General features: G+C 53.8%; 110 protein-coding genes, 4 tRNA genes, 1 pseudogene and 1 riboswitch (1 of these 116 cut by a window edge). Of the genes and pseudogenes, 56 read left to right on the top strand and 59 right to left on the bottom strand.

Features of this window, described 5'->3' with window-relative positions; translation table 11 throughout:
• Positions 1–637, bottom strand: the start of a protein-coding gene (gene murJ / locus ACIQW9_RS07780) for a murein biosynthesis integral membrane protein MurJ (RefSeq protein ID WP_402335026.1). The gene continues 914 nt to the left of window position 1, outside the view; 637 of the gene's 1551 nt are visible here — the first part of the coding sequence; the start codon lies at positions 635–637; its stop codon lies beyond the left edge, outside the window.
• A gap of 327 nt (positions 638–964) precedes the next feature.
• Here murJ and rpsT point away from each other — a divergent pair, with 327 nt between their 5' ends.
• Positions 965–1228, top strand: coding sequence for a 30S ribosomal protein S20 (gene rpsT, locus ACIQW9_RS07775; protein WP_011871840.1), 264 nt, complete (start codon positions 965–967; stop codon positions 1226–1228).
• 136 nt (positions 1229–1364) lie between these two features.
• Here the strand turns inward: rpsT and ACIQW9_RS07770 are convergent, their stop codons facing one another.
• The 3 genes from ACIQW9_RS07770 to ACIQW9_RS07760 form a co-directional block, all read right to left on the bottom strand.
• Complete coding sequence (locus tag ACIQW9_RS07770) at positions 1365–1820, bottom strand: DUF192 domain-containing protein (RefSeq protein ID WP_402335023.1); 456 nt, start codon at positions 1818–1820, stop codon at positions 1365–1367.
• Positions 1821–1908: 88 nt separating this feature from the next.
• On the bottom strand, positions 1909–2469 hold the full coding sequence (locus ACIQW9_RS07765) for a pseudouridine synthase (RefSeq protein WP_402335020.1): 561 nt from the start codon (positions 2467–2469) through the stop codon (positions 1909–1911).
• A gap of 352 nt (positions 2470–2821) precedes the next feature.
• The gene (locus ACIQW9_RS07760) at positions 2822–3025 is read right to left on the bottom strand and encodes a cold-shock protein (protein WP_009665919.1); all 204 of its coding nucleotides are present in this window, start codon (positions 3023–3025) and stop codon (positions 2822–2824) included.
• Between the two features lie 334 nt (positions 3026–3359).
• On the opposite strand from ACIQW9_RS07760, the gene clpS reads away from it, so the two are divergent.
• Positions 3360–3668 (top strand): ATP-dependent Clp protease adapter ClpS, encoded by a 309-nt coding sequence (gene clpS / locus ACIQW9_RS07755; RefSeq protein WP_011871837.1) that lies wholly within the window; start codon positions 3360–3362, stop codon positions 3666–3668.
• Positions 3665–5968 (top strand): ATP-dependent Clp protease ATP-binding subunit ClpA, encoded by a 2304-nt coding sequence (clpA, locus tag ACIQW9_RS07750; RefSeq protein WP_402335017.1) that lies wholly within the window; start codon positions 3665–3667, stop codon positions 5966–5968. The genes clpS and clpA overlap by 4 nt, the downstream gene beginning before the upstream one ends.
• A gap of 112 nt (positions 5969–6080) precedes the next feature.
• Here the strand turns inward: clpA and ACIQW9_RS07745 are convergent, their stop codons facing one another.
• From ACIQW9_RS07745 to aat, 3 genes are all read right to left on the bottom strand, one after another.
• On the bottom strand, positions 6081–7124 hold the full coding sequence (locus ACIQW9_RS07745; RefSeq protein ID WP_402335014.1) for a quinone-dependent dihydroorotate dehydrogenase: 1044 nt from the start codon (positions 7122–7124) through the stop codon (positions 6081–6083).
• A gap of 98 nt (positions 7125–7222) precedes the next feature.
• Positions 7223–7948 (bottom strand): arginyltransferase, encoded by a 726-nt coding sequence (locus tag ACIQW9_RS07740; protein WP_402335012.1) that lies wholly within the window; start codon positions 7946–7948, stop codon positions 7223–7225.
• A 69-nt stretch (positions 7949–8017) separates the two neighbouring features.
• Positions 8018–8749, bottom strand: a complete 732-nt coding sequence (aat, locus tag ACIQW9_RS07735) for a leucyl/phenylalanyl-tRNA--protein transferase (RefSeq protein WP_402335009.1) — start codon at positions 8747–8749, stop codon at positions 8018–8020.
• A gap of 181 nt (positions 8750–8930) precedes the next feature.
• Between aat and ACIQW9_RS07730 the strand changes: the two genes are divergently transcribed.
• Positions 8931–10133 carry an ammonium transporter gene (locus ACIQW9_RS07730; RefSeq protein ID WP_402335007.1) on the top strand — a complete coding sequence of 401 codons (1203 nt, stop codon included), beginning with the start codon at positions 8931–8933 and terminating at the stop codon, positions 10131–10133.
• 78 nt (positions 10134–10211) lie between these two features.
• Here the strand turns inward: ACIQW9_RS07730 and ACIQW9_RS07725 are convergent, their stop codons facing one another.
• A complete protein-coding gene (locus tag ACIQW9_RS07725) occupies positions 10212–10799 on the bottom strand; it encodes an NUDIX hydrolase (protein ID WP_402335005.1) in 588 nt (195 codons plus the stop codon).
• Between the two features lie 138 nt (positions 10800–10937).
• Between ACIQW9_RS07725 and ACIQW9_RS07720 the strand changes: the two genes are divergently transcribed.
• The 9 genes from ACIQW9_RS07720 to typA all read left to right on the top strand — a co-directional run bounded on the left by ACIQW9_RS07720 (position 10938) and on the right by typA (position 22433).
• Positions 10938–11014, top strand: a tRNA-Met gene (locus ACIQW9_RS07720).
• 161 nt (positions 11015–11175) lie between these two features.
• A complete protein-coding gene (gene scpB / locus ACIQW9_RS07715) occupies positions 11176–12036 on the top strand; it encodes an SMC-Scp complex subunit ScpB (protein ID WP_402335002.1) in 861 nt (286 codons plus the stop codon).
• Positions 12014–13639: a 23S rRNA pseudouridine(2605) synthase RluB gene (gene rluB / locus ACIQW9_RS07710; RefSeq protein WP_402334999.1), complete on the top strand. Its 1626-nt coding sequence runs from the start codon at positions 12014–12016 to the stop codon at positions 13637–13639. Before scpB ends, rluB begins: the two co-directional genes overlap by 23 nt.
• A 300-nt stretch (positions 13640–13939) precedes the next feature.
• The gene (gene rimP / locus ACIQW9_RS07705) at positions 13940–14425 is read left to right on the top strand and encodes a ribosome maturation factor RimP (RefSeq protein WP_402334997.1); all 486 of its coding nucleotides are present in this window, start codon (positions 13940–13942) and stop codon (positions 14423–14425) included.
• Positions 14422–15981, top strand: coding sequence for a transcription termination factor NusA (gene nusA / locus ACIQW9_RS07700; protein ID WP_402334995.1), 1560 nt, complete (start codon positions 14422–14424; stop codon positions 15979–15981). Before rimP ends, nusA begins: the two co-directional genes overlap by 4 nt.
• 49 nt (positions 15982–16030) lie before the next feature.
• On the top strand, positions 16031–18835 hold the full coding sequence (gene infB / locus ACIQW9_RS07695; protein WP_402334993.1) for a translation initiation factor IF-2: 2805 nt from the start codon (positions 16031–16033) through the stop codon (positions 18833–18835).
• A gap of 115 nt (positions 18836–18950) precedes the next feature.
• Complete coding sequence (rbfA, locus tag ACIQW9_RS07690; RefSeq protein WP_402334990.1) at positions 18951–19337, top strand: 30S ribosome-binding factor RbfA; 387 nt, start codon at positions 18951–18953, stop codon at positions 19335–19337.
• 118 nt (positions 19338–19455) lie between these two features.
• On the top strand, positions 19456–20400 hold the full coding sequence (truB, locus tag ACIQW9_RS07685; protein WP_402334988.1) for a tRNA pseudouridine(55) synthase TruB: 945 nt from the start codon (positions 19456–19458) through the stop codon (positions 20398–20400).
• A gap of 194 nt (positions 20401–20594) precedes the next feature.
• The gene (gene typA / locus ACIQW9_RS07680; RefSeq protein ID WP_402334986.1) at positions 20595–22433 is read left to right on the top strand and encodes a translational GTPase TypA; all 1839 of its coding nucleotides are present in this window, start codon (positions 20595–20597) and stop codon (positions 22431–22433) included.
• A 108-nt stretch (positions 22434–22541) separates the two neighbouring features.
• On the opposite strand, the gene ACIQW9_RS07675 is transcribed toward typA, so the two are convergent.
• The 9 genes from ACIQW9_RS07675 to ACIQW9_RS07635 all read right to left on the bottom strand — a co-directional run bounded on the left by ACIQW9_RS07675 (position 22542) and on the right by ACIQW9_RS07635 (position 31025).
• The gene (locus ACIQW9_RS07675; RefSeq protein WP_402334983.1) at positions 22542–23864 is read right to left on the bottom strand and encodes an aspartate aminotransferase family protein; all 1323 of its coding nucleotides are present in this window, start codon (positions 23862–23864) and stop codon (positions 22542–22544) included.
• Positions 23865–24022: 158 nt separating this feature from the next.
• Positions 24023–24469, bottom strand: a complete 447-nt coding sequence (locus ACIQW9_RS07670; RefSeq protein WP_402334980.1) for a nuclear transport factor 2 family protein — start codon at positions 24467–24469, stop codon at positions 24023–24025.
• An 8-nt stretch (positions 24470–24477) separates the two neighbouring features.
• A complete protein-coding gene (locus tag ACIQW9_RS07665) occupies positions 24478–25245 on the bottom strand; it encodes an SDR family NAD(P)-dependent oxidoreductase (protein WP_402334977.1) in 768 nt (255 codons plus the stop codon).
• A 34-nt stretch (positions 25246–25279) separates the two neighbouring features.
• Entirely contained in the window at positions 25280–25822 is a 543-nt protein-coding gene (locus tag ACIQW9_RS07660) for a DUF3833 domain-containing protein (protein ID WP_353156131.1), read from the bottom strand.
• A gap of 34 nt (positions 25823–25856) precedes the next feature.
• Positions 25857–27098, bottom strand: a complete 1242-nt coding sequence (locus ACIQW9_RS07655; RefSeq protein WP_353156132.1) for an MFS transporter — start codon at positions 27096–27098, stop codon at positions 25857–25859.
• Positions 27098–27676 carry a chalcone isomerase family protein gene (locus ACIQW9_RS07650; protein ID WP_402334974.1) on the bottom strand — a complete coding sequence of 193 codons (579 nt, stop codon included), beginning with the start codon at positions 27674–27676 and terminating at the stop codon, positions 27098–27100. Before ACIQW9_RS07650 ends, ACIQW9_RS07655 begins: the two co-directional genes overlap by 1 nt.
• Positions 27673–28914 carry a class I SAM-dependent methyltransferase gene (locus ACIQW9_RS07645; protein WP_402334971.1) on the bottom strand — a complete coding sequence of 414 codons (1242 nt, stop codon included), beginning with the start codon at positions 28912–28914 and terminating at the stop codon, positions 27673–27675. The genes ACIQW9_RS07650 and ACIQW9_RS07645 overlap by 4 nt, the downstream gene beginning before the upstream one ends.
• Positions 28911–29708, bottom strand: coding sequence for a DUF1365 domain-containing protein (locus ACIQW9_RS07640; RefSeq protein ID WP_402334968.1), 798 nt, complete (start codon positions 29706–29708; stop codon positions 28911–28913). Before ACIQW9_RS07640 ends, ACIQW9_RS07645 begins: the two co-directional genes overlap by 4 nt.
• Before the next feature lie 18 nt (positions 29709–29726).
• The gene (locus ACIQW9_RS07635) at positions 29727–31025 is read right to left on the bottom strand and encodes an NAD(P)/FAD-dependent oxidoreductase (protein ID WP_402334966.1); all 1299 of its coding nucleotides are present in this window, start codon (positions 31023–31025) and stop codon (positions 29727–29729) included.
• Positions 31026–31376: 351 nt separating this feature from the next.
• Between ACIQW9_RS07635 and ACIQW9_RS07630 the strand changes: the two genes are divergently transcribed.
• The 6 genes from ACIQW9_RS07630 (at position 31377) to ACIQW9_RS07605 (ending at position 36514) form a co-directional block, all read left to right on the top strand.
• Positions 31377–32303, top strand: a complete 927-nt coding sequence (locus ACIQW9_RS07630; protein WP_402334963.1) for a MerR family transcriptional regulator — start codon at positions 31377–31379, stop codon at positions 32301–32303.
• 35 nt (positions 32304–32338) lie between these two features.
• On the top strand, positions 32339–32800 hold the full coding sequence (locus ACIQW9_RS07625; RefSeq protein ID WP_353156143.1) for a BLUF domain-containing protein: 462 nt from the start codon (positions 32339–32341) through the stop codon (positions 32798–32800).
• A 47-nt stretch (positions 32801–32847) separates the two neighbouring features.
• Positions 32848–33789, top strand: a complete 942-nt coding sequence (locus tag ACIQW9_RS07620; RefSeq protein ID WP_402334960.1) for a diguanylate cyclase domain-containing protein — start codon at positions 32848–32850, stop codon at positions 33787–33789.
• Between the two features lie 67 nt (positions 33790–33856).
• Positions 33857–34642, top strand: a complete 786-nt coding sequence (locus ACIQW9_RS07615; protein WP_402334957.1) for an EAL domain-containing protein — start codon at positions 33857–33859, stop codon at positions 34640–34642.
• 94 nt (positions 34643–34736) lie between these two features.
• Positions 34737–35753 (top strand): tRNA dihydrouridine(20/20a) synthase DusA, encoded by a 1017-nt coding sequence (dusA, locus tag ACIQW9_RS07610; RefSeq protein ID WP_402334954.1) that lies wholly within the window; start codon positions 34737–34739, stop codon positions 35751–35753.
• Between the two features lie 314 nt (positions 35754–36067).
• Positions 36068–36514 (top strand): BON domain-containing protein, encoded by a 447-nt coding sequence (locus ACIQW9_RS07605; protein ID WP_402334951.1) that lies wholly within the window; start codon positions 36068–36070, stop codon positions 36512–36514.
• Positions 36515–36666: 152 nt separating this feature from the next.
• Here ACIQW9_RS07605 and ACIQW9_RS07600 read toward each other — a convergent pair whose 3' ends face one another.
• The 3 genes from ACIQW9_RS07600 to ACIQW9_RS07590 form a co-directional block, all read right to left on the bottom strand.
• Positions 36667–36810 (bottom strand): entericidin A/B family lipoprotein, encoded by a 144-nt coding sequence (locus ACIQW9_RS07600; RefSeq protein ID WP_402334948.1) that lies wholly within the window; start codon positions 36808–36810, stop codon positions 36667–36669.
• 188 nt (positions 36811–36998) lie between these two features.
• Entirely contained in the window at positions 36999–37352 is a 354-nt protein-coding gene (locus ACIQW9_RS07595; protein WP_402334946.1) for a YqjD family protein, read from the bottom strand.
• 103 nt (positions 37353–37455) lie between these two features.
• Positions 37456–37710: a hypothetical protein gene (locus ACIQW9_RS07590; RefSeq protein ID WP_402334943.1), complete on the bottom strand. Its 255-nt coding sequence runs from the start codon at positions 37708–37710 to the stop codon at positions 37456–37458.
• Between the two features lie 352 nt (positions 37711–38062).
• On the opposite strand from ACIQW9_RS07590, the gene ACIQW9_RS07585 reads away from it, so the two are divergent.
• Together ACIQW9_RS07585 and ACIQW9_RS07580 are read left to right on the top strand one after the other, a co-directional pair.
• Positions 38063–38335, top strand: a complete 273-nt coding sequence (locus tag ACIQW9_RS07585; RefSeq protein WP_402334940.1) for a hypothetical protein — start codon at positions 38063–38065, stop codon at positions 38333–38335.
• 314 nt (positions 38336–38649) lie between these two features.
• On the top strand, positions 38650–38814 hold the full coding sequence (locus ACIQW9_RS07580; RefSeq protein ID WP_402337944.1) for a copper-binding protein: 165 nt from the start codon (positions 38650–38652) through the stop codon (positions 38812–38814).
• Positions 38815–38970: 156 nt separating this feature from the next.
• On the opposite strand, the gene ACIQW9_RS07575 is transcribed toward ACIQW9_RS07580, so the two are convergent.
• The 10 genes from ACIQW9_RS07575 to ACIQW9_RS07530 form a co-directional block, all read right to left on the bottom strand.
• Positions 38971–39046 (bottom strand) — tRNA-Lys (locus tag ACIQW9_RS07575).
• A gap of 247 nt (positions 39047–39293) precedes the next feature.
• Positions 39294–40031, bottom strand: a complete 738-nt coding sequence (gene ybgF / locus ACIQW9_RS07570; protein WP_402334937.1) for a tol-pal system protein YbgF — start codon at positions 40029–40031, stop codon at positions 39294–39296.
• Positions 40032–40036: 5 nt separating this feature from the next.
• The gene (pal, locus tag ACIQW9_RS07565) at positions 40037–40540 is read right to left on the bottom strand and encodes a peptidoglycan-associated lipoprotein Pal (RefSeq protein ID WP_402334934.1); all 504 of its coding nucleotides are present in this window, start codon (positions 40538–40540) and stop codon (positions 40037–40039) included.
• Positions 40541–40594: 54 nt separating this feature from the next.
• Complete coding sequence (tolB, locus tag ACIQW9_RS07560; protein ID WP_402334932.1) at positions 40595–41866, bottom strand: Tol-Pal system beta propeller repeat protein TolB; 1272 nt, start codon at positions 41864–41866, stop codon at positions 40595–40597.
• Between the two features lie 3 nt (positions 41867–41869).
• Positions 41870–42742 carry a cell envelope integrity protein TolA gene (gene tolA / locus ACIQW9_RS07555; RefSeq protein ID WP_402334929.1) on the bottom strand — a complete coding sequence of 291 codons (873 nt, stop codon included), beginning with the start codon at positions 42740–42742 and terminating at the stop codon, positions 41870–41872.
• Positions 42743–42752: 10 nt separating this feature from the next.
• Positions 42753–43190 carry an ExbD/TolR family protein gene (locus tag ACIQW9_RS07550; RefSeq protein ID WP_402334926.1) on the bottom strand — a complete coding sequence of 146 codons (438 nt, stop codon included), beginning with the start codon at positions 43188–43190 and terminating at the stop codon, positions 42753–42755.
• Between the two features lie 11 nt (positions 43191–43201).
• Positions 43202–43894: a protein TolQ gene (gene tolQ, locus ACIQW9_RS07545; protein WP_402334924.1), complete on the bottom strand. Its 693-nt coding sequence runs from the start codon at positions 43892–43894 to the stop codon at positions 43202–43204.
• Between the two features lie 148 nt (positions 43895–44042).
• Entirely contained in the window at positions 44043–44468 is a 426-nt protein-coding gene (ybgC, locus tag ACIQW9_RS07540; RefSeq protein WP_402334921.1) for a tol-pal system-associated acyl-CoA thioesterase, read from the bottom strand.
• Between the two features lie 140 nt (positions 44469–44608).
• Positions 44609–45355, bottom strand: coding sequence for an SDR family NAD(P)-dependent oxidoreductase (locus tag ACIQW9_RS07535; protein WP_402334918.1), 747 nt, complete (start codon positions 45353–45355; stop codon positions 44609–44611).
• A 110-nt stretch (positions 45356–45465) separates the two neighbouring features.
• Positions 45466–46977: a leucyl aminopeptidase gene (locus ACIQW9_RS07530; RefSeq protein WP_402334915.1), complete on the bottom strand. Its 1512-nt coding sequence runs from the start codon at positions 46975–46977 to the stop codon at positions 45466–45468.
• 39 nt (positions 46978–47016) lie between these two features.
• On the opposite strand from ACIQW9_RS07530, the gene lptF reads away from it, so the two are divergent.
• Genes lptF through ACIQW9_RS07515 form a run of 3 tightly spaced genes read left to right on the top strand, consistent with a single transcriptional unit; the run spans position 47017 to position 49669 of the window.
• Positions 47017–48147: an LPS export ABC transporter permease LptF gene (gene lptF / locus ACIQW9_RS07525; protein WP_402334912.1), complete on the top strand. Its 1131-nt coding sequence runs from the start codon at positions 47017–47019 to the stop codon at positions 48145–48147.
• Positions 48144–49292: an LPS export ABC transporter permease LptG gene (lptG, locus tag ACIQW9_RS07520; RefSeq protein ID WP_402334909.1), complete on the top strand. Its 1149-nt coding sequence runs from the start codon at positions 48144–48146 to the stop codon at positions 49290–49292. The genes lptF and lptG overlap by 4 nt, the downstream gene beginning before the upstream one ends.
• Complete coding sequence (locus tag ACIQW9_RS07515) at positions 49292–49669, top strand: sirohydrochlorin chelatase (protein ID WP_402334907.1); 378 nt, start codon at positions 49292–49294, stop codon at positions 49667–49669. The genes lptG and ACIQW9_RS07515 overlap by 1 nt, the downstream gene beginning before the upstream one ends.
• A 50-nt stretch (positions 49670–49719) precedes the next feature.
• Here the strand turns inward: ACIQW9_RS07515 and cobA are convergent, their stop codons facing one another.
• The 7 genes from cobA to ACIQW9_RS07480 are packed head-to-tail and all read right to left on the bottom strand — an operon-like array spanning position 49720 to position 56491.
• Entirely contained in the window at positions 49720–50451 is a 732-nt protein-coding gene (gene cobA, locus ACIQW9_RS07510; RefSeq protein ID WP_402334904.1) for a uroporphyrinogen-III C-methyltransferase, read from the bottom strand.
• 9 nt (positions 50452–50460) lie between these two features.
• Complete coding sequence (locus ACIQW9_RS07505; protein WP_402334902.1) at positions 50461–51792, bottom strand: sulfate adenylyltransferase subunit 1; 1332 nt, start codon at positions 51790–51792, stop codon at positions 50461–50463.
• Positions 51792–52727 carry a sulfate adenylyltransferase subunit CysD gene (cysD, locus tag ACIQW9_RS07500; protein WP_402334899.1) on the bottom strand — a complete coding sequence of 312 codons (936 nt, stop codon included), beginning with the start codon at positions 52725–52727 and terminating at the stop codon, positions 51792–51794. Before cysD ends, ACIQW9_RS07505 begins: the two co-directional genes overlap by 1 nt.
• Positions 52728–52737: 10 nt before the next feature.
• Complete coding sequence (locus ACIQW9_RS07495; protein ID WP_402334896.1) at positions 52738–53466, bottom strand: phosphoadenylyl-sulfate reductase; 729 nt, start codon at positions 53464–53466, stop codon at positions 52738–52740.
• The gene (locus tag ACIQW9_RS07490; RefSeq protein ID WP_402334894.1) at positions 53463–54020 is read right to left on the bottom strand and encodes a DUF934 domain-containing protein; all 558 of its coding nucleotides are present in this window, start codon (positions 54018–54020) and stop codon (positions 53463–53465) included. Before ACIQW9_RS07490 ends, ACIQW9_RS07495 begins: the two co-directional genes overlap by 4 nt.
• Complete coding sequence (locus tag ACIQW9_RS07485) at positions 54013–55707, bottom strand: nitrite/sulfite reductase (protein WP_402334891.1); 1695 nt, start codon at positions 55705–55707, stop codon at positions 54013–54015. The genes ACIQW9_RS07490 and ACIQW9_RS07485 overlap by 8 nt, the downstream gene beginning before the upstream one ends.
• Positions 55708–55717: 10 nt before the next feature.
• Positions 55718–56491 carry a sulfite exporter TauE/SafE family protein gene (locus ACIQW9_RS07480; RefSeq protein WP_402334888.1) on the bottom strand — a complete coding sequence of 258 codons (774 nt, stop codon included), beginning with the start codon at positions 56489–56491 and terminating at the stop codon, positions 55718–55720.
• A 149-nt stretch (positions 56492–56640) separates the two neighbouring features.
• Here ACIQW9_RS07480 and ACIQW9_RS07475 point away from each other — a divergent pair, with 149 nt between their 5' ends.
• From ACIQW9_RS07475 to ACIQW9_RS07455, 5 genes are all read left to right on the top strand, one after another.
• Positions 56641–57582 (top strand): CysB family HTH-type transcriptional regulator, encoded by a 942-nt coding sequence (locus ACIQW9_RS07475; protein WP_402334885.1) that lies wholly within the window; start codon positions 56641–56643, stop codon positions 57580–57582.
• A gap of 54 nt (positions 57583–57636) precedes the next feature.
• Entirely contained in the window at positions 57637–58293 is a 657-nt protein-coding gene (locus ACIQW9_RS07470; protein ID WP_402334882.1) for a class I SAM-dependent methyltransferase, read from the top strand.
• 21 nt (positions 58294–58314) lie between these two features.
• Positions 58315–58569 (top strand): hypothetical protein, encoded by a 255-nt coding sequence (locus ACIQW9_RS07465; protein ID WP_402334879.1) that lies wholly within the window; start codon positions 58315–58317, stop codon positions 58567–58569.
• Positions 58570–58673: 104 nt separating this feature from the next.
• A complete protein-coding gene (locus tag ACIQW9_RS07460; protein ID WP_402334876.1) occupies positions 58674–59024 on the top strand; it encodes a DUF6572 domain-containing protein in 351 nt (116 codons plus the stop codon).
• Between the two features lie 177 nt (positions 59025–59201).
• Complete coding sequence (locus ACIQW9_RS07455) at positions 59202–60179, top strand: Bug family tripartite tricarboxylate transporter substrate binding protein (protein ID WP_402334874.1); 978 nt, start codon at positions 59202–59204, stop codon at positions 60177–60179.
• 118 nt (positions 60180–60297) lie between these two features.
• On the opposite strand, the gene xth is transcribed toward ACIQW9_RS07455, so the two are convergent.
• From xth to ACIQW9_RS07430, 5 genes are all read right to left on the bottom strand, one after another.
• Complete coding sequence (gene xth, locus ACIQW9_RS07450) at positions 60298–61062, bottom strand: exodeoxyribonuclease III (protein WP_041322544.1); 765 nt, start codon at positions 61060–61062, stop codon at positions 60298–60300.
• A gap of 95 nt (positions 61063–61157) precedes the next feature.
• Positions 61158–61769, bottom strand: coding sequence for a TetR/AcrR family transcriptional regulator (locus tag ACIQW9_RS07445; protein WP_402334871.1), 612 nt, complete (start codon positions 61767–61769; stop codon positions 61158–61160).
• Complete coding sequence (locus tag ACIQW9_RS07440; protein ID WP_402334868.1) at positions 61766–63196, bottom strand: efflux transporter outer membrane subunit; 1431 nt, start codon at positions 63194–63196, stop codon at positions 61766–61768. The genes ACIQW9_RS07445 and ACIQW9_RS07440 overlap by 4 nt, the downstream gene beginning before the upstream one ends.
• A complete protein-coding gene (locus tag ACIQW9_RS07435) occupies positions 63189–66350 on the bottom strand; it encodes an efflux RND transporter permease subunit (protein ID WP_402334865.1) in 3162 nt (1053 codons plus the stop codon). The genes ACIQW9_RS07440 and ACIQW9_RS07435 overlap by 8 nt, the downstream gene beginning before the upstream one ends.
• Before the next feature lie 12 nt (positions 66351–66362).
• A complete protein-coding gene (locus ACIQW9_RS07430) occupies positions 66363–67574 on the bottom strand; it encodes an efflux RND transporter periplasmic adaptor subunit (RefSeq protein WP_402334863.1) in 1212 nt (403 codons plus the stop codon).
• 13 nt (positions 67575–67587) lie between these two features.
• Between ACIQW9_RS07430 and ACIQW9_RS07425 the strand changes: the two genes are divergently transcribed.
• The 4 genes and pseudogenes from ACIQW9_RS07425 to ACIQW9_RS07410 all read left to right on the top strand — a co-directional run bounded on the left by ACIQW9_RS07425 (position 67588) and on the right by ACIQW9_RS07410 (position 71035).
• Complete coding sequence (locus ACIQW9_RS07425) at positions 67588–67818, top strand: hypothetical protein (protein ID WP_402334860.1); 231 nt, start codon at positions 67588–67590, stop codon at positions 67816–67818.
• Positions 67819–68035: 217 nt separating this feature from the next.
• Positions 68036–68140, top strand: a riboswitch (ZMP/ZTP riboswitch).
• 170 nt (positions 68141–68310) lie between these two features.
• Positions 68311–69555, top strand: coding sequence for a serine hydroxymethyltransferase (gene glyA, locus ACIQW9_RS07420; RefSeq protein WP_402334857.1), 1245 nt, complete (start codon positions 68311–68313; stop codon positions 69553–69555).
• 251 nt (positions 69556–69806) lie between these two features.
• Positions 69807–70277, top strand: coding sequence for a transcriptional regulator NrdR (gene nrdR / locus ACIQW9_RS07415; RefSeq protein WP_011871773.1), 471 nt, complete (start codon positions 69807–69809; stop codon positions 70275–70277).
• Positions 70278–70377: 100 nt separating this feature from the next.
• A pseudogene (locus tag ACIQW9_RS07410) lies at positions 70378–71035 on the top strand (IS1595 family transposase).
• 542 nt (positions 71036–71577) lie between these two features.
• Here the strand turns inward: ACIQW9_RS07410 and ACIQW9_RS07405 are convergent.
• Positions 71578–72441, bottom strand: a complete 864-nt coding sequence (locus ACIQW9_RS07405; protein WP_402334854.1) for a hypothetical protein — start codon at positions 72439–72441, stop codon at positions 71578–71580.
• A gap of 429 nt (positions 72442–72870) precedes the next feature.
• Between ACIQW9_RS07405 and pilV the strand changes: the two genes are divergently transcribed.
• The 8 genes from pilV (at position 72871) to ACIQW9_RS07365 (ending at position 80055) form a co-directional block, all read left to right on the top strand.
• Complete coding sequence (gene pilV, locus ACIQW9_RS07400) at positions 72871–73455, top strand: type IV pilus modification protein PilV (protein WP_402334851.1); 585 nt, start codon at positions 72871–72873, stop codon at positions 73453–73455.
• Complete coding sequence (locus ACIQW9_RS07395) at positions 73452–74453, top strand: PilW family protein (protein ID WP_402334848.1); 1002 nt, start codon at positions 73452–73454, stop codon at positions 74451–74453. The genes pilV and ACIQW9_RS07395 overlap by 4 nt, the downstream gene beginning before the upstream one ends.
• Positions 74450–75076, top strand: a complete 627-nt coding sequence (locus tag ACIQW9_RS07390; RefSeq protein ID WP_402334846.1) for a PilX N-terminal domain-containing pilus assembly protein — start codon at positions 74450–74452, stop codon at positions 75074–75076. The genes ACIQW9_RS07395 and ACIQW9_RS07390 overlap by 4 nt, the downstream gene beginning before the upstream one ends.
• Complete coding sequence (locus ACIQW9_RS07385) at positions 75076–77262, top strand: pilus assembly protein (RefSeq protein ID WP_402334843.1); 2187 nt, start codon at positions 75076–75078, stop codon at positions 77260–77262. The genes ACIQW9_RS07390 and ACIQW9_RS07385 overlap by 1 nt, the downstream gene beginning before the upstream one ends.
• An 8-nt stretch (positions 77263–77270) precedes the next feature.
• Positions 77271–77717, top strand: coding sequence for a type IV pilin protein (locus tag ACIQW9_RS07380; RefSeq protein ID WP_402334840.1), 447 nt, complete (start codon positions 77271–77273; stop codon positions 77715–77717).
• Positions 77718–77721: 4 nt separating this feature from the next.
• On the top strand, positions 77722–78270 hold the full coding sequence (locus ACIQW9_RS07375) for a GspH/FimT family protein (protein WP_402334837.1): 549 nt from the start codon (positions 77722–77724) through the stop codon (positions 78268–78270).
• Positions 78271–78331: 61 nt separating this feature from the next.
• Positions 78332–79423, top strand: a complete 1092-nt coding sequence (gene ribD, locus ACIQW9_RS07370) for a bifunctional diaminohydroxyphosphoribosylaminopyrimidine deaminase/5-amino-6-(5-phosphoribosylamino)uracil reductase RibD (protein ID WP_402334834.1) — start codon at positions 78332–78334, stop codon at positions 79421–79423.
• 14 nt (positions 79424–79437) lie between these two features.
• On the top strand, positions 79438–80055 hold the full coding sequence (locus ACIQW9_RS07365) for a riboflavin synthase (RefSeq protein ID WP_402334832.1): 618 nt from the start codon (positions 79438–79440) through the stop codon (positions 80053–80055).
• A gap of 106 nt (positions 80056–80161) precedes the next feature.
• On the opposite strand, the gene ACIQW9_RS07360 is transcribed toward ACIQW9_RS07365, so the two are convergent.
• From ACIQW9_RS07360 to fdxA, 7 genes are all read right to left on the bottom strand, one after another.
• Positions 80162–83242, bottom strand: a complete 3081-nt coding sequence (locus ACIQW9_RS07360; RefSeq protein WP_402334829.1) for an efflux RND transporter permease subunit — start codon at positions 83240–83242, stop codon at positions 80162–80164.
• Between the two features lie 9 nt (positions 83243–83251).
• Positions 83252–84424, bottom strand: coding sequence for an efflux RND transporter periplasmic adaptor subunit (locus ACIQW9_RS07355; RefSeq protein ID WP_402334826.1), 1173 nt, complete (start codon positions 84422–84424; stop codon positions 83252–83254).
• Positions 84425–84486: 62 nt separating this feature from the next.
• The gene (locus ACIQW9_RS07350) at positions 84487–86046 is read right to left on the bottom strand and encodes an efflux transporter outer membrane subunit (RefSeq protein ID WP_402334823.1); all 1560 of its coding nucleotides are present in this window, start codon (positions 86044–86046) and stop codon (positions 84487–84489) included.
• A complete protein-coding gene (locus tag ACIQW9_RS07345; RefSeq protein ID WP_402334820.1) occupies positions 86043–86408 on the bottom strand; it encodes a hypothetical protein in 366 nt (121 codons plus the stop codon). The genes ACIQW9_RS07350 and ACIQW9_RS07345 overlap by 4 nt, the downstream gene beginning before the upstream one ends.
• 798 nt (positions 86409–87206) lie before the next feature.
• Positions 87207–88016, bottom strand: coding sequence for a DODA-type extradiol aromatic ring-opening family dioxygenase (locus tag ACIQW9_RS07340; protein ID WP_402334817.1), 810 nt, complete (start codon positions 88014–88016; stop codon positions 87207–87209).
• A 23-nt stretch (positions 88017–88039) separates the two neighbouring features.
• Positions 88040–88363: a DUF3861 domain-containing protein gene (locus tag ACIQW9_RS07335; RefSeq protein WP_402334814.1), complete on the bottom strand. Its 324-nt coding sequence runs from the start codon at positions 88361–88363 to the stop codon at positions 88040–88042.
• Positions 88360–88710: a ferredoxin FdxA gene (gene fdxA / locus ACIQW9_RS07330; RefSeq protein WP_402334811.1), complete on the bottom strand. Its 351-nt coding sequence runs from the start codon at positions 88708–88710 to the stop codon at positions 88360–88362. The genes ACIQW9_RS07335 and fdxA overlap by 4 nt, the downstream gene beginning before the upstream one ends.
• 89 nt (positions 88711–88799) lie before the next feature.
• Between fdxA and ACIQW9_RS07325 the strand changes: the two genes are divergently transcribed.
• Positions 88800–89681, top strand: coding sequence for a LysR family transcriptional regulator (locus ACIQW9_RS07325; protein ID WP_402334808.1), 882 nt, complete (start codon positions 88800–88802; stop codon positions 89679–89681).
• 169 nt (positions 89682–89850) lie between these two features.
• Here the strand turns inward: ACIQW9_RS07325 and ACIQW9_RS07320 are convergent, their stop codons facing one another.
• A complete protein-coding gene (locus ACIQW9_RS07320) occupies positions 89851–91257 on the bottom strand; it encodes a DEAD/DEAH box helicase (RefSeq protein ID WP_402334805.1) in 1407 nt (468 codons plus the stop codon).
• A gap of 459 nt (positions 91258–91716) precedes the next feature.
• Positions 91717–92502 carry an enoyl-ACP reductase FabI gene (gene fabI / locus ACIQW9_RS07315; RefSeq protein WP_402334802.1) on the bottom strand — a complete coding sequence of 262 codons (786 nt, stop codon included), beginning with the start codon at positions 92500–92502 and terminating at the stop codon, positions 91717–91719.
• A gap of 290 nt (positions 92503–92792) precedes the next feature.
• On the opposite strand from fabI, the gene ACIQW9_RS07310 reads away from it, so the two are divergent.
• The 4 genes from ACIQW9_RS07310 to ACIQW9_RS07295 are packed head-to-tail and all read left to right on the top strand — an operon-like array spanning position 92793 to position 98323.
• Positions 92793–94592 (top strand): extracellular solute-binding protein, encoded by a 1800-nt coding sequence (locus tag ACIQW9_RS07310; protein WP_402334799.1) that lies wholly within the window; start codon positions 92793–92795, stop codon positions 94590–94592.
• 10 nt (positions 94593–94602) lie between these two features.
• Complete coding sequence (locus ACIQW9_RS07305) at positions 94603–95661, top strand: microcin C ABC transporter permease YejB (RefSeq protein ID WP_402334797.1); 1059 nt, start codon at positions 94603–94605, stop codon at positions 95659–95661.
• The gene (locus ACIQW9_RS07300) at positions 95658–96722 is read left to right on the top strand and encodes an ABC transporter permease (protein WP_402334795.1); all 1065 of its coding nucleotides are present in this window, start codon (positions 95658–95660) and stop codon (positions 96720–96722) included. The genes ACIQW9_RS07305 and ACIQW9_RS07300 overlap by 4 nt, the downstream gene beginning before the upstream one ends.
• The gene (locus ACIQW9_RS07295) at positions 96719–98323 is read left to right on the top strand and encodes an ABC transporter ATP-binding protein (RefSeq protein ID WP_402334792.1); all 1605 of its coding nucleotides are present in this window, start codon (positions 96719–96721) and stop codon (positions 98321–98323) included. The genes ACIQW9_RS07300 and ACIQW9_RS07295 overlap by 4 nt, the downstream gene beginning before the upstream one ends.
• Before the next feature lie 10 nt (positions 98324–98333).
• On the opposite strand, the gene ACIQW9_RS07290 is transcribed toward ACIQW9_RS07295, so the two are convergent.
• Entirely contained in the window at positions 98334–99863 is a 1530-nt protein-coding gene (locus ACIQW9_RS07290; protein ID WP_402334788.1) for a transglycosylase SLT domain-containing protein, read from the bottom strand.
• Between the two features lie 183 nt (positions 99864–100046).
• Positions 100047–100826: a hydroxyacylglutathione hydrolase gene (gene gloB / locus ACIQW9_RS07285; protein ID WP_402337941.1), complete on the bottom strand. Its 780-nt coding sequence runs from the start codon at positions 100824–100826 to the stop codon at positions 100047–100049.
• A 4-nt stretch (positions 100827–100830) separates the two neighbouring features.
• On the opposite strand from gloB, the gene ACIQW9_RS07280 reads away from it, so the two are divergent.
• The 4 genes from ACIQW9_RS07280 (at position 100831) to ACIQW9_RS07265 (ending at position 103007) form a co-directional block, all read left to right on the top strand.
• Entirely contained in the window at positions 100831–101610 is a 780-nt protein-coding gene (locus ACIQW9_RS07280; RefSeq protein ID WP_402334785.1) for a class I SAM-dependent methyltransferase, read from the top strand.
• Between the two features lie 14 nt (positions 101611–101624).
• The gene (rnhA, locus tag ACIQW9_RS07275) at positions 101625–102065 is read left to right on the top strand and encodes a ribonuclease HI (RefSeq protein WP_402334782.1); all 441 of its coding nucleotides are present in this window, start codon (positions 101625–101627) and stop codon (positions 102063–102065) included.
• Between the two features lie 125 nt (positions 102066–102190).
• Complete coding sequence (dnaQ, locus tag ACIQW9_RS07270; protein ID WP_402334779.1) at positions 102191–102895, top strand: DNA polymerase III subunit epsilon; 705 nt, start codon at positions 102191–102193, stop codon at positions 102893–102895.
• 37 nt (positions 102896–102932) lie between these two features.
• Positions 102933–103007, top strand: a tRNA-Val gene (locus ACIQW9_RS07265).
• Between the two features lie 101 nt (positions 103008–103108).
• On the opposite strand, the gene ACIQW9_RS07260 is transcribed toward ACIQW9_RS07265, so the two are convergent.
• The gene (locus tag ACIQW9_RS07260; RefSeq protein WP_402334777.1) at positions 103109–103900 is read right to left on the bottom strand and encodes a hydroxymethylpyrimidine/phosphomethylpyrimidine kinase; all 792 of its coding nucleotides are present in this window, start codon (positions 103898–103900) and stop codon (positions 103109–103111) included.
• Between the two features lie 167 nt (positions 103901–104067).
• Entirely contained in the window at positions 104068–106722 is a 2655-nt protein-coding gene (locus ACIQW9_RS07255) for an EAL domain-containing protein (protein WP_402334775.1), read from the bottom strand.
• Positions 106723–107272: 550 nt separating this feature from the next.
• Between ACIQW9_RS07255 and ACIQW9_RS07250 the strand changes: the two genes are divergently transcribed.
• The 5 genes from ACIQW9_RS07250 (at position 107273) to ACIQW9_RS07230 (ending at position 111420) form a co-directional block, all read left to right on the top strand.
• A complete protein-coding gene (locus ACIQW9_RS07250; RefSeq protein WP_402334772.1) occupies positions 107273–107587 on the top strand; it encodes a hypothetical protein in 315 nt (104 codons plus the stop codon).
• Between the two features lie 48 nt (positions 107588–107635).
• Entirely contained in the window at positions 107636–108001 is a 366-nt protein-coding gene (locus ACIQW9_RS07245; RefSeq protein ID WP_402334770.1) for a hypothetical protein, read from the top strand.
• A gap of 400 nt (positions 108002–108401) precedes the next feature.
• Positions 108402–109724, top strand: coding sequence for a class I SAM-dependent methyltransferase (locus ACIQW9_RS07240; protein ID WP_402334768.1), 1323 nt, complete (start codon positions 108402–108404; stop codon positions 109722–109724).
• 150 nt (positions 109725–109874) lie between these two features.
• Positions 109875–110495 (top strand): OmpW family protein, encoded by a 621-nt coding sequence (locus tag ACIQW9_RS07235; RefSeq protein WP_402334766.1) that lies wholly within the window; start codon positions 109875–109877, stop codon positions 110493–110495.
• A gap of 253 nt (positions 110496–110748) precedes the next feature.
• Complete coding sequence (locus ACIQW9_RS07230) at positions 110749–111420, top strand: RluA family pseudouridine synthase (RefSeq protein ID WP_402334763.1); 672 nt, start codon at positions 110749–110751, stop codon at positions 111418–111420.
• A gap of 262 nt (positions 111421–111682) precedes the next feature.
• Here ACIQW9_RS07230 and ACIQW9_RS07225 read toward each other — a convergent pair.
• From ACIQW9_RS07225 to ACIQW9_RS07215, 3 genes are all read right to left on the bottom strand, one after another.
• A tRNA-Ser gene (locus tag ACIQW9_RS07225) sits at positions 111683–111769 on the bottom strand.
• Positions 111770–111842: 73 nt separating this feature from the next.
• Positions 111843–112520: a hypothetical protein gene (locus ACIQW9_RS07220; protein ID WP_402334760.1), complete on the bottom strand. Its 678-nt coding sequence runs from the start codon at positions 112518–112520 to the stop codon at positions 111843–111845.
• Positions 112521–112631: 111 nt separating this feature from the next.
• Complete coding sequence (locus ACIQW9_RS07215) at positions 112632–113540, bottom strand: hypothetical protein (protein WP_402334759.1); 909 nt, start codon at positions 113538–113540, stop codon at positions 112632–112634.
• Between the two features lie 339 nt (positions 113541–113879).
• Here ACIQW9_RS07215 and ACIQW9_RS07210 point away from each other — a divergent pair, with 339 nt between their 5' ends.
• Entirely contained in the window at positions 113880–114551 is a 672-nt protein-coding gene (locus tag ACIQW9_RS07210) for a recombinase family protein (RefSeq protein WP_402334756.1), read from the top strand.
• The last annotated feature ends 792 nt before the right edge of the window (positions 114552–115343 follow it).

The following is a 115343-nucleotide window of genomic DNA, read 5'->3' as shown; positions in this document are numbered from 1 at the left end:
TGCCGATTTTCATCAGCGCGGGAATCTGGATCGCCATTTGCAGAATGCCGCCGACCACGACGCCAATTGCCATCGCATATATAGGTGTATGCAGGTAAGGCGCGAGAAAAAGCGTGGCGAGGATGAATGACAGATTCAGCAGGACGGGAGTGAAAGCGGGAATTTTGAATTCGCGCCAGGTATTCAGAATGCCGCCACTGAGGGCCACAAATGACATGAAGCCGATGTAAGGGAACATCACGCGCGTCATCCAGACCGAGGTGTCGAATATGGTGGTGTTGGCCGTGAGTCCGGTCGCAATCAGATAGACGATGACGGGTGAGGCGGCAATGCCGATTACGCATGTCAGCAGCATTGTCCATATCAAAACGGTGGCGACGTGATCGACCAGGCTTTTAGTCGCTTCCTCACCTTTCTGGCTTTTGTATTCCGCCAGAATCGGCACGAAAGCCTGTGAAAAAGCTCCTTCGGCAAATAGGCGACGTAGCAGATTGGGAATGCGGAAGGCAATATTGAACGCATCGGTATAGGCGGATGCGCCAAATGCACGGGCAAACAGGATCTCGCGTATCAATCCTGTCACACGAGAAACCATCGTCATGCCGGATACTGCCGCGAGCGTTTTGTGCAAGTTCATGGAGCGGGATTATAGCTGGTCGGCAGGCAACGATGGCAGCCGGATTTCGAGGAGGAGCCTCGTGCCCGATGCTGATTGCATGTTTTCTTCAAGGCAAGGGCGCAGTGCCGATGGTCATTTTTAAATGGAAAATCGGCAATGAAGGCATCTTGCCTTTATAATAAGGTCAGTTGCATTGGCACCACTTGTTGCAACAAGCTTGGAGACAGATCAGCATCTATTTGCCTGATTCACAAAATGCCGCTATAATCCGAGGCTTCACAGAATTCTGTCTCACTAATGCGTGTTTGCGAATGCGCGTCGACCCTGTTTTAGGAAATAATATTCATGGCAAATACCGCACAAGCACGCAAACGCGCTCGTCAAGCAGTCAAACAAAACGCTCATAATTCGAGCCAGCGTTCGACCTTGCGTACCGCAGTTAAGGCAGTTCGCAAAGCAATCGAAGCTGGCGACAAAACTGCAGCAGCTCAGGTTTTCCTGGCGTCTGTTTCGACGATCGATCGTATCGCCGACAAAAAGATCATCCATAAAAACAAGGCAGCACGTCATAAAAGCCGCCTCGCAGCTGCTTTGAAAGCGCTGGCTTAAGCAAATTTATTGTCGCTGTAGCAATTGCAGCGATCAGTAATAAAAACCCCGCATGATGCAAATCATGCGGGGTTTTTATTGTTCGAGCCCTTGTTCTGGGAGCATCCTGCTGCAAGAGTCGGTGCTTCCTTGCTGTTTATCTTCCTTTCGGCAAGCCATCAATCGTGCTGCCCGGCTTGATGTTCTTTTGCTTGAACCAGCCTTCGTTCATTTCCAGCGCATAACGCACCGGTTTTTTGGAGCAGTGTGACTCCAGACTGTGCGGTTTCATATTCTCGATATTCACGATCTTGCCATTGTCATCAATAAAGGCGACGGAGAGCGGGATCAGGGTGTTCTTCATCCACATGCAAACGCCGGCCGGCGCACCGAAGAGAAAAATCATTCCTTCATTTTGCGCCATGCTTTCGCGAAACATCAAACCTTGCTGGCGTTCGGCTTCGGTAGCGACCACTTCGGCCTTGATTACATGCATGCCGGCAGTGAGGGGAATAACCGGAAATTTCTGGCCCGGCTGCGCCGATGCCGGGCCGGTAGAAAATATGGCAGCCAGAGCGAGAGCAGCAGCGCAAGTGGAAAGGGATTTATTCATGAGTAATGTCTGGGTAGGTGGTCGGGATGCAGCACGAGTGTAATGGAAAAAAATGAAGCGGGCGTTTGTGCGTCTGGTCCTGAATGTCTTAAAGCCCCAACTCTGCCGCAGACACTTCGCGCCATTCACCGGGCAATAGCGGATGCGACTGCAGGGAAATCGGGCCGATCGCAATCCGTATCAGTCGCAAGGTAGGTAGGCCAACTGCGCCAGTCATGCGTCGCACTTGCCGGTTCTTGCCTTCTGCCAGTGTTATGGCGAGCCAGCTGGTTGGCACTTGGGCGCGCTCACGTATCGGCGGATTGCGTGGCCATAGCCAATCGGGTTCCTGTACCCGCTTTGCCTCGCACCCTTGGGTAATGAAATCACCCAGATTCAGCGGTGCGCGCAATCGCGCTAGTGCTTCGGCTTGCGGAATGCCTTCCACCTGCGCCAGATAGGTTTTTGTCTGTTTGTGATCGGGGTGGCTGATCGCGTGCTGCAGTTTGCCGTCATCCGTCAGCAGTAATAAGCCTTCGCTGTCTGCATCCAGTCGCCCGGCAGGGTAAATGTCGGGAATGTCCAGATAATCGGCCAGCGATGCGCGTGTCGGATGCGGTGAGAATTGGCACATCACCTGGAAGGGCTTGTTGAACAGAATCAGAGACATGGTTGATGGTTTGGTCGAAAGTGCGGGTGCGCCAGATGAAGGGAATGGCGAACGGCGATGAGGTGGAATCTTAAAGAGATTTTGCAAGATGCGATATCAAAACCGGCATGTTGATCTGCATAGCAGGCCTTGGCTTTGCAAATCGGCTGAGTAAGAAATCGAATGCAGATCGCAGGCTCAAAAGTGTCGGCGTCCGGATTCGGCTATGAAATGATCGCCAATATGGTGTAAATGCAAAGAGTTGCCGCTTTGATCCGTCGGCAGTAGTACTCCAAGTTTGCTTGTGCCGGTTTTATTTCTTTAGCAATAAAAAAACCCCGCCTGAGCGGGGTTTTTCGTGAAGCTCCTTGAATTAAGGAGCTTGAATGTTGGAAGCTTGCTTGCCTTTAGGGCCTTGCGTGACTTCGAACTGGACTTTTTGACCTTCTTTGAGAGTCTTGAAGCCGTTCATCTGGATTGCTGAAAAGTGTGCAAACAAATCTTCACCGCCGTCATCCGGAGTGATAAAGCCGAAGCCTTTAGAATCGTTGAACCACTTGACTGTACCTGTTGCCATAAAAAGCGTCTTTCTATATAGACTTAATCACACGAGCCGCAAAAGAAAGAAGCCTCGACTACCGTTGCCCCTCCTAAAACCTGCTCACTTCATATTGACAGCTAATGTTGTCAAGCATGTCAATAAGATTCATTCTTTACGCAAAAAATATAAAAGTCAAGATTTTTGGCGGTGCTGTTGTATGTTTATTTGATGAGCTTAAAACACATGCTCTTGAATTTCTGTGTTTGATCGTCATCTGCGTCTTCAGAAGAAAACGCGTAAGATTAAATTTAATTTGTATCCCTGTTCTTCTGGGCATTGTGCACACGGTCGAACGTATTAGAATAGACCTATGGCAATTAAGCATGATGATGGTACGGTCCTTATGCGGCAAGAGCAAAAACTCAAGCCGCCGTCTATGTATCAGGTGTTATTGCTGAACGATGATTACACGCCGATGGAATTCGTCGTGATGATTCTTCAGGAATACTTTAGTAAAGATCGTGAGACAGCAACGCAAATCATGCTCATGGTTCACCGCGACGGAAAGGGTATTTGTGGCGTGTATCCAAAGGATATTGCGTCTACGAAAGTTGAGCTGGTTTTGAACCACGCCCGAAAAGCGGGGCACCCCCTGCAGTGCGTGATGGAGGAAGTATGATTGCGCAGGAATTAGAAGTCAGTTTGCATATGGCGTTTGTCGAAGCGAGACAGGCGCGCCATGAATTCATTACCGTCGAGCACCTGCTCCTGGCCTTGCTGGATAATCCTTCAGCAGCCGAAGTATTGCGTGCCTGTGCGGTCAACATCGATGATCTGCGGAAAACGCTGACTAATTTCATAGGCGACAATACCCCTACGGTACCTGGCGCGGCAGAAGTCGATACCCAACCTACACTTGGTTTTCAGCGCGTGATTCAGCGTGCGATCATGCACGTCCAATCTGCTTCTAACGGCAAGAAAGAAGTGACCGGTGCGAATGTACTGGTTGCCATTTTCGGCGAGAAGGATTCGCATGCCGTTTATTATTTGCACCAGCAGGGTGTAACGCGACTCGACGTGGTGAATTTCATTTCCCACGGCGTGCGCAAGGATCAGCAGATCGATGTGCAGAAAAGCTCTGAAGGTGCGGAAGACACGCCTTCTGCAGAAGGTCAGCAAAAAGAAAGCGCACTTGATCAGTTCACGCAGAATCTGAACAAGCTCGCCACCGAAGGCAAGATTGATCCCTTGATCGGACGCGAAGGCGAAGTCGAGCGCGTGATTCAAACCTTGTGCCGTCGCCGCAAGAACAATCCATTGCTGGTGGGTGAGGCAGGCGTGGGCAAGACCGCGATCGCCGAAGGTCTTGCATGGCGCATCACGCAAGGCGAGGTACCGGAGGTATTGCAAAACGCGGTCGTCTATTCGCTGGATATGGGCGCGCTGCTGGCTGGCACCAAGTATCGCGGCGACTTTGAGCAGCGCTTGAAAGCGGTGCTCAAACAACTGAAAGACAACCCTAACGGGATTCTTTTCATCGATGAAATTCACACCATCATTGGTGCAGGTTCGGCATCGGGCGGTACGCTGGATGCATCCAATTTGCTCAAGCCGGCTCTGTCGAATGGCCAGTTGAAGTGCATAGGTGCGACGACGTTTACCGAATTCCGCGGCGTGTTCGAGAAAGATCATGCCTTGTCGCGTCGTTTCCAGAAGATCGATGTGAACGAACCTACGGTGGAGCAAACCATACAAATTCTGCGTGGCTTGAAATCCCGTTTTGAAGAACATCATGGGGTGAAGTATTCATCTTCGGCCCTGGTCTCTGCAGCCGAGTTGGCGGCGCGCTTCATTAATGATCGTCATTTGCCCGACAAGGCGATTGATGTGATCGATGAGGCTGGCGCTGCACAACGCATCCTGCCGAAATCGAAACAGAAGAAAACAATAGGCAAGGCCGAGATCGAAGACATCATTTCGAAGATCGCCCGTATTCCTGCGCAAACGGTTAATCAGGACGATCGATCCAAATTGCAGACGATCGAACGCGATTTGAAAAACGTCGTGTTCGGTCAGGATCCGGCGCTGGAAGCGCTTGGTTCGGCGATCAAGGTTGCGCGTGCCGGTTTGGGTAAAACCGACAAGCCGATTGGCTCCTTCCTGTTCTCCGGTCCTACCGGGGTCGGTAAAACCGAGGCAGCCAAGCAGCTGGCCTTCATCATGGGCATCGAACTGATACGTTTCGATATGTCGGAATACATGGAGCGCCATGCGGTTAGTCGTTTGATCGGTGCGCCTCCGGGCTATGTCGGATTTGACCAGGGCGGTTTGCTGACCGAAGCGATCACGAAGAAGCCGCATGCGGTTCTGCTGCTGGATGAGATTGAAAAAGCGCATCCGGATATTTTCAATATCCTGTTGCAGGTGATGGATCACGGCACCTTGACGGATAACAATGGTCGCAAGGCGGATTTCCGTAATGTGATCATCATTATGACGACGAATGCCGGTGCCGAGAGCTTGCAAAAACGTTCGATCGGTTTTACCGACAAGAAGGAAGCCGGCGACGAGATGGCGGATATCAAGCGCATGTTTACGCCTGAGTTCCGCAATCGCCTGGATGCCATCATCAGCTTCCGTGCGCTGGATGAAGAAATCATTCTGCGCGTAGTCGATAAATTCCTGATGCAGCTGGAAGAGCAATTGCACGAGAAAAAAGTGGAGGCGATCTTCACCGAGAATCTTCGCACTTTCCTCGCCAAGAAAGGCTTTGATCCATTGATGGGCGCGCGTCCGATGTCACGTCTGATTCAAGACATGATACGCAAGGCGCTGGCTGACGAGTTGCTGTTCGGTCGTCTGGTGACGGGCGGCAAGGTGACGGTTGATCTGGATGAGAAGGATCAGATCAAACTGGATTTCAGCGAAGGCGATACGGCACCTCCCACTGCAGCTCAGGAAACGATAGAAGTCGAATAAGACTGAAAACGGTGCCAAATAAAAAGCCCGAACCACATCATGGTTCGGGCTTTTTCAATTGGGCCTGCAAACAATTCCTGCCGCGACGGGTTGGCTAGGCTGCTATCGACTTTTATGCCGGAGTACGCAGTGCGGCTGCACATTCCCGTATCAGGGCCGGGCCGCGATAAATCAGGCCGGTGTATAGCTGTACCAGCGACGCGCCGGCGTCTATCTTGGCCTGTGCGTCTGCGCCGGACAAAATTCCACCCACGCCGATGATAGGCAGGGCGTCGCCCAGTTCTGCCTTCAGTGCGCGAATCACGGCGTTGGATGAGGCAAAGACCGGGGCGCCCGACAGGCCGCCGGCTTCTTCCGCGTGCTTCATGTTCTTCACCGCTTCGCGGTTGGTCGTGGTGTTGGTGGCGATGACGCCATCCATCTTGTGCCGTAATAGCGCTTGCGCGATGGTCTGGATCTGTTCCGTATCGATATCCGGTGCAATTTTCAAGGCAATCGGGACGTAGCGCTGATGCTGATCTGCAAGCCGCTGCTGCGCTTCTTTCAGTTGTGCCAGTAGCGCATCGAGTTCTGATGCGCCTTGCAGTTGCCGCAGGTTTTTAGTGTTCGGCGACGAGATGTTGACAGTGACATAGCTGGCATACGGATACACTTTTTCCAGGCAAATCAGATAGTCATCCACTGCGCGCTCGATAGGCGTGTCTGCATTCTTGCCGATATTGAGCCCGAGTATGCCTTCCTTGTTTTGATAAAACCGCGATGCCTGGACATTGGAGACGAAGGCATCGACGCCGCCGTTGTTGAATCCCATCCGATTGATGATGGCGTTTGCTTGCGGCAGGCGAAACATGCGCGGCAGGGGATTGCCCGGTTGGGCGCGCGGCGTCACGGTGCCGACCTCGATAAAGCCGAAACCCAGCGTCGCCAGGCCATCGATATAAGCACCATCCTTGTCCAGTCCGGCGGCCAGACCGACCGGATTAGGGAAGGTAATGCCCATCACGGTGCGCGGATCGCGTTCCGGCTTGGCGATTGCAGAAGTCCATCCCAGCGATGCAGCACGACGCAAGGCGGGCAAGGTGAGGTTGTGCGCTGCTTCCGGATCAATGGCGAATAAAAAGGGGCGGGCAAGGGCGTAGAGGAATTTTTCGGACACGGTAGCGATCAGGTTGGTGAGTCAAGGACGGCCAGGCCGACTGCAGTATGTGCGGTCGGTTTTGCATGGCGCATTTTAACGTGAGATGCGGGGACGGCCTAGGGTAGTGCCTGCCATTCGCCTTGCCGCAGCGCTTCCAGTGGCTGAAAATTTTTCTTGTACGACATCTTCGGGCTTTCCTCTATCCAGTAACCGAGATAGACGTATGGTATTTGCAGCATTCTGGCTTGCTCGATTTGCCACAGTACGTTGTAGGTGCCGTAGGAGGCGTTTGCTTCGTCAGGATCGTAGAAAGTATAGACCGACGACAGGCCATCATCCAGCACGTCGATAATGCTGACCATGCGCAGCGTGCCATCGTCCTCGCGGAATTCCACCAATCGGGTATTTACTTTACTTTGCAGCAGGAATTGCGCGTACTGCTCACGGCTATCCTGATCCATGCCGCCGCCGGCATGTCGGGCTGCCTGATAACGCAGATAGAGATCGTAATGTTCAGCCAGATAAACCAGTTTGGTCACCGAAGTTTGCAGGTCGCTGTGCCGGGTTTGCGCCCGCCTCTGGCTGCGATTGGGTATGAATTGATCGACCACGATACGCACCGGCGTACATGCCTCGCAGCCATCGCAGTGGGGGCGGTAGGTGAAAATTCCGCTGCGACGAAAGCCGTTCTTGACCAGTTCGCTGTAGACATCGGCGTTGATTAAATGTGCAGGAGTGGCAACTTGCGAGCGTGCCTGGCGGTCATCCAGATAGCTGCATGGATAAGGGGCCGTGGCATAGAACTGCAGTGTGGAAAATGGAAGTTCTTTAGGGTGCGTCATGATGGCAGGCTTGGACGGATTCGACGACTATATTTATATCAGACAGACGCTGTCATGTAAGCATGATTTCTAATTGACCTCAAACATGGAAATTGGTTTCCAGTCCATGATTTGTGGTGCCGCGATAGCTTGTCGCAAAAGGGAAATAAATTCAGCACGCGAAATCGGCATTGCGCCAAGCGATGCCAGATGGGCTGTCTGCTGCTGGCAGTCTATCATCGAAACTCCATGACTTCCGAGGAAGCGTATGAGATAGGCCAGAGCTATTTTTGAGGCGTTGGTGACGCGTGTGAACATGGATTCACCATAAAACATGTTGCCGATACTGACGCCGTATGCGCCGCCAACCAGCTCGCCATCGAGCCACAGCTCGGATGAGTGCGCATAACCCAGGCGATGCAGGCGGGTATAGCCGGCGATGATGTCGTCCGATATCCAGGTGCCAGCCTCGCCGTTGCGAGGCCCCGCGCAGGCCCGCATGACGTCTTCAAACGCGTGATCGAAACGAATTTGCCAACGGCCGTTGGTCATCATGCTGTGATCAATTTTCTTCAGCGTTTTTTTCAGGCTGGCGGAGATTTTGAAATCCTGAATGAAAAGCACCATGCGCGGATCGGTGCTCCACCACAAAATCGGCTGACCTTCGGAGAACCACGGGAATATCCCGTTTTGATAAGCGAGCAGCAAGCGTTCGGCAGAAAGATCCGCGCCGGCAGCCAGCAAACCGGCTGCGCCATCGGCCTCGGTGAGCGCGCTGGACACATTGGGGAAGGGTTCGTCCGCTTCCAGCCACGGGATCATGACATATCCCTGTTTTGGTTCGTTATTGTGAGCACTCTTGGTGCGCAATGCCTGAGCTTTCCTGGTTGCAAAAAATTACCTTTTAAAATCATGCACTTGAGAAAAATCACCAAAATGGAATGATTTTTGCTCTTGTGGTGCACTTACTTTATTTGTCTGCACATTAATCGGGAGGTTTTGCATGGATGCACTTAAACATGGCACTGACGCATTATTCATCATGCTCGGTGCGATTATGGTTTTAGCCATGCACGCAGGTTTTGCTTTCCTTGAGCTTGGGACGGTACGCAAGAAAAATCAAGTCAATGCCCTAGTCAAAATATTAGTCGATTTTGCGGTATCGACGATTGCCTATTTTTTCGTTGGGTACAGCGTTGCCTATGGCGTCAGTTTTTTCGGCAACGCCGAAGTGCTGACGCAGCGCAATGGCTTCGAGCTGGTCAAGTTCTTCTTTCTGCTGACCTTTGCAGCGGCCATTCCTGCCATTATTTCCGGCGGTATTGCAGAGCGTGCGCGCTTTCATCCGCAACTGCTGGCGACGGCGCTGATCGTGGGCCTGGTTTATCCGCTATTTGAAGGCATCGCATGGAATCAGCATTTCGGTGTGCAGGCATGGTTGCAAGCGACGTTTGGCGCAAATTTCCATGATTTTGCCGGTTCGATTGTCGTGCACGCAGTGGGTGGCTGGATTGCCTTGCCGGCGGTGTTGTTGCTGGGCGCGCGGCGTGGGCGTTATACGAAAGAAGGCGGGATTGCAGCGCATCCGCCTTCCAGCATTCCCTTTCTGGCATTGGGCGCATGGATACTCACGATAGGCTGGTTCGGCTTCAATGTGATGAGTGCGCAAACGATGGAGCAGATGAATGGCCTGGTTGCAGTCAACTCATTGATGGCGATGGTGGGCGGTACGCTGGCCGCGTTCCTGGCGGGGAAAAATGATCCAGGTTATGTGCATAACGGCCCGCTTGCGGGATTGGTTGCCATATGCGCGGGTTCCAACATCATGCATCCGCTGGGTGCGCTTATTACAGGAGCGATTGCCGGCTTCGTCTTTGTCGGCATGTTCAGCCTGACGCAAAACAAATGGAAAATCGATGATGTGCTGGGCGTCTGGCCTTTGCATGGCTTGTGCGGCGCATGGGGCGGTTTGGCTGCCGGGATTTTTGGCCTGAAAGCATTTGGCGGTTTGGGCGGCGTATCGTTCATGTCGCAATTGTTTGGCACGGTGCTGGGAATCGCGATTGCCTTGACAGGCGGCACGCTGATCTATGGCGGACTGAAACTGACGATGGGTTTGCGGCTGGATGCAGAGCAGGAATTCAATGGCGCAGATTTGTCGATACACAATGTCAGTGCGACGCCGGAGCGAGAAACTTACTGGTGACGTATTGCTGATGCAGGCAGGGTAGATGAACGACGGCGACGACCCTGTCGCGCTATCCTGGCCTCGGGCGTGACACGACTAATCGATGTTCAGCGCTTCAGGGTAGGGCGCGGGTTTCAGAATGTCGTAGGTATGGAAGCGATAGGTGTCGCCATTTTTTCGTGCTGCGTGGTCGGCCAGAAAGAATTTCAATGTATGGCTGACGGTTTGGAATGCGATCTCGTCCCATGGAATCTCATCGGCGGCAAACATTTTCACTTCCATGCTTTCTATGCCTGCCTGATAGTCCAGATCCAGCAAGGTTGCGCGATAAAACATATGGACTTGATGCACGTGCGGCACATTCAATAGTGAAAACAGTTCATGCAGCTGAATGTTTGCACCGGCTTCCTCCACCGTTTCACGGATGGCGGCTTCGGCCGTGGTTTCATTATTTTCCATGAAGCCGGCCGGCAGCGTCCAGTAGCCGCGCCGCGGTTCTATGGCGCGTTTGCATAACAGGATGCGCATATCGCCGTCCTCATCCCATACGGGAATCGACCCCAGCACCATCTTCGGATTCTGGTAATGAATGGCGCCGCAATGACTGCATACATAACGCGGCCGATTGTCACCAGCAGGAATGGATAGTGAAACGGGATGAGCGCACTCGGAGCAAAAATTCATGGAAATAAAATCGTGTAAATACGTATGTGTAGGAGTGTTGCCGAGCTTGTTTCAAGTGAAGAAGTGTATCACCGAGTAAAGTATCTGCAATTAAGATTGCTTTGCGCGCAGATACTCTATATACTTCATATCTTCAGACGCGGGGTGGAGCAGTCTGGCAGCTCGTCGGGCTCATAACCCGAAGGTCGTAGGTTCAAATCCTGCCCCCGCAACCAAAGTCTTACAAGTCTTATATAATCCCGCTCATCAGTACATCTCCTCTAAACGGGCGTCGGACAGCAATATCAACTGGTTCTCTAACCGGGCAGCATCAGTAGATGCATGTCGTTGAATAACTTCTGCACATTACAACTAAACAGTCGTAAAAAAATCGTAAATGAATATTGCTGAGGCGAAGAAGGTCCTCGAAACGGCGCTACTCTGCGCTCACGAGCCACTGTCCATTAACGACATGAAGAAGCTTTATGTCGAAGGCGATGCAGACGGCCAGATTGATGCTGATGCAATCAGGCAAATGCTTGATGAATTGCGCGACGATTGGGCTGACAAGGGAATCGAAGTGGTCAGTCTTTCGACTGGTTGGCGTTTCCAAAGCCGACCAGAGATGAAAATTTATCTGGAACGGCTGAATCCGGAAAAACCGCCCAAGTATTCGCGCGCCACACTTGAAACACTCGCCATCATTACCTACCGTCAGCCCGTCACGCGCGGCGATATCGAAGAAATTCGCGGTGTAACCGTTAATTCGCAAACGATCAAGATGCTGGAAGATCGCGGCTGGATCGAAGCCATCGGTCATCGTGATGTTCCCGGCCGGCCCGCCTTGTTTGCCACGACCAAGCATTTTCTGGATGATCTCGGCCTCAGCTCTCTCGATCAATTGCCGCCACTGCAGCAAGTAGAGAAAGGCGATATGCAAGGCGATGTATTGCTGGAAATGCAAACACTGGAAGCGGAAATACAGGCGCATCTGGATCAAACCGCAATCGATTTTGCCGATGCTGCGGCGACTGAAGGCCTTGTCGCCGCCAATGAAACCGCCGATATCGAAATAACTGAACTTTCCATCGCCGCTGACGCTGCAGATAGCGCCGACGATGCCGTAACGGATACAAGTGCACCCTCGGTTTCTGAATCTGAAACCATCCCCGCTCATGCGGCGCCCGACTTGACGGTTGTTGACGTCACAAGTCAAGATAACCAAGAAGTGAATAATGAATCGTCCAACGAAAAATAATACCTCTGATACACCGATCAATGAGGCATCGCCAGCAGAGCATGCAGATCGTACAGAGCCTGAACAAAATGCGGCAGCACCGGATGAAAATAATGCCGGCAAGCCGGTAAAACGAGGTTTGCGCGGCCCACGCACTTTGCGTCGTGCCCGTAATGCACCACGCAGCGGACCCGCTAATCATGATGCTCCGGAAGAACAAAATGCAGCAGTAGAAGGAGTGGAAGCGCACGCTGCGCCTGCACCTGTTTCGGGGGAAGTGCGCAGAGAGCGCAACCCGCGTCGCGATGAGCGTCAGCCTGGTGCAAAAGGACCGCAAAAATCGAGTGGGAAATCAAGTGGCGCAGGCCCGAATCGCGGCAACAAGCCGCATTCCAGAGGCGGCGATGCGGATGACGTATTTTCCTTCGTTACCTCGGAAGCATTTGATACGCTGGCTGGTGACGATGACAAGGCTGGTGGTAAGCGTCGCCCTGAACAAAAAAGCGTGCGTCGCGATTTGACGGCTGACGATGATGCGCCAAAATTGCACAAGGTCTTGGCGGAAGCCGGGCTCGGTTCGCGTCGCGATATGGAAGAGCTGATTATTGCCGGCCGGGTTTCGGTCAATGGAGAACCGGCGCATATCGGTCAGCGCATTCTGCCGGCTGATCAGGTGCGTATCAACGGCAAACTGATTCAGCGCAAAGTAAGCAACAAGCCGCCGCGCGTGTTGGTGTATCACAAGCCGGCAGGTGAAATTGTCAGTACCAACGATCCCGAAGGCCGTCCATCGGTATTCGAGCGTTTGCCGACGATGAAGGCGGCCAAATGGCTGGCCGTTGGTCGCCTCGATTTCAATACCGAAGGTTTGTTGTTGTTTACTACGTCCGGTGATCTGGCCAATCGCTTGATGCACCCACGCTATGGTATTGACCGCGAATACGCAGTGCGTACCTTGGGTGAACTGGAAGAAGGCATGCGGCAGAAATTGCTGGCAGGCGTGGAACTGGAAGACGGTTTGGCGCAATTCTCCAAAATTGCCGATGGCGGTGGCGAAGGCGTCAACAAATGGTATCGCGTGACTATCGGTGAAGGCCGCAATCGCGAAGTGCGCCGCATGTTCGAAGCGATAGGCTTGACCGTCTCGCGCCTGATTCGTACGCGATACGGTACGCTGACCTTGCCAAAAAATCTCAAGCGTGGACGCTGGGAAGAAATGGAAGAGCACGCTGTGCGTGACTTGCTGGCAATGAGCGGGCTGGAGAAAAAATCTGTCGATGGCGCACCTAAAGGACGCAATAGTCCTGCCGATCGACAAAATGGTAATCGTGCGCCGCGTGTGGATAATGGTATGGGACTGCCGCGCAGTCCAAGCCAGTGGGGCAATCTCGGCGGACAAGGCCGTCCGCAAGGACAGAATGGAAAGCCAGCAGGAGGTCGCCAAGGTCAAGGGCAGCCGCGTAGTCGCCAGCCTGATCCTTTGCAAACTTCACTCGGCTTTCCAGGTATGGGGCAGCCGCGTCGCAGCAATGGCCCGAATCGTGGCCCGAACGGCAACGGGCCATCGCGTGGCAATGGTCCGCAAGGCGGTCAGGGTGGACCGCGCCGCCGTTCCAAAGTTTAATCTTTTACATCGTTCGCACGGCCAGTCGACAGACTTTGTTGGGCCGGATGAGTCGATTGTTAACTGCCTGAATTGCGTGTCGCAAGGATTCCTGCATTGCGGTGCATAAGGTAATCAACTATAATTCGGCAGTTAACAAAGGTCGCCAGTCAAAAACTTATGTTTTTGGCATTGAATTTGGTGGTCAGAATGATAAAAAAGATGGGCAGATGCCCATTTTTTTTTTGTTAAACAGTTTGCGTTGTTGTATTCGATTTCGGCTGCAGGATGGCCGCAATTGACGTTATTCGGAGAATTCCTTTGCAGTTGTCGGCGCTGATTGAAAAAACCGTAGTGGGTATGGGTTATGAACTGGTCAATTTTGAACAGGCGGCCCGGGGCTTGGTGCGTGTATATATAGACTTTACGCCGGAAGACGCGGATAAAGGTTCAATCACCGTAGAGGACTGCGAAAAAGTCACGCACCAGTTGTTGCACGTATTGACGGTTGAAAATGCCAATTACGAGCGGCTGGAAGTGTCGTCGCCGGGCTTGGACAGGCCGCTGAAGAAGCTATCGGATTATGTGCGTTTTGCTGGTGCCGAGGCGCTGGTGAAATTGCGTATGCCGATGCCGAATGCGGCCAATCGCAAATCGTTCCAGGGCATTTTGCAGGAACCGGTAGGCGAGACACTGGCGTTGGAATTCGAGGGAAACGAGGGGCCGGCGAAGCTTGAATTTACGCTCGCTGATGTAGACAAGGCACATTTGGTGCCGCAAGTGAATTTTAGGAGTCGCAAAGCATGAGTCGCGAAATTTTGCAGTTGGTTGATGCGCTGGCGCGCGAAAAAAACGTTGATCCAGACATCGTATTCGGAGCGCTGGAGCACGCGCTTGCGCAGGCGACCAAGAAACGCTACGAAGGCGATGTCGATATTCGCGTCTCGATTGACCGCGACACCGGTGAATTTGAATCTTTCCGTCGCTGGCACGTTGTGCCTGACGATGCAGGTCTGCAATTGCCGGATCAGGAAATTCTGCACTTTGAAGCCAAGGAACAAATTGGCGATATCGAAGTAGATGACCATATCGAAGAGCCGATTGAATCGGTTGAGTTCGGTCGTCGCTTTGCACAAGATACTAAACAAGTTGTTTTGCAACGTATTCGCGATGCAGAACGTGAACAGATTCTGGCTGACTTTCTGGAACGCGGCGATTCGCTGGTGACCGGTACCATCAAACGGATGGAGCGCGGCGATGCGATAGTCGAATCCGGCCGTATTGAAGCGCGTTTGCCGCGCGATCAGACGATTCCAAAAGAAAACCTGCGTATCGGCGATCGCGTCCGTGCCTATATCTTGCGTATCGATCGCAATGCACGCGGCCCGCAAGTAATTCTCTCGCGCACTGCGCCGGAATTCATCATGAAGCTGTTTGAACTCGAAGTACCCGAGATAGAACAAGGCTTGCTGGAAATTAAATCGGCAGCGCGTGATGCAGGCGTACGCGCCAAGATTGCAGTATTCACCAGCGACAAGCGCATTGATCCTATCGGTACCTGTGTCGGCATGCGCGGTTCGCGCGTGCAGGCTGTTACCGGCGAGTTGGGCGGCGAGCGTGTGGATATCGTGTTGTGGTCGGAAGATCCGGCGCAATTCGTCATTGGTGCACTGGCTCCGGCCAACGTTTCTTCCATCGTTGTGGATGAAGAAAAGCATGCGATGGATGTTGTCGTTGATGAAGAAAACCTGGCGATCGCCATCGGTCGCGGCGGCCAGAACGTGCGCCTCGCATCGGAACTGACCGGCTGGCAAATCAACATCATGACAGCTGAAGAATCAGCCGATAAATCGCAGCTGGAAACTGCTGCGACCCGCATCCTGTTCATGGAAAAACTCGACGTCGATCAGGAAGTGGCTGACATTCTGGTAGACGAAGGTTTTGCTTCGCTGGAAGAAATCGCCTACGTGCCTATCGGCGAGATGCTGGATATCGAATCGTTCGACGAAGATACCGTCAACGAATTGCGCAACCGTGCACGCGATGCTCTCGTAACGGAAGCGATCGCCTCCGAAGAAGGCATGGAAGGCATGGACGAAGCACTGGCGAATCTGGAAGGCATGGATCGCATAGTTGCAGGAAAGCTGGGTCTGGCGGGCGTCAAGACACTCGACGCGTTTGCTGGTCTGGCTTATGACGAATTTGGCGCAATTCTGGCTTTGCCTGCAGATCGCGCACGTCATTTGATTGAAAATGAATTTAAAGATGTGACAGACGAAGAGATGAAGCTCATCGATGCCAAATACGATGATCACGCCAAGGCGCTGCAAGCCAAGGTGTGGAGCCTCGCGGAAGCGAAATAATCCACGAAGGTTGTTTACATCTAACGTGTTACATAGAAAAGAGGACTGAATGGCGAGTAACAACGTAGCCCAATTTGCCACCGAGCTCAAGATGCCAGCGGATGTGCTGCTCACGCAACTGCGGGACGCTGGCGTCGAAAAGAGTTCCACGTCCGACGAGTTGTCCAAGGCTGACAAGGACAAGCTCCTTGATCATCTGCGCCGTGCACATGGTGTCGCGCCTGATGGCGAGAAAAAGAAAATCACGCTGATGCGCAAGGAAACCACCGAGATCAAGCAGGCGGATGCCACCGGCAAGTCGCGCACGATTCAGGTTGAAGTTCGCAAGAAGCGCACCTTTGTAAAGCGCGATGAACCAGTGGCTGAAGAAGCGCCGGTAGTCGTTGCTGCGCCAATTATCGATGAGGCAGAAGTCGAGCGTCGCGCCGAAGAGTCGCGCCGCCATGCAGAGTTGATGGCGCGTCAGGAAGCGGATTTGCGCGAGAAGCAGGAACGTCTGGCCAAACTGGAAGCAGAAAAAGAAACGCAAGCCAAGGCTTTGAAAAAAGCTGAAGTCGACGCGCAAAAAGCTGAAGCTGAAAAACCTGCCGAGGTCAAAGTCGATGAATCTGCAATTGAAGAGAAAAAACGCGTAGCTGCTGAAGAAAGCAAGAAAAAAGCTGCTGCAGCTGCGAAGGAAGCGGCCAAGGAAGCGAACGAAAAAGCTGCAGCAACTGAATTGGCCCGCAAAGTAGTGGCCGATGAAGTAGCGCAGATCAAGGCGATGATGAATGCGCCGCGTCGCGCCATCAAGGCACCAGAGCCGGTTGCGCCAGTCGCAAAGCCTGCTGCCGCAGGCACCTTGCACAAACCTGCTGATAAAAAGCCGGGCGAGAAAAAAGACGAAAAGAAACCTGCTGTTGCTGCAGACAAGAAGTCGATCAAATCGGCCAATGTCTCGTCGACCTGGCAGGATGATGCGAAAAAACGCAGTGCCGGCATCAAGACCCGTGGCAATACCGGCGGTGGTCGTGATGGCTGGCGTGCAGGTACCAAAGGCCGTCGTCAATCGCATCACGATGACCGCGAAAGCAATTTCCAGGCGCCGACTGAAGCCGTTGTAAAAGACGTGCAGGTACCGGAGACGATTACCGTCGCCGAACTCGCGCACAAAATGTCGGTGAAGGCATCTGAAGTCATCAAGCAATTGATGAAGCTTGGTCAGATGTGCACGATTAACCAGGTGCTCGATCAAGAAACAGCAATGATTCTGGTCGAAGAAATGGGGCATGTCGCCCATGCAGCGAAACTGGATGATCCGGAAGCGTTGCTGGAAATCGGTGAAGAACATGCCGATGTGGAAGCGTTGCCACGTGCACCGGTTGTCACCGTCATGGGTCACGTCGATCACGGTAAAACTTCGTTGCTGGATTACATCCGCCGCGCCAAGGTGGCAACCGGTGAAGCGGGCGGTATTACCCAGCATATCGGCGCTTATCACGTTGAAACACCACGCGGCATGATCACCTTCCTCGATACACCAGGCCATGAAGCATTTACGGCCATGCGTGCTCGCGGTGCGAAAGCAACCGATATCGTGATTCTGGTGGTTGCAGCCGACGATGGCGTGATGCCGCAAACCAAGGAAGCGATTGCGCATGCGAAAGCTGCCGGCGTGCCTCTGGTGGTGGCGATCAACAAGGTCGACAAGCCGAGCGCAAACCTGGATCGCGTCAAGCAGGAACTGATTGCGGAACAAGTCGTGCCGGAAGAATACGGTGGCGATTCGCCATTCGTTCCTGTCTCCGCCAAAACCGGCGAAGGCATCGACGCCTTGCTCGAACAAGTATTGTTGCAAGCTGAAGTGCTGGAATTGAAAGCGCCGGTCGTTTCACCTGCGCGCGGTCTGGTGGTTGAAGCCAAACTCGATAAAGGTCGCGGCCCGGTTGCCACGATTCTGGTTCAATCCGGTACCTTGCGTCGCGGCGATGTCGTGCTGGCAGGTTCGGCTTACGGTCGTGTTCGTGCAATGCTGGACGAAAACGGCAAGAGCATTAACGAAGCCGGTCCATCGATTCCAGTCGAGATCCAGGGTCTGACCGAGGTGCCGAATGCCGGTGAAGAAGTCATGGTCATGGCTGACGAACGCAAAGCGCGTGAGATCGGCTTGTTCCGTCAAGGTAAATTCCGCGACGTGAAACTGGCGAAACAGCAAGCAGCGAAACTGGAAAACATGTTCGAGAACATGGGCGAGGGCGAAGTCAAAAACCTGCCTATGATCATCAAGACCGACGTACAGGGTTCGCAGGAAGCGCTGGTTGGCTCCTTGCAGAAACTGTCTACCAGCGAAGTGCGTGTGCAGGTTGTGCATGCAGCGGTGGGCGGCATTTCCGAGTCCGACGTCAACCTGGCGGTCGCCTCGAAAGCGGTCATCATCGGCTTCAACACGCGCGCTGATGCGTCAGCTCGCAAACTGGCAGAAGCCAACGGCGTTGATATTCGCTACTACAACATCATTTACGATGCGGTAGACGAGATCAAGGCAGCGATGTCCGGCATGTTGTCGCCAGAGAAGCGCGAACAGGCCTTGGGTCTGGTCGAGATTCGCCAGGTTATTCTGGTCAGCAAAGTCGGTGCGATTGCCGGTTGCTACGTGCTCGAAGGCGTGGTCAAACGCGGTGCATCGGTACGCTTGCTGCGTGATAACGTCGTAGTCTGGACGGGAGAACTCGATTCGCTGAAACGCTTCAAGGATGATGCAAAAGAAGTCAAATTCGGCTTCGAATGCGGCTTGACCTTGAAAAACTTCAACGACATCAAAGAAGGCGATCAGCTCGAAGTCTTTGAAGTTCAGGAAATCGCGCGTACGCTTTAATCGCCTTATACGGGGTGGCTCATCGGCCGCCCTTGCTCTATCATGATCGCATCGGCTGGCTTCCCGCTTGTCGATGCGAAGTTATTTTTGCTTCCCTGTTGTATCGAAGAAATTTATGGCCAAACATAGTAAATCCATCCCCGGGCGCGGCTTGCGCGTTGCAGATCAGATCCAGCGTGATCTGTCTGAAATCGTCGCGTTCGAATTGAAAGATCCACGCGTCGGGATGATCACGATTACCGAAGTGCAGGTCACACCTGACTATGCGCACGCCAAAGTATTCTTCACGATGCTCAGCGACAATAAAGACGAGATCAAGAACACGGTATCGGGCTTGAGTGCCGCTTCCGGTTATATTCGCGGCCAGTTGGGCCGTCGTTTGTCGATTCATACCTTGCCGGAACTGCATTTTGTGCACGATACGTCGACTGCACGCGGCATTGAAATGTCCAAGCTGATCGATGAAGCGAACGCAACGCGCGCCAAGGATGCGGACGAGTAATTTGTCCGTATTAGTGCTGGCCGGTCTGGCGCCAGTTGCTTCGGTTTCATTTTCCCATACGTCGAACCAGGCAGACTTTTTTGCCTGATAGACCCAATCGCATTTCCCTGCTTCCCTCATGGCGACAACTCAAAATAAAAAAAAACGCGTGCCGGTTCATGGCGTTTTGCTACTCGACAAGCAAGTCGGTGTATCGAGCAATGATGCCTTGATCAAAGCCAAATGGTTGTTGAATGCGCTCAAGGCCGGGCATACCGGTACGCTTGATCCATTTGCAACCGGCTTGTTGCCGCTGTGTTTTGGCGAAGCGACCAAGTTCGCACAGGATTTGCTCGATGCAGACAAGACCTATGAAACGGTCGTGCATCTGGGCGTGACCACCAACACAGGCGATACCGAGGGTGAAGTAATTGCCACGCATGCCGTTGACATCAGTCGGCAGCAAATCGATGCGGTGCTGGCGCAGTTTCGCGGCGATATCGAACAAGTGCCGCCCATGTATTCCGCACTCAAGCGCGACGGCAAACCTTTGTATGAATATGCGCGTGCCGGGATCACGCTGGAGCGCGAAGCGCGTCCCGTCACCATCCATTTGCTGGAGTTCGTGGATTTCCAGGCGCCATATCTGACTTTACGCGTGCGTTGCAGCAAGGGTACGTATATACGCGTGCTGGGCGAAGACATTGGCGCGGCATTGGGATGCAGCGCACATTTGAATGCCCTGCGGCGTATTCAAGTTGGCGATTTGCTGATAGCCCAGGCGATCACCATCGAAGAGCTCACCGCCAAAGATGCTGATGCACGCATCGCTGCGCTGGCACCGGTTGATGCATTGTTGACATCGTTTCCTGCGCTGCATTTGTCGGAAGAGCTGGCCAAGCGCTTCTTGCATGGCCAAAGATTGGCTTTGGGAAAAGAGAATATTGTGCTGCCTGAAGGTGAGGGCAGAATGCGTATTTATCGTGAAAGTGATGGGCAATTGCTGGGAACGGGATTGATGCAGGAATACAGCATCCTGGCACCTGAGCGCCTGATTTCTACTGTGGCGACAGTTGCCGGATAAAACGGTTTCTTTTTGTAAATATCGTCTTGGCTAGGGCGCTCCCGTCTGTCTCAGCTTCATCTGTTGTCTTCCCTTGTTCCCAAAATACGCACAAGTCCTTGACAGGGAAAGGTTTGTCGGGCCTTGACATGGTCGGCTGTGCTATAATATGCGGCTATCCAAATTCTGCACCACCCCCAACCGCTAAACACACCATGTCAAATTCAAAACGCGCTATTCGTAACATTGCCATCATCGCTCACGTTGATCACGGCAAAACCACGCTTGTTGACCAATTATTGCGTCAATCAGGCACTTTCCGTGACAATCAGCAAATTGATGCACGCGTGATGGACTCCGGCGATATCGAGAAGGAACGTGGCATCACGATTCTGTCGAAAAACTGCGCGGTTGAGTACAAAGGTACACACATCAACATCGTTGATACCCCAGGCCACGCCGACTTCGGTGGCGAAGTGGAGCGCGTGTTGTCGATGGTTGACAGCGTGCTGTTGCTGGTTGATGCGCAAGAAGGTCCGATGCCGCAAACGCGTTTCGTGACGCGCAAGGCTTTGGCACTCGGTTTGAAACCTATCGTTGTGTTGAACAAGATCGATCGTCCTGGCGCACGCGCTGAATGGGCAATCAATGCAACCTTTGAATTGTTCGACAAGCTGGGCGCAACCGAAGAGCAACTCGATTTCCCTATCATCTACGCTTCCGGCCTGAACGGCTATGCTGGCCTGACCCAAGACGTCCGTGGCGGCAGTATGGAACCATTGTTCGACGCGATTCTGGAACACGTTCCGGCACGTCAGGACGATCCTGATGCACCGCTGCAATTGCAAATCACTTCGCTGGAATACTCTTCCTACGTCGGCAAGATCGGTGTCGGTCGTATTCTGGCCGGTCGCGTCAAGGCCTTGCAGGATGTGGTCTGGATGAACGGTCCGGATGACAAGCCAACCAAGGCACGTATCAATCAAGTGCTGACATTCAAAGGCCTGGATCGCGTACTGGTAGATGAAGCGCTGGCTGGTGACATCGTACTGATCAACGGTATTGAAGAAATCGGTATCGGCACCACGATCTGCGCACCGGATCACCCGAACGGTTTGCCGATGTTGAAGGTTGATGAACCGACGTTGACCATGAATTTCATGGTCAACAACTCGCCGCTGGCTGGCCGTGAAGGCAAGTTCGTGACCACACGCCAAATTCGCGATCGTCTGGAACGCGAATTGAAAGCCAACATGGCGCTGCGCGTCGTACAATCGGAAAACGACGATTCGACCTACGAAGTGTCGGGTCGCGGCGAATTGCATCTGACCATCCTGATTGAAAACATGCGTCGCGAAGGCTTCGAGCTGGCTGTGTCGCGTCCACGCGTCGTGTTCAAAATGGTCGATGGTGTACGCCACGAGCCGTTTGAAAACCTGACTATTGACGTCGAAGAAGTCAACCAGGGCGGCGTGATGGAAGAGCTCGGTCGTCGTCGCGGCGATCTGCAAAACATGGAACCGGACGGCAAAGGTCGTGTGCGTCTGGAATATCATATTCCTGCGCGTGGCCTGATCGGCTTTCAGGGCGAGTTCATGACATTGACACGTGGTACCGGCTTGATGAGCCACGTGTTCGACGACTACGCTCCGGTTGACGTATCCAAAGGTGAGCTCGGCGGCCGTCGCAATGGCGTGCTGATTTCGCAGGACGACGGTGCTGCCGTTGCCTACGCAATCTGGAAACTGCAGGATCGCGGCCGCATGTTCGTCAGCCACAACGATCCAGTGTATGAAGGTATGATCATCGGCATCCACTCGCGTGACAACGATCTGGTTGTGAACCCGATCAAGGGCAAGCAATTGACCAACGTGCGTTCGTCGGGCACCGATGAAGCGGTGCGCCTGGTACCGCCTATCGAAATGTCGCTGGAATATGCAGTTGAGTTTATCGACGACGACGAACTGGTTGAAGTCACACCGAAAAGCATTCGTTTGCGCAAACGTTATTTGAAAGAACACGAGCGCAAAAAAGCAGGCCGTGACGCTGCGTAATGATTGATTTGAATAGCGCCTCTTGAGTGAGGTGCCAACAAAAAAGCCCGCTGATATTTAAATCAGCGGGCTTTTTTTATTTTCTTGAGCATTTTTTGCAGAGCAGACTTACTTCAGCGCCTTCAGGATATCGGCAATACTGCCGAACATTTCATCGATCTGCAATTTGCTGATGATCAGCGGCGGCGACAGTGCAACGATGTCGGCGGTAGTGCGTGTCAGCAGGCCTTTGTCCCAGAACGCCTTGTTGAACAGATCGTAGGCGCGTGCGCCTGGTTTGCCGCTGATGCCTTCCAGTTCTATTCCCGCTACGAGGCCGAGGTTGCGTACATCCTTGACGAAGGGCAGGCCTTTCAGGCTGTGTGCAGCATCTTCAAAATAGGGAGCCATATCGGCGGCGCGCTGGAACAGCTGCTCTTCCTTGTGCACCGCCAGTGTGGCAATTGCCGCAGCGGCTGCCAGTGGATGGCCAGAGTAGGTATAACCGTGGAAGAATTCAATCGTATCGGCAGGCGCAGCGTCCATGAATACATCGTGTATCTGTTGCCGTACGATGACGGCGCCCATCGGTACGGCGGCGTTAGTCAGACCTTTCGCACAGACGATCATGTCCGGTTTGACGTTGAAAAAATCGGCCGCAAATGGCGTACCCAGGCGGCCGAAGCCGGTAATGACTTCATCGAAAATCAGCAGGATGCCGTACCTGTCGCAGATCGCACGAATTTTTTCCAGATAGCTTTTCGGCGGCAGGATCACGCCTGTCGACCCTTGCAGGGGTTCGACGATGACGGCGGCGACGGTGGATGGATCGTGCAAGGCCAGCAGACGCTGTTCCAGCTCGTCGGCCATCTCCGCACCGTGCAAAGGGAGGCCGCGCGAGTAGGCATTTTTTTCGATGTTGAGCGGATGCCGCAAATGATCTACGGCAGTCAGGCCGGGGCCGAATTGTTTGCGATTGCCGGCGATGCCGCCGACTGCAGTGCCGCCGAAGCCGACGCCGTGATAGGCCCGCTCGCGCCCGATCAGGCGCGTGCGCCCGGCATCGCCGCGCATGCGATGGTAGGCGAGGGCGATCTTCAATGCAGTGTCGACACCTTCCGAGCCGTCGTTGCAGAAGAACACTCGATTCATGCCGTCCGGCGCAATCCCGGTCAAGGCCGTTGCTGCTTCAAATGCTTTGGGATGTCCTATCTGGAATAGCGGCGCAAAATCCATCTGTGCAGCCTGCTGCTGCACGGCTTCCACGATTTTAGGATGGCCGTGCCCCGCATTGACGCACCACAAGCCGGCGGTGCCATCCAGAATCTTGCGCCCATCGTCGGTGGTGTAATACATGCCGGATGCGGACGCCAGCAGGCGCGGCTTGGCCTTGAACTGGCGGTTGGCGGTAAACGGCATCCAAAGATGAGCGGTGTCCAGAAGCTGAGCCATGTGCACCTTCTTTCGGTAGACGGGGAATCAGCATGGTAGTACGTTTTCCAGCAGGACGTAAGCCGGGCAAAAACAATCGACCGGAATCTGGCAGGCCTCATCCCCCAAGAAATGAGATAGCAACTACTTGTCTCACTTAGCGGCAGAAAGATACGGAGCTATTTTTTCGCTATCCGTTTGAGTACACGCATCAACCCGCCAACCAGCGGCAATTTTTCATACAGTTCTTCTGCGGCATCCCAGTAATCGCGGTGGGTATTCACGCGACCATCGGCATCGAAACGCAAATGTGTAGCTCCGCGTATGCATTGCTCATCGCTGGAATAACGTCGCATATGGAATAGAAAATTCCATGTCATGAACGCATCGTCACCTTGCAGAACCGTATTCGTTACAACAAAACGAGGGTTTTCTACCTGGCTGAACATGTGTATGAAGATGGGGCTGATTGCTGGCAGTCCGCATACTTCGCTGAAGGGATCCTTGAAGGATGCATCAACTGCATAGATTTGCTCCAGCTGATGCTGTGCCGCTTCAATGCTTAGTGTTTCGAAAAATTGTACGACACGGCACAGGCTGTCTGTATGGTCAACTTTGATATTCATCACTTCATTCATAATCCCGTTCCCTTGTGTATCAACCAGAAATAAAGCCGGTAAGGCAGCAGACGCAGGATGCGCAAGAGGTTGGTAAAGCGACGTGGAAAGTGTATATGGAACTGGCCACTTTCAAGTCCGTGCAGCAATTCCTGTGCTGCTTCATTGGCCGATATCATGGCCGGCATGGGGAAGTCGTTGCCTGCGGTCAGAGGCGTTTCGACAAAGCCCGGATTGATCAGGTAGACGCCTATGCCGCGCGGATGCAAATCGATATACAGTGATTCGCACAGGTTGATCAATGCCGCCTTGGTCGGGCCATAGATCAACGCTTTCGGCAAGCCACTGTAACCGGCGACCGATGCAACGATTCCTATGCCGCCGTTGCCTTGTGCCAGCAATGTCGGCAGCACTAGGTCGAGACAGTTGTAGGCGCCACGTATGTTCAGGTCTATCAAACGATAGGCTGCCGCCAGGTCAAAGGAATCGGCGCGCATTTCATGGTAGCCACCGGCGATGATCAGTACCAGATCGATGCCTTGCCACTGCTGCATGATTGAGGTATGGGCCGCAGATACACTCGCATGATCGACGATGTCGAGCACGGCGATCAGTGCATTTGGATGACCGTCTGCAACCATTGCCAGTAATTCAGGGCGGCGCGCGGAAAGTGCCACGCGCGCACCTTGTGCCAAGAGATTCTGGGCGGTTGCCGCGCCTATGCCGGTCGAGGCGCCGATGAGCCATACGCGTTTGTCATGCCAGTTTGAAATCTGTGGATTCATCTAAGTCTTTCGGTTTGCAACAGGAGTCGGCACATCAAGGGCGCTTGCTAAAGGACAGCGTCACATCGCCCAGATGGAAGCCGAACTTGCTCATCGCTGCACGGTTCAGCATCACGCGATCATCCATCAGATACATCCAGTCGTTGAACTGCACGTCATATACCTTGCCGTCGACAGGCAGCGCCAGCACATATTGCCAATGCAGGACATTGCCTGCGGTAATGCCGATGGCTTCGCCGACGACATCCGGTGCGGTTCCTATGTAACGGTCGGGCGCCACCTTGCGCAGCGTCCACACGCGTTTTTGCTTGCTGCCGTCCGAGTAGCTAAAGTCTTCATCCAGCGTGCCTGTATCGCCGACCCAGGTACAACGCATCACTACGGTAAAGCGCTTGACGACCTTGCCGGATCTGTCCTGGAACATGCCCCACGCATCCAGCGTGCCATTGAAATACTGCTGCAAATCCAGCTTGGGCTTTTCATTCGCATAGTGTGAGGGTTCGACCGGGCTGGCACAGGCGGCCAGCAATACTGTAGCGCACACTGCAAAAAGATATTTCAACTGATTCATAATCATCTCCGGCTGATTGGTGTGGGGGGTACAAGACAATTCATACATCACGCAATGGGGCGCGCGCCAGTATGCTGGCCGCTGCCAGTTTCAGCGCGCAGGGCAGCAAGGCATACGCGACAGACAGCGCATGGGTACCCGTGCTGTCTGCGGTGCCGGGGACGTAACCGAGTTGCTCGAGCAAGGGAAGCGAGATGCCGGCTGCCAGCGCCAGATTCATCTTGGTGGCCCAGCTCCAGGCGCCGAAATAAGCCCCTTCGCGCTGGCCGCTGTGTCCGGCGCGCCCTATGACTGCCGCCAGCAATGCCGGTGGCAAGGCCAGGTCGGCGCCCAGCGTCAAGCCGGACAGCACGCAGATCACGGCAAACGGCAGTGCAGCGCCAGCCGGCAGACCGTAAGCCCAGATGAAGGCGGCGGCTGATAGCAACATGGCGCACAGCCAGATGCGGGCTTCGCCATGGCGTCTGGCCAAGGCGACCCACAAGGGCATGGAGCAGGCAGCAGCCATGAAGTACAGGACCAGAAACAGGCCTGCGTACTGTGCCAGTTGCAATTGATCCTTGGCGAAAAACAGGAACAGTGTGGCGGGTATCGAGGCGGCAATGCCGTTGACGATCAATACTGCGAACAGCCAGCGAAAGCGCCGGTTGTGCAGGGGTTCCAGCATCGCAGACCAGCCCGCATGCAGAGCTTGTGTAGTGGCCGGCTGCGGTGCTGACTTGAGCAGGATGGCAGCACAAATGAGCAGGGTGATGATAAAGATCGCGATCAGCCCATCGAAGCCCAGCCAGCCTGTCAGCAAGGCTGCCAGTATTACACCCAGCAAGCCGCAGGCTTCACGCGTGGCGGTCAGGCGCGAGCGTTCCGCCAGTTTTTGCGTCAGTGCTGCGCCCCAGCTTTGATGGGCGATCGTCGCCAGGCTGAAGCCGAGGTAGACCAGCAGCAGCGTGCACAGGAACCACAGCAAGGCGGCGTCCTGCAGCAGCGCAGGTGGATGGAATAGCGCCAGAAAACCCAGTGCCAGCAAGGGCAGGGAAATCAGTATGAAGCGCCCATAGCCGCCATGATTCCTGCGGCGATCTATCCACAAGCCTATCAACGGGTCGATGCATGCATCGAATACACGCGCTGCCAGCAAGGCCCCGCCGATCAGGGTCAGCGACAAGCCGAAGCGTTCCGCATAGAACTGCGGGACGTACACATAGATAGGCAAGGCAACCAGGGCCAGCGGCAGTCCGAATAAACCGTAGGTGAAAAATGAAGCGGTAGTGAGCCTGGCCATCAGCGCGGCGCCGCATCGGCCAGCAAGGCGTTGCGCAATTGTGCGGCAGTGGTTTGGGGATCCAGCCAGATCGCAAAGAAGGCATGACTGAACTCGGCATCCATGATCTCGCCGATGAATTTTCCGTTCAGGTAAAAGCGTGCGCCTTCATTGGGTAGGTAGACGCCGGATAGATGCGTGCCTTCGTTGACGTCCGGGAAGATGTTTTCCATGGCAGCTTGCCAGCTGGCGCGCTGTTGTGCAGAGCCTAGGCCCAGCTTGCGCATTTCATCTTCGCTAGCGGCGGCAATTTTCTTGCCTTGCAAGTTGCGTGCGTAACGCAAATCCAGCACCAGTTTGGCTGCCGCCGACGCTTGGGCGCGATAGCCTTTATCGCCTACCCAGAGCGCGGCATCATAAATCTTCAGGCCGAACCAGCGGAAGCTTCCCTGACCTGCTAGGCGCGCCTGGCCTATTTCTTTTTCTATATGCTGGGGCGCTGCAGGTTCTCGCGCCAGCGCAACCGTCCACATCAGCGTAAAGAAGGCCAATAGGAGTACGTATTTTCCGGTCCGTACGGCAGGGCTGTGCAGGCTCATGTTTTTTTCAGCGTGAATTGCACGACATCTATGCTTTTTGCGCGGAATCCCGCTTCGCAATATGCGAGATAGAATTCCCAGGTGCGCAAGAAGCGGTCGTCGAAACCCTGCGCACGTACCTGCTGCAATTGCTCGGAGTAGGCGCTGCGCCATTCTTTGAGTGTGCGCGCATAGTCCAGACCGAACTTGAATTCATTGGCGACCCGCAGCCCGTGCTGTTCAGCCTGCTGGCGAAAGACTTGTGATGATGGCAGCATCCCGCCCGGGAAAATATATTGCTGAATGAAGTCTGTACCCTTGCGATAACGCTCGAACAGTTCATCGGCAATCACGATGGTCTGTATGCAGGCGCGACCATTTTTTTTAAGGTTGCGTGCAATGCACTCGAAATAGCTGGGCCAGTACGCTTCGCCTACAGCCTCGAACATTTCTATCGAAGCAATCGCATCAAATTGTCCGCTCGTATCACGGAAATCCTGCAACAGCAATTGCACTTGATCGGCCAGGCCGGCATCAGTCAAACGCTGATGTGCATAATGCAGCTGTTCGGTCGACAGCGTCAAACCGGTTACATGTGCGCCTGCTGTAGTACTGGCCAGTTCGGCAAAGCCGCCCCAGCCGCAGCCGATTTCCAGCACGCGTGCATTCGGCGGCAGTGCCAGCTCGTTCAGGATACGGTGATATTTTGCATTCTGGCCTTGTTGCAAATTATCTGCATGGCCATTGGCAAAGAGCGCACTCGAATAGGTCATGGACGGATCCAGCCACAACCGGTAAAAGTCATTGCCTATGTCGTAATGCGCGTGGATGTTCTTGCGGCTGCCCGCGCGCGAATTGCGGTTGAATAGATGTTTGATTCGGTACAGCAGACTGCCCCACCAGGTGCCGTACACAATCGATTCGATTTCCGCGCGATTGCGTACGAACAGCTCTATCAGGCCGGGCAGATCGTCCGTCGTCCAGTGTCCATCGATAAATGTCTCCGCAAATCCTATATCGCCGGACTTCAACGCAGCATGGCAAATATCCCAGTTTTTCAGGGTCAGCGTGACGGGATGCGTATGGTCGCCAAACTGCTCGATCTGGCCGTTCGGAAGCTCCATGCGCAAGGCACCATGCTCGATTTTACGCATCAGTTGCAGGATGAATTTAACCTCCGCAGGCAAGTCTATAGACGTGCTCGCGCCGGCACCTGCAGTAACGATGATCGCTTGTTGTTTGATTGATTGAGTATTCATCGACTCAGCTCTTTGGATGGTGGATGGGGTTTTCTGAAAAATGGCACGCGCTTGAGCCACAGGCGCAGTGCTTGCCAGTGTATTTTTGCGACGACGCCCAAGGTCATCAGCGGATACAGACAGAATGCTCTGGCAACAAGCGCGTCCGATAATGGGTAGGCGGAACCGGCAATGCTGGTCAATATCAAGGGGCCGGAATTGTCGTCATGATCTATGCGGGCGACATTACGTTCGACCACCGTGCCATCGATTTCTTGCGTTATGCACAAGAAGCGAAAGCGATAGCAGCCATCTACTGCACAAAATGGCGAGACATGAAATATCTTGCGTGCCGTCAGCTCTATTCCATAGTTCATGGCGCTGCCTGTATCGAGCAGATATAAATGACGCTCGCCGAACGTATTGCACACTTCGGCCAGCACGGCGCGCAGTTGTCCATCCTTGCGATGGCAAAACCAGAATGACACAGGATTGAATACATAGCCCAAGACACGCGGAAATGCCTGCAGCCAGATTTCACCATCGGCGTCATCTATGCCTTCGTTTTTCAGCAGCGCATCCAGCCATTCGAGCAAAGGCTGTCTGCCATCGCCGTGATCGCTGTCCCAGAAGGACAGCACATTGAAGCGGTTGTGCGAGAAAAATCTGGCTGGCTGCACAGCAGCCTGTGCCATTGCACGCAGGGGCAGGCGTATGAAATACACGCCATAGTTGAAGGCGTGGCGCACCGGGCGCAGGCGCGTGTGCCTTACCTTGCCAAAACAGAGTTGTGCGACAGGCATAATGGATTTCATGGTTGCGTCCATGCAAGTTCAGGCGGCTGAGCGCGTCAATGCAGTGTCGTCTGCCACGCTGCCTATGGCTTGCGCCACAGACAGGCCGGACTTCAATCCATCTTCATGGAAGCCATAGCCCGTCCACGCGCCGGCAAACCAGGTATTTTGTTCGCCCTGTATTGTCGCCAATTTCCCTTGGGCCACAATCGCCGCTTCATCGAAAACCGGATGTGCATAATCATAGCTGGCGAGCATGCTATTCGGGTTGGGGGCATGAATAGGATTGAGCGACACGATCACGGATTGCTTGAACGGTAGTGGCTGCAATTGGTTGAGCAGGTAATGGACGCACACCCTGGGTTCGCTGCCTTGTTCGCTTTGATAATTCCACGCAGCCCACGTCTTTTTATTCGCAGGCAGACAGTCGGTATCCAGATGCAATACGGCGCGATTCGGTTGGTATTTTATGGCTGACAGGATGGCCTGTTCATACAGCGTCGCATCCTTTAACAGTTGCAAGGATTGATCGCTGTGACTGGCCATGACAACATGATCGACCAGATGGATGCCATTGCCGGCTTCAATTTTGATCTTGGTGACATTGCCCAAGGTATTGCGGGTGACCGATAGCACTGGCGTTTTCAGAAATTTTTGCGGAATCTGCGTCAGCATTTTTTCCACATAATGACGGGCGCCGCCCTTGACGGTTTGCCATTGCGGCCTGTCATTGACTTGCAGCAAGCCGTGGTTGTGGCAAAAACGGACAAACGATGACAGCGGAAAAGCCAGCATCTGTTCGGTCGGGCAAGACCAGATGCAGCCTGCCATGGGCAGCAGATACCAGTCGCGAAATTCCCTACTGTAACTGTGTGCTGCCAGATAGGTACCCAGGGAGCAATGTGATCCATCGTGTGCGCCGGACAAGGCGAGTTGGGTGGCATGTTTGTTGAAGCGCAGGATATCCCGCAACATCCGGTGAAAACGCGGGTTCAGCAGGTTGCGCCTTTGCGCAAACACGGCATCGAGATTGCCGCCGGCCCATTCCAGCATCCGCCCCTGCAAGGGCAGCTTGACTGAAAAGGACATGTCGGTCGTCACGGTTTCAACCTCCAGTTCGGCAAACAGGCGGACCAGGTTTGGATAGGTGCGGTGATTGAAAACCAGAAAGCCGGTATCCACACCATAAGTGACATCACCCAGCGTAACGTCGACGGTATGCGTATGACCGCCAAAATAGTCGTTGGCTTCAAACAGTGTTACGTCGTAACCGGATTGCACCAGGCGGTAGGCGCAAGACAATCCGGCAATTCCCGATCCGATAACAGCGATTTTCATGCTGGTGATTCCTTGTTATGAGTCCACTAAAGTGCCAGGCAGCAATTAATGCGACTGACGATGTCCTTGCTTATTTTTTAACAACATCGCGATGTTGTTAAAAAATAAGCTTTTGAAATTGCATGCCGTCAGGTAAAAGGCGCATCAAGCAATTGTTGATATATGCTGAGCGCAAACGCATTTTATGTCAATATATTGTCTAGGACAAATTATAGACTTAATTAAGCGCTAAAATAGCGTCTTGATAGAGATTCCGGCTTGCTGAGCCACGGACTCATTTCGAATTGAAAAATACCGATTGATAAATACGCACGTACAAGAATAGGCATGTGAATTTTTATGCAGATAACGATGAGTATTGGTGCCGTTGAGCGCGATACCGGTTTGTCCAAGGATGCCTTGCGCGTTTGGGAACGCCGTTACGGTTTCCCGACCCCGGTACGGGATAGTTTGGGTGAGCGTGCCTATCTGCTCGATCAGGTGGATAAATTGCGTATCCTGAAGCGCCTGCTCGACCAGGGGCATCGTCCCGGGAAAATCATCCATTACGGAATGGAGGAATTGCAGCAACTGGTACAGCAGTCGGTGCTGGCTACTGCTGAATCAGTCAGCGCAAGCGACGCCACTCTATCGACGCTGCAAGGCTATCTGGACTTGTGCAAGACTCACCAGACCGAGGCCTTGCGCCACGGGCTGTCGCAGGCGCTGTCGCGTATGGGACTGGAGCGTTTCATTGTCGAGTTGCTGGCACCGCTTAATCGACTGGTGGGTGAGAGCTGGGCCAACGGCACCCTGCAGATTTTTGAAGAGCATTTGTATACAGAGTCGGTACAAGTCGTCATGCGCGCAGCAATTTCCTCGTTGCAGCTGCCAAGAGGGAAAATACCTGCTGGGCCACGCATCCTGCTGACGACGTTGCCACTGGAACAGCATGGCCTCGGCTTGCTGATGGCCGAAGCGATCTTTACGCAGGAAGGGGCGAGTTGCATTTCGCTGGGCGTGCAAACGCCCATCATGGATATCATTGGGGCAGCCCAGGCGCAAAACGCAGACATCGTCGCGCTATCCGTCTCGGGTGCGATGAATCCCCGTCTAGTGCTCGAAGGCTTGACTGATTTGCGCGGGAAATTGCCTGTCAGTACAGAGCTTTGGGTAGGTGGAGATTGCCCGGTACTTGCCCGTCGCCCACCAGAGGCTGTATATGTGCTGACTCATCTTGCCGACATCTCCGCCGGCTTGAGTGCATGGCATGCCAGGCATCCCGTCTTGACGTATTAAAATGTCAAAGTAATCCATGTCGTCGCGAAGCCGGGATGTCTGGCTTTCATATTGTTAACCATATCAACCGGAACACAACCAGCGCGATGATTAGACTGTTATATGTAAGCGCAAGCCGCAGCACTGCCGAAGCTTTGAAGAATGACCTGTCCGATATTCTGGAATCGTCAAAAAAGAATAATCAAGCCCTGGGGCTGACCGGAATTCTGGTCCACGGCGGCGGCATGTTCATGCAAGTCCTGGAAGGACCGGATCACCAGATATTCAGAAAATATACCGAGATCCTTGATGACAGGCGACACGCTGATTGCCGTATCGTTCTGATTACAACCACAGAAGAGCGTGCATTCCCGGATTGGGCCATGGCGGTCCTGGAAATTTCAAATCATGAATTCAAAGGCATCCAGGAAATCATCGCTAGCCATCAGGAAACAGTGGATGTAAAAGCCTTCAGTTTAGTGATCCGCTCTTTCATGAGCAGGCTGGCGGGAAAATGAAGTGCCATCTTCGTGCCTGCCTTTAACAACACCATAAAAAGACGGATATGTTCTCTATTGAAATCCTGATGCAGGCCGTGATGGAATCCAGGGATGGCATCATCATCGCAGACGCGCGTGCTCCTGATCACCCGGTGATTTTTGCCAACCCTGCATTCGAACAGTTATCCGGCTACGACCTGGAAGATATCCTGGGGCGTAACTGTCGTTTTCTGCAGGGAACGGACCAGGCGCAAAGAAACATCAGCATCCTTGCCAATTCCCTTGAGAAGGGCGAGCACAGTATTGTGACTCTGCGAAATTACCGCAAGGACGGTTCATTGTTCTGGAACGAGCTGAGCATATCCCCGGTGTTTGATCAGTCCAGTGTCCTTACGCATTTCATCGGCATCCAGAAGGATGTCACCGCGCGCGTAGTCCTTGAGCAGCGCTTGCGCAAGGAGCGCAGGTTGCTGGAGCGCGACAAGGAAAATCTGGAACAACTGGTCGTGCATGACACATTGACCGGGATATACAGCCGTAAATATTTCGAGGATCAGTTGCGCACAAGATGGGATCAGTTGATCGATACGCAGGAAAATCTGGTCATGATGTTTATCGACGTCGATTACTTCAAGGGCTTCAATGATACTTACGGCCATATTGCCGGCGATGATGCCCTCAGAAAAGTCGCCTCGATCCTGGATGATTCATTGCGTCGGGACAGTGAATTTGTCGCCCGCTTTGGCGGTGAAGAATTCATCGTGCTGGCAACTGAAATGACCGCAGAACAGGCGATCATGCATGCCGAGAATTTATGCCGGAGTGTGCGCGATCTGGATATTCCTCATGCGGCTTCGCCACACCAGTTCCTGACGATCAGTTGCGGGGTGGTCCGTATGAAGCCGAGTTCTATGGCTCAGCCCGAAGTGCTGTTAGAGCAGGCTGACAGCGCACTGTATCAGGCCAAGGCAAGGGGGCGTAACCAGGTTGCAAGTTACGAACCATGAGATCGCTCAAGGAAAGTGCACTCAAAATGAGACTACAACTGCATCCTACTGAAAGGGAAATCATCAAATGACCCCCATACATCCATCTCCGACAGAGCCATCGTCTAGTGCTGCCGGTTGCAGGGAGTGCAAGAAAGAGACGGATCTTGGTTTTGATTTTTTATTCGCTTACCAGCCTATCGTGGATGTCCGCACGCGTTCCATCTATGCACATGAAGCATTGGTACGAGGGCCGAACGGAGAGTCTGCCTACTCGGTACTTTCGCAAGTCACTGATGCCAATCGCTATTCTTTTGATCAGGCGTGTCGGGTCGAGGCGATTCGTGGCGCGGCCGCACTGGGAATGAAGGAATTATTGTCGATCAATTTTTTGCCGAACGCCGTGTATCGGCCGGAAGCCTGCATACGCAGTACCTTTGAAGCGGCGCGACTGTATGATTTTCCTATCGAGCAAATCATTTTCGAAGTGACCGAAGGCGAGCAAGTGACGGACAGGCCGCATCTGGTGAACATCTTCCGCGAATACCGGCGCTTCGGTTTTCGTACCGCGATTGATGATTTTGGCGCCGGTTATGCAGGCCTCGGTCTGTTAGCCGATTACCAGCCGGATATCATCAAGATAGATATGGAGCTGGTGCGCGGCATCGATAGCAGCAAGCCGAAACAGGCAATCGTGCATGGCATCGTGTCCATCTGCGCAGCACTGAATGTGCGCGTGCTGGCGGAAGGGATAGAAACGTCGGCCGAGCGCGACTTCCTGTACAGTGCGGGGATAGACCTGATGCAGGGTTATCTGTTTTGCAAGCCGGCGTTTCAAGCCATAGGTATCATAGAACCGTCGTCGTGGGCCTGAAGGTGCGATCAACAAACGGCGTTTGATCCGTCACCGCCTATAATTCCGCACAATTCAAACTCCGCAGAAACCTTGAAATTCGCACCATAAGCAAATGAAACCCGTAATTGACAAGAAAAGGCGCGTGAGTGTTGCGCCGATGATGGATTGGACCGACCGCCACTGCCGCATGTTTCATCGGCAGATTACGCGCCATACCTGGTTCTATACCGAGATGGTGACAACGGGCGCCTTGCTGCATGGCGACGTGTCGCGTCATCTCGATTTCAACCATGAAGAACATCCGGTCGCGCTGCAATTGGGCGGTAGCGAGCCGGCCGATCTTGCCAAAAGCGCGAAGCTGGGCGAGCAGTGGGGTTACGACGAAATCAATCTGAACTGCGGTTGCCCGTCCGAGCGCGTGCAAAAAGGTGCGTTCGGTGCCTGTCTGATGAACGAGGCGACGCTGGTTGCAGATTGCGTCAAGGCGATGCGCGATGCCGTGCAGATAGACGTGACTGTCAAGCATCGCATCGGTATCGATGACATCGCTTCCTACGATTTCGTGCGTGACTTTGTAGGCACCGTAGCGGAAGCCGGTTGCAACACCTTTATCGTGCATGCGCGCAATGCGGTACTCAAGGGTTTAAGTCCGAAAGAAAATCGCGAGATCCCGCCTTTGCGTTATGAATTTGCATACCAGCTCAAGCAGGATTTTCCGCAACTGGAAATCATCATCAACGGCGGCATCAAGACGCTGGCAGAAATTGACACTCATCTTGCGCATGTCGATGGCGTAATGCTGGGTCGCGAGGCGTATCACAATCCGTATTTGATGAGTGCGTTTGACGCCCGTTATTACGGTGATACCGCGACGCCAAAATCACGTGTCGAGGTGCTGCATGCGATGTTGCCTTATATCCGCGCGCAACTCGAACAGCATGGCAAAAGCGAAAAGGGTGGCGGCTTGAGATTGAACAGCATCACGCGCCACATGCTGGGCTTGATGGCAGGCCTGCCTAACGCGCGCGCGTTCCGGCAAAGCTTGTCCGACTCCAAAAAACTGGCGCTCGGCGATCCCGATTTATTGCTGCAGGCACTGGCGCGCATGCAGCTGCCGACAGCGCAATAGCAACAGCCTGGCGCGTCTTTTCTCCCTGCATTTTCTGATGTGCAGCCTGCGCCAGGCACTGATGTTTACACTGGATCAAACGTGTAAGTTTGACTGATCGTGTAAATTTTACGCACACTACTCCTCTAATTTCCTTTCCGCTGAATTATTCGAGAACCTTCTCCATATAGTGTGGTCAAGAAGATAACCGTGTTGTTTCCAGGCAGCTGCCTGAGAGCAATTCGGATACATGATTCATATATTGAATTTTGTCCGCCGTGCATGGCAAACAGCTTGCATGGAATTACGAATCTTGTTCCTGAAAGGAAATCATGATGAAGACATTACCCAATAGTTCACGCCTTGCCCTTGCTGCTGCAGTATTAACGGTCTTGTTCACCAGCGCCTGCGAGCGCCGTGCACCAAGCGATGCCACCGGAACTGCACCAACCGAATCGCCAGCTCCCGCTACCAGCGGTGTAAGCCCTGCACCGGCGATGCCTGAAACGGCGCCAGCCGCACCGGCTGCGCCTGTTGTGGGAGACAGCAAAACGCCTGGCACCATCATCGATGACACGGTGATTACCACCAAGGTGAAAACTGCACTACTGGCTGATTCGGATATCAAGGGCCTGGATGTCAATGTCGATACATCGCATGGTGTTGTTACGCTGAGCGGCGCAGTGAACAACCAGACGCAAATCGATCGCGCAGGAAAAATTGCCGGCGATACGGAAGGCGTGGCTTCGACCATCAATAATTTGACCATTAAAAAACAGTAATGATTGTGGATCGGTTCAGGCGCGTTGAAAAGATGAAAGCGCCTGATTCCACATTACTCTGTCAAACAATCCGGTGCAGAACGATCGGATAGTACAAATAAAAACAGCGTGTATCGAATTGATACACGCTGTTTTTACGTTTGGAAAATGATTTACTTGCGCTGCGCGTCGCTTGCTGCGTCTTGCACCTTTTCGCCGCCACGTTCCACGTCCTTGCCGAACCCCTTGAAGGTATTACATGCGCTCAAGCCTATGCTTATCGAGAGTATGCACATGATGGAAATAATTTTTTTCATGATACTTTTCCTTTCAGGTTGGATGGATAAGCGTAGCAACGCCTCCCTTGTTTTCCGTATTTCAGCTTTATAAATGTTCTTGTCGCCTTCCCCGATTTGTTCAGGCAACGTACAAGCTTGGTACATTTAATTGTCATAAAGTTCACTAAAAAAATGAGCCGTGGCAATGGATGTAACAGAGTCATCGCCTAGCGGCGACCGATGATAATCCCCAGCAAGGTGCCAAAGCCGATTGCCAGTGCCAGCGACTGCACCGGTTTTTCCTTTACATAATCAGTGGTTACCTCAACGCCGTGATTGAATTGCTGGCGTGCTTCATCTGCAATGCCTTTGGCCGCATGGCGCAATGAACTGAATTTGGCGAGAATGCGATCGTGGGCTTCGTGCAATTCCACATCGGTCAGTTCGGCGGCATGTGCCAACAGCGTGTCCAGATCGGTTTTCAGCGTTTGCAGATCGTTGCGCAAGGTTGCGCTGTCCGGAGTATTTGCGATCATGTTTTTTCCCTTGTCAGCGGATAGGGTAGGAGAATTGGCGCTCATGAGTAATTCCTTTCAGTGGTTGAAAACAGAATCTGTAAAGTATGTGTAGCGCAGCACCACCTCAGTAGATGAGCATGCCGCTTCCTTGCAGGTAAAAAGAATATCAAGGCCAGGGGGCGGGAGTGACGTTGATATACTGCGGCCCATTTTCTGCCGGTTCGGGTATCTCTGCATTGCGCTCGCCCAGACTCAGGTCATGCGCTGCAAGTTTCGTAATTTCTTTTCTCGCAGCCTCAAAATCGGCCGGCGACAGCTGAGGGCTGTGATCGGGGCTGTGCGCGACAGCCCAACTCACCAATTCTTCAAAGCGCTGTTTCAATTCAATATGAAACAGGCCCGGCTCATTCTGGTTCAACATGGTTTTCCCCTATACAAATGATGTGCCGATTTTCATCTGGTCAAAAGTCAGACCATGCTGAGATGGAATGATTCGGCCAAAAAGCATTTATTTGCTGATTTTTTCATTTATTTGGGTAATTTTTTTGAGCAGCAATGTTGTCGAAATGCGCCATCCATTTTCATTTTTGATTATGCAGTTTGCTGTGTATTCAATGCCTTAAGGTATGGCACTCATCAATGTGCATCAAGCTGCCTGTTTTTGTGGCGCAAATTGACAAACGGATGCGTACTGCCAGTGCAGTTACGCAGGGAACTTTAAGAATAATTGCCCTATCTTATTGACGGTTTTCAATTATTTTTCGGTGTGCGCTATGAAACGAATCGATCAGGCAATCAGCGAACTGGCCACCGCATTCTGCAAACTCGAACGCCACGACAGGCAGTTGTATATCAATGCCTTGCGATCCCTGGTCGCACTCGCTGTTTCAGAAGAAAAACTGGAACGTATCTCCAGCATTGAGAACGACATGCAATATGTCGGCCGAATATTTGCCAATACACGTAGAGCCAGGGTGACCGTAGAGGGCGAACAACTCCCTTTCCCATGCAGACGCAAAGGCGATCGTCGCACCGCTTCCCGTTAATGGCTGGGCCGAATCGTATCGGTTTTACTCAATACATCTGAGCCTTACAATCCATGGGTCCTGTGTCGATCAATTTGATACTTACGTTTCAACGAAAAAATCGCAGCAAAATTCAAAGTGAACTCACCGCCATGCTTGTCCAGCATAGGCACCGCGCCTTCAAGATGTGCCTGCTCTGGCTATGCGTAGCTGCGAGCGTTTTCCAGGCCCTTGAGCGCACCCTGAATAGAAGACTCTCTTAGCGACGTCTATGGACACTTGTTTCGCAAACGATGCGCGTTATGTGCCCGTAGAAAGGCTGCGATCCGAAACGGCTGCATCCATGTCCAAAGGCGAATAAGAAAGACGATAAAGAAAATGGAAAAATCACCATCCGACACGGTGAGTTGAGAAAATTCGGCATGTTGATAATGACGGTGGCACCCAGCATCAAGGATGCAGGAAAAATGAAACAACTCAAGTCAGGCGACAAGCAATGAATGGCGATGCACGCGGAGGTGTTTAATAAAACGTTTGGGTATTACTAGGAGGGGGGGAGATCGTTTAAATAAAACGAGGAGTAGAGTGCAGCGACGTTTTTGTCACGTCAGAAACACGAAAGGGTCTAGATTTTCATCTAGACCCTTGTGCATTCGTGGTAGGCCGTGCGGGATTCGAACCTGCGACCAACGGATTAAAAGTCCGCTGCTCTACCAGCTGAGCTAACGACCCGAAAGAAAGCTATTATAGAGAACACTTATAGCCTGTGTCAATCACATCTCTACTTTTTATTCATTAGTTTATTTGTTCGGTTCCGATTGCCGTTTCAGCAGGCGTGTTCACTAGGTACGGCAGATAAAATTGCGTGGGTATGCGCCTTGCGAGACAAAAAAAATCGCCCGGCCAGCGAGCGATGAGATGATCAATATTAAAAAAATGTCAGCTTTGCGATCTGTTTCCTGCTTCGCGCAGCATTGTCTTATTTAAAATTGGCCAGGCGTTCTTTTGCAGTCTGTGCTGCCGGAGTATTCGGATACTGGGCGACCAGTGACTCCAGCGCTTTTTTCGCGGCTGTACGATCTTTCAATTCCGTGTACGAGCTGGCGATGTTCAGCATGGCGTCTGCAGCCTTGGGGTTGGCCGGATACTTTTTCAGCAGCGCTTGTTGTGCCGCGATCGCATTTTTATAATCGCGTTGCGCATAATAGGCATTGCCGATCCAGTATTGCGCGGAAGGGGCGTATGCGGATTGCGGATAGCGCTGGATGAAATCGGTGAAGGCTGTGCCGGATTTTTTATAATCGCCGGCCTTGAACAGGGCGAGCGCATTGTCGTACATGCGTTGCTCCGACAATTCCACCGACGCTTCCTGGCCATCGACGGCGACGATTTGCGGTTCCAGCTTGCGCAGGCGATTATCCAGATCGACGTAGAAATCCTTCTGCCTCTGCTGTGCATTGGCGACTTCATTCGACAGAACTTCAATCTGGCCGCGCAGACGCGCGATCTCCTGCCTCAATTGTTCGTTCTGATTTGCCAGTTCGAGTACTGCAGTGGATTCGGCCTTGCTTTGTTGTAGCGCATCGACCTTGGTACGTACATCGAGAATGGCGCGGCGTGCTTCGTCGTCGCCGAACAGCGCGGCATGCGCTGACAGCGACGCACAAGAAAATGCGGCCATCAAGGCCGCAATCAGGGTTTTTTTAATCATCGCCATTCAGATTAATAAACGATATCTGCACGGCGGTTTTCTGCCCATGCTGCTTCGTCGCTACCCAATGCTTTTGGTTTTTCCTTGCCCAGCGATACGGCTTCCATTTGCGACTCAGGAACGCCTAACAGGGACATGGATTTACGTACGGCTTCTGCACGCTTCTGACCGAGAGCCAGGTTGTATTCTGCGCCGCCGCGTTCATCGGTATTGCCTTGGATGATGATTTTACGAGCCTTGTTGCTTTGCAGGTATTTGGCGTGATTTGCCACGACTTGCTGGTATTCAGGTTTGACGACGTAGCTGTCGTAGTCGAAGTACACGCTGCGCTTGGCCAATACACCTTGTGGATCGTTCAGTGGATCGCTCGATGCGTTGACGGTGCCGACGGAGCGCGGATCTACCGACGAGCCTGTACGGTCTTCGATCGGTGCCTTGTCGTCCAGTTTGGTGGACGAGCATGCTGCCAGCAGCACGGCGGTCGACAAGATAAAAACTGATGTAATGGTGCGCATTTTATTCCCCTAGGTGATAAGCGTTCGAATGTTAATTAAATCAATTGACGTGCATTATTTCATAAACGGGCCCCATGTGGGCTCACGTATGTCGCCAGCCTGAGTGGTCAGGCGCTGTTTAACCTGACCATCCACCGAAACAACCGCCAATGTGCCGCGGCGACCGGATTCGGTGGCGTACATCAGATATTTTCCATTAGGCGAAAAGCTGGGCGATTCGTCTTTGACGGTATCGGACAGGCGTTGTTCCTGACCATTGCTCAAATCCAGTATAAATAATTGAAATTTCCCTTCGCGACGCGAAATATAGGCCAAAAATTTACCGTCTGGCGAGATGCGCGGGCTGATATTGTAGCTGCCGGCGAAGGTCACGCGGCGCGCTTCACCGCCGTTGGAGCCCATTTTATAGATTTGCGGCCCGCCGCTGCGGTCGCTGGTGAAGTAGATGCTTTGGCCGTCGGCCGAGTACTGCGGTTCGGTATCGATACCGTTGGAGTTGCTCAGGCGGCGCGGGCTGGTGCCATCGGCATTGACGACGTAAACCTGGGTCAAACCGTCGCGCGACAGCGCCACTGCCAGCCGGCTGCCATCAGGCGACCAGGATGGTGCGGAATTGCTGCCCTTGAAGTTGGCTGCCACCGTACGTTTTCTGCTGACCAGATCCTGGATATAGACGACCGGTTTTTTATTCTCAAAGGAGACATAAGCGACCTTGGTGCCGTCCGGCGACCATGCCGGCGAAATAATAGGTTCGTTGGAGCGCAGGGCGACTTGCGTGCCTTCACCATCGGAATCGGCAATCTCCAGACGGAATTCCTTGCCAGCCTTGGTCACGTAGGCGATGCGGGTAGCAAAGGCGCCACGTATGCCGGTCATTTTTTCATAGATGTCGTCAGCGATCTTGTGCGCGGAAACACGGATGAACTGGGGCTGGTTGGCCAGCGCCAGCGACGACAATTGAGCCTGCTTGATGGTATCGAACAAGCGGTATTTCACATCGAAGCGGCCGTCCGGCAGACGCGATACGCTGCCGACCACCAGTGCATCGGCGCCGCGCGATTTCCAGTCGGCAAGATTAACCTGTGAGTTTTCCGTCAATACAGTGCCGGTATCGATGACCTTGAAATAACCGCTACGCAACAGATCGGCCTTGATGATGGCGCTGACCTGATGCGGCGCAATCGATTCGTCGCCGAAGGCGGCAATCGCAATCGGAATCTGGTTGGCGCCGACGCCGGCGATCTCCACCCGCAATTGCGCGTGAGCGAGACTGGTAACGAACAAGGCAAGGATCGCGAATGAGCGTAAAAAAGAAGTCTTTGTCATGGGTCACTGATCTTTCGGTTTGTGAACGACGGTCAAGCGGCCGGGGACGCTGCCGGATTGATCGGGAGGAAATGGTTGCGAGCGTTCGATCGCGCGTTTAACGGCTTCATCGAAACCGGGCAGACCCGAAGATTTGCGCAGATGCAATCCACGCAGCGATCCGTCGGGCAGCAGTTCGACATCGTATTCGACCTGAGGATTCCCACTTAATTCAGGCGGCACGTTAAATACCGTGTTTGAGCGGATCTTTGCCCGGATTTTATCGGCATATGCACCGTCTGCGCGGCCGCTGCCTTGCGATTTGGCCGCCTGGCCGGTGCCGCCGCTACCGACTGCGCCAGTCAGGCGACGCATTTCTTCGGCCCGCACCTTGTCGCGCATTTCGGCATCACGCTGATCCTGCAGACGTTTTTTGTCTGCTTCCGCTTTTTTCAGCTGTTCGGCTTTTTTGTCGGCCAGCTGCTTGTCGAGTTTTTCCTGTTTCTCTTGCTCGGCCTTTTGCTTCAGCTTTTTCTCTTTTGCTTCTTCGGCCAACTGGTCCTTGCGTTCCTGTTCTTTGCGCTTCTTTTCTTTTTCCAGCGCGATATCGATTTTGGGCGGCGGCGGTACGACGGGCTCCACCTTCGGCGTTTCCTTGACGACAGGCTTGGGTTCCGGCTTGGGTTGCGGAACAGGTTCAGGTTCCGGCGGCAGCGGAGCGGCTTCTTTCGCCTGCATATCCCAGATTTCCGCTTTCACCGCGACCGGCGTTTCGCTCTGCCAGTCTATGCCGATCCAGAAAAACACCAGCAATGCGACGTGCACTGCTGCCGCCAGCGTGATGGCACGCCAGCGACCAGGTTCTTTCGGGACGATATACGGTGAATGTTCAGTCATAAAGCGGTGTTCACTTGGTTGCCAACCCTACACGGTTGATGCCAAGTTTTTTGGCTTCCGAGATGGCTTGAATCACCTCGTCATATTTAATGTTCTTGTCGGCGGCAATCATGACTGCGATATCAGGATTGTCGGCGTGCAGCGCCTTCAATTTTTTACCCAATTCGCCGCGACCTACAGTTTCGGTAGATGCTGCTGCGCCTTTTTTACCTTTTACAGAGACCGTAGCCGATGCATCGGCTTTCAGTTCTATGCTGATATATTCAGTCGGTGGCTGTGTGGATTTGGCGGCGTTCGGCAATTCGATTTCGCTCGGATTGACCATAGGCGCCGTCACCATGAAGATTACGAGCAGCACCATCATCACGTCGATGTAAGGGACGACGTTGATTTCGGATTTGAATTTTCTGTTGCGTCCGCCGCGCATGCTTCCGGATGAAAATGACATTGCTGCAGTCCTTAGCGCGTCTGGCGTTGCAGAATATTCGAGAATTCTTCCACGAAGCTTTCAAAGCGCATCGCCAGTCTGTCGATATCGTGCGAATAGCGGTTGTAGGCAACCACGGCCGGGATTGCCGCGAACAGGCCGATCGCAGTGGCGATCAGGGCTTCTGCAATACCCGGTGCAACGGCGGCCAGCGTGGCTTGCTGGACGTTTGCCAGTCCGCGGAAGGAATTCATGATGCCCCATACGGTGCCGAACAAACCGACGTAAGGCGAGACCGAGCCGACCGAGGCGAGGAAGGCGAGATGCGATTCCAGACCGTCCATCTCACGCTGATAGGCTGCGCGCATCGCGCGACGGGCGCCGTCCAGACGTACGCTGGCCTGGGTCGGGTCATTGGAGGCGCGGGACTTGTTGAATTCGCTCATGCCGGCTTCGAATATGCGCTCCAGCGCACCGGTCGAACCGCTGCTTTTGCGGCGATTGGAGGTGGCGTCCTGATACAGCGCATTCAAATCGCCGCCCGACCAGAAGGCGCGTTCAAATTCCTCGGTTTGTGTGCGAGCGTTCTTGATGGCGAACATCTTGCGGAAGATGTAAGTCCAGCTCATGACGGACACGCCGACCAACAGTGCCATGACAAGTTGTACAAGAACCGAAGCGTTGGCGATTAGATGGACGAAGGAAAGATCTTGAGTGACGGTCATGGAAGTGTGGTTTAGTCGAATGTTGTCAATTGTATGCGCAACTGGCAGAGGGCTGTACGATTTGGTTCTGCATGTACTTCATATATATATGTGCTTCCTGGGCCGCTTGCCGGCAACAATTTCTTTGGCGTTCTGCTACAAGCGGACATCACGATGATTCTAATTGTTGAATAGCGTGCATGACTTCCTGCGGAATTTCGCTGGGCCTGAAGCGCACAGCATCTACGCAGCAGACCTTGATGCGTCCGGTAGCCAGCAATTCCTGCTGCTCGCCGTTGATGCGCCAGGCTTGCTGCACGAATTGTACAGAAGCGCGACCCATCTTTTCGACTACGACGGTCAATTTCAGTTCATTATCCAGTTTCGCCGGGGCGTGGTAATCGACGGAGGTGCTTTTGACGACGAACATGACGCCGTGGGTTTCCGTCATGATTTGCTGGTTGATGCCGGCGCTGCGCAGCCATTCCGTGCGCGCCCGCTCAAAAAATTTCAGATAGTTCGCATAGAACACGACGCCGCCGGCATCGGTATCTTCATAGTAGACGCGGATGGTCCACGTAAAATTTGACAGCATCGGTTGACCTTGAAGTGGCAGCGCCAGGCGGCATTGCCATGATTATCTGCGGATGCGCAATTATCGATGAGTTTGATTGGACATGACAAGTTTGTTCCCGGTCATACCCATTCTGCTTCTTGATCGAGATGCCTGGTTAATCAGGTATTGCGCTTGATGAGCAAGGGACCAAAGCCTTGGCAGGTCGGCATGATTTCGATGTGATTGATATTCACATGCGGTGGCAAAGTCGCGATCCAGTAGGCTGTATCAGCGATATCGCCAGGACTCAGAGGTACCGTCCCTTCGTAAACCTTGGCTGCGGCCGCGTCGTCACTCAGACGCACATTCGAGAACTCCGTGCCGCCAGCCAGGCCTGGTGCGAGGTTGGTTGCACGTACGCCTGTGCCGACCAGATCAGCCCGTAAATTGAGCGTGAACTGCGCGACGAAAGCCTTGGTCGCACCATATACATTGGCACCGGGATAGGCATAGGCACCCGCGCTGGAACCGATGTTGATGATGGTGCCGCGATTGCGCTTGAGCATATCCGGCAAGACCAGACGGGTGACGGTGACCAGACCTTTGCAGTTGGTCTCTATCATGGTTTCCCATTGTTCCAGCGATGCGGTCTGTGCAGGCGCGACGCCCAGAGCAAGGCCTGCATTGTTGATCAGGACGTCTATCTCGCGCCATTCGGCAGGTAGTGACTCCAAAGCAGCGGTGATGGAATTTTTGTCGGTCACGTCCATTGCGATGGTCAAAACGGCAGCGCCCAGTTCTGCGGCGAGGTCGTCCAGACGGTCTTTGCGACGTCCGGTGGCAATGACTTTGTGACCTTGCTGTGCAAATTTCCGTGCCATTTCAGCGCCGAAGCCTGAGCTTGCGCCTGTGATCAAAACAATCATGGGAATTCCTTTAAAACAAAAATGAGGCCGGCGAAGGCGTTCATATAAAACGGCGTCTGATAAAAAATGTGCGTGGCGAAGATGTTTCGCTCACGCACATGTTCATCTGATTACTTGGCTGCCTGTGCGCGCTGAATCAGGAAGCTGGTCAGCAAAGGTACAGGGCGGCCAGTCGAGCCTTTGGCCGCGCCGCTTTTCCAGGCGGTGCCGGCGATATCCAGATGCGCCCACGTGTATTTTTTCGTGTAGCGCTCGAGGAAGCAGGCTGCAGTGACTGCGCCGCCGGCCGGGCCGCCGATATTCGCCATGTCGGCAAAATTCGATTTCAACTGTTCCTGATAGCTGTCCTCGATAGGCATGCGCCATGCGGTGTCGCCGGAGGCCTTGCCGGCTGCAAGCAGTTCGTTGGCCAGCGCATCGTGCGCGTCGTCGCTGCGGGTAAACAAACCGGAATTGTGATGGCCGAGCGCCGTGATGCAGGCGCCGGTCAGTGTTGCGACGTCCACTACGGCAGCCGGTTTGAAGCGCTCGACATAGGTCAGTGCATCGCACAGCACCAGACGGCCTTCGGCGTCGGTATTCAGGACTTCAATGGTCTGGCCGGACATCGAAGTAACGATGTCGCCGGGTTTGGTGGCGCTGCCGGACGGCATGTTTTCACAGGTCGGAATGACAACGATGACATTGAGCTTCAATTTCAATTCGGCGATCGCGCGCATGGTGCCGAGCACGGAGGCTGCGCCGCCCATGTCGTATTTCATTTCATCCATGGCCGCGCCGGGTTTGAGCGAGATGCCGCCCGAATCGAAGGTGATGCCTTTGCCGACCAGAACGACAGGCGCATCCTTGGCTTTGCCGCCCATATGTTTGAGCACGATGAACTTCGGCGGTTCGACGCTGCCGTTGGTGACGGACAGGAAGCTGCCCATTTTCAGCGCCTGCAATTGCTTGCGATCCAGCACTTCGACCTGCAGCTTGAATTCCTTGGCCATTTTTTTGGCTGTATTGGCCAGATAGGTCGGCGTGCAGACATTGGCCGGGAGATTGCCCAGGTCTTTGGTCAGGTCTATGCCGTTGGCTTGTGCGACTGCTTGCGCGATAGCATCTTTGGCGATAGCGGTTGACGCAGCGCTGACTGCAAAGACGATTTTTTTCACGCCGGCAGGGGCAGGTTCTTTTTTGCTTTTCAGACTGTCGAAGCGATAGGCGGCGTCGCGCGTGTTGAGTATGGTGCAGCGTATGCTCCATGCCGCGTCGCGTGCGGCAACTGCGTCCAGCGGCAGGGCGATGACGGCCTCACTGGCACCCAGCGTGGTAAATGTGCGTGCCACTGCCTGCACTGCGGATGAAAAATCCTTTTCGCTCACGGCGTCGTCCTTGCCCAGACCGACTAGCAGTACACGTTCGGCAGCGACGCCGCTAACGCCGCGCAACAGCAGTGTAGAACCAGCTTTGCCGGAAATGTCGCCGGACTTTAATGCGGCACTGATGCCGCCCTTTTGGTCTAATGCCTGAGCGGCGGCTGACAGCTTTTTGTTCTCGAATACGGCGACTGCGATGCACCCCGTCTTGATACTGGCGATAGTGCTTTTTGCGTCTAATGGTTTTATGCTAAAGTCCATGCGTTACTCTCCTTGTCGATCCACGATTATAGCCTTCCAATGATTTTTCAGCGCGCGCTCCGACGCGATTTGCTCAGTACCGCTGGCGCCGTCTTCACTACCCTTTTTACTATTACGATCACTGTGATGCTGATTCGTATTCTGGGGCAGGCTGCTGGCGGCAAAGTCGCGTCTGCCGATGTGGTGGCACTGATCGGTTTTTCTGCGTTGAATTACTTGCCCATTATTCTGAATCTGGCCGGCTTCATGTCGGTACTGCTGGTCGTCACGCGCAGCTATCAGGATTCGGAAATGGTGGTGTGGTTTGCATCCGGTCTGAGTCTGGCGCGCTGGATTCCGCCGGTCCTGATGTTCGCGCTGCCTATCGTGGTGATGACGACGCTGCTCAGCCTGTTTCTCACGCCGTGGTCGAACCAGCAAAGCGCCATCTACAAGGAGCGCTATGCAAATCGCGAGGATATTGCGCGCGTTTCGCCGGGTAAATTCCAGGAATCATCCTCATCCAATCGCGTTTTCTTCGTCGAAGGCGTAGCTGGCGATGCGACCAAGGTGCGGAATATTTTCGTCAGCAGTGAGCGCAATGGCAAAACCAGCGTGGTAGTTGCGAAGGAAGGCACGGTCGAAATAGATCCGGCTGGCGACAAATTTTTGGTCATGCATCAGGGTCGTCGCTACGATGGCGTGCCGACACAATCTGATTTTCAATTGATGGAATTCGACCGCTACGGCGTGCTGGTGTCTAGTCAATCGAAGGCAATGGTGGGTGATACCACGGCACGCGCGTTACCGACGCAGGAACTTTTGCGTAATCGCAGCAATTTCAATGATGGCGAGTTGTTGTGGCGAGTATCCTTGCCGTTGATGGGCGTCTTGCTGATGCTGCTGGCGATCCCGCTAGGTTTCGTCAATCCGCGCGGCGGGCGTTCGGCCAACCTGCTGATTGCATTATTCCTGTTTGTTTTTTACAGCAACATGTTGAGCTATGCGCAGGCAACCGTGGTGCAAAGTCGCGCTTCATTCATGATGGCATGGTGGCCGGTGCATCTGGTGGCGATGCTGGTGGCGGTTATATTTTTTGCCTGGCGTTTGAATGTCAATAGTCGCTACCATCCGCTAGTAGTGTGGGCGATGATCAAGCGTGCGTATTTCACACGGCAGGTGGCAGCATGAGAATCCTGCAAAAATATTTCGCGGCTGAAATCGGTCGCTCGGTGATCTTTGTATTGATCGCATTTCTGGCACTGTTCGGCTTTTTCGACCTGATTGCAGAGCTGAAGGCGGTAGGACACGGCGGCTACAAGATTCAGCATGCCTTGCTGTTTGTTCTGTTGTCGATGCCGGGCTATCTGTACGAGTTGATGCCGATTGCCGCCTTGATCGGAACCATCTGGACGCTGTCGCAATTTGCCGCGCGTTCCGAATTCACGATCATGCGGGCATCCAGCATGTCAACCGGCATGGCCGGCTTGATGCTGATCAAGATCGGTCTGGTGTTTGCCGTCGTCACTTTTGTGGTCGGCGAATTCCTGGTGCCTGTTTCCTCGAATATGGCAGAGAAGATCAGAACCCTGAATCAGGGAGGCTCGCTGTCGCAAGAGTTTCGTTCCGGCCTGTGGACCAAGGATGTGATCCGCTCGAACGGCCAGGACGGCGAAGCCATAGGTTCACGTTTTTTGAATGTGCGAACGGTCCAGCCTGACGGCCAGTTGACCGACCTGAAAATTTACGAATTCAACCGCAATTTCCATCTGACTGCCTTGATTACGGCGGCCAAGGCAGATTACCAGGGCGACAATACCTGGCTGCTGTCGAATGGATCGCAGGCGGAGTTCGGTGAAACGGAATTGATGGGCGCCGCTGTGGCGACCGACATTACCACTGCCATTTCGACCAGGAAGTTTGCCAGCAAGCCGCTGATATCCGAAGTCACGCCGGAAATCCTTTCGGTGGGATTCTCCGATCCGGCAAAAATGTCGGCCTACGATCTGGTGAATTACACGCAATACCTGGCGGAAAACAATCGCGAAACGGCGCGTTATGAAATCGCCTTATGGAAAAAAATCGTGTATCCGTTTGCAGTATTCGTGATGATGGCGCTTGCCTTGCCGTTTGCCTACCTGCATTTCCGTTCCGGCGGCGTCAGTTTGAAAATTTTTACCGGCATCATGATAGGCGTCAGCTTCCAGCTGATTAACAGCCTCTTCTCGCATCTGGGTTTGCTCAATACCTGGCCGCCGTTTGCCACGGCAATTCTGCCTAGTTTGTTGTTCCTGCTGGCTGCAATCGGCGCCTTGTTATGGGTCGAGAGGCATTGATGAAGCAGACGCGTCGCGCCCTGGTGCTGTTTGCGCATGGCGCGCGCGATCCGCGCTGGGCGGAACCCTTTCAGCGTTTGCAGTCTGCGGTGCAGATGCAGTCGCCCGAACTGACCGTCGCGCTGGCATTTCTCGAATTGATGTCGCCGCGCTTGCCGGAACTGCTGCCGGCCTTGATCGCCGACGGTATTGAGGAAATAACGATAGTGCCGGTATTTCTCGGGCAGGGCGGTCATGTGCGGCGGGATTTGCCAGTGCTCGTCGACGAATTGAAAACGCTGTATCCGGACGTGTCGTTCAGGATTGCCGGCGCAGTGGGGGAAGATGCGCAGGTATTGCAGGCGATGGCGACGTATTGTCTGGGTACGCTGGAGTAATTGCGCGTTTGAATGTGGAACCGCAGCTCGACGGCGGTTCCACTTATGTACTACTTTTTTGAAGTGCTGCGTTTAGCCAGCGCTTCTCCTATCATCACCAGCACTGGCCCCTGACATTCTCCCAATCCCTGTTCCAGTTCGCGCAATGTGATGCGCATGATGCGCTGACTTTCCAGACTGCAGTTTTCTACCACCACCACCGGCAGCTTGGGCGAGCGACCTTGTTCCAGCAGTTTTTGCGCAGTGATGATGGCTTCGCGACCACCCATGTATTGAATCAGCGTATCGCAGTCCGGCAGCGTCAACTGATCGGGCTGATTCGGTGCCGTGCTGGAGGTGAAGAAGGCAATGCTGCGGGCAATGCCGCGTTTGGTCAGCGGCTGCTGCGTGGCAGCCGCAGCAGCGAACGCAGTGGTAATACCGGGCACGACTTCGACGGCAATGCCGTGCGTTTCCAGCGCCTGCAATTCCTCATCGGCGCGCCCGAACAGCATGGGGTCGCCGCCTTTCAGGCGTACGATCAATTTGTATTTTTCCGTACATTCGATCAGCAACTGATTGATGGCGATCTGTGCAGTGGAGCGCTGACCGCTGCGTTTGCCGACAGAGATTTTTTCTGCCTGCGGACACAGTGTCAGCATCTCGGGCGTGACCAGCGCATCGTGCAGTACCACGTCGGCTTGCGCCAGTATGCGTGCGCCGCGTACGGTAATCAGATCGATGGCGCCGGGGCCGGCACCGATCAGATAGACTTTCCCGTACGCTTTTTTCTCTTGCGGCATGCAGCTGCCTTATGCGAGGCGAATCATGCCGGCTGCAACCGTTTGATGCGTGACTTCATCGATCAGGATGAAGGCGCCGGTCGAACGGATGGCATCGTAGGCATCGGCTGCCAGCGCTTGCTGCACATTGATCGTCACGCTGGCGATGCCGTTGAGTTTGACTTCATCGGCAACGCGTTTTTCCTGCGTGTTGATGTCGAGCAGCGATTCGATTTTCGTCACGCGTGCACCTACTTGCTGGGTGGTGTGCTTGAGCCAGTATTTGCGACGCAGATCCAGCGGTTCTTCCGACAGCCAGCACAGATCGGCATGCACGGTTTTCAGTAACTCTGCCGGACGGCTTGCAGCCGACAGCATGTCGCCGCGTGAAATGTCTACATGCTCTTCCAGCAGCAGGGTGATCGATTGGCCAACTACCGCTTGTTCGATCGAGCCATCAAAGGTTTGTATGTCCTTGACGGTGGCAGTCTGACCGCCTGGTTGTACCACCAGCTTGTCGCCTTTGCGCACTTTGCCGGCTTCTATGCGTCCCATGTAGCCGCGGAAGTCATCGGCTTCGTGGCCGTTGTGACGCGCCACCAGTTGCACCGGGAAACGGAAGGGTTCGTCATGCGATTCATCGTAGACGCTCAGCGACTCCAGCAGCTCGATCAGGGTGGGGCCCTGATACCAGCCCAGCTTGTCGCCGCGCGTCACGACGTTGTCACCAGCCAGTGCCGACAGCGGAATCGGATGGATATCTTTCAAGCCCAGTGTTTTGGCAAACTCGGTGTAGGCGGCAACGATACGGTCATAGACTTTTTGATCGTAGTTGACCAGATCCATCTTGTTGACCGCCACGATTACGTGTTCGATCTGCAGCAGATGTGCAATGGTCGAATGGCGCTTGGTCTGGATCAGCAATTCCACGCTGCCGTCGTCGCCCAATTTCACTTTCGATACGTCGATCAGAATGATCACCGCATCGGCGGTCGAAGCGCCCGTCACCATATTGCGTGTGTACTGTTCATGGCCTGGTGTATCGGCAATGATGAATTTGCGTTTCGGCGTGGCGAAGTAGCGATAGGCGACGTCGATCGTGATGCCTTGTTCGCGTTCCGCTTCCAGACCGTCGGTCAGCAAGGACAGATCGATGGTGTCGCCGACTGTGCGTTTATGCTTGGCGCGCGACATCGCATCGAGCTGGTCGGCGAAGATGCCTTTGCTGTCGAACAGCAGGCGGCCGATCAGCGTACTCTTGCCGTCATCGACGGAGCCGGCGGTAATGAAACGCAGCAAGCCGCGTTCGGCCGAGTTGCCGCCAATGCGGGAAAAAGCTTGTTCTGCAAGGACTGCATTCATCAGAAATATCCTTCTTTTTTACGTTTTTCCATCGACGCTTCGGACGTTTGATCATCCATGCGCGTAGCGCCGCGTTCGGTAATTTGGGTAATGGCGGTTTCCGCGATGATGGCGTCTACCGTATCTGCATCGGATGAAACCGGGCAGGTGCACGAAATGTCGCCGACGGTACGGAAGCGTACGGTTTGCATTTCAACCGTTTCGCCTTCTTTCGCCGGTGTCAAATTGGTCAGCGGCACCAGCAGGCCATTGCGCGGAATCACCTGGCGCTGGTGCGCGAAGTAGATCGACGGCAATTCCAGTTTTTCGCGGGCGATGTATTGCCAGACATCGAGTTCGGTCCAGTTCGAGATCGGGAACACGCGCATGTTTTCGCCCGGATGTACACGGGTGTTGTACAAGTCCCAGAGTTCCGGGCGCTGTGCCTTCGGATTCCATTGGCCGAAGTCGTCGCGGAAGGAAAAGATGCGTTCCTTGGCGCGCGCTTTCTCTTCATCGCGGCGAGCACCGCCTATGCAGGCGTCGAATTTGTGTGCGGCGATGGTTTCCAGCAGGGTCACGGCTTGCGCTGCATTGCGCGAATCGGTTTGCGGATTGCGCAGGCGTACGGTGCCGCGCTTGATCGAATCTTCCACTGAGCCGACGATCAGGCGTTCGCCCAGCTCGGCCACGCGCTTGTCGCGGAAGCTGATGACTTCGTCAAAGTTGTGGCCGGTGTCGATATGCACCAGCGGGAATGGAAATTTACCCGGACGGAAGGCTTTTTCCGCCAGACGCAGCATGACGACGGAATCCTTGCCGCCGGAAAACAGCAGCGCAGGATTGCTGCACTCGGCTGCGACTTCGCGCATGATGTGGATTGCTTCGGACTCCAGCCAATCGAGGTGCTTGCTGCTGGCGGCATCGAGGAAAATCTTGTCAACTGCTGTGTTCATCTTGTGGTTCTCACGCTGTAGTAGATACGGGTTTGATTCTGATCAGCTTGCCGTCAACGACGTGCAAACCGCATTCCTTGGATTCCGGGTTTTCCCACCACCAGCGACCTGCGCGTACATCTTCGCCAGGCTGTATGGCACGGGTGCAGGGTTCGCAGCCTATGGATGGGTAGCCTTTGTCGTGCAGCGGGTTGTACGGCACCTGGTTGCTGCGGATGTAATGCCAGACATCTTCTTCCGACCAGTCCGCCAGCGGATTGAACTTCACCATGTCGTGCGCGTCATCCTGTTCCTGCACATGGAGTTCGGCGCGCGTACTTGATTGCGCGCGGCGCTGGCCGGTAATCCATGAACGATTGCCTTGCAAGGCGCGATTCAAGGGTTCGACCTTGCGGATGCGGCAGCACTCCTTGCGCATGTCCACGCTGTCATAAAAAGCATTCAAACCGTTTTGCCTGACGTAGGCGTCAACCGCTTCCGGCTGTGGACGATACAAGGCGACCTCGACACCGTAGGTTTCCTTGATGCGATCGAGCACGCTCAGTGTTTCTGCATGCAGGCGGCCGGTTTCCAGCGTGAAAATCGCGATCGGCAGTTTGCTGCGCAGGATCATGTCGGTCAGCACCTGGTCTTCTGCTGCCAGGCTGGAAGCGAAAACGGCGGGCGCAAACTGATCCGCCACGTGCTGCAGCGTTTCTTTCGTGGTCGCAACCAGCGCGGCGAAATCAGTTTCGTTCATTTTGGTGCCACTGCCTGACGGTCCACGCGACGGAACAAAGGTGTTTTTTTATCCCACGACTGTTGATAGCTTTCGGAAAAATCGCTCAAGCCCTTGAGTGCATCATTGGCGTCGCGATCTGCACGGATGGCAAACGAGTTGAAGCCGACGCGCTGCATGTAAAACAACTGGTCGCGCAGCACATCGCCGACCGCGCGCAGTTCGCCCGAGTAGCCGTAACGCATGCGCAGATTGTAGGCAATCGAATAGCCGCGACCATCGGCAAATTTCGGGAAATCAATCGCGATCATCGAAAATCTGGCAGCGTCGTCTTTCAATGCTTCCGGACGTTCGTCGCTGGCGAGCCAGACGCCGATATCGTCGCGTGCTTCCAGTTGCGCGCGTTGCGCCTGCCATACGGAGAGCGGCACGATGACCTTGCCGGCGGGAACGAAAGCGTCTTCCGGTTTTTCGGTTATTTGCTCTTCCGTGCCTGCCACGAGTTCCGTTTTCAGGCGCAGCAATGTCCAGTCGTCTTCGCCAACAACGGCTTTATCTTTGATGATGTTAAGCATATGCATCTTCTCCTGTAGCTTGCACAACCTTGATCGGTGTGGCGTACACATGTTCCTTGAACGGTGCGACGCCTATGCGACGGGCAGTGTCGATGAAGCGTTCATCTTCGATGCGGTCGCGTACGTAAACCTGCAACAGACGTTCGATCACGGTCGGCATTTGATATGCCGAGAACGATGGGCCGATGATCTTGCCGATCGAGCTGGTATTGCCTTGCGCGCCGCCTATCGATACCTGATACCACTCGGCACCGTCTTTATCGACGCCGAGGATGCCGATATTGCCGACGTGGTGATGGCCGCAGGCGTTGATGCAACCGGAAATATTCAATTCGATATCGCCGATGTCATGCTGGAAATCCAGACTGTCGAAACGTTCGGCAATCGCTTCTGCGATCGGTATCGATTTGGCATTGGCCAGCGAGCAGAAATCGCCGCCGGGGCAGCAGATGATGTCGGTCAGCAAGCCGATATTCGGCGTTGCCAGGCCGTGCGATTTTGCGGCTTCCCATACAGCGTACAGATCGGCGATGCGGACGTCAGCCAGCACCACATTCTGTTCATGCGTGACACGCAATTCGCCGAAGCTGTAGCGGTCGGCCAGCTCGGCCATGAAGTCCAGCTGCTCTGCCGTTGCATCGCCAGGCGGCACGCCGGTTTTCTTCAATGACAGGACGACGGCTGCATAACCGGGAACTTTGTGCTGTTTGACATTGCGGCTCAGCCAGTTTTTGAAAGCCTTGTTTTCCGCCTTGTTCTTCTCGAATTCTGCGTCGGTCGCCGGCAATGCTGCATACGCAGGCATGGTGAAGAATGCCGCAACGCGATTCAATTCTTCTTCGGTCAGGGTGCCGGGGCCATCCTTGATATCCAGCCATTCCTGCTCGACCTGACGACGATATTCGTCGATGCCGATGGCCTTCACCAGTATCTTGATGCGCGCCTTGTAAATATTGTCGCGGCGACCGTACTGGTTATAGACGCGCAGAATCGCTTCAAGATAAGTCATGACATGCTGCCACGGCAGGAATTCGCAAATTACGCTGCCGAGGATAGGGGTGCGGCCCATGCCGCCGCCGACCAGTACGCGGAAGCCGATTTCACCCTGTTCATTCTTGATGACGTGCAGGCCGATGTCATGCACGGCAGTGGCGACACGGTCTTCGACCGCACCGTTGATGGCGATCTTGAATTTGCGCGGCAGGTAGGCAAATTCCGGATGGAAGGTGCTCCATTCGCGGATGATTTCCGCATACGGACGCGGATCGATGATTTCGTCGGTGGCGACGCCGGCCAATTCGTCCGAAGTGGTATTGCGGATGCAGTTGCCCGAAGTCTGGATTGCGTGCATTTCCACCGAAGCCAGTTCGGTCAGAATGTCCGGCGTTTCTTCCAGATTGATCCAGTTGAACTGGATGTTCTGGCGCGTGGTGAAGTGACCGTAGCCGCGATCGTACTTGCGGGCGATATGGCCGAACATGCGCATCTGCGCCGACGACAGCAGACCGTAGGGAACGGCGACGCGCAGCATGTAGGCGTGGCGTTGCATGTAGAGACCGTTCTGCAGACGCAGAATGCGGAATTCGTCTTCTGCCAGTTCATCCGACAGGCGGCGACGCACCTGATCGCGATATTGCGCGATGCGTTCCTTGACGATTTGATGGTCGTATTGATCGTAGCGATACATCTTGTATTCCTCAGTAAACTAACTTCACGGCGACGGTTGTCAGCACACTGGCCAGCAACACGCGCAGCACTTTTTCAGGTATGGTTCGCGCCACCAGCGAGCCCAGCGTGATGCCGGGCACGGAGCCGAGCAGCAGCATGGCAAGCAGTTCCCAATTGATTGATCCGAGCCACCAGTGGCCGAGGGCCGCGATGGCGGTCAAGGGCACTGCGTAGGCGATATCGGTACCGGCAATTTCGGCCGGTGTCAGGCGGGGATAAAGCAAAACCAGTATGGTGGCACCGATAGCACCGGCGCCAATAGACGAGATTGTAACCAATGTGCCAAGAATTGCACCGGAAACAATTGTCGCTACGACCAGTTTTCCACCTTGAATTTGTCGCCCCGGATGTGCGTTCATCCAGTGTTGCATGCGTGTCCTGAATATCAGCGCGATCACGGTCAGCATGACCGAGCCGGCGATCGAGTAACGGATGATCTGGCCGATCTCCTGATCCAGGCCGCCGAAGTATTTCAGTGTCAGCGTGGTCAATACGGCAGCTGGCAGAGCGCCCAGGCACAAATGTTTGACGATATGCCAGTGCACATTGCCGCGATAGCGGTGGGCAAAGGTGCCGGCGACCTTGGTGGCAGAGGCAAACGCGAGATCGGTGCCGACCGCCACTGTGGGCGATACGCCGAACAGCAGTGTCAGCAAGGGCGTCATCAGGGAACCGCCGCCGACGCCGGTCAAACCGACCAGCAAACCGACAGCAAAACCTGAAACGATATAAGAAACAGACATAAGACCCCGCGCAAAGTAGGGGAAATAGTAATAAACTTGAGCCTTATTCCAAACGACTTAGTAATTATTTGCTTATATGTGTTTTCGATATAAGCAATGATGAAAAATGACTGAAATGCTTTTCAGTCGAAAAAACATGAGGGGAAGGCATGAATCTCCACCAACTTCGCTTTGTGCGCGAAGCCGTTCGGCAAAATTTCAATTTGACGGAAGCGGCCAAGGCGCTGTTTACGTCACAGCCCGGTGTGTCCAAGGCCATCATCGAGCTGGAGGAAGAGCTGGGCGTGGATATCTTTTCGCGCCATGGCAAGCGCATACGCGGTCTGACCGAGCCGGGCCGCGCGGTGCTAAAGTCGGTCGAAGCGATCATGCTGGAGATAGAAGGGCTGAAACGCATAGGCAATGAATTCGCGGCGCACGATAGCGGCAGCTTCACGATTGCCACTACGCATACGCAGGCGCGTTATTCGCTACCGAAGGTAGTGCAGGCATTCACGCAGAAATTTCCCAAGGTGCGTTTGTCTTTATTGCAAGGCAATCCGAAGCAGATTGCTGAAATGGTCTTGATGGATCAGGCGGATCTGGCGATTGCGACCGAGGCGATTGCCAATATGGACGGCTTGATTTCCCTGCCTTGTTATCAATGGGAGCATCAGGTGGTGGTGCCGCTCGATCATCCTTTGCTGAAATCGAAATCGATTACGCTGGAAGAATTGGCTGCTTATCCGATCATTACCTACGATAGTGCATTTGCCGGACGCAACAAGATAGACCATGCGTTCAATCTGCGTAATCTGAAGCCTGATATCCTGTTGGAAGCCATTGATGCCGACGTCATCAAGACCTATGTCGAGCTTGGCATGGGTATCGGGATCATCGCCGGCATGGCCTTCGATGCCGAGCGCGACAAGAATCTGCGGGCGATCCCGGCCGGCCATTTGTTCGGCACCAATGTGTCGCGCGTGGCGCTGAAGCAGGGCGCTTATTTGCGCAGCTATGTATTTACCTTCATCGAGCTGTTGACGCCTACGCTCAATCGCAAGCTGGTGGAGCAGGTATTGAGCGGCGACAAGGATATGTACGAGCTATGACATTCAACATGGCACAGATGAATATGAACGATTTAATCAGGAAGTAAACGAAGCATGATCAAACCGGTCAATACCGATATGGCAGCGTATTACGCGCGGCGCAACAATTTCGACGAAGAGGATGTAGAGAATCCTGATGGGATAGATGCGCTCGACGACATCATGGACAATTTGCGCGATTTGATGACGGATCAGCATGTGCTGGAACTGGCGTGCGGCGACGGTTACTGGACCGACGAGCTGGCTGAATACGCTGCTTCGGTGCTGGCTACCGACATCAATCCATCCTTGCTGGAGCACGCCAGGGCCAGAGAACTGCCCGAGGAAGTCGTGCAGTTCGCGGTTGCCGATGCGCTCGATCCGCAAGTGGAAGGCACGTTCACGGCCTGTTTCGCCGGCTTCTGGTGGTCGCATGTCAAACGTCAGGAGCAGGTTGAAGTCATAGCACGCATACGCAAGATCATAGGTAAGGATGGCTTGTTGGTGCTGGTGGATAATTCGCAAGTCGATACCGAAAAAACCGTGATTGCGCGTACTGATCAGGAAGGCAACACTTACCAGATTCATACCCTCCCGGATGGCGAGCGTTACGAAATCCTTAAAAATTACTATACCAATAGCACCTTGCGCAAACGCCTGGGGCCCTTGTTAAGAGATATGCGCGTTCATCATTTTGAACATTACTGGATGCTGACTGCGCGTTTGCGCTAAGACGAAAAACAGGAGCATGACGTGAGGTCAACCCGAGCCACTGCCGCCGTCGAGCGGCTGAAGGAACGCAGCGGTAATGACGGCTACGCGATGGTGCGTAATGCCGATGAATCGTTTTATCTGGTCGATCATTCCGGCGCTGCGCCGGTGAAGTTGTGCGAACGCATGGCGCTGGACGAATTCGTCGCCTTCGTCAAAGCCTACGGCCCGCAAACGCCAAGACGCCAGACCAAGTCCGATATCGCTTTTGAAAAGCAGTTGATTAAAAAGAGCTGACTGCCAACGGCGCTGTAATCCAGACTGTGGCGCAGCACTGAGCGTGAGCTGAAAGTAATAGCAACAACGCAATCACCTTATTTAAGTACGAGTACATTCAAATCATGAGAGACGAACGCCTCAAGCTCATTGACAGCATTATTATCGACAGCGATTTCGGGATATGCACATTGAACATCGTTGATCCTTTGTCGTGGACGGAAGATGAAACTCATCTCGCTGACCTGCAGGCAAAGATCAATAATAGTTTGCAGTATGTCGAGAGCAGCGAGATTTATCTCGACTATCCCGTTTCGCGCGGATTGGACATGGTCATACATATCCAGTTTATCTATGCGCCGAACGAAGAAGCAAACCGGTTTCTGGAAGAGGCGCAAAACGTGCTGGGCGATGCCGGCTATGAATTAAGTTTCGGCCCATTGGGTAGCGATTACGCGAGTGAAGCAGACGAATAAATTGCTCGTGTAAGTAATTGGTAAGTATTCGGTAAGTATCATCCGGCAAGATGCGGTATTCTTCTTTTTCTGAGGCGTAACATCCGTCGCCTTACCCTTTGCACATCAGCTTGTGCTGCTTGTTGTTTAAGCTGTATCACAAGTTGGTGCGTGATTACTTTTTATAAGGATAGCACCATGAGACAAGTATCTCGCGTCAGCAAAGTACTCTTTTGCGCGATTGCAGCAGCCAGTTTTTCAGTGAGTGCGTTTGCACAAAACTGGCCTAACTCGACGGTCACCGTCGTCGTGCCATGGCCTCCGGGCGGCCCATCCGATATCGCAGCCCGTCCTATTGCCAAGCGCCTGACAGAAGATTTGGGCCAGCCTTTCGTCATTGACAATCGTGGCGGTGGCGGTGGCAACATCGGTAGTGCAGCAGTTGCGCGCGCCCCAGCCGACGGCAATACACTGTTGATCACCTCCAGCGCACCGATCGTGATCAATCCTAGCCTGTACAAAAAAATGGCCTTCGATCCAAGCAAGGATCTGGTGCCTATCACCAATCTGTTGCGCGTACCGCTGGTGCTGGTTGCCCACCCATCGGTTCCTGCCAACAATCTGAAAGAGCTGATCGCCTACATCAAGACACAGCCGCAATTTTCGTATGCATCGGCTGGTAACGGCACGCCGCAGCACATGACGGGTGAATTGTTCAAGAGCGTGACCAAGCTGGATATCACGCACGTACCTTACAAAGGTTCGGCACCGGCAATTTCCGATCTGCTTGGCGGTCACGTGCCTATCATGTTCGACAGCATGATCGCGATCATGCCGCATATCAAAAGCGGCAAGGTCAAAGTGATCGCTGTCTCCGGTGCGCAACGTTCCCCATTGATCCCGGACGTGCCAACCTTTGCTGAATCCGGTTTGCCGGCAGTGGTTTCCTACGCCTGGTACGGTTTCTTTGCGCCAGCCGGCACACCGAAGCCATTGGTTGCCAAGATCAATGCCGAAACGCTGAAAATCATGAAAGAACCTGCATTCAAGAAAATTCTGGCTGATACCGGTTCGGATTATGTTGGCGATACACCTGAAAACTTCGCTAAATTCGTGAAGGAAGAATCGGTGAAATGGGCGAAAGTCGTGAAGGACAGCGGCGCGACCGTAGACTGATCTTGCGCGTTCACGCGCTGCCTGATGGCAGCGTGTGCCAGCGTAAACTGAAATGCCCCGCGTAGGTAAGCGGGGCATTTTTGCATTCCGGGTGCAGCTTCGGTTTGCTGCAGAAGACTTAATCGATGGTGGCAATCACCGGCGTGTGGTCGGAAGGCTGCTCCCATTTACGCGGCACTTTGTCGATCACGCAGGCACTGCAGCGTGCTGCCAGCGGTGCCGACAGCAGAATGTGATCGATACGCAAACCGCGGTTCAGGCGAAATCCCATTTGCCGGTAATCCCACCAGCTATACAATTTTTCCGGCTGTTCAAACATGCGGAAGGCATCGGTAAAGCCCATCTCCTGCAGACGCACGAAGGCAGCGCGTTCCGGTTCCGAAACCAGCACCTGACCGGCCCAGGCAGCCGGATCATGCACGTCGCGATCTTCAGGTGCGATGTTGTAGTCGCCGAGCAAGGCAAGTTCGGGATGCTGTTGCTGTTCCTGCGCCAGCCATTCATGCAGGGCTTTGAGCCAGTTCAGCTTGTAGATGTATTTGTCCGAATCGGGCGACTGGCCGTTCGGGACGTAAGCGCACACGATCCGTATGCCCTGGATGGTGCCGGCGATAATACGCTGCTGTTCATCGTCGAGCAGCGGATTATTTTTCGTCACATCGGTAATCGGATGGCGCGACAGGATGGCCACACCGTTGTAAGTCTTCTGTCCGGTAAACGCGACCTGATAGCCGGCAGCTTCTATTTCCGCAACGGGAAATTTTTCATCGACGGTTTTGGTTTCCTGCAGGCAGAGCACATCGACCGGATTATCGACCAGCCATTGCTGCACTTGCGGCAGACGAACCTTGAGAGAGTTGACGTTCCAGGTAGCGAGCTTCATGGGAGGTAATGCCTTTTTGCTGAAGAATGATGTTGATTGCGCAGAAGTGTGCGCAGGGATCAGTCGAATTTTACAGTAGCCAGCAGGAAGAATGCTCAGACCGCAAACATGCCTTCAACGAAATGGGCGATGGCCAGCTTCAGTTTTTCCGGCGACAGATCGGGTTCCCGCAATGCGCGTATCGCCAATCCTTCCATGAAGCATTGCATGGAGAGCGCACGCGATTGCGCGATTTCCACAGACAAGCCTTTGCCGCCATCGGCCACACTGGCGCTGAGCCAGTTGCCTATTTCATTGCGCAAGTCCTGGTCGGAAGTAGCGAAGGCGCTTGCCAATGCGGGATTGCGGCTGGCTTCGGCCGTCATTTCCATGAACAGTGCGGCATTCATGATGCGCGGATCGGCGGTACGCCATTGCGTAAAAGCTTCGTATGCGGCGGCAGCGAAATCCGGCGCGTAATATAGACTGCGAATGGCAGTGCGGCCATTCGCAACTTGTTGCTCGACGATGGCGAGAATGATGGCGTTCTTGCTATCAAAGTAGCGATAGATCAGGCTCGGACTCATATCCGCAGCCTGCGCAATCAGCGCCATGCCGGCCGCATGGAAACCCTGCTCGATAAAACACGTCTGCGCTGCATTCAGAATGCGCTCGCGTTGCAGTTCGGCGCGCTGCGTGAGTTTCGACGTAGAGGAGGGCAGGCTCATTGCGTGCCTTCCTCCCAGCCGCCGCCCAGCACCTTGTACAAGGTCACGCGATTGCCTTGTTCAGCCAGTTGCGCTGCGACCAGACTCTGTTGCGCGGTGTAAAAGGTACGTTGCGCATCCAGCAGGATCAGGAAACTGTCGCGACCATATTCATAGCGTGCTTTCGACAAGTCATAGGCGTGGCTGGCAGCATCCAGCAGCGCCTGTTGCGCCTGGCGTCGCTGAGCCAGGGTGCTGGTCAGCGCCAGCGCATCGGCCACTTCGCGGAAACCGGACTGAATGGCTTTTTCATAGCGTGCGAGGGCGATGTCGCGATCCGCAGTCGCGACTCCCAGATTGGCGCGCAGCGCGCCGCCATGGAAAATAGGCAGACTGATTTGCGGCACAAAGCTCCAGAATTTCGTGCCGCTGTCGAACAGGCCGGATAGCTGGTTGCTTGCGCTGCCGACACTGCCGGTCAGCGAGATCGACGGGAAGAAGGCCGCGCGTGCAGCGCCGATATTGGCGTTGGCGCCACGCAGTACATGCTCGGTCTGCCGCACGTCAGGGCGACGCAATAAAACCTGCGAAGGTAGTTGCGCCGGCAACGGTGCGATACCGCTGACCTTCAGATCAAAACCCTGCGGCAGCAAACTGTCTTCTACTGGCGCACCGACCAGCAAGGTCAGGGCGTTGCGATCGGTTGCGACCAAACCGGCGTAGCGTGCCACATCGGCACGTGCGGTTTCTATCGTGGTTTGCGCCTGGCTCAGATCAAGGCCGGAGACGGCGCCGGCCCGATGACGCTTGACGACCAAATCGTAGGCGATCTGCTGATTATCGAAAGTCGCCTGCGCGATCCGCTGCGATTCCAGATCGGCCGCGAAGGTCAGATAGGTGTTGGCGATTTCGGCAATCAGACTCAGCTGGGCGCTACGTTGTCCTTCTTCCTGCGCGAAATATTGTTCCAGTGCCGCCTGACTCAGATTATGGATGCGTCCGAACAGATCCAGCTCGAACGATGCGCTCAAGGCCGCGCTGTAGTAATCGCCGGCATTGGCAATATTGCCGCCGCTGCGATTGCGCGCCACGCCGCCATCCAGCGCCGGAAAGCGCTCGGCATTTTGAATCTGGTACTGCGCACGTGCGCGTTCTACATTCAGTACAGCGACCCGCAGATCGCGGTTGTTGTGCAGCGCGCGCGCGATCAGTTCTTCCAGTTTCGGGTCAACGAAAAAATCGCGCCAGCCGATATCCGGTGTGGCTTGTTCCTTTGTTGCAGAAGTCTCGCTGGAGACATTCTGGCCGGCTGTCGCAGTGTTGGGCGGCAGTGGCCACTCGGCTGGAATGGCTGCATCTGCTTTCGGCAGTTGCGGTTCCAGCATCGCGCAGCCGCTGAGTGCCAGTGTGATGGCGAGTGCCAGCGTGGAGAGAAGTGGTTTAGTCATGAGATGGTGCTCCTGCTGCTTCAATAGATTCGGCAGCTGTGGGTGCAGGTGGTTTCGGGCGCATGAACAGGCGCTCTACCAGCACGAAGAACAAGGGAATGAAGAAAATGCCTAGCAGGGTGCCGACTATCATGCCGCCGACCACGCCGGTGCCGATCGCGCGTTGTGCGCCGGAGCCGGCACCACTGGCAAGCGCCAATGGCAATACGCCGAGGCCGAAGGCCAGCGAGGTCATGATGATGGGGCGTAGACGGTCACGTACTGCCCGCAGTGTGGCTTCAATTAATTCCATGCCGCTATCGAGGTTGGCCTTGGCAAATTCGACAATCAGAATCGCGTTCTTGCTGGTCAGCCCCACCGTGGTCAGCATCGCCACCTGGAAGTAGACGTCGCGTTCCATGCCGGCAAGTGTATTCGCCAGCACCGCACCGAGAATACCCAGTGGCGCCACCAGTAGCACGGCTGTCGGAATCGTCCAGCTTTCATACAATGCCGCCAGACACAGAAACACGATCAGCAGCGATAGCGTATACAGCAGCGTGGTTTGCGAACCGGCCTGCCGTTCCTGATAGGACAGTGCAGTCCATTCGATGCCGAAGCCGGCCGGCAATTGCGCTGCCAGACGTTCGATTTCGTTCATGGAATCGCCGGAGCTGACACCAGGTGCGGCTTCGCCCTGAATCTCCATTGCCGAGACGCCGTTGTAACGTTCCAGACGCGGTGAACCATATTCCCAGCGTGCGCTGGCGAATGCCGAGAAAGGTACCATCTGGCCTTTATTGTTACGTACCGACCACAGCTTGAAGTCATCCGGCACCATGCGGAACGGCGCATCGGCCTGCATGTAGACACGCTTGACGCGCCCACGATCGATGAAGTCATCGATGTACTGGCCGCCCCAGGCGGTTGACAGCGTGGAGTTGATGTCGGCAATCGACAATCCCTGTGCGCTGGCTTTTTGCGTATCGATATCGATACGGAACTGTGGCGAATCTTCCTGTCCATTCGGACGCACTTTAGCCAGTAATTTGTTTTGTGCAGCCGCGCCCAGCAACTGATTGCGCGCTTGCAGCAAGGCTTCGTGGCCGAGATTGGCGTTATCCTTCAGGAAGAAGCTGAAACCGGCAGCAGTTCCCAACTCAGGGATCGCCGGCGGCGCAAATGCAAACGCAAATGCGTCCTGGATCTGACTAAAGGCACCCATGGCGCGACCGGCCACTGCATCGATTTGCGATTCAGGACTGGTGCGTTCGCTCCAGTCCTTGAGCTTGATGAAAGCCATACCGTTGTTCTGGCCGGTACCGGCGAAGCTGAAACCCTGCACAGTAAATATCGATTCGACGACATCCTTTTCGTCTGTCAGGAAGTGGTGTTCGACCTTCTTGATTGCTTCCAGTGTGCGTTCTTGTGTTGCGCCAACCGGGGTTTGGATCAGTGAAAACAGGATGCCCTGATCTTCGTTCGGCAGGAAGGAACTAGGCAGGCGCACGAACAGGAGCACCATCACGACGATCAGGGCAAGGAAGATCGCCATGAAGCGTTTGCCACGGCCGAGTATGCCGCGTACGCCATTCTGGTATTTAGTGCTGCTGCGTTCAAAATTGCGATTGAACCAACCGAAGAAACCGGTCGTCTTGCCGTGCTCGCCTTTTTTTACAGGCTTGAGCATGGTGGCGCACAACGCTGGTGTCAGCACGACCGCAACCAGCACGGACAAGGCCATTGCCGACACGATGGTTGCCGTGAATTGCCGGTAAATGATGCCGGTTGAACCACCCAGAAAAGCCATGGGCACGAACACCGCAGACAGTACCAGCGCAATCCCGACCAGGGCGCCGGTAATCTGGTCCATCGACTTGCGGGTTGCTTCCAGCGGCGACAGGCCTTCCTCGGTCATGATGCGCTCGACGTTTTCGACCACCACGATCGCATCGTCGACCAGCAGGCCGATAGCCAGCACCATCGCGAACATGGTCAGCATATTGATGGAAAAGCCGAGCACGGCCAGGATGCCGAAAGTACCCAGCAGCACCACCGGTACGGCGATGGTCGGGATCAGGGTGGCGCGTATGTTCTGCATGAACAGATACATCACCAGGAACACCAGCACGATTGCTTCCAGCAGCGTGGCGACAACGCCCTTGATCGATACCGAGATGAACGGTGTGGTATCAAATGGCACAACAGCGGCCAGGCCGGCGGGGAAGTAGGGCTTGAGTTCCTCCAGCTTGTTCTTGATGCCGACTGCAGTATCCAGCGCATTGGCGCCGGTAGACAGCGAGATCAGCACGCCGGTGGCCGGCTTGCCGTTATAGCGACTGATGGTTTCATAGCTTTCCGCACCCAATTCCACGCGTGCGATATCACCCAGCTTGAGCGCTGAGCCATCCGGATTGCTGCGGATGACGATGTCGCGGAATTGCTCGGGCGTCTGAAGGCGGTCTTGTGCCGAGATGGTCGCGTTGAGTTGCTGGCCGGGCGCAGCTGGTGCGCCGCCGAGCTGGCCGACCGCAACCTGGGCATTTTGCGCTCTGATGGTGGCGATGACCTCGGTAGTCGCCAGCTTGTAAGTATCGAGCTTGTTGGGATCGAGCCAGATCCGCATCGAATACTTGGAGCCGAACACTTGGATATTGCCTACGCCGGGAACACGACTGAGAGGATCGACCAGATTGGCTGCCACGTAATCGGAAATATCATCCTTGCCCATGCTGCCGTCTTCGGAAACGAAACCCACCACTTGCAGGAAACCGCTGGCAGCCTTGCTGACCACCACGCCCTGACGCTGTACTTCCTGCGGCAGCAGCGGCGTTGCCAGCTGCAGCTTGTTCTGCACCTGAACCTGAGCGATATCCGGGTCGGTTTTATTGTCGAAGGTCAGCGTGAGTTGTGCGCTACCGGTGGCAGAACTGGTGGCTGACATGTAAATCAGTCCATCCAGTCCCTTCATGTTTTGTTCGATGATCTGGGTTACCGAATTTTCGACCACTTTGGCCGACGCACCCGGGTAGGTTGCCTGAATGCTGACAGTAGGCGGGGCGATAGTTGGGTACTGCGAGATCGGCAGAGTAAAAATCGCCAGTCCGCCTGCCAACATGATAATGATGGAGAGGACCCAGGCGAAGATCGGGCGATCTATGAAAAAGCGTGCCATATGGTTCTCCGCTTAAGGCTTAGAGGTTGCCGGCGCGGACTGCGCTGGCGTTGCAGCGGCAGCGCCGCTTGCCGCTTGTGCTGCAGGTGCGGCTTCTTCGGTGGCGGTGACCGGAATGCCAGGCTGAATTTTTTGCAGGCCGGCGACGATCACACGATCCCCGGCAGCGAGGCCGTCTTCCACCAGCCATTTGTCACCGATGGTGCGACTGACACTGACTGGACGCAATGCAACCTTGCCATCCTTGTCGACCACCATGGCGCTGGTATTGCCCTTGGGATCGCGTGCGATCCCTTGTTGCGGCACCAGAATGGCATTCTGCCGCACGCCATTGCCTATCAGGGCGCGCACATACATGCCGGGCATCAGGATATTGTCAGGGTTGGGTACGGTCACGCGCAAAGCGAAGCTGCCGGTACCGGGATCGACCGTCACATCGGCGAATGCCAGCTTGCCGTCATGCTGGTAGCGGCTGCCGTCTTCAAGCACGATCTGCACCGGCAAGTTGCCGGATTGGGTCAGGCGGCCGGCTGCGAGTTCCTTGCGCAACTGCAGTAGTTCGCTGCTGGATTGCGTCAGATCGATATAGACCGGATTGAGTTGTTGTACGGTTGCCAGTGCCGCCGCCTGGTTGGCGGTAACCAGCGCACCTTGCGTGACCGACGATTTGCCGATGCGACCGGTAATCGGCGAAGTAATTTGTGCATAAGCCAGCGTCACGCTATTGCTTTGCAATGCGGCTTGCGCAGCGGCCACATCAGCTTTGCTTTGGCTTAATGCCGCTTCGGCATTTTCGTTGTCCTGTCTGCTGACGGCATCGATCTTGACGAGTTCAGCGGTGCGCGTGGCATTTAATTCGGCCGATTTCAGTGTTGCCTGCGCACGTGCCAGACTTGCCTTGGCGCTGGCGTAATTGGCCTGATAGATTGCATCATCGAGTTGATACAGCGGCTGTCCGGCCTTGACCTGGGCACCTTCTGTAAACAACCTTTTCTTGATGATGCCGTTGACTTGAGGCCTTACCTCGGCGACCAGAAATGCATTGGTGCGGCCGGGCAGCTCGCGCGTCAGGCTCACTTCTTGTGCCTTGAGGGTTACGACGGTAACGGCAGGGGCGCTTGGCGCCGGTGCGGCAGCTTCTTTGTTTCCGCATCCGGAAATAGCGACGGCACCAAGCATCACAGCAAAGGTTGCAAAGCGCGGCAAGTTTTTGATTGGCGACATAGGGACCTCTAGATTGAAAAAGCACGCCGGATACGCGGCGGCAAAAATTGACAGGGTGCATGATAACACAAAGAGTGAACGATCATTCTTTTTTCTGGTTGCGTTGAACATGGGAGATAATCCTGTTCACAAGGCGTCGCAAATAGTGGGTAATCAGCGCGGTAAAGCCGGATTGCTTGCGGAAACACGTGACATCCGGCAGATTTTTACTCGGCAGGAAAGTTGTTTGTTGAGGATGGAATGACAGGGCTCTGTCATGCTGACTTCTCTGACTTCTCTGACTTCTCTGACTTGCGATGATTGCAGCGTCGAATTTTGCATTTTGACAAGGTGATTGCCGACGCGCTCCCTTCTTGTTTTTCTATTTTCCAGGGGCGTTTTGCACAACTCTATCGGTACGGGGCGCTTGCGCTTGCCTCGCTTGCCCAAAACAGGCGCTTGCCGTAAAATTCACGCACCATTTCGTCTCACGTAACTGGCGAATCCGACCGATCACATCGTGTCGTAAGGTGGGCCTATCCACCGTGAAGCGTGAGATTTTATTGCCGTGCGCCTGGGTAGCCCGAGTGGAATGCAAGACCGAGGCTGCCTGCGCGTTTTATTTCGGCCTTCATTCGATCCCGGGTTTGTTGCTTTGTTTTGCATGTCGCTGCAGTTCGATATTCGATTCTGCCGTGATGTGTCGTGATGCATACATTAAGGCTTCTTGCCCATTTTTGAACGATTGGAGTGATTCATGTTTTCAAAAGACCAGACCCTCGCAAAAACAGATACTGAACTGTGGTCGGCGATCCAGCAGGAAAATACGCGTCAGCAGGATCATATCGAGCTGATCGCATCCGAGAATTACACCTCGCCTGCCGTGATGGAAGCGCAAGGTTCGCAACTGACGAATAAATATGCCGAAGGTTATCCGGGCAAGCGTTACTACGGCGGCTGCGAGTATGTCGATATCGTTGAACAACTCGCGATCGATCGCGTAAAAAAATTGTTCGGTGCTGAAGCTGCCAACGTACAACCGAATTCCGGTTCGCAGGCCAACCAGGGCGTGTTCTTTGCTGTCCTCAAACCGGGCGACACCATCATGGGCATGTCGCTGGCAGAAGGCGGCCACCTGACGCACGGCATGGCATTGAATATGTCGGGCAAATGGTTCAACGTGGTTTCCTACGGTTTGAACGACAAGGAAGAAATTGATTACGAACAGATGGAACGTCTGGCGCGTGAACACAAGCCGAAGATGATCATTGCCGGTGCATCGGCTTATGCGCTGCGCATAGACTTCGAGCGCTTTGCAAAAATCGCGAAAGAAATCGGCGCCTACTTCATGGTCGACATGGCGCATTACGCCGGTCTGATCGCTGCCGGCGAATATCCAAATCCGGTGCCGTTCGCCGACTTCGTTACCTCGACCACGCACAAATCCTTGCGTGGTCCGCGCGGCGGCTTCATCCTGATGAAGGCCGAACACGAGAAAATCATCAACTCGGCAATTTTCCCCGGCATCCAGGGCGGCCCATTGATGCATGTCATCGCCGGCAAGGCAGTGGCATTCAAGGAAGCGCTGGCGCCCGAGTTCAAGGTCTATCAGCAACAAGTCCTCAAGAATGCAGATGCATTGGCCAAGGCCTTGATCGCACGCGGCTTGCGCATCGTTTCCAATCGCACCGAATCGCATGTGATGCTGGTCGATCTGCGCGCCAAGAAAATCACCGGCAAGGATGCAGAAGCATTGCTGGGTTCCGCGCACATCACGACCAACAAGAACGGTATTCCCAACGATCCGGAAAAACCGTTTATTTCTTCCGGTATTCGTCTCGGCAGCCCTGCGATGACCACCCGTGGTTTCAAGGAAGCGGAAGCGACCAAAGTCGGCAATCTGATCGCCGACGTGCTGGATAATCCGAACGATGCAGCAACCATCGAACGCGTGAAAGCCGAAGTCAAGAAACTGACTGATGCCTTCCCGGTTTACGGCTGATGGATTGTTGATTTAAAGTAGTTCGTGCAAGCAAGGCGATTTTCCGCATGAATGGAAAACGCAGCAAAATGGCCTCGTCGCGGTTGCATACCCGATGAGGCCATTTTGGAATGTCGGGTACGAGTAGTGGTATTTGCAGTCGCATTATTGAGCCGGTGAAAACAGCCGGGCATGTGTTCAAGGTTTCGCTGATGTAACGAGCTGGAAGACAACGATCTACAAGACAACGATCCATAAGGCCGCGCACTGCAATGAAATGTCCTTTTTGCCAGCACGACGATACTCAGGTTCTGGATACGCGCATCTCGGAAGAGGGCGACAGCATACGCCGTCGTCGTCGCTGCGTGAGCTGCGACAAACGCTTCACAACCTACGAGCGGATTGAATTGGCCATGCCGGTCATCGTCAAGAAAAACGGCAGCCGCACCGACTTCGATCCGAAGAAGTTGCAAGCCAGCCTGCAGCTTGCCTTGCGCAAGCGCCCGGTTTCTGCGGAAGCCGTTGATGCGGCCATTCACCGCATCGAACAAAAACTTCTTTCCAGCGGAGAGCGGGAAGTTGTTTCCGGGCAGATCGGCGAACTGGTCATGCGCGAATTGCAGCGCCTCGACAAGATTGCCTATATCCGCTTTGCCTCGGTGTATAAAAGTTTTGAAGATGTGGCGGAGTTTCAGGATGCGATTGCCGAAGTGGGGCGAGAGCGCAAACCTCCATCCAAATAAGCAGATGCAAAATGGCCCGCGATGCGGGCTATTTTTTTGCGACATCATACTTCACGTATCTACTTTTTTATTTCCTATAGTTTAATCACAGGAGATAGAAATGAGCATACTTTCGCAAGCCCACTTTCACAACGAAGAAGCAGTCTATGCGTTTGTAGAGGCGGGAATCTGGCCGCAAGGCCCGGTTTGCACTCATTGCGGCGGTCTTGCACCGTTCGGTGGCAACCGTAGTGCTGTTTAAGTAGACGAAACTTTTATTGGCCGCGACTTTAACAAAAAGCCGAAAGGCGAGAAAAAAGGTCGTGGTTACGACCACAAGAACAAAGTGCTGTTGCTGGTTGACCGCTCGACCGGACAGGTTCGCAGTATGGTTATCGATAACATCAAGGCGACCACCATTACATCGATCTTGATTGCCCACGACGCCCACTTGATGACCGACGAGGTCGTCCAGTACAAAGGTGCGCAAAATTACTTTGCTGAACACGGGTTTTACCCATCACGGTAAAGGCGAGTATGCTTCCAAGATTGATCGCACCATTCACACCAACACTATTGAAGGCTAATTTTCGATTTTCAAACGCGGCATGAAAGGCGTGTATCAGCATTGTGGCCATAACCATTTGAACCGCTATCTCGCTGAGTTCGATTTGTGTTACAACAACCGCGTTGCACTTGGCGTCAATGACAAACAGTGCGCAGACAATTTGCTGCGTGGCGTGGCCGGCAAGCTGTTGACTTACGAAAGAACTAATTAACGAAGAGAAATCAAAGGACTTCGGTTGCCAAACACCTACAAGCTGACGAGAGCGGGGATATATTTGATCGGGCTCTATCGATCATCACGCCAAAAACTGCGCTAGATAAAGCGGCGGCCAAACCACGACCGACGCGAGGCAGGCCCCCGAAGGAGCCTGCTAGTTAGATTAATCGAAATTGAACGTCAATTGGCCCGGTGCCGAACGCCAGTGTTGGCATACGCTTTCCCATTTTCCGAACCGGAACCTGGGATAGGCATGCACAAAGACATCCTTTACCTTGAGATATAGATTGGGCGGCATGATGCCTCCTTCTATAAAGAGGTTAAAGGCAATTCTTGTCCACTGTGTCCTTTTAAAGTACACTACAAGGACTATCTGGTAGATAGCAGTGGCAGACAGAGGCACGCCTTAACGCGCTGTCTTTCTCACCACCGCCCTCATTGACTGCTCCGCCAAGAGTTGTTCGTCAATGAGGGCGTTGTTTTTTCCGGCCCATGCTCGGTGAGTTCGATGATGGGAGTCAGGGCCGAATCATCTTCTCATTGCTGTTCTCCCACACCTTTAATTATGAGTTCAACCGTCGTTTCGTCGTCGTCATAAACTTGGCTGACGTTCATGGCAAAGGTCTTGAACCAACGAAGTCGTTTTTCTGCAGGCCACTTCTGACCGCGTCCCGGTATCTTTTCCAGTAAGGCCAGCAGTAACGGATCAAGATTCAATCCGACATTGCTGCCACCGGTTTCTCCTTGCCCCCCATTTTTGTTATGTGTCTGATTGGCCGGAGGAGCATTACCGTCTAAAGCTGGAGGCGGTGGCGTAACTTCCGCATCGCTCGCCGTGATCATTCCTCCATCTACCGAAACAATCCCGGTGATACGAAGATATTCAACGAGCATCGCAAGCTGGTCCTTGTATTCTGGCGCCGCTCCGGCCTCTTCCGCTAAGAACGCGACAGCTTCATCCAGCGACAGCGGACGAAATGCGAGTTTTGGAAGAAGTGCCGTACAAAACCAAGTTTTACGGATTACCGGGGCAAGTTTGATTGCAGCTTTCTCGCCGTCCCACCTATATCGGTCCGCATATGCAAATGCCTCTTCGCAAGGTACGTTCTGCAACTTCACGCGAGTTAATAATCCAGATTCGAGAAAAAATGGATTGCAAACCGAGATGGTGCCTGGATGAAGGCTGGCGATTTTAGATACGTCATCGTTGGAGACTGGCTTTCGTTCTGGTCCACTGGCGGCGGTAGTTGCGCGAAGGATGCCTAGCTGTTTCAGAACGGTGGCACGATCGGTCGGCAAAGCCTTATTCAATTTGGGGCGAGTTGTTCGTGCGGTTCGCGCAGTCGTGCGGGCCTCTGCCTTCTTGGCAGCGTCAAAATCTCCCTCTTTATGTTCAGCCATACTTGCCTCCTTGCGATCGATTTGGCAAGTGTATCGCAAACCAAAAGAAAAGCACAAGCACTAAATGTATTGAAGCTCAACTCTTGCATCATTGTTGATGTAAGTAATTGATTATTAAGTGCTTATTGTTGCTATTGAGTTGAGTTAGTCTGCTAATTTGCAGTTAATTGTTAGGGGTTTGCATGGTCTGGTTCTTCAGAAAAGCTATTCGCTTTGGTGGTTGGGTACGTCAAATATAATATCGCCATTTTTTTTGGAATAAAACGACGCTGATCTTTCATGTCCCAAACGTGAACGCAAAGATGCATCCCATATTGATGGGATACGAAAAAATATAAATTATTGCAACAATCGTCCCTACTCAAAAACCTCTTTTCTGTTTGCATACCCTTATTCCGAATGGGTGCAATCATCGATGGAAGGTGCGACATGATGACATCAGGCGAACACGGATTTTCCATGATCGAGGTACTGATCTCGGTTTTCGTGTTGACTGCCGGTGTAATCGGCGGGGCAGGCATGCAACTGACGGCCTTGCGTACCGCGCAGCAATCCGCCTTGCAAACCCGAGCACTTTATCTGGCCAGCGATATGGCAGACATGATGCGTGCGAATGGTGCGCAGATGCAGCGGGGCGACAGCGAGAATCCTTATCTGCAGGTCGATCATAAAGTGTCGACCACGCCGCACCGCCTATCCGATTATTCATGCTATGACGCAGACGCACATTGCGATGCGGAACAACTTGCGCGTTTTGACATTGCGCAGTTGCTGCAACAGCTGGATGCAGACTTCCCTGGCGGCCGCGTGCGCATCTGCCGCGATGCCTTGCCGTGGAATGCAGTAGCCGGACGTTTTGCCTGGGAGTGCACGGCGACGGCGAGTTCAGCTGCAAGCGCACCTGTCGTGATCAAGATCGGCTGGCAGGAAAAAGATCGTACTGGCAATGCGCTTGAAGATGCTGCGGCAGCAGCGCCAGGGATGGTATTGACCGTCGCAGGCTATGCCAAATGACAAGACGGCCTGATACGCGCCGGGCGCAAGCTCTGCCGCATCAGCAGGGCTTGACGCTCATCGAACTGATGATAGCCATCACCCTGGGTTTGTTTCTTGTGTTGACAGCGATAGGCTTGCTGGTAGCGAGCAAGGCCGGCTATGTGATGCAGGATCAGCAGGCGCACATTCAGGAAACCGGACGTTACGCGATCGAAATTCTATCGCGTGCAGTGCGGCAGGCCGGTTATGAAAACTGGCATAGCGCCACCATGCCCGCGCAGGTAGAGGCTGCGTTCAGTGCCAGCATTATCGGCAAAGATGCCATGACGCTGAAGAAAACCATGCCGGAACTCGATTCGCTTACTTCGACGGATGTCGTCAACGGCAGCGATGTGCTGGCCTTGCGTTTTTTCGGTGACGACGCTGACGGCGAAGAGGGGGCGATCCTGAATTGCGCCGGCTTGCCGGTTGCAGCGACCAGTGCGGCAACAGGCATCGAACAGGAGCGGGGCTGGAGTATTTTCTTCGTCGCCAAGGATAGTGCCGGCGAACCCGAATTGCGTTGCAAATATCAATCAAAAACCAGCTGGAATGCAGATGCTATTGCGCGTGGGGTGGAATCCTTCCAGGTCTTGTACGGTCTGGATGCAGACGGTGATGGCGTAGCGGAACAATTTCTGAATGCCGATGGGCTAAATGCTCTGGACGCTCAATTGCTGTTAAGCGGAGAGAACGCGCTGGCACGTGCCGGTGATTTCAATCGGCAGACGCACTGGAAAAAAATCAGCGTGATCAAACTGGCTTTGCTGGTGCGCGGCTCGCAAGTTGCGCGCGACGATGCGCTCAAAAGCGAGTACGACCTGTTCGGCGCTGCCTATGGCGACATGCATGCAGCCAGCGACAAAGGGACACGGATCAGTGAAAGTACATTGCCGGCTGCTACAAAAAACCGTATCAGAAAAGTGTTTACGCACACGATTCAATTACGCAACGCTGCGGCGGGTAGCGGCGCATGAAGATCTTCCTGTTCGCCAGCCGTCGGCCGCAACAGGGCATGGTGCTGTTTTCAGTATTGCTGATTCTTTTGATGGTTTTATTGCTCGGTCTTGCCTCGGCACAGATCGCCATGCAGAGTGAAAAATCATCGCGTAACGACAGGGACAGGCAGATTGCATTTCAGGCGGCGGAAGCGGCCTTGCTGGACGCAGAGACGGATATCGAGCATTCGCCGGATATGGCCAGATCGCGCAGCCATCTTTTCTCGCACTCCAGTGCGCTGGGTTTTCCGGATGAGGCAAGTGCGGCATGCGGTAGCGGCGCACAGAATCCCTATCTCGGACTATGCCGTCATGCTGCGGAAGGAATGGTGCCGAGCTGGCACAGCGTCGATTTTCTGGATGATGCGAGGGCCACGACAAGCTCCGTACCATACGGGCAATTTACCGGCCGCGCTTTTCACACGGCGAACGGCTCTTTACCGGGCAGGGTGCCGCGTTACATCGTTGAATTGATGCTATACCGCAAACCGGGTGAGCGCAGCGATGTACCCAGTTATTTTTACCGGATTACCGCCATCGGTTTCGGTACGCGCGAGACGACACAAGTTGTCTTGCAAACGGTTTATCGCAAAGCTCATTGATGAGCCCCTTACGCATGCGCAGCAGATGCCGGTTCAACATGGTGCTGATTCTGCTGGCGGCACTCTCGTATTGCGCCAGCGCCGCCGTACCGGAAGTCACGCTGGAAACCGATCCGATGACGATATCCTGCGTCGCGCAAGGAGCGGGAACCCTGACAGCATCCGGCGCTGCTGTATCGGCAACGAGCATTTCCGATGCCGGCATTTACCTGTATCAGGCTGCATACAATGCAGCAAACGGGAGCGGCAGCCTGAAAAAATTCCGCTTAGGGTTTGACGGCGCAGACGGCGCCGTCCGCAAAGCGTCTACCGCCGATTGGGATGCGGCAGACATCTTGACGGGCACGTCGTTGCCAGCGCAACCGGTTCCCAATCTGAGGCGCATCTATACCGCAGGATTGGCAGCAGACCAAAAGCTGCGCACGATGCCATTTTTCTGGAGCGAATTATCCGCTGCACAGCAAACCATGCTGCATACATTCAACGGCCTCGACGACCAGCTTGGAGCAAAGCGTCTGGATTATCTGCGTGGCGGACGCCGGTACGAACTGGGGCAGGCAGATGGCATTTTTCGCGCACGGGATCGCCTGCTGGGCGCGATTGTGCATGCTGCGCCGGTATTCGTCGGTGCTCCTGATGCTGCTGTGCGAGGGGCTGATTATCAGGCGTTTTACGATGCCGTCAAGACGCGGCGTTCCGTCGTCTATGTCGGCGCTGCCGATGGCATGCTGCATGCGTTCGCTGCTGATACCGGTGAAGAATTGTTTGCCTATATTCCGCAAGCCTTGTTGCATCGCCTGGCGCAATTGACGGCCGTCGATTACGTCTACCGTCCTTATGTGGACGGCGCGCCTGCGGTTGCGGAAGCACGCCTCGGCCAGCAATGGAAGAGTGTGCTTGTTGCCGGCATGGGCGGCGGTGCGCAAGGTGTTTTTGCACTGGATGTGACACGGCCGGAACAGTTCGAGCGCGGTCTGGGTGTGCTGTGGGAATTTACCGATGCGGACGATGCAGATATCGGCCATGTACTCGGTGCTCCGCTGATAGCAAAATTCAAGGTAGGCATCAGCAAGGGCGTATCGATTTACCGCTATTTTGCGGTAGTGGCCAGTGGCTTGAATAATTACCACGACGATGGTGCCGGAAAATTCAACGCACAGGGATCCAGTGCACTGTTTCTGCTGGCACTGGATAAAGCCGGGGCGGATAAATGGATAGCCGGCGTCAACTATTTCAAGTTCCTTGTTCCGATCAGCGACAAGGATATGGCCAATGGCTTGATGGCGCCCTCGGCGGTACTTGCAGCCGACGGTGCGGTGAGCCATGTCTATGCCGGTGATTTGCAGGGCAATCTCTGGCGCTTCAATTTTTCCGGCAATGCGCCCTGGTCGAACGCTCTGGGTGCTGTTCCGCTCAAGCCATTGTTTGCCGCCAGCGATGCACAGCGGAACCGGCAGCCGATTACGCAGAAAGTCCAGGTCGTTTTTGCTACTGAGGATGCGTATCTGGTCTTGTTCGGCACGGGGAAATTTCTGGAAGGTAGTGATCTGGATAGGAGTCGTTTCAAAAGCCAGTCTTTTTACGCCATCCTCGATGTTCTGGACAACAAGACGGTAATGCGCAGCCAGCTCACAGAGAGAAAACTGGCGGCAACAAATGCCGGTGGCAATACGCTGGAAATCAGCGGTAGCGCTGTACGGTACGGTGCGCCAGATGTGGCGGAAAAAGGTTGGTATGTCGATTTCCCCGATGCGCACAAGAGTGGCGAGCGCAGCATCGCCAGTGCGCACATCACGGATGGCAATCTGTTTTTCAACACCTACCTTCCTGCCGATGATCCTTGCCGGCAAGGGAGCGGACGTTCCTACATGCTGAACGCGCTAACCGGCTTGTCGGCCTATGCAAATCCCGTCCCCTATTTAACTCCTGCCGGAGCGCTGTATCCACCCCTGCTCATGGCGACCATGGCGGAGCAAGCGCCCGCACGCGAGGCAGGTGGCAAACGTCGCGTGAAGAAAAAACTGGGGTTGCTTGATCCGGCAGCAGAAAACACTGCGGAAGCCGCCGCAGAAGCCGCACAGCCCGGGCAGAAAAACACGGTTGAATATTTCATGACTGCAGGCCGCCTGAGCTGGCGCGAACTGGTGAACTGGCTGGAGTTGCGTGCATCCGGCAACAGGAAATAGGAGCAGATATGCGATACAGACTTGCACAGGGTTTCACCATGATTGAATTGATGGTCGTACTGATCATTGCCGTGATTCTGGCGGCGATTGCCATCCCGTCTTATCAGGAGTCGGTGTTGAAAGCGCGGCGCACCGAAGGGCGCGCCGCGTTGATGAAGGGCATGCAACAACAGGAACGCTATTACTCGCTGCACACGACGTATCTGGCGTTTTCATCATCTTCCACCGATGCGGAAGCAAAAAAATTCAGCTGGTTTTCCGGCGAAAATGCAAAAGCGAGTTTCTATGAAATCAGCGCACAAGCCTGTAGCGGCAAGACGATACGCGACTGCGTCGTGTTGATTGCGCAGCCCGGCACCGGCAAGGTTAATTCGTCTTATCGCGATCCGGTGTGCGAGGCGCTGAGCTTGAGCAGTAGCGGCGAAAAATCTGCCGGCGCGGATCGTTGCTGGTAAGACCATGATTTCAATTCCCTCCAGGCATGCGCATGGCAGCGGATTTTCCATGGTCGAAGCGATGGTGATTTTGCTGATCGTTGGTATTTTGCTGGGGCTTGGTATTCCGTCTTTTCACACCATGCTGCAAAACCAGCGCTTGACGACGGCCGCGAATGCCTTGTTGATGGCCGTTCATCTGACGCGTTCGGAAGCCATACATCGCGGCCGGCGGGTGGATCTGGTACCGGCCGGGGATGGCACGAAATGGAACAAAGGCTGGGTAATTTTCATCGATGAAGATAACGACCAGCGGCTGGATCCGAATGAAACCGTCATCTATTTTCACGGCGCATTGCATGAGGATGTGCGGATCACGCCCAGCTTCACCGATTCGAAAGTACAATATATTGCATACAACGGCAGTGGACGCACGCGCACCAATGCGAATAGCCAGACCTCGCAGGCAGGAAACTGGCTGCTTGAGTCGGGATCGCAATCGCGCAAGGTCGTGATCAATTTTCTCGGGCGCGCGCGTGTATGCAATCCGCAGAAGGAAGCGTCAAGCTGCTGAACAAACAAGCCGGACATACTTCGGGTACGGTATCGATTCATCTTCCTAAGCAAAGACTCTTGTGGAAATACATAGCGATGTACAAGGCATACGCCTTGCGTTGGAACTGGCAGCCAGGGGCATGTTCACGACTGCGCCCAATCCGCGCGTGGGCTGCGTCATCGTCAAGGAAAATCAGGTCATAGGCAGCGGTTATACACAACCCGTCGGTCATGCGCATGCAGAAGTGCAGGCGCTCAATGATGCGGCGGACAAGGGCTACGATGTGGCGGGCGCGACCGTCTACGTGACGCTGGAGCCGTGCAGCCATCATGGCCGCACGCCACCCTGTGCCGATGCGCTGATTCGTGCGCGCGTGGCGCGTGTGGTGGTGGCGATTGCCGATCCGAATCCGCTGGTTGCGGGGCAGGGTTTGGCGCGGCTGGAAGCGGCAGGGATTGAGGTTGCGTGCGGCGTACTGGAAGCAGAAGCGCGCGAAATCAATATCGGTTTCCTGTCGCGCATGCAGCACGGCAAACCATGGGTGCGGATGAAATCCGCTGCCAGCCTGGACGGCATGACTGCTCTGCATAATGGAATCAGCCAGTGGATCACCGGCGATGAAGCGCGTGCCGACGGACATGTCTGGCGTGCACGCGCGTGCGCCATCCTGACCGGCATCGGTACGGTGATGGAAGACGATCCGCAACTGACCGTGCGTGCCATCGATATACCGCGCCAGCCACAACGCATAGTCATCGACAGCCAGTTGCAGATCAGCCCGCATGCGCGCGTATTGAGCGGTGGTGGCACCTGGATCGTTGCGGCGCAAGCTCAGCCGGCGAGGGAAAAAATCCTGCGCGATCTCGGCAATGAAGTCATCGTTTTGCCAAACGCAGACGGCAAGGTAGATTTGCCGGCATTGATGCTGGAACTGGGACGGCGCCAGATCAATGAGCTGCATGTGGAAGCCGGTTTCAAGCTCAATGGTTCATTGATACGCGAAGGTTGCGTCGATGAGTTGCTGGTTTATCTTGCGCCGACTTTGCTGGGCGATGCGCAACGCATGTTCAATCTGCCGGTGCTGGAGTCGCTGGAACAGAAAAAAAATATGACTTTCCATGAGGTCAAGCAAATCGGTGCCGATTTGCGTATCCTTGCCCGTTTCATCTAACTTATTTGCTCATCATGTTTACTGGAATCGTCGCCGCTGTCGGCAAAATCACTGCAATTTCCCCACTTGGCGACCAGACTGCCGGGCATCGCCTGACGGTGGATGCCGGCGGCCTGCCGCTGGCCGATGTCGCGCTGGGCGATTCCATCACCCTGAATGGCGCCTGCATGACCGTGGTGGCAAAAACGGAGAGCACATTCGAGGTTGACGTGTCGCGCGAAAGTTTGAATTGCACTGCCGGTCTGGATGCAATCGGCGAAGTCAACCTGGAAAAGGCGGTGACCTTGTCCGAACGCCTGGGCGGGCACCTGGTATCAGGCCATGTCGATGGTCTGGGCACGGTGCAAAAATTCGAAGCGGTGGGCGAGTCCTGGCTGCTGGCAGTCAAGGCGCCGAAAGAGCTGGCGAAATTCATCGCAGTCAAGGGTTCCATTGTCATCAACGGCATTTCGCTCACGGTCAACACCGTTGCAGACAGTGCGGATGCATGCGAATTTTCAGTCAACCTGATTCCGCACACGGTGCAAGTCACCACGCTCAAGCACTTGCAAACCGGCAGCAAGGTCAATCTGGAAATCGATTTGATCGCGCGTTATGTTGAACGGATGCTTGCAACGTCTCAGTCTGTATAAATCAATTTAATCAAATTGCGCGCCGCGCAAAACGCGTCATGCGAAGAGCAGATGCTGCATGCCAATTTTGCGCAAAAGAATCGCTTGCCGGATTAATCAAGTTTCTTCATTCTGCTGGCGCTGGTATTGGTGCATCTGGGTGCGCCAGTTTTTCCTTGGCAATTTGTTTGCTGTGATCGGTACCGATGAAGAGGTACATCGCAGGAACAACAAACAAGGTGAAGAGTGTACCGATAGAAAGACCGGTAAAAATCACCAGACCCATCGCATGCCGTCCCGCAGCACCTGCACCGGAGGCAATCACCAGTGGCACCACACCGAACACCATGGCCGCAGTTGTCATCAGGATAGGGCGCAAGCGGATGCTGGCAGCTTCTTCAATAGATTCACGCTTGCTCTTGCCGGTTTTTTGCAATTGATTCGCAACTTCGACAATCAAGATGCCGTGTTTACTAATCAGGCCCATGAGTGTCACCAGCCCGACCTCGGTGTAAATATTCATCGAGGCGAAACCAAGGAAGATGAAGATCATGGCGCCAAACAATGCCAATGGCACTGAGACCAGAATCACGACAGGATCGCGGAAGCTCTCGAACTGTGCAGCCAGCGCAAGGAAGACGATGATTACCGCAAATATCATCGTCACAAGGAAGCCGCCTGATTCCTTGATGAACTGGCGTGACTGACCCGAGTAATCAACGTAGTAACCGCCAGGTGCCACCTCCTTGACTGCGTCACGCAGTATCTGCAGTGCCTCTCCTTGCGATGCTCCGGAAACGCCGGAAATCGTCGCCGAGTTAAGTTGCTGGAAGCGGTTGATGGATTCCGGCACGACATCGTATCGAATGCTGGCGATGGTGCTGGCCAGAATCAGGCCTGCATTCGGTGTCTTGATATAGAAGTCGAGTACGTCGTCAGGATTCAACCTGTCAACTTGCAGAACTTGCGGGATTACCTTGTATGAACGTCCGGCAATCGAGAAGTAGTTGACGTAACCGCCGCCGAGGCCGGCACCGAGTGCGGCACCCACATCCTGTTGTGTCATGCCCAAAGCGGCGACCATATCGCGATTAACCACGACTGTCGCCTGTGGTTGATCGATCTTCAGATCGGCATCCAGAAAATAAAACTTGCCTGAAGCCTGTGCTTTTGCAAGCACCTGCTGCGCAACGGTATTGAGGTTCTGGAACGGCTCGGTGCTGCTGATCACAAACTGTACCGGCAAGCCTGAAGCACCAGGCAAGGCCGGGAACTGGAAGGCCGCGACGCGTGCGCCGGCGATTTTATTCCATTTTTCTTGCAGATCAAGTTGAATTGCATGCGCGCTACGCGTGCGTTGATCCCATGGTTTCAGTAGCACACCACCGATACCGGAATTTATGGAAGGAACACCGGTTAGCTGGAACATCTGGCTGTATTCAGGCGCGGTTTTGGCAATCTTGAAAACCTGTTCCGCGTAGGTTTGCATCTGGTTGGCCGTGGCTGTCGGTGGACCGACTACCTGCGACAATACGATGCCCTGGTCTTCTTCCGGCGCCAGTTCGGATTGCGCCATCTTGAACATCACCATCAGCAAGATGCTTAATATTGCGCCCATCAAAATCAGTACCAGCCAGGTATCCAGCAGGGAGTGCAACAAGCGGCGATAGCTGCCCTGTACGCGTTCAAAGATGTGATTGATTCTTTTGGCAAACTTGCCTTCATCCTGACTAGGCTTGAAGAAGCGTGAGCACATCATCGGCGACAGAGTCAGTGCAACGATGCCCGATACCGCGACTGCACCTGCAAGCGTAAATGCGAATTCAGTGAATAGCGCACCGGTCAAACCGCCTTGAAAACCGATAGGAACGTACACTGCAATCAACACGATGGTCATCGCGATAATCGGGCTGCCCAGCTCTCGCGCCGCGATCAGTGACGCTTCCCATGGCGTCTTGTGTTCCTCCATCATGTGCCGGTCGACGTTCTCGACAACGATAATGGCATCATCAACTACCAGCCCGATCGCCAGTACCAGCGCCAGTAGCGTCAGCAAATTGATCGAATAGCCAAGCATCAGCATGACGAAGAAGGTACCGATCAGCGATAGCGGCATGGCAATCACCGGTACCGCAACTGCCCGAAAACTGCCGAGGAAAAGATAAATGACGATAGTCACAATGAGCAGCGCCTCTACCAGGGTCTTGATGACCTCTTTGATGGAAGTGCTGATGAATTCGGTGGAATCGTAGACAATTTCGCCGGTCACGCCTGTCGGCAATTGATCGCGCAATTCAGGAAAGGCTTCGCGCACACGTTTGGCGACATCGAGTACATTGGCTTCCGGTGCAACCTTGATACCGATAAAAACGGAACGCACACCGCTGAACGCAACATTGAAATCATAGTTTTCAGAACCTAGCGTCACCGTTGCCACATCTTCCAGACGGACAATGGAGTCGCCACTGCGCGACACAATGAGTTTCTTGAACTCTTCCACGGAATGCAAATCGGTGCCGGCTGTCAGCGGTACAGTCACCATCTGACCTTTCGACACGCCGAGCGCAGCCAGATAGTTATTATTTGCCAGCGATGCGCTGATGTCGGCAGGCGTCAAGCCGTGACCAGCCAGTTTTTTCATATCCAGCCAGGCGCGCAAGGCGAAGAGCCTGGCACCGAGCAGCTCGGCATTTTGTACACCCTGTATTGAATTGAGCTTGGGGGTAACGACGCGTGACAGGAAATCGGTGACATTATTGGTCGGCAAGGTATCGCTATAGAAGCCGATATACATCGCATCTGTCGTTTGACCAATGGACACGGTCAATACCGGCACTTGTGCTTGTACCGGCAATTGATTCTTGACGGAGTTGACCTGGCTGCTGATCTCGGTCAAGGCGCGATTGGCATCGTAATTCAGACGCAAGGTAGCCGTAATTGTGGAAACGCCGCTGGTGCTGGATGACGATAGATAATCGATGCCTTGCGCCTGTGCGATAGCGCCTTCCAGCGGTTGGGTAATGAAGCCGGCAATGGTTTGTGCGTCAGCACCGAAATAGGCCGTGGAAATCGTCACGACGGCATTTTGCGTCTTCGGATACTGATTGATAGGCAGGCTGAAGAGCGAGCGCATGCCGAGCACGACCAGCAGGAGGCTCACGACTATGGCAAGGACCGGCCGGCGAATAAAGATGTCAGTGAAGTTCATGAGCGGGCCTCACTTCTCTTGCGGAGAAGGGTTCGGATTGTTCTCCGGCTGTATCGTGTTATCAATGACCACCGATGTGCCGTTTTTCAATTTGACCTGACCGCTGGTGACGACTTGCTGGCCTTCCTTCAGACCTTGCAGAATCGCGACCTGATCACCGCGCGTTTCACCGGTAGTCACGAAGACTTGCTGCACAACCAAACCGGTAGTGGCCGCCGGTGTTGCAGGCGCGGGAGCTTTCTTGTCGCCCGCTTTTCCTTCAGTTGTTTTTTCTCCGGCTTCTTTCACAATGAAGACTGTCGAGCCGTATGGGTTGTAGGTGATCGCTGTTTGCGGCAAGGTCAGATAATTTTTCTTCTCGCCGACATCGACATTCGCGTTAGCAAACATGCCCGGCAATAATTGGCGCTCGGCATTCGTCAGCGTGGCTTGTATCTGCAAATTACTGGTGGTTGTATCGATCTTCGGACTGAGGGCGGTGATCTGGCCTGAGAAAGTCTGATCGGGGAAACCATCCGTAGCGACGTTGACCTTTTGCCCCAGGGACAATTTGCTGACCTGTTTTTGCGGCAGGTAAAAAGTGACGTAGATGGGATTGATTCGCTGCAGGGTCACAACCTTGTCGCCAGGATTCAGATACTGTCCTGGATTGACGGTCGTGATACCGAGTTTGCCTGCGAACGGTGCGCGTATCGTTTTCTTTGCGACCAATGCGGCTTGTTGTGCTGCCAGCGCGCGTTTTCCTTTCAGATCGGCAATGTCGCCATCCAGTTGCGCCTGACTAATCGCTTGTACTACGAACTGCTGTTTATCCCGTGCCAATACACTGGCCGACAATTCGGCGGCGGCCTGCAATGATTGCAATTGCGCGATATCGGCATCGGCATTCATTTGCACCAGCACGGCACCAGCTTCGACTTCCTGCCCCGATTTGAAATTAACGTTGCTCACCAAACCGGCTATCTCGGTAGTGACATCCACGCCGCGTACCGCGCTGAGCGTGCCTACTGCTGCCAGCTGAGGTTGCCATTCGAGTAAGCGTACCGGCGCCGCCGTCACTGTCTGTGGACTAGGCTTGGGCGAGGAGGCAATCAATTTCTGAATATGCAGATAGAAGCCCAAAGCCAGTGCGGCAACCAGTACCAACACCGCTAGCAACATGATGATTATTCGTTTTTTCATGGTCATCTTTCAAGACGGTTCATGTATCGATTTTTCAAACTATGTGCAGATATGGGCGAGCGTTACGGCGAAGGCGCTTTGGCGTCGGGCATCATCGAGCTCTCAATGGTTGTCGTCGCTGGTACCTCGGCTAATTCTGTGCGATTCCACCAGCCGCCGCCTAGCGCCTGGAATAGTGCTGCGGTATCGGCATAACGTGCAGCCTGTGCCTGTGCCAGAGAGATACGCGTCTGCTGGTAAGTGCGCTGCGCATCAAGCAAGGAGAGATAGCTGATCGCACCGAGTTTGTATTGACCGGACACCAGATCAAGCTGTTGGCGAGCCATTGATGCCGCTTCATCCTGGGCTTGCAAGGTTTGCGCATCACTATCCAGTGCCTGCAAGGTGTTCGCCACGTTCAAGAAAGCATTCAGCACCGTCTGTTGATACTGTGCTTGCGCCTGTTCGTAGGCAGCGATTGCGCCGCGTTTTTGCGCGCGTAATGCGCCGCCGTTGAAAATCGGTTGTAACAAGCTACCGCCTATGCCCCATACGGCGCTCCCGGCAGAAAACAGGTTGCCGAATGTCAGGCTTTGCGAGCCTGCACTACCGCTTAAGGTAATTTGCGGATACATATTGGCAGTGGCGACACCAATTTGGGCGCTGGCTTGATGCAATAAGGCTTCGCTGGCACGTATATCGGGACGTTGACGTATCAGTGATGATGGCAAACTCACTGGCAGGTCTTGCGGCAGTTGTATCGATTCGAGTGAGAATTGCGGCAACCCGTCATCGTTCGGCAAGCGGCCTGCATATACGGCCAGCTGATGGCGTGTCTGAGCCAGTCCTTTTTCCAGAGCCGGCAACGTAGCTCGGGTCTGTGCCAATTGCGTCCGCTGTGCCAATACAGTTGAACGAGCGATGGCGCCGAGTGCCGCCTGATTCTCGACGATGGTCAGTGATTTTGACTGGGCATCGATTACCTCGAGAGTAGCCTGTATTTGCGCGCGCAATGAGGCTTCCTGAACTGCTGTTGTCACAAGATTTGCCGTCAAACTCAGGTATGCAGCTTCGACCTGATAACGCTGATAGTCGATAGCAGCTTGCAGGCCTTCGAGGTCGCGCCGCGTGGCGCCGAATACATCCAGTGTGTAGGAAACGTTAACCGAGGCGTTATACAAGGTATATATTCCGCCACCCGGTATGCCGCTCGTGAGGGGCGAAACGCGTTGGCGTGTCGGGCCGATCTGGGCAGAGACATTCGGAAAAAGTTTGTTGCCCGCATCCGCATCATAAGACGCCTGCGCCTGACGGAGCGCCGCCTGGGCAGAGGCAAGTGTCGGGCTACGTGTCAGCGCCGAGCGAATCAGGCGATCCAGCGGTTCCGAACGAAATATCTCCCACCACTGGGCAGGAATGTCTTGCCCGTTGATGAAACTTTGAGCGCTCCCGGCAATGCCGGAAGCACTGGCCGTCTGCGCCGGTAGCGGGTTTGCGGTGTAAGGGCGGCTCGCATCCGCTATCTTGGGCGCTTCGGGCTGTTGAAAATCCGGGCCTACAGCGCATCCCGCAAGAAGCATCACGCTAATACAGGTCGCAATATATGTTCGATGCAATGCTGTCAGGCGGGCAGTGGAGTTCATACCTTTTTCCGGGTAATTTGTTGCGATACGTCAATCATCATGACGACGAGTGACCATAGTTTTTTGCACAATAAAGAGAGGTGGGTACGTGTTTTTAGGAATGCGCATTGCGTACGGTTTGCATACGCGCCTGGTATGACCGCACACTGCGTCCGACGTGTTCCAGCTCCTGCTTTTGAACAGGAGAACTGGATTCGGGTCGGGAATTGCATGTTTACTGCTGACGCGATACTGGTGCGATTGGCAGGGAAAGTGGCGCTTGGAATGGCCGCCTGTTGCGCGATGGCGATGTCAGACCCGGCACCCAGTGTTGTGAGTGAGCTGCCCTTGGCGCGTAACTGAATACGTTCGATCTCTGGCATGCAAGGCTCATTGTTTGACGATGAACGCAGACGATCCACTGGTAAATCGCGACTGCCCAGGGAGCGTTTCCCGGAACTGATGAGGCAATATTATCTCGACAATTTTTAAATGAATATACGCCCAAACGGGTAATTTGTTTCGTCAGTTACCGAACGTTCGATGCAATTAAATAGCAAGAGGTGACTGTATCAATGCTGTATGGAAATTTATTGCCTATGCCTTTTCCTTTGCTTGGCAATAGGTAATTGATCGCGCTGGTTGCCGTTGAGTAAACACGTTTGATTGTCGATGTGAATATTGTGTCGCCCCAGCTGAAAAATAAACTTTCTTTACGGATTTTTCTATGTCTGGCGGCTCAACGAAATCTTGTCTATTGCCCTACTGCTGTTAGCCATTGCTGCATCAAATCGTCGGATGTTTTTCCGGTACGGCTCAGGTGTTTCAGCATGTGCTCGCAAGCGAGCCCATGCTGATCCTTGCAGCTTTACTGTCGGTATATATCATCCTGGTTTTTTGCACGAAAACCTGATGCATTCGCGTCCTGACGATAAGGCGGCGTAGCAGCTTGCCTATGACTGCGGAGTCGCCTGGGCTGGCTCCAGCAATGAGGAACCGCCATCTCCGCTAGATGCTGCCTTGCTGTTTCCCCCTGCAGGGGAGCGCGTGCCGCAAGCACTGCGTCATGTGAGGCGGCAGGGTTGCGCATGCGCGTACTATTTCCCGCTGCATGGTAAATCAACCCTGCAAGCGCAGAGCCAAGGTGCCAGCGTCGAACTATCTGAAGCAATGTCAGGTCATCACTCCATATCGCCGAATGCAATGGCCGAGACGACGACGTTCATGACGGTGTCTTCAAAGATGCGTTTTCCCTTGTCGTTGCCTGCGGCACCTGCGGCTACCATCAAAGGCAGCAAATGGTCTGGATGTGGCTGCACCTGTCGTGCATGCGGCGCCTCCTGCCAGTGCTGCAGCAATGTATTGCGCGCCGCTTCTTCCTGCGTCGCCATATTGGCCAGCCAGTCATCGAATTGTTGCGAGGCCTCCCTGAATGCCGGATTGAAGCCGCGCATATTGTGAAAACTCATGCCGCTGCCGATGATCAGCACACCTTCTTCGCGCAGTGCTTGCAGCGCCTGGCCGGCGCGTAGATGCGTGGCGGGATCGAGTCCTTTTTTCATCGACAATTGCACCACCGGCACATCGGCGTCTGGATACATCACCTTCAAGGGAATGAAGACGCCGTGATCCCAGCCGCGTTGCGTATCGAGGTGCGCCGGCAGGCCGGCTTCAATCAGCAGATTTTGCACGCGCGCGGCCAGCTCCGGTGCGCCGGGTGCGGGATAGGTCAACGCATATGTATGCGCCGGGAAGCCTTGATAATCGTAAATCAGCGACGGCTGAGGATTGCTGCCGACGGTGAATTCGTCCTCTTCCCAGTGACCGGAAATGATGAGTATCGCTTTCGGGCGTGTGCCGACAGTGGCGTCCACACCGCGTAAAAATTCCGCCATGCGATCCCACATATGCGGATCACCCGGCCAGTCCATGAAAAAACATGGGCCGCCGCCATGCGGGATGAAGAGGGAGGGTAATTTTTTGCTGTCCATGCTTTTCTCCGTAATCCTTATACTCAGGCTAAAGGCGGTGTCTGATTTTCTTGTCCTGCCGTGATGCGCTCCTTGAACGCGCCTATGAATTCGCGATAGGCCGGCTGCAGTTTTTCAAACAATGGATCCTTGCGGTGCTTGAGCATGACTTCACCGAATAGCTTCATGCCTAGCGCCAGCGCCGCAGCAGTGTCGGTATCAGTTAATTGAGCGGACTGAACTCTATCGATGATGTTGAACAGGTCATCGTGGTTGCCGACTTCAAACTGCACGGGAGCATGCAGATCGCTCTCCGCATGCTTGCCGCCCAGGTATTCCAATGTGACGCGATAATTGTGTGCGCTCATGCGATTTCCTTTTCAGATGACTCCAGCAACAAGGAGAGTTTGTCAGTTGTCTTGGCCCATTTTTCATGCTCCGCCAGCGCAGGCTTGGACATCGTGATGCGCTGCCAATCCGGATGCGCGGACAGGGTGCGATTCAATGCCAGAAAATGCACCTGATCCGCCGTTAGTTCGCGGTCGCCGACAATCGCCCCGACCGGGCATTCGGCGACACACATCGAACAGTCTATGCATTCATCCGGATTGATCACCAGAAAATTCGGCCCTTCTATGAAACAGTCCATAGGGCAGACCGTGACGCAATCCGTATATTTGCACTGGATGCACGGTTCCGTAACAACAAAAGTCATGCGATCTCCTTTATACGCATCACTATATTCATATTCTTATCATTGATAAATATGCTATTTTTATAAACATTGTCTCTATATTGTTGATAATGGATATTCTCAATTGCATGAAAACCTTTGTCGCAGTGGTGGAGGCCGAGAGCTTCACCGCCGCCGGTACGCGTCTGGATATATCGAAAGCCCTGGTATCGAAGTACGTCGGCATTCTTGAAGATCATCTCGGTACGCGCCTGCTGAATCGCACCACGCGTCGCCTCAGCCTTACCGAATCCGGTCTGGCGTATTACGAGCGCTGTCTGCAGATTCTGGCCGACGTGGATGAGGCGGAGCAGGTGGCGGCGCAGTCGGCGGCCATGCCGCGCGGCACCTTGAAGGTGGCGATGCCGGTTTCATTCGGTACCGTGCGCATTGCGCCGCTGTTGACCGAATACATGAGGCGTTATCCCGAAGTCCGGCTGGATATTGCATTGGCAGACCGACGGGTCGATCTGATCGAGGATGGCTACGATCTTGCCATCCGCGTCGGCAACCTGCCGGAGTCGGGTTTGATCGCCCGCAAGCTGGCGACTGACCGTATCGCCTTGTGCGCGTCGCCGGCATACCTAAAAGCGCACGGTACGCCGCACTCACCAGAAGAACTGAAGAAGCATGCCTGTCTCAACTACAGTTATTCCAGCAGTGGTGATGAATGGGTTTTCGGCAGCGGAAAAACGCGTGCAGCAGTGCACATCGACGGTCCCATGCGTGCCAATAATGGCGACATGCTGCGGCTGGCCGCGCTGGATGGCGCAGGCCTGATCTGGCAACCGCATTTTATAGTTGCCGACGATTTGAAGGCAGGGCGACTGGTGGAGTTGATGAAGGATGAAAGCGGTACAGAGCTGGGTATTTATGCGATTTATCCGAGTCGCAAGCACCTGTCGGCAAAAGTACGCACCTTCGTTGATTATCTAGTCGCGTGCATGGCCTGATTTCCAACCCTGTTGCTTCGTTCGGGGCGCTGCCGGCAAGTACAGCACCTTGCTATGGCATCAACAGCAGATCAATATATTCCTCTGCAATAAAAAAGGCCGCCCCCTTGTCAGGAGCGGCCTTTTTATTCCTTATTTACGTCATTGCTGACGTAAATGCGGGCAGATATTAACGTTCGCCGAATGGACGACGGGTTGCGCCGCCTGCATCGCTGGTACGCGGGCCTTTGTTGTAGCCGCCTTCGTTGCGTGTTGCATTCGGTTTGCTGAATGTACGCTGACCTGGTTTAGCCGAGTTGCCACGGTTGTCGCCTGGTTTCCAGCCGCCCGGTTTGTGATTCGAGCGTGGTGCCGAAGCAGTACGCTTAGGTTCAAAACCTTCGATCACCGAGACAGGAATCAATTGCTTGATGAAACGCTCGATGCGTTTGACGTTCATGCTTTCTGCATGGTTGACCAGCGAAACCGCGACACCGTTACGACCTGCACGACCGGTACGACCGATACGGTGTACGTAGTCTTCAGGAAATTTCGGCAAATCGTAGTTGAACACGTGCGTGATCGCAGGAACGTCGATACCGCGTGCGGCAACGTCGGTTGCAACCAGTACACGGATTTGACCGCGACGCAGGCCGTCGAGTGTACGGTTACGTGCACCCTGGTGCATGTCGCCATGCAAGGCAGCTGCAGCGAAACCGGCGATGTTCAGACGATCAGCGATGGTGTCTGCATCACGTTTGGTCGCGGTGAAGACAACAGCCTGGTCCATGGTTTCGTCACGCAGCAAATGATCGAGCAGGCGATTCTTGTGCGACAGATCGTCGACAAAGTGCACGCCTTGCTTGATGTTTTCATGCTTGGTGGCGGAACCGGCGATCTGGATGACCAAAGGATCTTTGGTGATGCGTTTTGCCATGGTGCCGACGGTGCCGTCGAGCGTCGCCGAGAACAGCATGGTTTGACGACCTTCCGGTGTTGCTGCAACGATTTTTTCGATGTCATCGATAAAACCCATGTCCAGCATGCGATCGGCTTCATCCAGTACCAAAATTTGCAATTCCGAGAAATCGATCTTGCCCGATTCCATGTGGTCGATCAAACGACCAGGCGTAGCTACCAGGATCTCTGGGTTCTTTGCCAGCAATTGCATTTGTTTCGGGTAAGGCATGCCGCCGAGGATGGACACAGCTTTGACACGTTTCATGAACGCGCCGTACTTGTCGGTCGAGGTGGTGACTTGCAAAGCCAATTCGCGGGTTGGGGTCAACACCAGCATTTTTGGTTGAGCAGCTTTAAAGCGTGGACGATCGCCGCGTGAGCGAGCTGATTGCGCTTCCTGATTTGGCGTTCTGCCGCCTTCAGGTTGCTGTTGTTCGGACTGAACTGCAAACTTGTGCAGCGCAGGCAGCATGAATGCCGCTGTCTTGCCGGAGCCTGTTTGTGACGAAACCATCATGTCACGGCCTTCGATCGCGGCAGGAATCGCCTGTGCTTGCACGCCGGTAGGGGCGGTGTAGCCGGATTCTGTCAATGCCTTGATGATGGACGCGTGGAGACCTAGTGATTCAAATGTCATTATTTTCTTTCGTAAAATCAGCGCAACAGCGAGCGATCACGGATTGTGTCCATGATGGCGTCAAGAAATTGCGCAAAAATGCAAAGCCAACCAACGAAACAGAAACAGCTGTGAAAACTCTGAGAGATTTCGGCACAAAAGCTTTGCGCCGGGACGGTGTATAAATTTCAACACCAGAAGGCGGGGGGCTTTATCGTTAATGCTAACGGTTCGCAATGCTGCAAAAGTGCTTCGCCTGTTGCAAAGCACAGCGCGCATTGTAACGGATAGGGGCCCGGATGTCGAGGGCTTTCTGGAAAGGCGCAATGGGAGGCGATAATGCGCGCGTCTGGAATGGCTGATGCAGCCTCGCAAAAAGCCGGGGTAAAAATGAAAAGCGGTGATGAAGAAACAGCGCTACTGCGCGATGCGCACTGCAAAAACAATGTCTTTGCAGTGCGGTCGATACTGAGAGGTCGTTTACTCTGCGTCGGGTGCGTACATCACGTGCGAAAAGCCGCCGTCGACGTAAGTGATTTCACTGGTGATGCCGGCGGATAGATCGGACAGCAAGAAGGCGGCGGTATTGCCGACGTCTTCAATCGTCACATTGCGACGCAGGGGCGCGTGAGTGGCAACGATGCCCAGCAGCTTGCTGAAATCCTTGATGCCGCTGGCAGCCAGAGTCTTGATCGGGCCGGCGGAAATGCCATTGACGCGCACACCCTTGTTGCCCAGCGATTCAGCCATGTAACGCACGCTGGCTTCGAGCGAAGCCTTGGCCAGCCCCATCGTGTTGTAGTTGGGGGTGGCGCGTACCGAACCGAGGTAGCTCAGCGTCAGCAGAGCGGAGCCCGGCTTCAACAGCGGCAATGCGGCTTTGGCCATGGCCGGGAAGCTGTAGGCAGAAATGTCGTGCGCGATGCGGAAGGATTCGCGCGACAGACCTTCCAGAAAATCGCCGGTGATTGCTTCGCGTGGTGCGAAACCGATCGAGTGCACCAGACCGTCGAGCTGACTCCAGGATTTACCGAGGTCGGTAAACAATGCATTGATTTGTTCGTCGCTGCTGACGTCGCAATCGAAAATCAGTTCACTATCGAATTCCTTGGCGAAACCGATAATGCGATCCTTGAAGCGCTCGCCTACATAGGTGAATGCGAGTTCAGCGCCTTCACGTTTGCATGCTGCTGCAATGCCGTATGCGATGGAGCGGTTCGATAACAAACCGGTAATGAGAATTTTTTTGCCTTGCAAGAATGCCATGAACGACTCCGGTGGTTCTTCGGGAATGGGTGTGGAATGGGCAAGATTGTAGGGGCTGGCGGGAACAACGGCAACTTTTGTGACAATTCTCTCTGTTTTTGGCGGATTTGTTGTCTCTATCCCTGGCTTTGTCCGGGCGGGATAACGTTTCTGTAGAATAGCCGGAACGTCAACATATGCGCAGCATCGTTCGCTATGCTGACGTTTGTTTTTCCGCCGTACTCCAGCGATACCGAACCTGTTTTTTGCAACAGCAGGACAGGCCGGCAGCAAACACCAATGACAGGCGAATGGCTAAATCACTTTTTTCTTTCTTGCTGATCTGTTTTCTCTCGCAGGGCGGCAGCGCGTTTGCCGCGCACGCATTTTCTCTTTACGACACGCCGAAGTATCCGGCCGAATTTACGCACTTTGATTACGTCAATCCGGATGCGCCGAAAGGCGGTGAATTGTTTCTCGCCAATCCGGATCGCCGCACCAGCTTCGACAAATTCAATCCGTTTTCTATGAAGGGCGTATCGGCGGCTGGCGTATCCAACCTGATGTTTGAAACGCTGACGGTCGGCTCATCCGATGAAGTGGCAACCATGTACGGCTTGCTGGCCGATGACATGGTGCTGGCGCCGGATCGCATGTCGATGACGTTCAGGCTCAACCCCAAGGCGCGCTTCAATAATGGCGATCCTGTGCTGGCCGCCGACGTCAAATACTCCTTCGACACCCTGATTGCCAAAGGGGCGCCGCAATTCAAATCCATCTTTGCCGAAGTCAAACAATGTGTGGTGCTCAATGAGCGCACTGTGCGTTTCGATTTCAAATCGTTGAATCATGAATTGCCACTGATTGTAGGTGGCGTACCGGTGTTTTCGCGCAAGTGGGCTGCCGGCACCGCTTTCGATCAGATCCAGTTGACGCCGCCTGTCGCCAGCGGCCCGTATCTGATCGATCGCTACGATAGCGGGCGTTCGATCAGCTACAAACTGAACCCTGATTACTGGGGGGCAGATATTCCGGCGCGCAAGGGCATGTTCAATTTCGGCCGTATCAATTATCGTTTTTATAAAGATGATGTGGCGCGACTGGAAGCTTTCAAGGCGGGCGAATTCGATCTGGTGGTGGAATACAGTGCCAAGAATTGGGCGCGCAGTTACAAGGGGCCGAAATTCAGCAGCGGTGAAATTATCAAGCGTGAACTGACGCATTCAAACGGTGCCGGCATGCAGGGCTTCGTGATGAATCTGCGGCGACCGCAATTCCAGGATGTGCGCGTGCGGCGTGCACTCGATCTGGCGCTGGACTTTGAATGGATGAACCGGCAACTGTTCTTCGGCTCGTACAAGCGGATTTATTCCTTCTTCAATAACAGCCCGATGGCAGCGACCGGCCTGCCGTCGGCTGATGAGCTCGCGTTGCTGGAGCCGCTGCGCAGCAAACTCGATCCTGTCGTCTTCGGTCCGGCACCGATCCCGCCGCGCACTGATCCGCCGCGTTCGCTGCGTGCCAATTTGCTCGAAGCGGTGGAACTGTTCCGTCAGGCCGGCTGGACGTATCGCGATGGCGCCTTGCGCAATGACAAGGGCGAACCTTTTGCATTCGAGATCATGGATGACCAATCGGCCCTGTCGCGCGTGATCAGTGTGTACGTGCGCAATCTGCAAAAACTGGGCATACAGGTGACGCAACGTACGGCGGATTACGCACTGGTGCAGAAACGCATGGAAGATTTTGATTTCGACATGACCAGCATCCGCTTTCCCGATGTCAGCAGCCCCGGCAATGAAATGTTCGACATGTTCGGCTCCAAGGCGGCCGATGAAAAAGGTTCGAGCAATGCGTGGGGCTTGAAGGATCCTGCAGTGGACCGGCTGGTCGAGAAACTGGTGGCGGCAGACAGCCGGCGACAGCTGATCGCTGCTGCGCGCGCGCTGGATCGCGTATTGCTGCACAAGCATATCGTCGTCACGCACTGGTATTCGTCCACGCATCGGGTTGCCTATCGCGATCGCTTCGGCATTCCGGCGGCAACGCCGCTTTACTATCAGGCCGACCCCTATGTGATTTCCAGCTGGTGGGAACGGAAAGCAAGATGAGGATACTGCGATGAATATCTGGTCTTACATAATCAAGCGCGCATTGCTGATGCTGCCGACCCTGCTGGGTGTGATCGCGATCACGTTTGCGGTGATCCAGTTTGTGCCGGGCGGCCCGGTTGAACAGGCGCTGATGGAGTTGAAAGGACAGGTCGGCGCAGGTGAGGCGACTGGCGGCGGAGCGTCGCAATATCGCGGACGGCAAGGCATAGACGCGGAGCGGGTGGCGGAAATCAAGGCGCTGTACGGTTTCGACAAGCCGGCCGGTGAGCGCTTCTGGCAAATGCTGAAAGGCTTTGCCACCTTCGATCTGGGGCAAAGTTTTTATCATCACAAGGATGTATGGGATTTGGTGGTATCCAAACTGCCGGTGTCTATCACGATAGGGATGTGGACTTTTTTCCTGACCTACTTTATTTCAGTGCCGCTGGGAATTGCCAAGGCGGTGCGCGAAGGCAGCCGCTTCGATAGCATCACCAGCATGATGGTGCTGGTCGGTTATTCGATTCCCGGCTTTATCCTCGGCGTGTTCCTGCTGGTGATGTTCGGCGGCGGCAGCTTCGTCCAGTGGTTTCCCTTGCGCGGCTTGACCTCGGATAACTGGGAGCAATTATCGCTGCTCGGCAAAGTGCTGGATTATCTGTGGCACATCGCCTTGCCTGTTACTGCATCGGTAGCGGGATCGTTTGCGGTGATGACGATGCTGACCAAAAATACCTTTCTCGATGAAATTCGCAAACAGTATGTGTTGACTGCTCGCGCCAAGGGTTTGAGCGAAAACGCCGTGCTGTACAAGCATGTGTTTCGCAATGCGCTGATTCCGTTGGTGACGGGTTTTCCGGCTGCCTTCATCGGCGCATTTTTTGCCGGCAGCCTGCTGATTGAAACGCTGTTCTCGCTCGACGGTCTCGGTTTGCTGTCCTATGAATCGGTGATACGGCGCGATTATCCGGTGGTGATGGGTACCTTGTATCTTTTTACGCTGATCGGTCTGGTGGTCAAATTGCTGGGCGACCTGTGTTACGTATGGGCCGATCCGCGCCTGCAGTTTGAAAGCCTGAACCGATGAATGCGACTGTCTCTTCAACTGTTGCAGTGCCCGCTGCCAGGTCGGTGTCGCCGAGGCAGCGCGTCTGGTTGCGCTTCAAGAAAAATCGACGCGGTTACTGGAGCCTGATTGTCTTCAGCATACTGGTGGCGATCAGCCTGCTGGCCGAGCTGGTGTCGAATGACAAGCCGCTGGTGGCACGCTACAACGGCGAATTGGTATTCCCTGTTTTCACCACCTATTCGGAGAAAAAATTCGGCGGCGATTTTGAATCGCAGGCAGATTATCTCGACCCGTTCATACAGGAACAGTTCAAGAAGGATGGCAACTGGGCGATCTACCCGCTCAATCGCTATCACTTCGATACGCTGAATTATTTCGCTACGTCGCCGAATCCGGCGCCGCCTTCTGCCGAGAACTGGTTAGGCACGGATGACCGCGGCCGCGATGTGGTGGCGCGGCTGCTGTACGGTTTTCGTGTCTCGGTACTGTTCGGTCTGGCCTTGACGTTTACCGGCGTGTTGCTGGGATTGCTTACCGGTGCGATTCAGGGTTACTTCGCGGGGAAAACCGATTTGTTCTTCCAGCGTTTCATGGAGATATGGGGCTCCATGCCGGAGCTTTATCTGCTGATCATCTTCGCCTCTATTTTTCAACCCAGCATCGGTCTGCTGCTGATTCTGCTTTCGCTGTTCGGCTGGATGGGCTTGTCCGATTATGTGCGCGCGGATTTTTTGCGCAACCGGAATCTGGAATATGTGCAGGCAGCACGTGCGCTGGGTTTGAGCAATGGTCAGATCATCTGGCGCCATATATTGCCAAATAGTCTGACGCCGGTGGTGACCTTCTTGCCGTTCCGCATGAGCGGCGCGATTCTGGCGCTGACCAGCCTGGATTTTCTCGGCCTTGGCGTACCGGCTTCGACGGCCAGTCTGGGTGAATTGCTGGCGCAGGGAAAAAACAATCTTGATGCATGGTGGATAGCCTTGTCCACTTTTGTCGTGCTGACGATGATGCTGCTCTTGTTGACCAATATTGGGGATGCCTTGCGCAACTCGCTGGATGTGCGGAGGAAGGCATGAGTTTGCTGGAGATTCAAAACCTGCAGGTTTCGTTTGATACTAGCAAGGTCGTCAACGACGTCAGTTTCAGCATTGCTGCCGGTGAAAAATTCGCGCTGGTGGGCGAGTCCGGATCGGGCAAGACTGTCACTGCGCTGTCCATTCTGCGCCTGAATCAGGATGCAGCTTACGCCGGCAGGATACTGTTTGAAGGGCGGGACATTCTGCAAAGAAGCGAAGCTGCCATGCGTGCGGTACGCGGCAAGGATGTCGCGATGATTTTCCAGGAGCCGATGACGGCGCTCAATCCGCTGTTTACGATCGGTAACCAGATTGCCGAAGTATTGATGCTGCATGAAGGCCTCAGCGCCAGAGTCGCCGCCTTGCGTGCAATCGAGCTGCTCGATAAAACCGGCATTCCGGAGCCGCAGCGTCGCGCACTGTCGTATCCGCACCAGCTATCCGGCGGTCAGCGTCAGCGCGCGATGATCGCCATGGCGCTGGCGTGCAAGCCCAAGTTGCTGATTGCGGATGAACCGACGACTGCACTCGATGTGACGATACAGGTGCAGATCGTTGAATTGCTGAATCAGTTGCAGCGTGAAGAAAACATGGCCGTGCTGATGATTACGCATGACTTGAATCTGGTGCGCCATTTTGCCGATCGCGTGGGCGTGATGGAAAAAGGATGCCTGGTCGAAGTGGCGACAACGAAGGAGCTGTTCGCTGCGCCGCGCGAAGCCTACACGCGAAAATTGCTGGCGAGTCAGCCGCAGCAATTGGTCAATACACTCAACGAAACGGCTACGCCCTTGCTGAGTGCCGAGCATGTGCGCTGCACCTTCGAGATCAAGCAAGGCTGGTTCAAGACGAAGCCATTTGTGGCGGTCGATGACGTCAGCGTGCAGGTGCGTCCCGGTGAAACCCTGGGCATTGTCGGCGAATCGGGCTCCGGGAAATCGACTTTGGGCCTGGCTTTGTTGCGCCTTTCAAGCGCCAGGGTCAGCGGCGCAATTACATTTGACGGCATGCCGCTGAATGCGATGCAGAGCGATGCCTTGCGGCCTTTGCGTGCGCGCATGCAAATCGTGTTTCAAGACCCGTTTGCTTCGCTGTCGCCGCGCCGCACGATCGAACAGATTGTTGGTGAAGGCCTGGCCCTGCATCAGCCGCAACTCGGTACTGCCGGCATACGCAAGGCCGTAGCCGATGCCTTGCTGGAGGTCGGTTTGCCGCCCGAGATCATGACGCGCTATCCGCATGAATTTTCCGGCGGACAGCGGCAGCGCATTGCGATTGCGCGCGTGCTGGTGCTGAAGCCGGAGCTGATTTTGCTGGATGAACCGACGTCTTCACTCGATGTCTCGGTACAGCAGCAGGTGTTGCAGTTGCTGCTGGAATTGCAGAAAAAATACGGCCTGGCCTATATTTTCATCAGCCACGATCTGGCGGTCATACGCGCGATGGCGCATCGCGTCATGGTCATGAAAGACGGCAAGGTAGTGGAAAGCGGAGTGACGCAGGCAGTGTTGTCGCAACCGACGGAAGCTTATACGCAGCGATTGCTGGCAGCTTCCGTCTATGCGGCGACGGATGAAGACGTGGCAGCCGTGCAAGTCTGACGCAATTTCCTTATTTGATGATGGCCCGGTTTGATTGGGCTGTGACTATGCTGGCCTTGGTCGCAACGGTTTTTGATTTGCTGTTGTTGCTCACCTGTTTGCGGCTTGATGCGGCAGGTTTTGCCTTGCTGGCAGTGCGGAAGGGTATATGTAATTCCAGCTTCTGGCCATGCGCCAGTTTATCGCCGCGCAAATTGTTCCAATTCTTGATTTGCGCAATCGTCACCTTGTAACGGTTGGCGATCGAGGTAAAGCTGTCCTGCTTCTTGACGGTCACATGGATGCGTTTTGAATCCGGCGCATCGGGCGCCATCGCCAGTCTTGCGTTATCTGCGACTTCTTGCGTAATGTCTTTTTGCGCTGTGCCTTCGATGCGCGGCACCAGTATCGTCGAGCCGGCTTTCAGCACCATTTTCGGCGGGATATTGTTGACTTCGCGAATGACCTGCGGTGTCGTATGGAATTTGGCGGCGACTGTTTCAATCCGCTCACGAGCATTGGTGATTTTGTGCGCGGTCCATGAGGACAGGGCATGGCTCCATTTGGCCAGGTTAATCTTGAATTTTTCAGCATTGCCTTGCGGCAGAAGAATTTGCGTATTGCTGCTGCCGGTAATGACAGGTCGATTGAATTGCGGATTTAGCGCCTTGAATTCGTCCATCGGCAATTCCGCCAGCTGTGCAGCGAGTTTGACGTCGATGTCGCGGGTTTTTGCCACGCTGACGAAATAAGGCTGGTTATCGACCTTCAGCAAGCTGATGCCGTATGCATCCGGTGTGGCGATGATATTTTTGACGGCTTGCAGCTTGGGCACGTAGTTCTTCGTTTCAGCCGGCATGTAGGCCGAGAGGCTGTTGAAATCCGTTCCTACGCCTGCTGCTTCGGCTTTCTTGATGGCGCGCTGTACGGAACCTTCGCCCCAGTTATAGGCAGCTAACGCCAGTTGCCAGTCGCCGAACATGCCGTACAGACGTTGCAGATAAGTCAGTGCCGCGTCTGTCGATGCCAGCACGCTGCGACGTTCATCCTTGAACATATTCTGTTTCAGGTTGAAGTCGAGGCCGGTGGACGGAATGAATTGCCACATGCCGGCGGCCTTGGCGGTCGAATAGGCTTGCGGGTTGAACGCGGATTCGATGAAGGGCAGTAATGCCAGCTCGGTCGGCATGCCGCGTTTTTCCAGTTCTTCGACCACGTGATACAGATACAGCGATGCGCGTTTGGTAGTGCGGCCGATATAGTCGGGCCGCGAGCTGTACCAGATGGTCTGGTTGATCACCAGTTGATTGTCGACCAGATCCGGAATCGCAAAACCCTTGCGTATGCGGGCCCACACATCCACATCGCTGGCGACGACAAATTCGCTTAGCGGATCGTTGGCAAGGCTGGGATCGTTCTGCAAGGCGGCATCCTGTGCCCAGCTGCTGTAGGAATACGGTAGCGACAGATCGCTGGCAGCGTGCGAAATGCTGGAAATGCCCAGCAGGAAAATACTGGCAGTAACAAGTTTGAACGGTACTTTAAAATCGGCTCTAGGCATGGGGTCTCGCTAATTGACCGACCCATGATCAGCCGGTAGAAAAGAATAAGTGACGAGTGTAAGTAATGCGCATTTTGCGCGTCAAGACAATTTACATAAGGATTGTTGCCTGGCGCTGCATTTCCCAATGGAAATGCGTGCCAGAGACATAACTTTTCGTGCCCGCAAGCACCATAATGGGGTTTAGCGGAAGTCGTTTTTCCATGCGCGCAGGGCGGCAAACACGGCAACCGGACCCTTGTCGTTCTCGTTTACGCGACCTGCGGCGATCAATTGATCGGCAATCGCCGGTTCACGCGCGCGCAGGAAAGGATTGGTCGATTTTTCCAGGCCGATAGTGGATGGAACGGTAGGTATGTCGGCTTCGCGTTTTGCCTGTTCGGCCTTGAAGCGGTCTGTCAGTGCCGCATTATCCGGCTCTGCAGCCAGCGCAAAACGCAAATTGGATATGGTGTATTCATGCGCACAATACACTTTGGTATCGTCCGGCAACGCTGCCAGCTTTTCCAGCGACGTGAGCATCTGCGTCGGCGTGCCTTCGAACAAACGTCCGCAACCTCCGGCAAATAAGGTGTCGCCGCAAAACAGCCAGCCTTGCTCCGCTGCGACATAGGCGATGTGCCCCAGCGTGTGGCCGGGCACGGCCAGTACCGACAAATGCAAATTCAGTTCCGGAATGTTCACGGCATCGCCGTCATCCAGCGGGTGTGAGACGTTGGCAATCGGGTCCTTGCGTGGTGCAAAGACCGGCACGTTGAAATGCTGCAAGAGTTTTGGCACGCCGCCAACATGGTCAGCATGATGATGTGTCAGTAGAATAGCGACCAGCGACAGCTGGTGTTCTTCCAGTGCAGCCAGAATCGGCGTCGCATCACCCGGGTCGACCACGGCAGCGTGTACGCCATCGTGGATAATCCATAGATAATTGTCGTTAAAAGCAGGAACGGTCAGTACACTCAACATACGCATGCAAACATTTTCATCAGAAAAACCCATTATATCTCTAGGCTCATGGCTGGAGACTGCGGCCGGCAATTATGTGCGGAATTGGGAGCATGCGCGTCTGGACGAACTGACCGTCGATATTTTCGGCTTTAACGCTACCCAGCTCGGCTTGCCGCAGATTCAGGCATTGCGCGCCAGCCGCATGCCGCATACATGGTTGACCGATACGAACCCGCCTGCGCCAGCTCAGGCGAGCGAAGAGCGGCGTGTTGTCGTGATTGAAGATTTTGAGGATTTGCCTTTTGCCTCCAGCAGCATAGACTTGATCGTGTTGCCGCATGTGCTGGAGTTTGCCAAGGAGCCGCATCAGGTCTTGCGCGAAGTCGAGCGTGTGTTGATCCCGGAAGGCCAGGTCATCATTTCCGGCTTCAATCCCTACAGCTTGTGGGGCGCGCGGCAGCTGGCCGGGCGTTTGAGCGAGAGTTATTTTTTGCCGGAGGAAGGCGAATTCATCAGTCCGACGCGTTTGAAGGATTGGCTGAAATTACTGAACATGGAAGTCGGCGACGGTCATCTCGGTTGCTATGCACCCCCGTGCGAAACAGAAAAATGGCTGCATCGTTTTTCCTTCATGGAAAATGCGGGTGACAAGTGGTGGCCGTTTCTGGGCGCAGTGTATGTGGTTCAGGCAATCAAGCGCGTCAAAGGCATGCGTCTGATTGGGCCGGCATGGAAAACACAAAAGGCCACCGCGCCGCAAGGCGTGCCGGCTACCAACAAAACATCGATCAATAGAAAATAGAGTAATTAGTCAGCATGGAAAAAATTGATATCTTTACCGACGGCGCGTGCAAGGGCAATCCCGGCCGCGGCGGTTGGGGTGCGCTGCTTGTCATGGGCGAGCGCGAGAAGGAATTGTTCGGCGGCGAACCCGGCACCACCAATAACCGGATGGAACTGAAAGCAGTGATCGAAGCCTTGAATGCCTTGACGCGTCCATGCGAAGTGATAGTGCATACCGATAGCCAGTATGTGCAAAAAGGCATCAGCGAATGGATACACGGCTGGAAGGCGCGCGGCTGGAAAACTGCCGCCAGGGCGCCGGTCAAGAATGTCGATTTGTGGCAGGCGCTGGACGCCGCACAGGCCAGACACCAGATCGAATGGCGCTGGGTGCGCGGTCATAATGGTCACGTCGGTAATGAACGCGCCGATGCACTGGCCAATCGCGGCGTGGAAACGGTGAGCCCGACTTAATTGCGGGTTTGGAATGCGGAATATTCTGCATGCAGTTGTATTGATTTTGCGTGATGGCGTGGCAGCGATTGTCACTGTTTTCATGCGCAAGACATTGTTAATCCATTTTTGAATACTGATTGAATATGCGACAAATTGTTCTCGATACCGAAACGACCGGACTTAACCCACGCTCCGGCGATCGCATTATTGAAATCGGCTGCGTTGAATTAATCGATCGCCGCCTGACCGGCAACAACTTTCATCACTACATCAATCCGGAGCGGGATTCGGAAGAGGGCGCACTTGCAGTGCACGGCTTGACGACCGAATTCCTCAGCGACAAGCCGAAGTTTGCCGAGATCGTTGACGAATTTCGCGACTACATCAGCGGTGCCGAGGTGGTTATTCACAATGCACCGTTCGACGTCGGCTTTCTCGATGCCGAATTGAAGCGCGTCGAGATGCCGCTGTTCAAGGATCATGTCGGTGGAATCCTCGACACGCTGCAGCAGGCCAAGGAACTGCATCCGGGCAAGCGCAATTCGCTCGACGCATTGTGCGACCGTTACGGCGTATCGAATGCGCATCGCACCTTGCACGGCGCCTTGCTGGATGCGGAGTTGCTGGCTGAAGTCTATCTGGCGATGACGCGCGGCCAGAATAGTTTGAGCATGGATCTTGGCGGACAGGATGTCGACAGCGATGGTGTCGCGCTGGAAGTCGTGGCGATTGCTGATGTTTTATTGCAGCCGGCGACGGCAGAGGAACTTGCCGAACATGAGTTATCGATGCAGAGTCTGGACAAGGAAGTCAAAGGCCAGTGCCTGTGGCGCGCAGCAGTAAATTGATACACGCATGCTTTTGTGAGATAATTTGCGCCGCTTCGGGAGGTTAGCTCAGGGGTAGAGCGATCGCCTCACACGCGATAGGTCACAAGTTCGAAACTTGTACTTCCCACCAGAATTCTGTGGATTGATCTGCAAACAAAAACGCCTGACGGTTTCCCGTCAGGCGTTTTTGTTTGTGCAAGAGATTATTGCCGGATCATGGTTTGCCCGTACTCACCCGCAAAAATCCAGCGGCAAACGGCGTGGAAAATGCTGGCCCTTGCCGGGGTGATCCGCATCGCGCAACGTGCGCCAGGTGTAGGCAAGGGCAGCTTCGACAGCGGTTGCGGCATCTTCGCCTAATGCCAGACGGCCGGCCAGTGCGCTGGCGAGGGTGCAGCCTGAGCCGTGGTAACTGCCGGGCAGGCGATCGCAGGTAAAAGTTTTGCTGCTGCCATCGCGGGAATACAAGCGGTTATGTACTTCTTGTTCATCGCCGTGGCCGCCGGTAATCAACAGGTTTTGGCAGTAAGGCAGCAGTTTTTCTGCACATTGATCGGCTGTACCTTCCGGCAGTTCGGCCAGGATGCGGGCTTCCGGCAGATTCGGTGTGGCGAAGCTTGCCAGCGGCAGTAAACGTTCACGCATCGCATAGCCGACTTCATCCTTGCCCAGTGCACCACCACCACCGGCGCGCAAGACCGGATCGCAGACGATAGGGATGTTCGGCAAGCCGCGCAGTATTTCCGCAACGGTATCGACCATTTCAAGCGAACCCAACATACCGAGTTTGACCGCGGCTATTGTCAGGTCGCTGGTTACTGCGCGTGCTTGTGCAAACACCCATTCTGGATCGAGTACACGGAAGTCCAATACGTCTACCGAGTTTTGTACTGTGAGTGCAGTGACGGTGGGCGCGGCATGGCAGCCTTGCGCCATGATGGCTTCGATGTCGGCTTGCAGGCCGGCGCCACCGCTAGGGTCGTGGCCAGAGAGACAGAGAACGATAGGACGTGCAGTATTCATGGTGCAGATTCACTCTTTCAACAGGAATGCATCGCTGGTCGCAGATGCAGGAAAAATAGTGGTGCAAGCGAACATAATGCAAGACTCGCTGCAGCGAGCATTATAGCTTCGACCACTCGTTCAGAGGGGAATGACGGGTTTGTGCGGAAAGGCGTTGTGCGACTGAATTATGGGAAAAGATTCTGTTTGCGTATCAACGCGGCAACTTCGATAGCGGGCATGGGCAATGCAATATAGTTGCCCTGGATTTCGTCGCAAGCCAGTGTTTGCAATATCTGCAATTGCTCCGCAGTTTCCACACCTTCGGCAACCACGCGCAAGCCCAGTGCCCGCGCCATTGCTAGCGTTGCAGTGAAGAAGGTTGCACCATCCGGTCCTCTGCCCAATTGCGCAGTAAATGCCTGATCGATTTTGAGCGCATGCAGATCGAGTCTCTGCAACAACGGCAGGGATGAGTATCCGGCGCCAAAATCGTCTATCGACATTTTGACGCCCATTCTGCTGATGGCAGACAGTTCTTCAAAAATGTCGCCGGCGTTGCGCATCATCGCGGATTCGGTCAATTCTATTGCCAGCATGGCGGCTGGAATTGCGTGTTTTGCCAGATGTTCAGCAAGCAGATTCTTGACCTTGCCATCGTGAAACTGATGAGCGGATATGTTGACCGAGACCGGCACTGCGTGGATTCCCTGCGCCCGCCATGCAGCAAGGTCTGTGCACACCTTGTCGATGACGATGGCGCCGATTGCATTGATCACACCGGTTTCTTCCGCCAGCTCAAGAAAATCATGGGCCGCGATCAGGCCGCGCGTCGGATGCTGCCATCTGATCAAGGCTTCCATGCCGAGTAGCGCACCTGACGATGCAGCAACACGCGGCTGATAGTGAATCAGGAATTGATCTTCCTTGAGGGCAAGCAGCAGTTCCTGTTCGGTATTGAGCCGCATCTTGATGCTTTCATACAGCATCCGATCGTAAAAACGGAACTGTCCCTTGCAATTTGTTTTTGCGGCGTACATTGCGATATCCGCGTTCTTGATCAAGGTTTCGATGTCGCTGCCGTCGCGCGGGAACATGCTGATGCCTATCGAGGCACCTATCCTGTTTTTCTGCGCGGTCATATCGCGAGAGAGATCGAATGGTTCCTGCAACACCTGGTTAATGGCATACGCAATGTGCGCGACTTCTTCTTCGCTGTGTATAGCTTCCAGCACGACGGTAAACTCATCGCCGCCGATCCGGATCACCTTGTCGCTGGCCCGCACCACGGATTTCAGGCGTGCTGCCACCGCGCACAGCAATTGATCGCCGGCCGAGTGACCGAGGGTGTCGTTGATATTCTTGAAGTCGTCCAGGTCGATGAAGAGTATGGCAAGTAGCGTAGCGTTCGTTTGCGCAGTAGCCAGTGCGGTCGGCAAATAGTTCAGCAGCCAATGGCGATTCGGTAGGCAGGTAAGGCCATCTTCAGTTGCCAGGCGCGACATCTCGCGCTCATGGCGTTTGGATTCACTGATGTCACGCAAGGTAATGGCCAGACCGTTTTCGGCACGAACGATTTTTCTTTGTACCCATTCCGCTTGGATCGGGCTTCCTTCCGGGATGCGATAGTCGTCTTCGTAAAATCCTTTTTCCATTGCGAGGCGGTAAGTGTTCATGACGCGTTCTAAAAAATCGCCGGTGTGGAAGTCGGATACTTTGGCGCCGAGAAATTTTTCTTTGCCGAGGCCGAAAAAGGAGGCGCCTTTTTCATTGCAGTCGACGACCTGGAAATCGGTAATGAAGCCCTTCCTGTCGCGCTCGGAAAGCAGGATGTAAAAACCTTCGTTGCCGCCTTCCGTGGCAAGACGATATGTTTCCTGGATGGTTTTTGCCTGTTGTTTGCGCCATGCCAGGCGGATGGACATCAGCATTGCGATGATGGAAAACAGAAATAGCAAGCCGCTGCCGGTAATCGCGATGTTGCGGTACATGTGCAGATTGCGTTCATACGGCAGGAAGATATCTTCACGATCCAGTCCTACCAGTGCAAAAAATGGATAAGCGTTTAATTTCTGGGTTGCGGTGAAACGTGTTCTGCCGTCGGAGAATGGCTGGGCACTGTTGGTTGCAGGATCGAGATATTTGCTTGTAATAGCGGGCATATGAAGAACAGGGCTATCGCGCTCTTCATTGCCGATTTTGGAAATGCGTTCAATCCCATCTTCGCCAATAAAGGCAAGGATGCCGTTTTGTCCGAGTACCTTGTCATCGGAAAATAGTGTGAAAAATTCCGGCGTTATACCCATCACCAGAACGCCGCCGAATACACCGCCTTCTTTTTCAATCCGGCGCGTCACTTGTATGATTTTTTCATTACTGAGCCGGCCGATGACAGGGCTGCCGATGCGTAGTGCGCTGGATGTGTTTTCTTTGTGAAACTGAAAATATTCACGATCCCTGACAGTAAACATCCTGGTGATGGGAACCGTGGTCGTGGCTGGCTCGCCGTTTTCGTTGTAAATTGCAAGCGATGCAAATTGTGGAATATTGAGTAAACCGCTCCGACTCATTTTTTCGAAATTCAGGGAGCCATTGGATCTTTCCCAACTGTATTTGATTTGCTGCGCCAACAGATCCAGTTGTTCTATGGTTCTGGTCAGGTATTGCGCATAAGCGCTTGAAATGGAAATGGCTTGTTTTTCCGCATTCTCTTCCAGCTGCTTTTTGTCGCTGGCCAGTTTGGAGAGCATGATGCTCCACAGCAGAAGCGTCAGCAACAAAGCCAGTAGCGGCCACAGAATGATGAAACGAAGATTGCGCCGAATGAAAGCGGCCCTTGTCATTCTATGGTGCGGATAATCCCCTGAAGTTTTCCCGAGCATGGCAATGGATAGGCTGAACGTAGATTTTCAGAAAGGGAAGAGATCAGTCGACTATGGTTGCAAAATGCAAATCTGTACGGATTCTTGATGAGTAATATGAAATTTCAGAATTGAAATGAAGGTTCTAAACGGAACCGTCGAAAGAAAACTTTTGTTTTTATATGCGCAACACGCACTTCTTTGAGTACGATTATTGGCTGTTGCTTTGAATAACCATGATGCCAATCTGGATTGTGGCTGGCTAGCTAGTGTAGTCATTCGCAATATCCGCTGATATCCCATGGATATGGTATATCAGCGCAAAGAGAAGATAGAAGAAAACTTGTGATTAGGCAATATATTACTGGTTGCGCGATGGAGTGAGTGCTTCACAATGCGACGCATTGCAATATTCACTTGTTTTTGATTTAACAAATCCACTTGATGAATAAGCGCCTCTGTTGCCGCCAACTGACGGGGCGCGGTACCATGAGGGCGGAAACGTCGCCCATATTTTTACGGAGAGAGATAGATGTCAGTTCATTTGATTGAGGCAGTCCGGTTTAACGATGCAGGCGATAGGGTGGAAATGGTGCGGTGGGGACGAGGGCGGCGCAAGGGCGACGGCTCTCCCGGCTGGGAAGCAGTTACTGCAGAGCAAGATGTTAATTTGGTCGTCGATGCACTGCATTTTGGCGATGAAGTGGCGACGGCATTCAAGGTGGGCGGCGATATGGTGCTGGGACCTAGAGTGCATATTGTCATTCATCAACATGGTATTGAAGATATCGATACGATCGATCACGATGTACCGGGCCGGACTTTGGCCGATTTGCCGCGATTTTAAGCGTTCGTCATCCGGCGGCGTCAACATGAATGAAGATGGGAAGTGTGTATGGGTGGGGATTTAACAACGGATGAATTTGATGCACTGGCGCAAATAGTTGCCGGCCCGCGACAGGGGCGGCCATCGGCTTGCGTGGCGCGCAATACCAAGCGCCTGACCGGTCTCAAATATATTGCGTATGCAAAAGACGGCAGCCTTTCCCTGACGGATAAAGGCAAGCAGACGCTGTTTGTCAAAGCCTGTATTGAAGGCTTGCGCGCTATTGCCAATGATACGCAGGCAGTGCTTAAATCCGACGTGGCAACCTTTTTGGGCAAGAAGGGTCATATTGTTGCGACCGAGGCGGGCGGCGGTTTCGAGATTACGCAAAAAGGCCGGGAGTGCCTGGCCGATATCGACAGCAATCGCAAGTAATTTTCGCAGGGCCTGCATGCGGCCGTGATCGTGCACAGAGCATTCGCTTTGCAAGATCATGTGTTCATGCAGGACGTAGTCATTATTTTCAAGCACCTAGCTGAAGGTGCTTTCAGTCGGTTTGGATAGGCGTAACTGATTTTCTGCTTTGTACAAGAGGGAAAGTTACATGAAATCTGATTCGCATTCACGGCAATACCTGCTGCGCGTTTCGCGAGCGGCAGGATACTTGCAGTCACTGCCTGTGCATACGGCGGCACATCTGTTTTCTGATCCCATGTAGACGCTCCTCTTGATACCTGTGTGTATCGGGATAGCGGCTGCTTGCAGTGTTTTATCCTTGCCCTGTCGGCGTTCAAATATGGGCACTCATCGTAATTGTTCAGATAGGGCGACAGCAATGAATGATCGAAACAATAATCTCGTTACCGGTTCCTTCCTCTCATCGAACACGGCAGAAGCCGGGCAGTCCGATGCGGCGCTACGCATTCTGAAACATCTATTGCGCAATTTTCCCGGTACGACCGGCGTACGCCTGCTGGCTGACAATCATATTGAAGTCAGCACACCCCAATTCACGCTGCTGATCAAGGATACGGTTGTCTTGCGCCGGCTGATATTCAGCCGCAGCCCATTGCCGCTGGCCGACGCCTACATCAACGGCTTGATCGATGTGGAGGGAGACCTGTACGCGGCGCTGGGATTGAAACAATATTTTCAGTCGTTTGATTTTTCACTGGCCGTGCGTTGGGCGCTGTTGCGCGACGCCTGGCGTTTGCCGGCCAAACCGAAAAGCCTGGCGGGCACGCCATTCGACGCTGGGGATTTTTCGCATCGCCATTCAAAAGGCAGCGACCAGGCAGCCATCGCGTTCCACTACGATGTATCGAACCTGTTTTATAAATTGTGGCTGGATAAGCAGATGGTCTACTCATGCGGCTACTTCGAATCGAAAGACGATACGCTGGAGCAGGCGCAGGCACACAAGCTCGATCATATTTGTCGCAAGTTGCGTCTGAAGGCCGGTGAACGCTTCCTTGATGTTGGTTGCGGCTGGGGAGCGATGGTGTGCTGGGCTGCGCGTCATTACGGCGTACGGGCGCATGGCATCACCCTGAGCCAGAAACAGTACGAGTATGGGCAGGCACGCATACAGGCGGAAGGCCTGGGCGATCTGGTGACAGTGGAGTTGCGCGATTATCGCGATCTGGAAGGCGAGGCGGTGTACGACAAGATTTCCAGCATAGGCATGTTTGAACATGTAGGGCTGGCAAATCTGCCGCTGTATAACGCCACCATCAAGCGTGTCTTACGACCCGGCGGGCTTTTTCTCAATCACGGAATTACGCATGACGAAGAAGGCTGGCAACGCACGATCGATACCGAATTCATCAATCGCTATGTATTCCCCGATGGCGAGCTGGATACGGTCAGCAATATTCAGCGCCGGATGGAAAAAGCAGGTTTTGAAATCCATGATGTAGAGGCGTTGCGTCCACACTATGCGCTCACACTCAGGCATTGGGTCAGCCGGCTGGAAGCGCACCGCGAAGAAGCGCTGGAATATGTCAGTGAATCGGCTTATCGCGTCTGGCGTTTGTATATGGCAGCCTGTGCATTGGAATTTGAAGCAGGCGGCACCGGCATTTACCAGATACTCGCGTCCCATCCGGGCGGCGCCGAGCCTGCTGTGCCTTTAACGCGCAAAGACATATATGCATAATTCGCGCATATTTTATTGACTATTCTTTGTGCTCATATCGTAGAGCTGCCTACTATTTGAGCAGTTGGATGATGATGATTTGATCAAGATCAAACTCTGGAAAAGTTGATGCGATACCTTGGTATCGTTCTAATCAACTTCGGAGTAAGCGTGAAAAAATCAGTATTGGCACTCGCATTATGTTCTTTGACAGCACTCAGTTCGCAAGCTTTTGCACAGCAAGTACAAGAAGGCCCTTGGTTGGTGCGCGTGCGTGCCGTCCATCTCGATCCAGCAAATAAATCCGATCCTGTCGGCGGTACTGGCGCAACGAATCGTTTGACCATCAATTCCAAAACCATGCCGGAGCTCGACATCAGTTATTTCTTCACGCCTCACTGGGCAGCAGAACTGATATTGACCTATCCGCAAAAACGCAAGGTATCGCTGGATGGCGCAGAAATTGGCACGTTCAAGAATTTGCCGCCGACGTTGCTGATGCAATACCATTTCACGCCGGGAAAAGCGATTAGTCCGTATGTCGGTGCAGGTATCAACTACACGCGTATTTCCAGCGTCAAACTGCTCAACGGCACTGCCCAACTGGAAAGCAGCAGTGTCGGCCTGGCATTGCAAGCCGGCGTCGATTTCAAGATCGATAAAAAATGGTCATTGAATCTGGATGTGAAAAAAGTACAGATCAGAAGTGACGTGAATACGGCTGCAGGCCAACTCAGCGCTGTGAAAATCGATCCGTGGCTGATCGGCGTGGGTGTTGGTTATCGCTTCTAAGAAGCGCGAAGAGCAATCTGAGGTTTGCTTTTCGCTATCTTTGTAGTGCGAAGGATAGCAAAGTAGAAATTGAAAAAGGGCTTACGTTCGCGCGTAAGCCCTTTTGTATTTTGCGACTCGGTTTCCGCATAGCCGTATCGGCTGATATTTTCTGTAAGATGCGTCTCAATCCAGTGAATTCTTATAGCTGTTCAGCAGTAATATGCAGGCAGTCTTGACGACGTTTGATCAGATCAAGGAATGATTAGTAATAATGACTGCTCGTATAGATACCTTTGTGGCACCGCCCTGTGTCGATGACATTGAAATCCTCTATCAGGATGAAGCGTTATTACTGATCAACAAGCCCAGCGGGCTGTTGTCTCTGTCGGGAAAAAATCCGCTCAATCTGGATTCGGTGCATTATCGTCTGGTGCAGCAGTTTCCGACGGCGCTGATGTTGCATCGACTTGATTTTGGTACTTCTGGTGTGTTGATTGTTGCCCTCAACAAAATAGTCGCGGCGAATATCAATCGACAATTTCAGATGCGTACTGTGGTCAAGACCTATCAGGCGGTGTTGGCTGGACGGATGGATTCAGATGCCGGTGACATCGAGCTGCCGATTGCCAAAGACCCGGCCAATTTCCCGAAACTAAAAATTTGTCTGACGACAGGCAAGACTGCCAGCAGCCATTTTCAGGTTCTGGATCGACAGAGCGGGCCGGACACTACTCGGGTAGTGTTCACGCCTCTTACAGGGCGTACCCATCAGTTGCGAATTCACAGCGCGGGTGTGGGGCATCCCATTCTGGGTTGCGACCTCTATGGCACGCCAGAGAGCCAGCAGATGGCCGACAGACTTCTGTTGCACGCCACTACCGTGGAGTTCGATCATCCAATCAGCGGCGAACGGTTTTACGGCCGCAGTGACTGTCCGTTTTGATTCTGGATAGGAGTAGCGTTGATTGGCGTCTCGATTGTGAGTTACGCGAGAATTTTTAATCGCACGACGATTTCGCAGGCGGACATTTCTTGTGAGACTACGCTTGCGCACCAAACGCGCAGCACAGGCTGAAGTGCAGTGGCGATGGAAGCAGACCGGGGAAATGCAAGTATGGAAGAGAAGTATTAGGCGCCACCTAATATCGAACTGATTTGGACAAAAGAAAAGGGCCTAGTTTTTCAACTAGGCCCTTCATATTCTGTGGCTCCCCGACCTGGACTCGAACCAGGGACCTGCGGATTAACAGTCGAGGAACTGGAAGGTTTTGGTACCAGTTCTACTATGAGGAGCGACCTTCAGTTCTAACGATTTCTTTGCGCCATTGGGTCATGAATGGGTCATTTAGTTTACACCATACCTTATCACTTTAACGGTTGCGCATGGGCAGTCACTCGTGAAATGTCTTCATGTTTTATAACTACAGAACCAGTACCGACCCAAAAAGCACAATGAGAACTTCCGCATGTGATTTGTTTCGCGCGAACTGGGGTAGATTTTGATGTCTCATAAACGAAAACTTGAGCTCCCGTTTTGTTCTCAAAATCTTTAATCTCGCGTTGTGCTTGTTTCTGTCCAGCATTTTGCGAGAGCAATGCCATCAAGAGTATGACTACAAGCAGAATGAAAATCCCTCCCACGTATATGGATAGATCTGTACTCTTATCGGCTAGCCAAAGTAGTATGCCTGGCGGTTTAGCCGCAGCACTTTTTTGTTGCGGATCCTTCTTACTGTCGCGGTACTTCTGGAGAAACTCTTGCAAACGCTTTGCTTCTGTTGTGGAGGAAATGAGGGCAGCAAAGCCAATAATAAAAAGTAGTCCGGGTATGGCCAAGAAGGTATAAGCCATAGGCACTAATCCGAAATTGACTATTGAAAAAAATCCAATGTAAAGTGATCTATCTATACTCAAGGTAAACAAGGGAGAATCGACGCCAAATCCCTCAAGGTAGCCTTCAAAATATGTAGCCCCCAATAAATATAATGCAGCTGATAAAACAGGCAGAACGGTTAACACGGTTTGCAAACTTAATTTATTCATATATGCCCTAAGAGGTTTTATGAAGAACCACTAACTCCAGACGTACTATAAATGTGACAAAAGTTGTTTATTGGTCGATAGCCCAATAAGATTTGGCGATGGATGCTCCTGCTAATGCTTTAAGGAGTCGATAAACGATCTGAATTGTTCTCTCAATATCCCGGTATCCAATATATTGAGTAGAGGAGCGAGATTGTGCGGCGTCAAAAGCAATCGACCTTTTTCTATGATTGATTTCGCATTCTCCAGGCTGCTGTCAACAGTTCCTGCCCATTTTTTCCAATACGCTAGTTGTTCGTAACTGAGCTGGTCAATCTCGACATTCTTAAAAGCCTTTAGGTTTTCTTCGAGATTTATAACTACGATTTGGCACAGATTATTCTCAGGATATAGAGCTTCAATTCCTGATAGTTCACCTATTGGTTCATTAAGGTAGTGGGGACGTTCAAGTTTCTTTTGTTGAATTACTTCTAGGTTCTCAACTTCTTGTTCTGTTGCTAGTCTTTGTGAATATAGGATATTTGATCTCGACTTGGCTAAGGCGGACATCCTCTGTGATATCTCATGGGGAACCTTAGTGTTTGAAATTGAAAGACTCTGGCTATGTTTGTGTACCCAGTTGGCACCTTTATCGCCCAACTTGACGGCCTGTATCTTGGCTTCTAATTCACTTACCTGGTGGCTAAAACTCCATAACAGCTCACGGTTTTCTTGCTCAGTTATGTCCCGGTCGAATTGCTTTGTCATGATTTCAAAGTCAATGCCGAAATAAGTTTTTCCGCAGTCTTTTCCAATGTTGGTCTCAATTCCTAGGACTGTCGTAACAATGTATCCCTTGTTGTGTGGTTTATGGCAGTTTGATAATCCGCACCGTATCTTGTCTGGAAAAGAATAACGTCCAATAACTGCATCAAGTTTATGCTCCGCAGGATTCAAGCTTGCCGCAAAGCCAGGACGTGAACTGATATCTTCCCAGTCCTCAATCTTGGTTAGGCCTTTGTTGGTGCTTATGGTGATCATTTCAGTACCTTAGTCCAGGGGTCGGATGTTGCCTAATTGTAATCTGTTGCAAATCAATTCTGGCGGAAAAATCTGTTTCCTCTCCGATGATCTCGGCTGCGCCGACTCCCCCCCTCTGGGGTCCTCATAACCAGCGATCAGGGCCACGCCATGGACTTTTTTATTTTGGACGGCCCGTAAGCTAATCCAGATACACCTTCAAATAGATGCAAGATTATTCCGAATGCGTTGACTCCAACGCACTACAAGACAGTCGCGCACCCTGAAATCATTAATCTGTAATCAGGTACAAGATTGCGCTATGCTCGTTACTCAGTTTTGTACTCATAGAAGGTGCACATGAAGATCGTTTGTTATTTGCGAGTCAGTACCGTCAAGCAGGGTCTGAGCGGTCTCGGCCTGGATGCACAGCGGCAAGCAGTGGAGCAGTACGCTAGTGTGACTGGTGCGCAGATCGTCGCCACCTTTACGGAGACCGAGAGCGGGAAGCTCAACACAAGACCTCAGTTAGAACAGGCTCTGCATTTGTCCAAGGTCACGGGCGCAACGCTGGTGATTGCGAAGCTGGACCGGCTGAGCCGCAACGCGGCCTTTCTGCTGACGATGAGAGATGCTGGAGTGAAGTTCATAGCTGCTGACATGCCGCAAGCTAATGAGCTGACTATCGGCATCATGGCACTCGTTGCACAGCAAGAACGGGAAGCAATCTCCAAGCGGACCAAAGAGGCTCTGCAAGCGGCTAAGAGGCGAGGGCAGGTGCTTGGCAATCCCAATGGCGCTGCAGCTCTGCATCGTGCATGTAAAGGCAATACTGCTGGTCTGGAGGTCATCAAGGCGAAGGCTGCTCAGCATGCGCTCAACCTCAAGCCCGTTATCGAGTCACTTCAAGGAATCGGGATCACTTCATTGGGTGCTGTTGCGGCGGCGCTTAATGAACGCGGTATGCTGACTCCACGAGGTGGCAAGTGGCACAAGTCTTCGGTCAGTAATCTGCTCTCACGAATCTCGTAGTTCCTAAGAAGTGGGGGTTAAACCCCTCCTATAGCATAGGAAGCCCTTACCTCTATCTCTCAAGACAAGAATTCTAAGACTAGTTAAATGGGGTTTAACCCCACCTGTAGCCCCAGAAACCATCGACCGGTCACTCGGCCAGATCGGATATCTACCTCGGCATTAAAAACTGCCCAAATAGAATTTAGTAATGCGCCAACAGACGCTCTTCCGGTTACTCGGTGGAGCGTTTTTCATTTGGGCCGCAAAAAGCACATTCCTGATTCTATTCAACAGCTCGCAGTGGGTTCGGGGGTTAAACCCTACCTCTAGCAGAAGAGTGCTCAAAATCTAGTTCAGTTTTCTGAGGGATGTCTTTCCGTTATTCGATGGAAAACAGACGTTAAACCCTACCCGTAGTAACTAACAGCCGTTCGCTTCTTCTCCCTTTTTATCTGGAGGCATATTCCCGCATCAATCTCCGCAGTACCTCAATCCACTTCACCCTTCCACCTAACCAATCCACAGGAATTAAATGAAACGAATAAATGCTGCAAAAGGAACGCGCCGACGAAGCTTTCTTAGTAATCACAGTACCGAGGTCCAAATAACTTGGGCATGTCGAGTAAGCACAGAACATCTAGAGCAACGAGTTTCCTCAACTACGATCATTCGAAGGGCGATCAGTCTGTACAGCGAACATCTTGAGAAGCTTCTAGAAGAGCCTTCGAGTGGCCCTGCGGTTACTCACGAGAAGCTGCGATTGCGGATCGCCAATAAGTCTGAGGAGTCGCGGGTGAGCGTTTCTGAGGT

This window comes from Herminiimonas sp. NPDC097707, assembly GCF_044761395.1.
GTDB lineage: Bacteria > Pseudomonadota > Gammaproteobacteria > Burkholderiales > Burkholderiaceae_D > Oxalicibacterium.
This window is presented reverse-complemented; position numbering and strand designations above follow the sequence as displayed.

Coding starts and splice junctions, on each gene's coding strand:
- rpsT (WP_011871840.1), top strand. CDS start 965: ATGGCAAATACCGCACAAGCACGCAAACGCGCTCGTCAAGCAGTCAAA.
- ACIQW9_RS07770 (WP_402335023.1), bottom strand. CDS start 1,820: ATGAATAAATCCCTTTCCACTTGCGCTGCTGCTCTCGCTCTGGCTGCC.
- ACIQW9_RS07765 (WP_402335020.1), bottom strand. CDS start 2,469: ATGTCTCTGATTCTGTTCAACAAGCCCTTCCAGGTGATGTGCCAATTC.
- ACIQW9_RS07760 (WP_009665919.1), bottom strand. CDS start 3,025: ATGGCAACAGGTACAGTCAAGTGGTTCAACGATTCTAAAGGCTTCGGC.
- clpS (WP_011871837.1), top strand. CDS start 3,360: ATGGCAATTAAGCATGATGATGGTACGGTCCTTATGCGGCAAGAGCAA.
- clpA (WP_402335017.1), top strand. CDS start 3,665: ATGATTGCGCAGGAATTAGAAGTCAGTTTGCATATGGCGTTTGTCGAA.
- ACIQW9_RS07740 (WP_402335012.1), bottom strand. CDS start 7,948: ATGACGCACCCTAAAGAACTTCCATTTTCCACACTGCAGTTCTATGCC.
- aat (WP_402335009.1), bottom strand. CDS start 8,749: ATGATCCCGTGGCTGGAAGCGGACGAACCCTTCCCCAATGTGTCCAGC.
- ACIQW9_RS07730 (WP_402335007.1), top strand. CDS start 8,931: ATGGATGCACTTAAACATGGCACTGACGCATTATTCATCATGCTCGGT.
- ACIQW9_RS07725 (WP_402335005.1), bottom strand. CDS start 10,799: ATGAATTTTTGCTCCGAGTGCGCTCATCCCGTTTCACTATCCATTCCT.
- scpB (WP_402335002.1), top strand. CDS start 11,176: ATGAATATTGCTGAGGCGAAGAAGGTCCTCGAAACGGCGCTACTCTGC.
- rluB (WP_402334999.1), top strand. CDS start 12,014: ATGAATCGTCCAACGAAAAATAATACCTCTGATACACCGATCAATGAG.
- nusA (WP_402334995.1), top strand. CDS start 14,422: ATGAGTCGCGAAATTTTGCAGTTGGTTGATGCGCTGGCGCGCGAAAAA.
- infB (WP_402334993.1), top strand. CDS start 16,031: ATGGCGAGTAACAACGTAGCCCAATTTGCCACCGAGCTCAAGATGCCA.
- rbfA (WP_402334990.1), top strand. CDS start 18,951: ATGGCCAAACATAGTAAATCCATCCCCGGGCGCGGCTTGCGCGTTGCA.
- truB (WP_402334988.1), top strand. CDS start 19,456: ATGGCGACAACTCAAAATAAAAAAAAACGCGTGCCGGTTCATGGCGTT.
- typA (WP_402334986.1), top strand. CDS start 20,595: ATGTCAAATTCAAAACGCGCTATTCGTAACATTGCCATCATCGCTCAC.
- ACIQW9_RS07675 (WP_402334983.1), bottom strand. CDS start 23,864: ATGGCTCAGCTTCTGGACACCGCTCATCTTTGGATGCCGTTTACCGCC.
- ACIQW9_RS07670 (WP_402334980.1), bottom strand. CDS start 24,469: ATGAATATCAAAGTTGACCATACAGACAGCCTGTGCCGTGTCGTACAA.
- ACIQW9_RS07665 (WP_402334977.1), bottom strand. CDS start 25,245: ATGAATCCACAGATTTCAAACTGGCATGACAAACGCGTATGGCTCATC.
- ACIQW9_RS07660 (WP_353156131.1), bottom strand. CDS start 25,822: ATGATTATGAATCAGTTGAAATATCTTTTTGCAGTGTGCGCTACAGTA.
- ACIQW9_RS07655 (WP_353156132.1), bottom strand. CDS start 27,098: ATGGCCAGGCTCACTACCGCTTCATTTTTCACCTACGGTTTATTCGGA.
- ACIQW9_RS07650 (WP_402334974.1), bottom strand. CDS start 27,676: ATGAGCCTGCACAGCCCTGCCGTACGGACCGGAAAATACGTACTCCTA.
- ACIQW9_RS07645 (WP_402334971.1), bottom strand. CDS start 28,914: ATGAATACTCAATCAATCAAACAACAAGCGATCATCGTTACTGCAGGT.
- ACIQW9_RS07640 (WP_402334968.1), bottom strand. CDS start 29,708: ATGAAATCCATTATGCCTGTCGCACAACTCTGTTTTGGCAAGGTAAGG.
- ACIQW9_RS07635 (WP_402334966.1), bottom strand. CDS start 31,025: ATGAAAATCGCTGTTATCGGATCGGGAATTGCCGGATTGTCTTGCGCC.
- ACIQW9_RS07630 (WP_402334963.1), top strand. CDS start 31,377: ATGAGTATTGGTGCCGTTGAGCGCGATACCGGTTTGTCCAAGGATGCC.
- ACIQW9_RS07625 (WP_353156143.1), top strand. CDS start 32,339: ATGTCTGGCTTTCATATTGTTAACCATATCAACCGGAACACAACCAGC.
- ACIQW9_RS07620 (WP_402334960.1), top strand. CDS start 32,848: ATGTTCTCTATTGAAATCCTGATGCAGGCCGTGATGGAATCCAGGGAT.
- ACIQW9_RS07615 (WP_402334957.1), top strand. CDS start 33,857: ATGACCCCCATACATCCATCTCCGACAGAGCCATCGTCTAGTGCTGCC.
- dusA (WP_402334954.1), top strand. CDS start 34,737: ATGAAACCCGTAATTGACAAGAAAAGGCGCGTGAGTGTTGCGCCGATG.
- ACIQW9_RS07605 (WP_402334951.1), top strand. CDS start 36,068: ATGAAGACATTACCCAATAGTTCACGCCTTGCCCTTGCTGCTGCAGTA.
- ACIQW9_RS07600 (WP_402334948.1), bottom strand. CDS start 36,810: ATGAAAAAAATTATTTCCATCATGTGCATACTCTCGATAAGCATAGGC.
- ACIQW9_RS07595 (WP_402334946.1), bottom strand. CDS start 37,352: ATGAGCGCCAATTCTCCTACCCTATCCGCTGACAAGGGAAAAAACATG.
- ACIQW9_RS07590 (WP_402334943.1), bottom strand. CDS start 37,710: ATGTTGAACCAGAATGAGCCGGGCCTGTTTCATATTGAATTGAAACAG.
- ACIQW9_RS07585 (WP_402334940.1), top strand. CDS start 38,063: ATGAAACGAATCGATCAGGCAATCAGCGAACTGGCCACCGCATTCTGC.
- ybgF (WP_402334937.1), bottom strand. CDS start 40,031: ATGGCGATGATTAAAAAAACCCTGATTGCGGCCTTGATGGCCGCATTT.
- pal (WP_402334934.1), bottom strand. CDS start 40,540: ATGCGCACCATTACATCAGTTTTTATCTTGTCGACCGCCGTGCTGCTG.
- tolB (WP_402334932.1), bottom strand. CDS start 41,866: ATGACAAAGACTTCTTTTTTACGCTCATTCGCGATCCTTGCCTTGTTC.
- tolA (WP_402334929.1), bottom strand. CDS start 42,742: ATGACTGAACATTCACCGTATATCGTCCCGAAAGAACCTGGTCGCTGG.
- ACIQW9_RS07550 (WP_402334926.1), bottom strand. CDS start 43,190: ATGTCATTTTCATCCGGAAGCATGCGCGGCGGACGCAACAGAAAATTC.
- tolQ (WP_402334924.1), bottom strand. CDS start 43,894: ATGACCGTCACTCAAGATCTTTCCTTCGTCCATCTAATCGCCAACGCT.
- ybgC (WP_402334921.1), bottom strand. CDS start 44,468: ATGCTGTCAAATTTTACGTGGACCATCCGCGTCTACTATGAAGATACC.
- ACIQW9_RS07535 (WP_402334918.1), bottom strand. CDS start 45,355: ATGATTGTTTTGATCACAGGCGCAAGCTCAGGCTTCGGCGCTGAAATG.
- ACIQW9_RS07530 (WP_402334915.1), bottom strand. CDS start 46,977: ATGGACTTTAGCATAAAACCATTAGACGCAAAAAGCACTATCGCCAGT.
- lptF (WP_402334912.1), top strand. CDS start 47,017: ATGATTTTTCAGCGCGCGCTCCGACGCGATTTGCTCAGTACCGCTGGC.
- lptG (WP_402334909.1), top strand. CDS start 48,144: ATGAGAATCCTGCAAAAATATTTCGCGGCTGAAATCGGTCGCTCGGTG.
- ACIQW9_RS07515 (WP_402334907.1), top strand. CDS start 49,292: ATGAAGCAGACGCGTCGCGCCCTGGTGCTGTTTGCGCATGGCGCGCGC.
- cobA (WP_402334904.1), bottom strand. CDS start 50,451: ATGCCGCAAGAGAAAAAAGCGTACGGGAAAGTCTATCTGATCGGTGCC.
- ACIQW9_RS07505 (WP_402334902.1), bottom strand. CDS start 51,792: ATGAATGCAGTCCTTGCAGAACAAGCTTTTTCCCGCATTGGCGGCAAC.
- cysD (WP_402334899.1), bottom strand. CDS start 52,727: ATGAACACAGCAGTTGACAAGATTTTCCTCGATGCCGCCAGCAGCAAG.
- ACIQW9_RS07495 (WP_402334896.1), bottom strand. CDS start 53,466: ATGAACGAAACTGATTTCGCCGCGCTGGTTGCGACCACGAAAGAAACG.
- ACIQW9_RS07490 (WP_402334894.1), bottom strand. CDS start 54,020: ATGCTTAACATCATCAAAGATAAAGCCGTTGTTGGCGAAGACGACTGG.
- ACIQW9_RS07485 (WP_402334891.1), bottom strand. CDS start 55,707: ATGTATCGCTACGATCAATACGACCATCAAATCGTCAAGGAACGCATC.
- ACIQW9_RS07480 (WP_402334888.1), bottom strand. CDS start 56,491: ATGTCTGTTTCTTATATCGTTTCAGGTTTTGCTGTCGGTTTGCTGGTC.
- ACIQW9_RS07475 (WP_402334885.1), top strand. CDS start 56,641: ATGAATCTCCACCAACTTCGCTTTGTGCGCGAAGCCGTTCGGCAAAAT.
- ACIQW9_RS07470 (WP_402334882.1), top strand. CDS start 57,637: ATGATCAAACCGGTCAATACCGATATGGCAGCGTATTACGCGCGGCGC.
- ACIQW9_RS07460 (WP_402334876.1), top strand. CDS start 58,674: ATGAGAGACGAACGCCTCAAGCTCATTGACAGCATTATTATCGACAGC.
- ACIQW9_RS07455 (WP_402334874.1), top strand. CDS start 59,202: ATGAGACAAGTATCTCGCGTCAGCAAAGTACTCTTTTGCGCGATTGCA.
- xth (WP_041322544.1), bottom strand. CDS start 61,062: ATGAAGCTCGCTACCTGGAACGTCAACTCTCTCAAGGTTCGTCTGCCG.
- ACIQW9_RS07445 (WP_402334871.1), bottom strand. CDS start 61,769: ATGAGCCTGCCCTCCTCTACGTCGAAACTCACGCAGCGCGCCGAACTG.
- ACIQW9_RS07440 (WP_402334868.1), bottom strand. CDS start 63,196: ATGACTAAACCACTTCTCTCCACGCTGGCACTCGCCATCACACTGGCA.
- ACIQW9_RS07435 (WP_402334865.1), bottom strand. CDS start 66,350: ATGGCACGCTTTTTCATAGATCGCCCGATCTTCGCCTGGGTCCTCTCC.
- ACIQW9_RS07430 (WP_402334863.1), bottom strand. CDS start 67,574: ATGTCGCCAATCAAAAACTTGCCGCGCTTTGCAACCTTTGCTGTGATG.
- glyA (WP_402334857.1), top strand. CDS start 68,311: ATGTTTTCAAAAGACCAGACCCTCGCAAAAACAGATACTGAACTGTGG.
- nrdR (WP_011871773.1), top strand. CDS start 69,807: ATGAAATGTCCTTTTTGCCAGCACGACGATACTCAGGTTCTGGATACG.
- ACIQW9_RS07405 (WP_402334854.1), bottom strand. CDS start 72,441: ATGGCTGAACATAAAGAGGGAGATTTTGACGCTGCCAAGAAGGCAGAG.
- pilV (WP_402334851.1), top strand. CDS start 72,871: ATGATGACATCAGGCGAACACGGATTTTCCATGATCGAGGTACTGATC.
- ACIQW9_RS07395 (WP_402334848.1), top strand. CDS start 73,452: ATGACAAGACGGCCTGATACGCGCCGGGCGCAAGCTCTGCCGCATCAG.
- ACIQW9_RS07390 (WP_402334846.1), top strand. CDS start 74,450: ATGAAGATCTTCCTGTTCGCCAGCCGTCGGCCGCAACAGGGCATGGTG.
- ACIQW9_RS07385 (WP_402334843.1), top strand. CDS start 75,076: ATGAGCCCCTTACGCATGCGCAGCAGATGCCGGTTCAACATGGTGCTG.
- ACIQW9_RS07380 (WP_402334840.1), top strand. CDS start 77,271: ATGCGATACAGACTTGCACAGGGTTTCACCATGATTGAATTGATGGTC.
- ACIQW9_RS07375 (WP_402334837.1), top strand. CDS start 77,722: ATGATTTCAATTCCCTCCAGGCATGCGCATGGCAGCGGATTTTCCATG.
- ACIQW9_RS07365 (WP_402334832.1), top strand. CDS start 79,438: ATGTTTACTGGAATCGTCGCCGCTGTCGGCAAAATCACTGCAATTTCC.
- ACIQW9_RS07360 (WP_402334829.1), bottom strand. CDS start 83,242: ATGAACTTCACTGACATCTTTATTCGCCGGCCGGTCCTTGCCATAGTC.
- ACIQW9_RS07355 (WP_402334826.1), bottom strand. CDS start 84,424: ATGAAAAAACGAATAATCATCATGTTGCTAGCGGTGTTGGTACTGGTT.
- ACIQW9_RS07350 (WP_402334823.1), bottom strand. CDS start 86,046: ATGAACTCCACTGCCCGCCTGACAGCATTGCATCGAACATATATTGCG.
- ACIQW9_RS07345 (WP_402334820.1), bottom strand. CDS start 86,408: ATGCCAGAGATCGAACGTATTCAGTTACGCGCCAAGGGCAGCTCACTC.
- ACIQW9_RS07340 (WP_402334817.1), bottom strand. CDS start 88,016: ATGGACAGCAAAAAATTACCCTCCCTCTTCATCCCGCATGGCGGCGGC.
- ACIQW9_RS07335 (WP_402334814.1), bottom strand. CDS start 88,363: ATGAGCGCACACAATTATCGCGTCACATTGGAATACCTGGGCGGCAAG.
- fdxA (WP_402334811.1), bottom strand. CDS start 88,710: ATGACTTTTGTTGTTACGGAACCGTGCATCCAGTGCAAATATACGGAT.
- ACIQW9_RS07325 (WP_402334808.1), top strand. CDS start 88,800: ATGGATATTCTCAATTGCATGAAAACCTTTGTCGCAGTGGTGGAGGCC.
- ACIQW9_RS07320 (WP_402334805.1), bottom strand. CDS start 91,257: ATGACATTTGAATCACTAGGTCTCCACGCGTCCATCATCAAGGCATTG.
- fabI (WP_402334802.1), bottom strand. CDS start 92,502: ATGGCATTCTTGCAAGGCAAAAAAATTCTCATTACCGGTTTGTTATCG.
- ACIQW9_RS07310 (WP_402334799.1), top strand. CDS start 92,793: ATGGCTAAATCACTTTTTTCTTTCTTGCTGATCTGTTTTCTCTCGCAG.
- ACIQW9_RS07305 (WP_402334797.1), top strand. CDS start 94,603: ATGAATATCTGGTCTTACATAATCAAGCGCGCATTGCTGATGCTGCCG.
- ACIQW9_RS07300 (WP_402334795.1), top strand. CDS start 95,658: ATGAATGCGACTGTCTCTTCAACTGTTGCAGTGCCCGCTGCCAGGTCG.
- ACIQW9_RS07295 (WP_402334792.1), top strand. CDS start 96,719: ATGAGTTTGCTGGAGATTCAAAACCTGCAGGTTTCGTTTGATACTAGC.
- ACIQW9_RS07290 (WP_402334788.1), bottom strand. CDS start 99,863: ATGCCTAGAGCCGATTTTAAAGTACCGTTCAAACTTGTTACTGCCAGT.
- gloB (WP_402337941.1), bottom strand. CDS start 100,826: ATGTTGAGTGTACTGACCGTTCCTGCTTTTAACGACAATTATCTATGG.
- ACIQW9_RS07280 (WP_402334785.1), top strand. CDS start 100,831: ATGCAAACATTTTCATCAGAAAAACCCATTATATCTCTAGGCTCATGG.
- rnhA (WP_402334782.1), top strand. CDS start 101,625: ATGGAAAAAATTGATATCTTTACCGACGGCGCGTGCAAGGGCAATCCC.
- dnaQ (WP_402334779.1), top strand. CDS start 102,191: ATGCGACAAATTGTTCTCGATACCGAAACGACCGGACTTAACCCACGC.
- ACIQW9_RS07260 (WP_402334777.1), bottom strand. CDS start 103,900: ATGAATACTGCACGTCCTATCGTTCTCTGTCTCTCTGGCCACGACCCT.
- ACIQW9_RS07255 (WP_402334775.1), bottom strand. CDS start 106,722: ATGACAAGGGCCGCTTTCATTCGGCGCAATCTTCGTTTCATCATTCTG.
- ACIQW9_RS07250 (WP_402334772.1), top strand. CDS start 107,273: ATGTCAGTTCATTTGATTGAGGCAGTCCGGTTTAACGATGCAGGCGAT.
- ACIQW9_RS07245 (WP_402334770.1), top strand. CDS start 107,636: ATGGGTGGGGATTTAACAACGGATGAATTTGATGCACTGGCGCAAATA.
- ACIQW9_RS07240 (WP_402334768.1), top strand. CDS start 108,402: ATGAATGATCGAAACAATAATCTCGTTACCGGTTCCTTCCTCTCATCG.
- ACIQW9_RS07230 (WP_402334763.1), top strand. CDS start 110,749: ATGACTGCTCGTATAGATACCTTTGTGGCACCGCCCTGTGTCGATGAC.
- ACIQW9_RS07220 (WP_402334760.1), bottom strand. CDS start 112,520: ATGAATAAATTAAGTTTGCAAACCGTGTTAACCGTTCTGCCTGTTTTA.
- ACIQW9_RS07215 (WP_402334759.1), bottom strand. CDS start 113,540: ATGATCACCATAAGCACCAACAAAGGCCTAACCAAGATTGAGGACTGG.
- ACIQW9_RS07210 (WP_402334756.1), top strand. CDS start 113,880: ATGAAGATCGTTTGTTATTTGCGAGTCAGTACCGTCAAGCAGGGTCTG.